The following is an 88,361-nucleotide window of genomic DNA, read 5'->3' as shown; positions in this document are numbered from 1 at the left end:
GAATGAAGCCCAAGCAACCGCTGAACCGAAGGAAGAGGTCAACATAGAGCCCGAATGAAGCCCGAGCACCAGCTGAACCGAAGGAAGAGGTCAACATAGAGCCCGAATGAAGCCCGAGCACCAGCTGAAGCGGAAGAAGAGGTCATCATAGAGGCTGAATGAAGCCCAAGCAACAGCTGAAACGTGATAGAAGGTCATTAAAAATACTCATACACCGAAACAACACCCCTATCTCCAAAAAAGAACCAGTCAACGGACTGACTCTTCTCCTATTACATGACAAACTAGAAATTTCTAAGAAAAAGCTCAAAAGGAACTCGAAAGATTATAGCATCGCTCTATAGTAATCAATAATCGACTCTGTCTTTTATAAACTGTCAACTGTCACATATAAATTGTTAACTCTTGTTGGGATTTGATGAACGAAACATAAAGGAAAAAAGCATAGAGCAACTAAATTGTTATATATTGAGTTGATATTTTAGGACTAACATAAAACAAAAAATTTAGGAGGCCATTATGAAAAAAATTTTTACTATGTTACTGTGTTTTGTACTAATGATGAGTGTTTTCCCAGCAGCTATGGGAGCAGCAACGGATACAAAAGATGGATATTATTCGGTTTTATTCAACCAAAAGAGTGTTCCCGCAAGCTTTGAGAACCAAGTTAAGAGTCTGGGAGGAGAAATTGTTTATTCCGTTCCACAAATTGGTTTTGTACAGGTAAAAGCGCCGACTACTTCTTTTAATAAATTGAGAGGACTTGCTGGTTTAAATGTCGCGAATCCTTCCTTGTCTTGGAGTGTCCCAGAGTCTTTACGAATTACAGAAGACACGGTTAACCCAGCAGATGCAGCACTTTGGGACTTACAATGGGATATTCAACGAATAACAGAAAACGGTGCGAGCTTTGAACTTGGGACAGGCTCACACGATGTAGTGGTTGGAGTTGTTGATACAGGTATAGATAGAACTCACCCTGATTTAGTGCCAAACTTATTGCCAGGATCTAAGAACTTTGTTCCTGCTGGTGGCTTCCGTGGAACAGAACCAGAGGAAGAAGGAGACCGTGAAGCTTTTGATGATACACATGGTCACGGGAGTCATGTCGCAGGCTCGATTGCTGGAAACGGTGCAATGCTAGGTGTTGCACCTGATACTGGTATAAAAGCATATCGGGTATTCGGGACGAGTTCTGCAGAGAGTGCATGGATTTATGACGCAATGATCACAGCTGCTGATGATGAAGTTGACGTTATTTCCATGAGTTTAGGCGGGTTTGATATTTTAGGACAAGTCTTTTATACAGATCCTAAAACAGGGAAGAGAACAAATTTAGGAAACGATGTTGCTGATTTTAAAGCTTATAAACGAGCGGTAGAATATGTTACGAAAAAAGGTGTTCTTGTTGTCGTTGCAGCGGGTAATGAGGAGCTAAATGCAACGAATAAGCGTGAAGTAACTAATTTCTTAAACGAATATTATGCGGGAGATGGGTATAGCTTTGTAGGTGCTGGATTTGAAGTGCCTGGGTCGATACCAGGAGTCGTTACGGTTTCGGCGACAGGTCAAAATGATGTGTTAGCGAATTACTCTAACTATGGTCCTGGCTTCATTGATATTGCAGCGGTTGGTGGTGATATCAAGTTATATGAAGAATACTTCTTAGCAGGAAAATTTAACGAATACATTGCCAACCGATTGTTTGAAACAGAATTTAACTTAAGTGCAAGTGAAGACGGAGGGTATTATTGGTCGGTTGGAACATCGATGGCGACCCCGAAAGTGTCTGCTGTAGCAGCATTGCTGATAGACAAGCATGGAAAAATGTCACCAGCAAAACTGCAAGACCTCTTATATAAAACAGCCGTTGATCCCGTGCGCGGAAAAGATCAGCGCTACTTCGGTAGCGGCCACTTGAATGCCTATAATGCGTTAAGGTGATCTCTTTTTGGGGTGTCACTGTGAGACCAGAAAAATCGTGATCCAAAGATTGTTCACGTAACTAAAAGGGTGACTCAATAGTCGTTGAATACGACTTTATGAGTCACCCTCTTTTTAATTGGTAAAATAATAGACAGCAAGTATTCTAGCGTAAGGTCGTACATGCATTAGATTATGACTGTAAACCTTAAATAATCTTGTTTCATGATTGTTCCAAGAAACAAAGCACCGAAGTCGAAATCCCCACTCTGTGGGGATTTTTTACGTTTAAATATTTTTATACGCAAACAGAGAACAATGTGGTATATATTAATAATCAAACAATTTTTTCAAAAAGTCTAAAAATGTTAGTTTAGTAGAAAATCGATAAATTACATAGAGTATATGAACAGGGTACATCTTTATAATTCTCTGCGCTCCCAGTTCGACTACAAGATACAGTTGCATGATTTTTTTGCAACTGTACTTTTTGGTTAACGTACCTACAGAGTTATCCTTTATATAAATAGAAATGACATGAAGATGATAGATTGGTCATTAATCAAGTAATTAATTACTTTGCAACTAAAACTATTTCAAACCTATTAGGGGGAAAGGTTATGAGCTGGAACAGGCAAAAACAAAAGTTTCGAGCAATTACAATTTTAGTAATTGTATTTTTATTAGGTTTTGAAAGTGTGATGTATAATGTCGCCTTCGCGAGTGTCGATGCAACTAACCCAATTTTCCATAGTGTCGAGGTCGATCGCGAAGAAGGAACGACAGGGGACCAGATACTCATTTCCGTTGCTACAGAATACAAAGACTCTGAGACGAGAAGAGTTAGCGTCCATTATCAGACACCGTTAACGGAAAGAGACTATAAAGTTCCATTAACCTTTAACACTGATAGTGGGAATTATGAAGGGAAAATTGTTATCGATGATCAGATGGAAGCGGGGGCTTGGAAAATTCGCGCTATCATAATTGATGATTATGAAGAAAATACGTTGATCATTTACAACCAAGAGCTTATTGAGCACAAGCAATCCCAAGACCTTAGCGCAGGAAACTTTCATATTTATGGGACAAATACTGATGTTACCAAGCCTGTGTTTCGAAGTGCTAAGATAGATCATAAAGAAGCAACGGTAGGCGATGAAGTAAAAGTTTCAGTAGATGCAGAAGACATGGAGTCTGGAATAAAAAGCGCAGAAGTATTCTACCAAACCCCACACAGCGAGAGAGATTACAAACTATCCTTAATGCTTAATCCTGAAAGTGGAAACTATGAAGGCACGGTCAATATTGTTAAATATATGGAACCAGGTACTTGGAAAATTAGGGCCATTCAAATAGATGATCACGCTAGTAATTCGTTAGTAGTGTACAATAAGGAATTTCATGATGAAGAAGAGAGTAATACTTTCGATTTGAGAAGTGCTGATTTTCTTGTCTTTGATACAAACTATGATTATACAGAACCTATTTTTCATGGCGTTGAAGTTGATTTGAAAAAAGGTACTGTAGGGGATCAAATTAAGGTTATAGTTGATGCCGAGGATGAGGATTCAGGGATCAGTAGATTGGAAGTTTTCTATCAGACGCCAGTTACAAAAGGTGAGCATAAATTAGTACTAGAACTTAACCCTGATAGTGAAAAGTATGAAGGCTTTATTCGAATTAAAGAAAATACCGAAGCAGGAATATGGAAAATTAAATCGATCATCATTGATGATTACGGCGATAACGCAATTTTTATTTACAGTGATGAATTTTACCCGAAAAGTTCTGGAACAGACTTAAGTAAAGGTGATTTTAACGTCTATGGAACAAAAGTAGCAGATGTCCCTGATGGTTATATCGGCATTTATACAGCCGATGATTTAAATGCGATCCGTGAGAATTTAGATGCCAAGTATATGATAATGAATGATATTGATCTAAGAACTGCCATGGCTGAAGGTGGCAACTATTACCGAAATGGTGCAGGTTGGGAACCAATTGGATCAGCTCAAGCGCCATTTAGGGGAATTTTAGATGGAAATGGTCATACAATTACAGGGTTAAACATAGCGATTTCTACGGATGAGGATGTTAGTATCGGTTTGTTTAGCCATACACACAACGCTGAAATTAAAAACATTGTCTTTGATCAAAGTAAAATTAGAGTGGAACGTTCAAATCAGAATGATCTAAATGAGCCGTTGTATGCTCAAATTGCTGTAGGGACAATAGCTGGCGTTATGCAGCATACGAAGGTTATCAATACGACTGTTAAAACGGAAATTGACATTACAACGAATAATCAATTTGTTTTTCACTCGATTTCTTCCCAGAGTTCAATCGGAGGTATGGCAGGAACGAGCTATGATTCTAGTTTTCTTCACAATACGGTGGAAGGTGAATTGAAAGCGGGCAGTACAAATGAAAGTGGGCAACGAACAGTCAGTGCTCGCGATTCTATTGGCGGAGTTGTTGGCGAAGGTCAACGAACGACGATCGAACATTCACTCAACCTAGCGAATGTTTCTGTAAAAGGGTTCAGCAAGGGAAAAGATGAGTCTTGGTACACGGGATATGCTGGCGGTTTTGAGGGCTATGGCTATCAATCGATTATGAAAAACAGTACCAATAAAGGCACAATTAGTGGTGAAGGAAGCAGTTCCCGAACGACAATCGCTGCTGGCGGAATGACGGCAATGGGAGATAACTCCACCTATGAGAATACGAAAAATGAAGGAACCATTTTAACAAAAGAAAACTTTCAACATGAATATAACAGTTATTCTCTGGGGTTATACTCTGGTGGAATTGCTGGATCTTTGCGACATAGTACTCTTACAACTAGTGAAAACAATGGGAAAATCATTGGGGGTACTTCAGGTGGGATTGCTGGTCAATTAAATGGCGGCAATACACTTTCGCATAGTAAAAATAGTGGCGAGGTTGAAGGTGATTATTTCGCGGGTGGTCTTGTTGGTGGCTTGTATGGTTCGACCTTAAAGAAAAGCAGCAACGAAGGGCAGATCCAAGGTGGTGATAGTGGAGGAGTTGTTGGAGATAGTTATGCTTCAACGATTTTGGAGTCACATAATAGTGGAAGTGTCCAGGCAGTTAACAATGCTGGTGGTTTAGTTGCATCTTTATCGGGTACAAGTCAGTTTAGTGCAAGCATAGCGACTAGCTTTAATACAGGGACTGTTAATGGAAATTTTGCTGGTGGCTTAGTAGGAAGGCTTCATCATGCGATGGTTACGGATGCGTTTAATATCGGTCCTGTCACTTTTTCACATATGGGCGGAGGTCTTGTCGGTACTGCTGAAAGGAGTACAATCATAAGACGAGCTTACCAGCTTGGAAGTATGAATGACGAGAATTTTTACCGATGGAACTATATGGGTGCTATTATCGGTGGAGGCATTGACGAATGGAGTGCGAATAATCGCCTCCTTGAAGATGTTTACTATGTAGATAGTGCTGTTCATTTTCCTATAAGCGATGATCAACAACCTGGAATTAAGAAGCTGACATTTGAGCAAATGCAAACTCAAGAACGCTTCGGGAAATTTGATTTTGAAAAGGTTTGGGTCATTGACCCGCAGTCGAACTATACGTTTCCGCAGCTTCGCAATCACTCGATCGAGCTAGCAGAAGAACAAACTATCAATTTATTTTTAAAAAATGTACCAAAGCAGACGGTCTATGCAAAAGGTAAACCGCTGAATTTAGAGGGAGCAGAGCTCTTCGGTAGAACATCAGCTGGAAATGAATATCAGCTGGAGCTATCGCAAGTAGAAGTTACAGGCTTTGATCCTGAAAAAGTAGGAAACCAACGACCAACGCTTCAATATGAAGGTTTATCGACTTCCTTTGCTGTTGAGGTAAAGGATACATTCACGGTTACCTTCAGAGATTGGGACGGTCAAGTTTTAAAAACAGAGAAGGTTATGGAGGGTGGGGCCGCGACAGCACCAAAGCCACCTGTAGAACAAGGATTTACATTTATTGGTTGGGATTATGATTTTACTAATGTCCGAAATGATTTGTGGATTTCTCCTATGTATGAAATTAATCAATATACTGTGACGTTTATTGATTTTAATGGAGATGTTTTAAAAACAGAGACTGTCAACTATGGTTCAAGAGTCCAACCTCCGATAGCGCCAGTACGTGAAGGTTATACATTTATTGGCTGGGATCAAGAGCTATACATGATTACAAGTGACTTAACGGTTCAAGCGCAGTATGAAAAGAATAAGTATCTTGTGACGTTTTACGATTATGATGGAAGTGGGCTTGCACAAGTAATCGTTGAAGAAGGACAAGCAGCAACCGCTCCAGAAGTACCAACGAGGGTTGGGTACACTTTTATTGGCTGGGACGTGCCATTTGAGAATGTCACTATTGATTTAGATGTTTACGCACAATATGAGCTAAATCAGTATGACGTAATTTTTAAGGACGGAAATAGTGTGTTAGCAGAGCAACGTTTCAGTCATAACGCCGTTTTAAATGTTCCAAATGATCCTGTGAAGGCGGGGCATACGTTTATCGGTTGGTACACTGATTCTAGTTTTCAATCCAAGTTTTCATTTGGTCTAGTCGTGACAGATGGGATTGTCTTGTATGTTTATTTTGAGGCGAACCCGAGTACACCTCAAAGTGTCACCGTAGCTTCTGAAGGGTATAACAAGTTAAAAGTGTCTTGGGGCCTAGTAACTGGAGCCGATGGCTATGAGGTTTATCAAGCGCCATCAAGAAACGGCACGTACAGTCGAGTACAAACCGTAACTAATGGAGCGACAACAAGTGTTACTAGGAGTAGTTTGAAAACAGGGACGACTTACTTCTATAAAATAAGGGCGTACCGCGTTGTTGATGGGATTAAAATTTATAGCAACTATTCTTCGATAGCAAGTGGGAAACCAGTCTTAGCTCGAGTGATCTCTGTCACAACAACTTCTGCTTCGTATAATCAAATTCGAATTAATTGGGGCAGGGTGACAGGCGCTAGCGGGTATGAGATCTATCGCGCTACATCAAAGGATGGCAAGTATACAAGGGTGAAAAGCATTACGAGCGGCAGTACATTAACGTTCACAAATGGGAGCCGCGCCACTGGGACAACGTACTATTACAAGGTTAGAGCGTACCGCGTCGTTGATGGAACCAGAGTTTACGGTACATTCTCTGCAGTCAGAAGTGGAAAAGCGGTGCTACCTGTACCGAAGAACGTAAAGGCCAGTAAAGCAAGCGCCACTTCAGCGACCATTTCCTGGTCGCGCGTGACTGGGGCAAGTGGTTATGAAGTCCATCGTGCCACTTCGAAAAACGGCAAGTACAGTCGAGTCGGCACGGTTACAAGCGGGGGCACCGTTAGATTTACGAACGCAGGCTTAAAACGCGGCACGAAGTATCACTACAAAGTCCGCGCTTATCGCGTCGTCAACGGCAAGCGCGTGTACAGCGGTTTTACTCCTGTCGAGTCACTGTGACACCTCGAAAAACCTTGTTCCACGCAGTGTTTCACGAAGTAAATATATATAGGGAGGGAGATTCAACAGTCGTAATTACGACTGTTGAATCTCCCTTTTTTTAACTAGTAAAATAAATAGGTTAACAAGCAAGAATGAAGCCCGAAGAGCCGCTGAAACGGAGGGGGAGGTCACTAAAGCTCGCGAATAAAGCCCGAAGAGCCGCTGAAACGGGAGAGGAGGTCACTAAAGCTCGCGAATAAAGCCCTAGGAGCCGCTGAAACGGAGGAGAAGGTCACTAAAGCCCGCGAATAAAGCCCGAAGAGCCGCTGAACCGGAGGAGGAGGTCACTAAAGCTCGCGAATGAAGCCCGAGGAGCCTCTGAAATGGGAGAGGAGGTCACTAAAGCCCGCGACTAAAGCCCGAAGAGCCGCTGAAATGGGAGAGGAGGTCACTAAAGCTGGCGAATAAAGCCCGAGGAGCCGCTGAACCGGAGGAGGAGGTCACTAAAGCTCGCGAATGAAGCCCTTGGAGCTGCTGAAACGGAGGAGAAGGTCACTAAAGCTCGCGAATAAAGCCCGAGGAGCCTCTAAAACGGAGGAAGAGGTCACTAAAGAGGGTGAATGAAGCCCGAAGAGCCTCTAAAACGGAGGAAGAGGTCACTAAAGCTGACGAATGAAGCCCGAACCCCCCAACACCCTAAAAAAGAACCAGTCATCCGACTGGCTCTCCTCACTCTACTTACAGGTATTCACTTGCTTATATTTCAGTTGGAGTAGTTTCTCTTGATGGTGGTAGGCTTTTTGGAATAATTCGCCTCTTTTTGTTGCGTCGCTTTCTGGACAGTTGGTGTATTTCGAGAAATAGTATCTAGTGCACATTTCTCGCCACCACATTTGTATCCATACCATATGGTTCACCTCATTTGGCCATACTTGTACGGACTTGGAACGTATTCGGCAGCTGGCTGGCATGACTTTCGTTTTAGCCCCTTTAGCTTTGCGTCACCATTTTTCAATGATTTTGCCCGTTCGTACGAAGAATGGTAGTTTGTATGTAATATCGTCGAATATTGTTGAAACAATAATAGTTAAAAATGTTCTATTTTATTCCATTTATATGGAATCACTAGCGAGAAAAGACCTAGTTTTTCATTCATCGAACGAATTAAAGTACTGATTTATCTTGTTTTTCCCGAGTTCTTTTAGAGCTTCGATTTCTTCGGCAGAAAAATGATGCTTTAATGTCGCTTTCATTTCTTCGAATTCTTCTTCAGTTAACCCGTTTTTTACTTTATCTACCATTGCGAGCAGCTCTGTCATCGAAAATTCAGATAGAACCCTTGTGATCGCCTCATCTTTTGATAAAGCGAGTTCCTCTCGCTGGTCGGTGGCAACTTCATCCGTCATTGGCCCCAGGTCATGGTGGCGCAGCTCAACCTCATCCTCATCATGAGCTAAACCAGTATCATGATGCGGCTCACCTTTATTTTGCCCCATGATAGCAAACTTTTCATTACTAATAAAGTTCTCCTTAAGAGCTTTACTTTCCTCTAAAAAGTTGTGTTCTGCCATTAAGCTTTTTCCAAAGTTCGTGCCTGTCAAAATAAAGAGGCCAATGAAGGCGAAAAGAATAAGTCTTAGCATGTTGTTCACCTCTGTTATGTGTGTCTATTAAAGTCAAAGAAACTCAGAATTCGAGCATTTATACATTGATCACAGTGTCGACATCAATTGGAGAAGACATACATATGAGGTGCAAAACTAACGAGCATATTCATTGAAAATGTACACTTGATAGTTCCCTCTCAACGTCCACTGTTGTCGAAAAATAATTATTTTCCCCAGCGGCCCAGCGCCACTTTTTTGGATTAAAATGAAAATATACTTTGAAGATTTAGGGGGATAGATCATGGGGCGTTTCCGTTTCTTAAATGTACTCATTGTTTTCTTATTGCTTTTTTCAAGTTTAAGTTCGATCTTCAGCGCGCAAGGAAAGGTTGTTGCAACAACTAATTTTGCGCCTATTCAACTTGATTTTACGCCCCACGATACGGCGGTTGATCCAGAAAAGCCAGTCATTTATATGACGAGGCAAAATAGTAAAACCATTGTAGCTGTCGACTATAAAAGTGGAACGATGCATACGCTAGATCTGCCATTCCCAGGGGAACAGCTTGAACTGTACGATGGGAAGCTTTATATTACCCAACAAAAGATGCAGCGAAGTGCCACCAATTTTGGTCCATACATTGGTGCGATTGCAGTGGTGGAAACAAGCAGCTTTGAGCTAGTAGAACTATTTGATATTAATGCCGAACCATATGATATCGCAATTGATAAAGACGGTTATTTGTATGTGACGCCAGGCTCTGGTCAATGGGCAGATATGAAGGTTTATTCATTGCATGATCAAAAGGAAATCCCTAATAAAAATGCTAATACAAGACACCGTTCTGCGATTTTATATAGTGAAACTACATCGAGGGTATATACGATTACATCCGATGTCAGCCCTAGAGATGTTACGGCTTTTGAAGTGGATAACGGCGTCATAAACGCGAAATATTCTTCCCCTTATCATGGGAAATATCCATTAAGACCTACTGCGAAAATTAGCCCTGATGGCCTGCAAATGTATAATCTTAGTGGAGTTGTTTTTGAATTATCAACGGTTCGAAATCAAGATATGACTTATGATTTTTCCTTTGGTGAGCGATACAGTGATTATGCGTTTAGTTTAGAGGAGGAGCTTACTTTTGCCGCAAGCCCGTCTGGTGGAATTGATGTGTATTTATACCCCACAGATGAGTTGATCTACACGATCCAACCGAATATTGTTTTTGAAAAACTTCATTTTCAAGATGGTTTAGTGACCATTTATAAAGAAGGCGGTAAAACGTTTCTGCAGTTTTTAGAGAATTATGGGCCAGGGCCACCTCAATATGAGGATAGTTTTTACTTTCAGATGGAAACCGATGATGATTTTGAACTGTATGATTTTTATGATGGGGTTCGAAATGTTCCAGTTGACACTTTAATTGGAATTATCTTTAACCAGACCATTTTCTTAGAAGATGAAACGAAAATAAATCTCAAAGGTCCAGAGGGTTCTGTCTATTTAGAGTGTGATGATGAGGATGGGATCTTGTGGGTTGAGCCTGATTTACTAAAGGAAAATAACAATTATACGTTAACGATACAAAAAGGAGCTGTCAGTGGCTTTTTTGATGAACTTTCTGACCAGGATTTAGTTTTTAACTTTAGAACGGTCATTCCTCCAGTCCAATCGGTATCAATCGAGTCCGATGATAGCAACGCCCCAGCACAATATCGTTTTAAAGCGGTGGCTAGTGGTGGGGTTGAGCCAATCTATCAGTTTTCTGTACGAGAGAATGGGCAATGGAAGGTCGTGCAGCGTTATAGCTCGAACCCTGAGTTCATTTGGTCTCCTAAACAGACGGGTACTGTTGAGTTTAGAGTTCATGTAAGTAGCAGTGGGCAGACGAAGGATGATATTGTTTATACGTTTTCCCAAACCGTTCATGATTCCGTGCTGCCTGAAATGACGATTACACCTAGTGAAGTCAGCCCGACCAATCAAGACATCTCCCTAACCGTTCGGGCAACGGATAATTTTGGGATTAAACGAATAAAGTTACCTAATGGAGAGTTTGTTAACGGTTCGGAAGTGATGTTTTCAGTTGATAAGAATGGTACATTTACGTTTGAAGTAGAGGACTTAGGAGGAAATATTGTAAGTCAAAGTATTGAAGTAACGAATATCGATAAAGTAGCACCTGGAATGACGTTAACGCCCAATACGAACGCAGCGACAAACAGCGATGTCATCATCGAAATCCAGGCGTCTGATAATCGCGAGGTAAAAAGGATCGGGTTACCAGATGGAACGTTTCGTACAGCGAATACGACCACCTATGCGGTCAGTAAAAATGGTACTTATCGCTTCACAGTGGAGGATATAGCGGGTAACATCATCGAGCAATCGATGACGATTTCTAATATAGATAAAGTGAGACCTACGTTGACGCTCATCCCAAGTACTACAAATCCGACGAAAGAATCGATCGTCATTGCGGTGAATGCTACAGATAATGTAAAAGTAAGGAGAATTAAATTGCCTAACGGGAAGTATATCTCAGGGGCAACGGCCGTTTATCCTATAGATCGAAATGGCACCTATACGTTCATGGTAGAGGACTCCGTAGGGAATAGTAGCACGAAGTCGATTAAAGTAGAAAATATTTTTAGAACACCGCCACCAAGACCGACGGTAAATCCAATTTGGGATAGCCATACGACGATTAAAGGAAAAACCGCACCAAATGTTACCGTATATGCTCAAAGAGGGTCAACGAGGATCGGTTCAGTGAAATCAAAGTCCAATGGAGAATTCACGATTACAATTGCGAAACAAAAGGCAGGCAGTAAGATCGCGGTGTATGCAAAAGATCCTGCTGGCAATGTCAGTACGACAAGGGAAGTAACGGTCATTGATAAAACACCGCCATCGATGCCAAAAGTAAATCCAATTACGACACGCTCCAAAGCGGTGACTGGAACAGCGGAAAAAGGAGCTACCGTGCATGTTTATCATGGCAGTACGTATTTAAATAAAGGTTTAGTAGATTCGAAAGGTAATTTTAACATTCCGATCAAACAGCAACGAGCAGGCAGAACAATCAGTGTGTACGCGGTCGATAAGGCAGGGAATAAAAGTAGGATTGCTTCTGTTAGGGTGAATTAATAAGGCAAGGCACTGGCATGCGTAATAAAAGAAGTTGAAAGTTATTGAGATTTATAAAAGAATGAGGAGATTTCTTAAATTGAGATATATTTTTTTGTTAACGGTTTGTTTATCTTTGCTCATAGGGTGTTCCAATTATGAGCAAGTGAAAGAAATTGCGTTCATTGGTCAAATGACGCCTGATGAAGAACAGCACTATCATTTATATTCTTTTTGGAGTGCTATTCCTCCTGAAGATTGGGAAGAGAATGAAACGGATGATCAGCTTCGGAGACAGTTTGACCTTTACTCTTCGTTTAATGTTCCTGTAGGGAAGCTACACTTAATTTCATATCCAAGTCCTGAATCTAATGAATTTGATGAATATGTTGAGGTTTTAGGGATACAGAATTTCCCGACTTTCGTTATTTTAGATCATGAAGGAATTGTATTAAAGACAACTGATGTAAATGAACTTCTAGAATTTATCGATGGTTTACCTTTTATTGATCACGAAGAGTAACAATATTTCCCCACTTTCTATAACGAACGAAAGAAAGCTTTACCTTGAGAAAAAGGTAAGGCTTTTTTTATTTACAGCCATAAAGAGGGAATTAATGTTAAGATTGGGTTCGAGCTGACATAACCGAATTGCTATCAAATTATAAAAATAGCAATGAATGTTGGAAGGATTAGTGTGGTCGAGCAGGTGATGGATCTACTAATCGGTGTTGGAATTGTTTTTTTACTATTAATTTCATTTGTTGTGTTTAATAGCTTTAAAAATAGAAAGTAAAACGTCTAGATGAATGAGTACATTCTTAAAAATAGGGGAGGAGTGAGTGGATGAAGGGCTTGGAGAAGCGGCTTGTGTATTTGTTTACGGGAGAATTTTTTGCGGCTGTTACCTTTACGTTTATTTACGTTTTCTATTCGGTTAACCCAAATGACAGTTTTTCCTTACTTTATGTTTTTGTTGTATTGAACTTTATTCTTCTGCAAGGTAGCTTCTATTGGTTTATTAAATGGCTAAGGTTAAAGCGGAAGGAAATGGTTTTCGCTAACTTTTACAAATTTCTTTACGTCCTAAAAAAACTGAACCTCATTCTTATTATGGTCGGCCCTGTTATATTTTTGGTTGATGTATTTTTATGGGAACGTGTCTCGTATTTTGGTTCGGTATTAACTCTATTCATCTATGTTTTTGCGATAATCGAGTATGTCAACTATTATCATATCCAGTTAACCAATTATAAGAAGGGAAGAGGGAAACCGTCTTCAATAGCGAAGGAGCTTTACAACATAAATTTCCACAGAAACGGAATTCATCATCTTAATAAATACAATGGGGGTAAAAGATGATTAGTAAATTTAAAATTGTGCTTGTTGTCCTATGCGTTAATCTTTTAATCGTAGGATGTAGTTTGAAAAAGACGAATGTGACAGTAATTGGAGAAGGGCAATATGGAAAGATTGAAGGTCAGTACACGATTACTAACAACTTTATTAATGATAACATTTTACTGGAGTATACTGGGGAAGACGAGCTGATTGCGATAACACTTCAAGCCGAAAATCCAATTTCATTAGAAATCCTGAACTTTCAATTTCATATTGGAACGATAAATAACCAAACAGGTACGATTGAAGGGAAAAAAGCAAATAGCGGGTACGAGCCTGAAGACATTATCCAAATAATCAATCAAACAGAAATGACAGTAGAGTGGGAAACAGCCACTGAGGTTTATGAGGAAGTAATTCAGCTTACTACTGAATAAAATGAACTAGACGGGGGTGTTTTCAGCCTAGCCGCCTTTCTATTGATGTGAAAAATTTCCATGTAGTACGCTAACTGCAGGCATCTTAAAAAGAATACTAAGAAAAGGCATATCCCATGGGTATGCTTTTTCTATTGATAATTATATGGGAATCTTTTGGTGGTGGGTTTTGATGGAGAAAGCCATAGTATACGACATAAGTATGATAAAGTCTTATATTTTTTATTAGATTTCATTAGATAATGAATGAAAAACCAGCAAAGAAGTGGTAAATTACTACCAAATAAAGGGTGAATTGTGTATAATATGTAGTTTTTTTGTGTGCACGCGCTTATAATTATTACGTGATAAAAAAGAAGACGGTCGAGGTAGAGGAATTAAAACAGTTAAATGCCAGGAGGATAGATTATGGTAGTGACTAATCGAATTAATGTCAGTTTGGCAAATTCACAAGCTGCGAAATTTAATACACTTTCATCTCAATTACAAGCTCTCAATAGTAGTTTAAAAAGTATTAATGGAAATATAACCCATGGGTGGCAAGCGAAAGAGATTGTTTATATAAACCAGGCTATTACTAATATTAGTAAGGAGATTAGTAGTCTTACGTCGGAACTTAATTCCTTAGGAAAAGACGTTATCTCGGTTGCTCTTGAAATATCAAGAGAAGAGCAAGCCAAGATCGATGCTGCTAAAAAGGCAGCTGAAGCTGAAGCAGCAGCCAAGGCTGCAAAAAGATAGGAGGGCTCGTTATTGTCGCGGATAAATGTGAAAACTGGATTTGTTAGTCAACAAGTTCCAGGACTAGTGAATAATTCTAAAAGAGCATCCGAAATAAAAAGTTCTCTTGCAGCCATGAATTGGGGTATTGATAATAGAATCAAAGCACGTCGGGGAATAAGTGCTAGGTTAAATCATGCACAAAAGTCATTAAATGTAATAGAACAAAGGATACATAATTTAACGAACGTCATAAATCAATCCATGAATAAGTATGATCATACGCAACGAATGCTAAATATAAAGGCAATGGGACTATATAAGCTGGATGGTGGAATAAAGCCATGGCATAGTTTATTTGCTTTATCTCTCTTTGCACGAGGCTTTATAGTTGGTGGTCCAGCAGCAGCTAAATACCCATATGGAATGCCAGGCGTATTCGGGAACTATTTTAATAGAGGAAACATCGGTGGACCTGCTAGCCTACTTCAGTATTATGGCATGAATCATATAGGTGGGAACGCTAATACTCCAACGACAGGTAATATGAGAGACTTGCTTATGGGAGCCATGTTTCCAATGGGAGCCATGGGTGGATTAATAAAAGGATTACAAGGATCTCAAACAGGTGGAAAAGCGAGCAACGCCTATAATTTAGGAAGTACTCTTGCCAAAGGCTTTACTGCAACAATACCTAAAACGTCGAATGATATTACAAAAGATTTAGGTGTATGTTATATTGACAATAGTAAAACTAGATGGACAAACGAGGGTCATCTAATAGGAGATAAAAAGGAAAACTCCCAGTATGGCATGACAGCTTCAGGGGGAGTAGGGTATTACGATTCTGACTGGGCAGGATTAAGTGGATTTAAAAACGGCCACGGTCAAATTGGTGGAAATGCTACGTTTTCAACGATCCACGGTAGCTTAGAATTAGATAATGCCTTTGTTAATGGAAATGCAACAATTGATATGTTAACAGCACAAGGTAAAGCTGTTATTGGTGGAGAAGGAATTCTGCCAGTCGCTATTTTAAGTGCAGATGCTAGATACTTAGGTTATGAAGGAAGAGCTCAACCTGGTAGCTTCACGGAGAAAATTCCTGGTGCAGACACAATAGGATTTAATCGATATGGGTTTCATGGAAATGCTGAAGTATTAACTGCAAAAGCACACGCTGGTGTAGATAACTTTACAGTCGGTATTGGAGCGAAAGCGGCTGCGGCCGAAGGGAAAATCGGAACGATTATTCCTATACCTTTTACCGATTATAATATTAAACCTCATATCGGAGGGTCTGCTGGAAGTATTGGTGGAGAAGCAAAACTTGGTTTAGAAAATAAATTAGGTATCCATATCGGTCTCGGACTAGAATTTGGTCTCACGTTTGAAAAAGACCCTAATAAATAGTTTAACCTCAATTCAAAGGGGCCAGTACATTTTTTTTATGCTCGAAAACAGGTGGATTATAGGAGGAATTGATGATGGCAAAAGAAATTAATTCATTAAAATTAGTAGTACCAACAGAGTTTTTACCTATTGGATCTGTCATAAAGGTAGACTTTATTGAACAAGCAATTATGATTTATGGTAGAAAACAACAACAAGCTGGCACAGATAAAGTCTGGGATTATGTTGCTTGTCCATTTCCACAAGGACATATTTCAGAAGAGACTAATGTGTTTATTGATCATGAATCAATCGAGGAAGTGGTTTTTAAAGGGTTAGAAACAGAGGGAGAGCTAGAATTAAGAGAGCGATTAAAGAAAGCTTTCGAATAGGAGTAAAAAATGAAGTTAAGACTTTTTATCGATATTATTAAAATGACAGCGGCTGAACTAAAAGACTGTTGGAAAGGTGTACAGGAAGCCGAAACGAAAGTAGAAAAGGCTAAATATATGTCTCTCGTTTACATGAATATTCTGTTTTTTCCTGTCTATTTAATTCCGTTGATTTCTTCATTATTCATAATTGGTTCCTCTTTTGTTTATGGTCCACTTCTATTATTTGGGCTTTTATTTACGGTACCTTTCATGTTGGTTGTCATAGTAGTGATGTTAAAGTTATATCCAAAAGTGAAAAGCAATTATTTAAATTCCAATGTAAACAACTAACGGTTGCTTCGTAGATTAAAGGTGGGTATTATGCAAAATAATAAAATTCCAAGCAAAAAAAGGTACATAGTAGCACTGATTGCTCCTATTATAGGAAGCTTAATATTTGTAGCCATGCTCTTTCTCGTGTTCTTAGATGACAGTGAAGATGTAAGAGTGATTGTACCTGGAATGGAAGAGTTAGTTTTAGAAAGTGGAAATTATACAATCTTTCATGAGTATAGAAGTATAGTTGATGGGAAAATTTATCATACCGATCATAACATACAAGGATTAGGCGTATTAATTTACGATCCGTCTACAGATATCCCAGTTCCATTACAACATTCAAGTGGTTCAACCTATTCGACTAATGGGATTGAAGGAACGTCAGTGTTTAAATTTTCGATTGATGAGCCTGGAAACTATCAATTAATGGCACAATATGAAGGTATCGATCAAGGTTCAGAGGTTGTGCTTAATATTAAAAAGTCGTTTGTAGGAAAGGTCATCGCCTTCGGTGGCGGAATATTTGTCATGGTTCTTTCTGTTTTGTTTTCCGTGTTCCTATTCCTGCATACTTTTTTCAAGAGATCGAAATTAGCAAAAGCCTCATAATGTATCGAGCGTTTCTCTTAGCTGTAACACAGCTTGGATGGAATGCTCTTTTTTTATTGGGAAATCTTTCGGGTGTTGTTAAACTCTATTCTAAATGGTACTTCAACCTTTCTATGCGACATAAGTATGATAACAATACATCGTTTTAATAGATTTCATTAAATAATGACAGAGAAACCGACTAGTCAGTGGGAAATTAATACCAAATAAAGGATAAACTGTGCATAATATGTAGTATTTTTACGTACTCGCGCTTATAATTATTACGTAATAAGGACGTTCGATATAGAAGAATAATAAGAGTTGAAAGCCAGGAGGATCGTTATGGTTGTTACAAATCGAATAAATGTTGGTGTGGCGAGTTCACAAGCAAATCGACTAAATACACTTGCATCACAATTAAAAGACTTAAACAAAAGTCTAGAAAGTATAAAGACTAATCTAAAACATGGATGGCAAGCAAAGGAAATTACATATATTAACAATGCAATTGCTAGTATTACAAAAGAGATTCATAGCCTTTCTTCTGAGCTGAATTCTATCGGAAGTGATGTCGTATCGGTCGCCCTAGAAATCTCGAGGGAAGAGCAAGCTAAAATCGATCAAGCGAAACGGGAAGCTGAAGCAAGAGCTAAGGCAAAAGCCGAAAAAGGATGATACTGAAAAGGAGGTTCTCTAATGTCTCGAATTCTTATAAGAACTGGTTTTGTAAACCAGCAGGTACCAGGAATTAAGCAAAATTCAACTAAAGTTTCTGAGATTAGAAGTAGAGTCTCCTCAGTCAGTGGGAGTCTCGATCGAAGAATTACCGTACGTAGAGGGATCGGTTCAAGGTTAAATCGAACAGAGAGTTCTTTAGGAAAACTAGAAATGCAGGTGAAAAATCTTCAAACCTTTGTGAACCAGTCGATGGCTCGCTATGCAAAGGCTGAAAGTTTTCTAGCTTCTAAAGGAACTTCTGTCGAGCGATTAGGGAAGGGTCATGTTTACGCGGGCCTGATGGGTCGAATATCTGGGTTCGGTGCTTATGCCAATAACATTAGAAAAACGATGGTGGAAGCTGGTTCAAACGCCCATGTCGTAGGAGCCACTTATCAAAGAGAAGAATCGGTTTTACATAAATTTTTTAGTGGTGTTGGAAAAGTTGGTGATGCACTTAATTTTTTTGACACCCCATTACTGGTTTCCAATGCACTTACCATTGCTACGGCTGCTGGTGTAACGAGTACGCTAAAGATCAATTACCGCGGAGGCAGGCCGTCATTGATGGATCGCATCAAGGGAAATTATCGTTTTACAGTTGCAGCGGCTGACTCTTGGACGAGTAAGGGACATCATAGCAATCCTATTGCTCGAAAAATTAAAGATTTCGCTAACTCAAAGCCTACAAATCCAATCTTGAAGGGTGTTCATAAAGCGGTCTCTTCCTATTCGAGCCCGTCCCATTTAATCAAACATGTAGCAGGGTTTGCGAAGGATACGAACTTTGCGATATCGATGACAGGAAAGGATATCCTTGATCATACCAAGAATAGAATGAAAGATGTTTCAACAAAAGGAGTACTAGAGAAAGCAGCCACAGCTAAAGGGTTTACTAATTTAGGTAAAGGGATCCCGCTAATTGGTAATGTTGTAACCATAGGGTCAAATGCAACGGAGTTTACTAATGCTGCTAATGCAAATAAGGGTGGAATGGAGAAAACAGGGAGATTTTTTGGAGGGGCTTTGACTGATTTTGGTGCTGTAGCTGCCGGTGCTTCAGCTGGAGCTAAGATTGGCGCTTTTGCTGGTCCTAAAGGTGTTATTATTGGAGGAGCAGTTGGTGGATTAGTTGGTGGTGTAGCAAATAACGCTTTCGTCAAAGATGTAGCGAAGGATGTTGGAGGAGCAATTGGTAGAGGCGCTGAAAATATAGGTAAAGCTATCGGCGAATCTTTCGGTGGAGCTGCTGAAGGTTTAGCGAATAAATTCAAATCCGTAACTAGCTGGTTGAATTAATTCTGGTTTATTTTAGGGTAATGTCCCTACCTTTTAGCGTAGCGTGGATCAGAGGTTCTAATTAGGTGGAGTTGAAACTCCCTCTGATTACTAATATTCTTTCCTGTTGGAGTGAGTTTACTATTAGGGGAAAAGTTGGATACAGATTGACTGCAAAGATATCTTATAATTAGTTCTTAACGTAGTCGAATATAAAGGAGAGTCAGCTGTTGCTTCAAGAAATGTTAATTAATATTGAGTATTTTTTCCTTATAATCTTTGGTTCGCAAATGGCCTTTGGTATAGCAACTGTCTTTTTAGGTAGTGTTATGATTAATTATTATGATTGGGGTATGTCCTATCCTCCAGAAAACATGTTTCAAAAACTCGTAAATTTATTTTTGATATCTTTTCTAGGATTGGGTCCGTCAATTTATAAACGAATGGAGCATCTCAACTGGTTCTACCGGAGGATTGTGCTATTTATTATAATGCTAGTGTTCGGGTTAATAGGTGTTATTATCTATGAGTTTATAAGCCAATTTTTACAGCACCTTTTATATTAATCCTGGTTTAGTTTTTGGTAATGCCCCCACTTCTTAACGTAGGTGTGAAGTTCTAAACAGGTGGAGACAGGATTTCTTCTAAATCGGTAGCCAGTTTACTAGAATATTGATGATTTTCTCTATTGCTGTTTTAGATAAGGGCTCTTTTCAATGTCCTTAGCGGCTTTTTACGTGGGTTGTTTTTCTAATAAAGTATTTTGTGTATCAATAAACAGTGACTAGAGGATCGGCCTATACATAATTTTACTGATGTATCGAGTGAGTAGATATTTTCTAAAGAGGAATGAGTGAAATGAACCATATTATGACGTGCACGACAGAGGAGCTCGCACTGTTAGTTTCTCTTTGTGGAGAGCCAGGGATTGCAAAAGGAATTGCCGAAGCTGCTATAGGTGAAAAAAGCCCTCAAGAGTGGGAAGCAATAATGGAAGTAACGGTACATCAATTAATTCTCAAGCAGTTGTGGGATACAGAAAAGGATCAAAGAGGAGAAAATCCCTTAAGTGAGCCAATGCAGGAGTTTATTCAATCCTATATCCAATCGGAATGGATGCTGCGATGTTCAAATGCATTTGGACAAAACACCCTTATGCTGCACCAAGTAGACGATAGTACTTGGCTTGCTCATATTGTCGACCGTGATATCATCCATGAGTTTTCTTATATGGATAAAACTGAAATTCCGAAATTAATTAAGGAATATTACTCTTTTGCACCTGTAGAAATGAATGAAGTGAAGGCCTTTCAATTAACTGACGAGGCCTTTGACTTATTAAGCGATCCGCACCAGATAGAGAAAGTGAAGAGTTTAAGTGACTTTACGGCTGAAGAAGAGTCATATTTTAATGAGTTTGTTCAAGATATTGAAGCGCATAATTGGACGCTGAATAATATTTCATTTTTCAACGTTCCGAATGTAGAGGAAGCACCGTTGCTTCATAATATCGTCTTTTTCCTCCCGTCGACTACTGGGATTTGGTCCGTTGAGTACACGGATGACCCAATCAAGCCAGTATTCGTTCAATTAATAGGATCTGCACAATGGGAAGAATTGTTGGATGGTGTCGGCACGGTAGCCACATCTGTGTAAAATGTGAAAAGATGATCTGAATTGAGAAAACGTATGGTCTTGAACTATACGTTTTTTTGTTTGTAGATATAATAAGAAAACTATTTAAGGAGAGTCAGCTGTTGCTTCATGAACTGTTACTTGGTTTTGAATACTTTCCAAAGCGAAGGAGGAGGACATCAAAGCGAGCGGAATGATACCCGAGCAGAGTGAGAAACGAAGGAAGAGGTAACTAAAGAGTGTGAATGGTTCCCGAGCAGAGCGCGAAACGAAGGAATCGGTAACTAAAGGGCGTGAATGGTTCCCGAGCGGGGAGAAAAACGAAGGAATCGGTAACTAAAGGGCGTGAATGGTTCCCGAGCAGAGCGCGAAACGAAGGAAGAGGTAACTAAAGGGCGTGAATGGTTCCCGAGCGGGGAGAAAAACGAAGGAATCGGTAACTAAAGAGCGTGAATGGTTCCCGAGCAGAGTGAAAAACGAAGGAATCGGTAACTAAAGGGCGTGAATGGTTCCCGAGCGGGGAGAAAAACGAAGGAAGAGGTAACTAAAGGGCGTGAATGGTTCCCGAGCAGAGTGAGAAACGAAGGAATCGGTAACTAAAGGGCGTGAATGGTTCCCGAGCAGAATGAAAAACGAAGGAATCGGTAACTAAAGAGCGTGAATGGTTCCCGAACAGGGTGAGAAACGAAGGAAGAGGTAACTAAAGAGCGTGAATGGTTCCCGAGCAGAGTGAGAAACGAAGGAAGAGGTAACTAAAACACCCGAATAACTCCCGCCCTTGTGTTTAAACAACCCACGCGGTCACTAATCATTCACCAATCCTTCCGAATCCGGCACTAGCACCTAATCAACCAACCAAGTCACCGCTCCTCCCCCGCACTAGCATCTGATCAACCTTCCCCCACCGCCCTCAACCACAACTCCTCCATAAAAACAGAAAAAGTGAGCTCTAGTTCTTTTGGAACAGACGCTCACTTTTTTACAGCTAATGCTATTTTAATATATAGACAGAATTGCCCATTTGTAACAGAAAGCTACAATTTTTACAAAATTAACGTAAAAACTTATTCTACATTCCCTATATTTCCATTATAATGAGTATCGTATCAATGAAGTATCCACAAATAAGACTAAAATGGGTATGAGCAAAACGATAGAATCATTTGTTAATATATAGAAAAATTATGGATATCTTACATTTCCGTATTCTTTCCCATGGAACACCCCACAAACCCCAGGTTCTTTCCAATGGGACAGTTCACTGACCCCAATAGAGGAGCGATTGTTGTGATATTAACTCTTTTTGATCGAGGTAAGGCGTTTACGTTAGCCCTGCCCGAAAACATTACTGGAAAATACATACTGACGTCAGTTGACCAAGATAACCACCCAATCGACATCATGGCGATTGAAGCAGAAGCTGGGCAGTGGTTTTTAAAATCGAACAAATATGCCTTCCTGAAAAATACAAATAATGAAATGGTCAGAAAAGTACCAGTAGAGCTCTTTAAGACGTACACGATTTACCGAGAGGGTGAGCCTACTGCTCTTTTGTATGTCGAGCCGCCTGCTGAAAGTAGAAATCAGTTTACTAGACATCACGTTACCGCCGACACGATTAAGATCGGAAGAGGCAAGACGAGTCAGATCTGCTTTTCTCACAAGTTAGTTTCGAGCTCGCATTGTACGATTGAATATAAGAAAAACGGACAGGCGGTGCTAAAAGATAACGAGAGCTCCAACGGTACATATGTGAATGGTGCGAAAGTGAAGGAGAAAGTTCTTTCAAATGGTGACGTCATTTACATCATGGGGTTAAAAATTATTTTTAACGGCAGGCTGCTTTCGTTAAATAACCCGCATCAACTCGTATTTTTAGACAAACACACTTTCAGCCCTTTTATTGCCGACAAACCGATCCAAGAGGATGAAGATGAACTCGATGATTTTAATGTAAAGGATACAGATAGTCATTTATTCTATCGTTCTCCGCGCTTCAAACGCGATATTGAACGCAAGGAGATTAAGATCGATCCACCGCCGCAGCCAACCGACATGGAAGAAACGCCACTCATGCTGATGCTTGGTCCATCAATTACGATGGGGATGGCTTCAATGTTTACTGCGCTGTTCATGGTACAAAATGTGATGCGAAATGATGGTGATATGCGGACCGCGGTTCCGATGCTCGTCATGGCATCAAGTATGCTCATCGGGATGGTTCTTTGGCCGATTTTAACGAAGAAGTATGAAAAGAAGAAGCGCCAGAAAAAGGAAGCGATCCGCCAGGAAAAATATAAAGCCTACTTACTTGAAATGAGACGAGTCATTGATGTCGAATGTGAGCACCAAAGTGAAATTCTTCGTGAAAACCATATTCCAGTTGAAAATTGTGTGGCTCGAATTGAAAACAGAGAGCGAACTCTCTGGGAGCGGGTGATTGGGCAAAATGACTTTCTTAAAGTACGGCTTGGAACAGGAAATCTACCGCTTGATGCCGACATTAAATTTCCAGAGCGAAAGTTTTCTGTTGATGATGATAACTTACAAGAAGAACTTTATGAGATAGCAGATACGCCGCAAATTTTAAAGGATGTTCCTGTTACTTTATCGTTAATGGATGAGCAAGTGAGCGGGATTATTGGCGAGCGAAGTAAAGTAAAGGATTTTGTGAAAGGGTTAACGATTCAATTAGCCTCTCTACATAGTTACGACGAATTAAAGCTAGTGTTTATTTATGATAAGAGTGAGCATGAGGATTGGAAGTTTGCCAAATGGCTTCCGCATGTTTGGGATGAAGAGAAAAACATTCGCTTTATCGCTTCAGATGCGAATGAGTTAAAGGAGCTTTCTGCGTATTTTGAAAAAGAAATTACGCGCCAATCCGAGCTGCAAGAAAGTGATCTCCAGGAATTAACGCAGCATATTATTGTGTTCTCGATGAGTAAAGATTTAGCTTCCAAAGCTGAAATGTTCAACATGCTTTTAAAAGAGAAGAACAAGATCGGCTTCAGCTTAGTCACGCTTTATGATGAGTTAGAAAAGCTGCCGAAGGAATGCTCCAAGGTGGTCGAGCTTGGTAATGACGGCTCGAAGATTTTTGACAAGGATGATATTTCAGGGCAGTACACAGCATTTAACGATGACATCTACTTACACAAAAAAGCTGAAGACTTAGCGATCCAATTAGCTAATATTCAACTAGCGACATCCCTTGAGCAATATACGCTTCCGAATATGCTGACTTTTCTTGAAATGTTTGGCGTTAGTAAAATCGAGCATTTAAATGCGCCGACGAGATGGAAGGAAAATAACCCGACGTTGACGATTGAAGCACCGATTGGGGTCGATACGATGGGGCAGCCGTTTATGATCGACCTTCATGAAAAATACCATGGCCCACACGGATTGATCGCGGGTATGACTGGTTCTGGTAAAAGTGAGTTTGTTATGACGTTTATTTTATCGCTAGCTGTCAATTACCACCCAGATGAAGTCGCATTTATTTTGATTGACTATAAGGGTGGTGGAATGGCGAATGCATTTCTGAACTTGCCGCATTTAGCAGGGACGATTACGAACCTCGACGGAGCAGCGGTGAAGCGTTCATTGATTTCCATTCAAAGTGAATTGAAGCGACGTCAAGCGATTTTCAGTGAAACGAGCCAGAAGATTAATGAAAGTAATATTGATATTTATAAATACCAAAAGCTGTATCGTGAAGGGGTCGTTACCGAGCCACTGCAGCACTTATTTATGATTTCTGATGAGTTTGCTGAGCTGAAAACCCAGCAGCCTGAATTCATGGAACAGCTGGTCAGTGCGGCAAGGATTGGACGAAGCTTAGGGGTGCATTTAATTTTAGCAACACAAAAGCCTTCGGGTGTAGTAGACGATCAAATTTGGAGTAACAGTAAATTTAGGATCAGTCTCAAGGTACAAGAAAAAGCCGATAGTATGGAAGTTATTAAACGGCCAGATGCGGCGGAGTTAAAGACGACAGGGCGTTTCTACTTACAGGTCGGATACAACGAGTTGTTTGAGCTTGGGCAATCGGCTTGGGCAGGGGCACCATATATTCCAACGGAAAAAGTCGAAAAACACCAGGATAACAGCATTCGTATTATTGATAACTTAGGGCGCGTCATTAAAAGTGCCAAAGTCGATAAGCAGCAAGGCGCAGTGAAAAATCCACCGAAGCAAATTGATGAAGTGACGAAGTATTTAGAAAATCTAGCAAAACAAGAAAATATTAAAGTGAAACCGCTTTGGTTAGAGCCGATCCCGCAGCTGATTTATATTGATCAGTTAAAAGCGAAGTACGAGGCGAAGACGGAGGAGCCGTTTGTGCTCAATCCAGTCGTTGGTGAATACGATGATCCAGCTAACCAACGTCAAATGGTGATGAGAATGCCGATTACCGAAGAAGGAAACACCGTCATTTATGGTGTGGCTGGCAGCGGGAAAACGACGTTCTTAGCGACGACGATTTATTCGTTGATGGAGGAGCATACACCTGATGAAGTCAACTTCTATATGCTCGACTTTAGCTCTGAAACACTAAGCTGGTTCCGTCAAGCACCTCATGTTGGTGACGTGCTGTTATCGCATGAAAGTGAAAAGATTAGTAATCTATTTAAAATGCTTAATAGTGAAATTGAGAACAGGCGCCGACTGTTTTCGAATTACGGTGGAGATTTCTCAACTTACAACCAAGTTGCAAGTGAGAGTTTACCATCGATTGTCGTTGTCATTCATAATTACTCTGCTTTTTCAGAAATGTATGAGCAGTATGAAGAAGCGATCTCCTTTTTGACTCGTGAAGGGCTTAGATATGGAATTTACTTCATCTTAACGGCTGCGAATGCGGGTGCGGTGCGCTATCGACTGCTGCAAAACTTTAAGCAATTATTCGTACTGCAGTTAAACGACAGCTCGGATTACTCGGGCATTTTAGGAAATGTTGATGGGGTATATCCTTCGAAATATAAAGGTAGAGGAATTTTTAAAGCGGAAGACGGTGTGTTTGAGTTCCAAGTCGCACAAATTGCACAAGATGTTCCAGACATGTATTCATTTATGACGGACTATTGCCGTAATCGAAACGAACAATGGAATGGCTCTGTTGCTAAGAGAATTCCTGTTTTACCTGAAAAAGTGAACATTGAATATTTGCGAAATGAAATTCACAATAAGCAAACCGATCAATTGCCAATCGGCGTCGATAAAAATTCTCTCGCCGTTACGTATTACGACTTTAGAGCATCCTTCGTCAATTTAGTGCTGGCGGCGAATGGGGATGACTGCTCGAGCTTTATGCATGCGCTAGTCGATGTCGCGACATTAAAGGGAGACAGTGAAGTGATTGTGCTTGACCCGAATGGAAGCTTAACGGGGGATGCTAGTCGTTATCAATATGTAAGTGAAACGAGTGCGTTAGAAGAAATGATCGTTCACTTGTTTAATACCCTCGTTCAGCGTAATAACGATACGAAGGACGCAGCGGAGGAAGGCAAAGTTCCTCCTGTGTTTGAACAAATCACTTGTTTTATTGACTCTTTCACGGATCTCAATATGCATTTATCAGCGGATGCTCAAGATAAATTAAAGGTGTTTTTAGAAAGAGGCGACTCGTTAAACGTGAACCTAATTATTTCCGATAGTGTCGACAAAATTAGTACAATCACTTTCGAAAGTTGGTTCCAAAAGCAGGTGGCGTTGAACCAGGCGATTTGGATCGGCAACGGAATTACGGATCAATACACGCTAAAAATCAGCAAAATTACAAGTGATATGTACGGTGAAATCCCGCCAGAGTTTGGTTACGTCGTAAACAAAGGTAAAGCGAATGTCGTTAAACTGCTAACCGCTACGGCAAAAGAGGAGGCATTAGCTTATGGATAAGGTGCTTGTCGAAGTGTATATTCCCGCTTCCGATGATACTTATGATGTATTCATTCCTTTAAAAAGCAAGTTATACGAAGTGTCCTTCTTGCTCGCTAATACAGTCGCCGAGCTCTCCCAAGGCTATTTTGTCGCAAGTGAAAACATGCCAATATGTGACCGTCAAACAGGTGAAGTGCTCGATATCAACAAAACCGTTGAAGAGCTGCAATTAAAAAATGGGAGTAAGTTAATGTTGCTTTAATCGGTAATTACAAAACAGCCCACATTACAGCGGCAGGGGAAAATTGAGCTAATTAAAACCTAGCAAACTCTTATATTCTATAAAGGAGGTGAGAAGACATGGCACGTACGATTAGAGTTGAACCAGCAGTATTAGAAACAACTGCAGCTCGCATTGAGCAACAAGCAGCTGATTATGAAAGAATTTACAGACAGCTTTATGCTGAAGTAGATGGAATGGGAGCGGCTTGGCAAGGAACTGATAACCAAGCGTTCGTAACACAAATCAAAGGATTTACTGATGATTTTCAAAAGATGGCGACTCTTATGAAGCAATATGCGGAGTACTTACGATTAAGTGCGAAGACGTATCGCGAAACACAAAACGAAGTTATTAACCATGCAAGAAGGTTAACGAACTAATACTTATAAATAGCTATTACAATGGAGGTGGATGAAATGGCTGATGGAATTAAAATTTCACTTGCCGAGGTAAGTAAAACCTCGTCACAAATTCGAGCGTTAAACGCCCAATTGGCGTCAAACCTGCAAGACATTAAAAAGGAAATGAACAATTTAGCACAAACGTGGGATAGTGATGCTTCGAATACCGTTCGAGCAAAATTTAACGCGTTAAGTCCTCGCTTCGATGAGTATAACCAAGTGGTCGAAAGCTATGCTAAGTTTTTAGATAACACGGTTACGAACTATAACGCTGCTGAAACAGCAATTAACAATAATGCGAATGCGTTTAAATAAGCTTGTGTAAAAGCATATCAATAGTCACGTTGATTTTAGGCTCAGTGCATGAGCCTAAGATCAACATTTTATTCAGCTGTTAACAATCTACGAGCCATAACCTCACAACAATAGCTCCGTTTACATCATTTGGTATACACTGGTTTTCGCTGGTAAATTGTTTAACATCATCGACCACGCATCACTGGACCTTTCCTACTAGAATCCTTCCATATCAGGGGGTCTTAAAGTCTTAACTTTAGCGAAGGTGAAATGTGAAGAAAACGAAAATCTAGGCAATAAGGTCTAACTCCTCGTTTTTCCACTATATTATATAGTCCGTTTATTTTACAATGAACTATGTGCAGTGGTTTGAGGTGCCTGATTGTATATTTTTCGATTGGAAAAATTTATCATTAGGTGCATTTCACAGGCTGAAATATTAGTTATGGAGTCGAATGCTATGATTAACCAACTTGAATTAAGTATAGAGAGTTATGGTATTTCTAAATTTCTATTTTATAAAGTTATTAATACGGACGACGTCCATTTAGAGACGATTGAACTACTACAAAATCAGCAAATCCCTGGTTTGGTCCCATGTGCTTCTACTCAAGAAAAAGAACAAACCTTTATTCGCTATGATTTAGTTTCGGACCTAACATTAAAGACCTATTTATCGGACATGGTCACTAAAGGACGTTTACTAAAATGCTTAAGTGAATTGATTGAAACATTAATGGAAGCACAAAGAAACAGCTTAAACCTTGATCATTTTGTACTGAATGAACAGTATATGTATATTGATAGCTTTTCAAATAGATTAGTACTTTTGTACATGCCATTGAAACATAACAACTTTGAGCAAATCACTCTTAAACAGTTTTTAAAGCATATGTTATTTATGGCTCCTTATAACGAAGAAGATGATATGGCCTTCTTTATAAAGTTACAAAACTACTTAGCAACAGTTGAGGACATTTCTTTTGCTGAGTTAAAGGAAATTTTAGCAGCATTTTCAGAGGATCAACAAAAAGCAGACGATAACTTCTACAGACCAGGAAGTGACGAAGAAATTAAGACGACGGTTGTAGATGGTGTGTCGACTACAGAATATCGAACAAGAAAAATTGATAAGAAAAAAAGTCCGAAGGTAGAAATCGAAGAAGAAGTTCAATACAAACGAATTACCCGCACAGAGCTAGATGAAAACACACCTTATGTGGACAATTCTAATTTAGGTGTGACTTCTATTAACATTACGCCGTTTGTTCAAGAAAATATCATTGATAGTGAAGATATTGAAGAAGAAGGAACGACGGTTTTAGGTGGCGAGCCTGATGCTGGCGACGATGAAGACGAAGCAACAACTACTCTAGGCTATCAAGAAATACCAGAGCCTTATTTCATTCTCCCTGCTACGAATGAAAAAGTAGTCATCACGAAACGAGAGTTTACGATTGGCCGTGATCCAAACAAAGTGGATTATGTATCGAAAAATCGAGTCGTTGGCCGTATTCATGCGATGGTACTAATTGGGGATGAAGAATACTTTATCCAAGATAATAAGTCAACAAACGGGACATATGTCAATGATAAAAAGCTTGAAGCATATGAGCGAGTGAAAATTAAACATGATGATCAAATCAAGCTCGGAAACGAAGAATATATTTTTAAATTATTCTAAAGTGCGTGTTCAAAAAGGGGGACAAAAAGATTAGAGAAGTTCGAGGCGGAGTACCTGCGAGTATGCTTTTAATACTTGAGCAACACAGAAGCAAACTCCCCAGACTTTTTGAACGTCCTCTAGATAGGTGGTGAAATAGGTGGCTTTTTTAACGACATACCATACGGACATAGGTCTACGTAAGCAGACGAACCAAGACGCCCTGTTAATCAAAACAGCAATAACTCCTCAAGGACCAGTTGGCCTTTTTATTATTTGTGATGGAATGGGAGGACTTTCCCACGGGGAATTAGCGAGCGCGACTGTTGTCCGCAGCCTGGCAGAGTGGTTCGATGGGGAGTTGCCTGAATTACTCAAAGCTGATCATAACGAAAGTCTTGAACTCATTTTAGAGGAAAAGGTAAGAGAATGTAATCAAAAAATTCTCATGTATGGTGAAGCGTCTAAAATAAGACTTGGGACAACGTTAACGGCATTTCTCGTCGTGCACGAAAAGTACTATTTAGTACAAATAGGCGATAGTCGAGCTTACACGATTAATGATCAGCTAACACAGCTAACGAAAGACCAAACATTAGTCGCGCGCGAGCTGGAGCGCGGCAATATTACCGAAGCACAAGCGAAGGTCGATAAACGGAGAAACGTTCTCTTACAATGTGTCGGTGCTACCGAAAACCTTGATGTCGTCATTTCGACTGGTGAGGTTGAAGCGGATACAACGTATATGCTATGTTCAGACGGTTTTTATCATAAAATATCAGAGCGTGAAATCTGGCAACACCTTGCCCCTGAAAATCTGATTGATGAAAATCAGATGAAAGAGAAAGTGGTTGAGTTAGTAGATTTAATTAAATCACGTAAGGAAAAAGATAATATCACGATCTTATTAACGAAACTAACATAGATATGGGGGTGAGCATATGATTAAGATCGGTAGTGTCATAGATGATCGCTATGAAATTTTAAAAGAAGTCGGCCGCGGCGGAATGAGTGTCGTTTATTTAGCAATGGACAACAGGCTCAATAAATCGTTAGTCGTAAAAGATATTCGTAAGCGTGGTAACAGTAACAATGAACTGTTAATTAATAGTTTAGTAGCTGAAGCGAATATGCTGAAAAAACTAGACCACGGGGCTTTGCCAAAGATTTATGACATCATTGAATCAACAGGTGATATCTATGTTGTAATGGATTACATAGAAGGTGAATCTCTTAAAGAACGAATGAAACGGGAGAAGAAGATCCCTGTAAACGATGTGATCGACTGGGGAAAGCAGCTATGTAGTGTTTTAGGCTATTTGCATACGAGAAAGCCAAACCCGATCATTTACCGAGATATGAAGCCCGATAATGTCATGATCACCCCAGAAGGAAAAATCAAGCTGATAGATTTTGGCATTGCGCGAGAGTTTAAGTCCGAGAATACATCTGATACGACTGTATTAGGGACGAAGCTCTATGCTGCTCCAGAACAAGCTTCAGGAAGACAAACAGACGCACGGTCTGATATTTATAGTTTAGGTGTGACTCTCTACTATTTAGTCACGGGTAAATCGAAAGCCGATTCGGAGTTGAAACCGATTAGGCATTGGGATCCGTCTTTACCTGAAGGACTTGAGCATATTATTGCCAAATGTACCGAAGCTGAACCGAATGATCGCTATCAGTCGTGTGAAGAGCTTTTATATGATTTGGAAAATATTAATAAGCTAACAGAAGGCTACCGTAAAAAGTTATTTAAGCAATTAAACCTTTTCTTGATCCCTCTCGTTTTATTCATCGGGTTTACAACGACGTCATCTATCGGCTATTCGGGAATTAAAAATGATCAATTCCAGGATTATATGAATCTCGTCAATCAGTCGAGCCGCTATTTAATAGATGGGAACGAAACAAAAGCAATAGAACTGCTTGAACATGCGATTGCAAATGTCGATCGAAGAAGACCAGAGGCTTATATCAATTTACTCGATCTTTATATTAATAGAGGGGAAGTAGAGGCTGGTCTCGCGAAGATCCAAAGCTATATGAATGACAACTACGGGCGCATTAACTCTAACGACAGCATCTTGTTTAAAGTCGGGATGACGTATTTTGACTACAAGCGAGATTACACAACGGCTCTACGTTTCTTCCAACAAGTGAATGAAAATGAAATACCAGACGTTCGCTACTATAAAACGTTAGCGACGATTATGGGCAATATGAATATTGATTATGAAGTGTTTACAGAGGAACTGTACGAATTTACGGTATACACAGATGGGTTGCCGAATGGAGTAAAGAAAATTGATAACTACCATTCGTTAGCCAACATATACGGTTCGTATAAAGGGCAGATCCCAGGTGCTAACACATTGATCATCGAACTGATCAATAATGCTTATGGTATTTTAGAACGAATTGGTGATGACCGCCTCATCTATACGTACGAATATGATTTTGAGCATAAATTAGCACAAGCTTACCATAGTCGAGCGATTAATTCTTCTGACGTTGAAAGTGCGCGAGAAGACTTTTTACAGGCAATTGAGCATTACCACAATATTATTGAGCTAGACGTACAAAACCTAGAGGAGGCAATCGTACGGATTGGTGTCATCTATCAACAAATGGGTGAAAACTCCCAAGCGATTGAACAGTATCGATTAGCAATCAGTCATTATCCAGACAGCATCGATGCGTATGTAAGGTTAGCCAATTTATTACTCGACATCGAGCAAAATAAATCAGAAGGTAAGCGTAACTTTAAAGAAGCAAAGCGTGTGTACGAGCAAGCTGGTTCCTTAGAAGAAGCAGATAGTAATGAAGGTTTTAATCGATTAACAAGAAGGCTAAACAATTTAAATGCACTAGGTAATTAAGGGGGTGCACAGCAGTTGACTTACCAACTCATGTTTTATGGTGGACTGGCTGGAGCCATTATAACACTAATCATAACTATTATTATTTTTATTAAGTTTCAAATAAAAGAAGTTTTAGAGGATTTATTTGGTTTTAAAAAGTATAAAAAAAATCGCAACAGGTTTAGTTTTGACAAAGAGGAAAAACAGACGACAAGTCAAATTAAGTTGCGAAAAAAAGCGGATACGAATCCACAGTTAGCTAGTACAACAGAAGTATTAAGTGATGAGGTAGAGTCAACCGAATTATTAGGTGGCCTCGAATCGACAGAATTGTTAAACGGAAATCACTTAGAAACGACAACTTTGCTACATGACCATCCAGAAACAACCGCTTTATTAGAAGATGATTTAGAAGAGACAACGATCTTAAGTAATGACATCGAAGAAACAGCGATCTTAGAAGAGGATTTGGCGGAAACTGAAGTATTAGAAGAAGCGGAGCCCGAGGAAGATTTTAAAAAGCTCGTCGATGTTATGGTCGTACACTCAGATTTAAAAATTAAATAAGGAGGAAAGGTCATGGTAGCAACTATAGTAGATGGTTATAAAAAGAATAAGTTTTTAGTAACCATTCCTGTCTTAGCATTATTAATAGTATCGTTCATTTTATTTAATAATAAAGCTTTTTCAGTAGATGGAATGTTTGTCGAATACGTCAACGGAAATCAAGGAACGGCGGATAGCTGGAACATGGAAAAGGAAGCTTTTCAAAAAGAGTGGTTTACAGATGAAACCCCTCCTAGCTTTATCCTCAATTTAAATACGAAAATCGACACTGACGTAGATCGGCCGTTCACGGTAGAAGCGAAGTTTGGAAAAACAGAATATGCCGATGCCGACTTAGCGATCAACAAAGTCGATCAAGCGGGGAACTATCGAGTAACGATACCAGCGCCTGCTGATGGCAGCAATGGTCAATACAATATCACCATTGCGATAGAAGAAAATGAGTTAGGACTTCCACCTGGAGCCCACCGGTTTACAATTACTCGTGATGCTACATCTCCAGAAGTGGAAATTAAGGGTGTAGAGGACGAGGCATATACAGAGGGTGACGTCGCGATCGGCATAACAGTTAAAGAGCAGCATGTGTACGAGAAGTATGTATCTGTAACTCGAAACGGTGTTGAGTACCGCGACCTCCCAAGCTTTCAAGCAAAAGGAAATGACACGTATCTACTAAACTACAAGTTTACGAAAAGTGGTCAATATGAAGTAAACGTAATCGTTAAAGACAAAGCTGGAAACGAAACAGTCCAAAATAAAGTCTTCACTATTAGTAAGGGCGAGCCAGAAGTCGCATCCCCTGATAACAAAGCAATTTTCGCACCAAAAGAAGTTGAAGTTACCGTCACGAGTGAAGTTCCACTCGCCAGTGCAACGATAGAAGCACTGAAGGATGGAAAAGCCTTCACATTAAAAGATAAGCAGGCTTTCACTCTATCCAACGACAAGCTGACGGCCACTTGGAAGCATGAGTTCACCGAAGATGGTGACTACGAGTTAACAGTAACGGCAACGGAGGCACATAAGAATGGAAACACGTATGAAGCGTTAGGTCCGATTGCTTTTACCGTGGATGGAACAGTACCAAAGCTTACAATCGCTGGCCTAGATCCGAACGATAACGGCGACACCATTTACAATTTCGCTCAACAAGTGGGATTAACAGTAATCGATAAAAATATTCGTGCAAACAAGATCGATGTAACGGTTACGAAAGATGGACAGCCGTATGAGTTAAACGGATTAAAATGGACGGCTACAGAAGATGGTCAAGGCCTGACAGCTGACTATGAATTTAAAGCAGAAGGTATTTATCAACTGACGTTCAATGCGACGGACGAGGCTGGAAACCGTGCAAACGAGGAAACAAAAGCCAACTTCACAATTGATAAAACGGCACCAAAGCTTACGATCGACAGTAACGGGACCGCTTTACGAAACACGTATAACGCAGAAGAAGCAAAAAATGGAGTCCCAGTAAAGATCAAGATTGAGGATGCCACTCTTGATTTAGCGAAGACACAAGTATCGATCACGAAAAATGGTAAAGACTATTTGAACGTTTCAAAGGACAGTTCGCCGTCGCTTCACTTAAATGAGATGAAGTCGGTTGCAACGTTTGAGTATACGTTTGAGGAAAATGGATCGTATGAAATTGCCGTAGAGGCTACGGATTATTTTGAGAAGGAATCGAAGAAATCTGCTGCTTTTACGCTAGATAGAGATCCGCCAACACTGTCTGTTACTTACGTTGATGGAGACGAAGAAAAAGACATTAACAACAAAGATCAATTTAAACAAGACAAGGTCGTTCGCTTTACAGTTAGTGACAATAATATCGATGAAGATACGATTGAATTAACGGTCTTAAAGCAAGATCTGCAGGATAGCGAAGCTTCTCTATATCTTACTTTAGATAGTGAACAGTTAACAAAGACTGTAACGGAAAATGCGATCGTTTATGAGTATCCTTTTGCAGATGACGGTGTGTATGAAGTTCAGTTTAGTGCTGCTGATAGCGTTGGAAATCATCAGGGTAAAGGTCGAGGCAATGGTAGAAACAAACAAGAAACCGTGGAACTAGAGCCGTTTATTTTTACGATTGATACCGAAAAACCAGCGATAAAAGTAAGTGGTTTAGATACGCTGGCTGGACATAAGTATTATGCGGAAGCAAAAAATGTCACAATTTCGATTGAAGATCTTACTCTCGATGAAGAACAAACGGCAATAAAAGTAACAAAAGATGGTGAAGCGTATATTTCGATCAACGTACCTGAAGAGGACGATACAGACGCTTTCACTCGAAAAAGAACGAACCACTTAAGCGGCGATAACATGATCGCAGAGCTTAAACAATCATTCAAAACTGACGGTACCTACGTCATTTATGCGGGTGCGACTGATCAGCTCGGGCACTCGAACCCAGAAGATGGGGCAGCCTTACAAGAGTTAGTCCAGTTTACGATTGACCAAACTGTTCCTGATATTAAGCTGATAGGGGTCGATCATAATGGTGACCGCATTGATGACAGTGATGAGTCAAAACCTAGTATGTACATTCAAAAAGGTGTTGTTACGGTATTAGTCGATGAGCTTCATCTGAAGGAAAAGTCAGTCACGATTAATGGCAAAAGCTTCACCGAGCACTTCCCGGATGTTGATTGGAATCAAGTATCAGAAACGAGCTACGAACTGACGCTTGATTTTAACCGAGAAGATTTTACAGACAGAAAGTACACCGTAGCTGTTAACGTAACAGACAAGGCAGAAAATCAAGTGAGTGAACGACTGACTTTCTATCTGGATAATACAAAGCCAGTTATTACGCTTACTACAGAAGGTCATATTGTTGATGATAAAAAACCGGTCATGTTTAACCAAAATGGTAAGCTGACTGTAAAAGTCGAAGAAGAGAATTATCGTACGAATCAGGTCGACATCACGGTTAAGAAAAAAGGTGACCGCAGCTTCGAAGATAACCGTTTTAATAACCAATGGAAAAATAGCTCGAAAGATTCAACGCTAACTCTCCCAGTGAATCGGGCAAGTGGGTACGAGGATGGAGAGTATACGATTACCGTTAAGGCGACAGATGCAGCAGAAAATGAAGCTGTGAGCCAATCGCTAACGTTTATTATTGATACGACACGACCAGAAATTAAGCTGACAGGAAAAGACCAGGACGGAGAAACATACAGGGGCGGAAGTGTTAATGAAACGAGACCGACAAATATGTTTATCCGAAATGGGGAGTTGACAGTCGAGGTCGACGAACAAAACTTTAGTACAAACAATGTGACGTTTAGAGTTACGAAAAAAGGCGACAGCAGCTTTAGAGATCCACGCTTTAGAGAGCAATGGGAAAATGACGGGAAAAAGTCATCGTTAACGCTGCCGATCGATAGCAGAAGTGGCTACGCAGATGGGGAGTATACGATTACTATTAATGCAACGGACCGAGCAGGCAATGAAGCCGTTGGCCAAACGTTAACGTTCATCGTCGATAACGTTGCTCCGAACATTACGATTACTGGTGAAGACCATGACGGGAAGAAATATACAGGTGTCGACCGAAACGGGCGTGACCATCAAAGTACACCAAGTATGTATATCCAAAACGGTAAGCTTACAGTTGCTGTTGAGGAAGAGAATTTCAGTATGAATGACGTCTCCATAACCGTCAGGAAAAGAGGGGACGACAGCTTCAGAGATTCCCGCTTTAACAACCAATGGGAAAATAGCGGCAAGAGATCAACGTTAACGCTGCCGATTACTACGGGAGAAACGGGACAGTATAGTGATGGTGTGTACACGATTCGCGTCGTTTCCGAGGATAAGACTGGAAACAAATCAAGCAAAATTTTAACATTCGTTGTCGATACAAAGGCGCCAAATCTGGTGATTGAAGGTCTAGAGGACGACAAGCATTATAATAACAACCGAGTAACAGCTACATTCAAAGCAAGAGATACGAACTTAAACGAAACGAATACGAGGTTGACGATTAGACATGTCAATGCAGGCACGACCGAGGTAGTGCGAATGGCGGATCTAACCAATGGCCGCTATACGTTTACGAAAGAGGAAACGTATGCAATCAAGTGGGAGTCAACCGATCGCGCAGGCAACTATGCAAAAGAAGAATTAACGTTTGTGATCGACCGCACCGCACCTGTTTTAAAAATAGCTGGTGTAGAAAACAACTCCTTCAACCCGACAGCGAAACGCGTAACCGTTTCTGTTGATGAATTTTACTTCGAAACAAATACGGTTGATTTACAGGTGATGAAAAATAATCAACCATATTCTATGGGTACTTGGAGAAACACAGGCAAAGTATCGAGCTTATCGCACAACTTCACAGAAGATGGGTTCTATACGATCGCGCTGACAGCAACCGATAAAGCAGGAAATGGCCCAATCACAGAACGTATCGAATTTACGATCGACACGGTAAACCCTGAGATTGAAATTTCTGGTGTAGACAACGGTGAGTATTACAATGTTGATAAGCCAGTCAATGTAACGATCAGAGATGTTAACCTTGACGTAAATACGATCCGAGTAACAAGAGACGGCAACAATTATCCTGTTGGAGGCTTTGCGATCACCGAAGCAGCAAAAGGCTCTGGAAATCAATCAGTCGCTAGATTTAATCACAATTTCTCACAAGAAGGTGTGTATGAAATTTTTGTAGAGGCGATTGATAAAGCGGGGAATATGTCAACGCAAACGGTTCAATTTACGATCGATAAAACAGCTCCTGTGATCACTCCGAAATTCAGAGGCGAAGGTCGGGTCATTGAAGATGGTGAGTACATCAACCGCGTCTTTACGCCAGAGTTTGCACTTGATGAGAGTGAAGATACAATTGTATCTGTTACATTGAACGACGGACCGAACATTGCAGGCAATATTCCTGTAGCGTCAAAGGACATGGTTTATCATTACAAAGTGCTTGCTACTGATAAGGCTGGAAATGAAACGACGCTAAGCATTAGCTTTACGTTAGATACAACGATGCCAGAATTAGACATTACAGGAATTGTTGACGGCTACTTTAATGAAAACATCACACCGATGGTCACGTATTCTGACTTAAACCTAGATGAAAGTAGAACGTCAGTAACACTTAACAACGAACCATATGCTAGTGGAACGAAGCTGGAATACGAGCAGGATTATGTGCTAAAGGCTGTCATTACCGACTTAGCTGATAATGTAACGAGTCGCACGATCGTCTTCACGATCGACAAAACGGCTCCGATCATCCGCTTTTTAGAGCCGATTAATAACAGGTACTTTAACTTTAGCTTAATTCCAGATTTTATCATCGAAAGCTTAAGTCCGTACGATATTATTGCGATTACACTTAATGGGAACCCGTATACGATAGGCGACCCAATTGAGGAAGAAGGTAAGCACGTTCTATTCTTTGAAGTGAAGGATCGCGCTGGTAATATCCAGACTTTAAGTATTGAGTTTATCATTGATTTAACAGCACCAAACGTCATCTACAATGGGGTTACTGATAATGGACGATACTACGAAACGGTAGCGCTAGATATTTTATTAGATAACCCGAATGATAAGTTTAGAGAGATTTCGATAAATGGTGAAGCGTTCAAAGGCGATGTCGTTGAAGAAAACGGCTATCAAATCATTCGTACGACACTCGATGAAAAGAAAACATATGAAGTCAGTGTCGAAGCGTATGACGAAGCTGGAAACGAAACACAATCGCAAATCACTTTTGAAATCGCAGAAAAGCATATTCTCATCAAATTCTATGAAAACAAACCTCTATTTGCCGCAGCTCTCATTAGCTTACTTGGTGGCGCTACGGGAGGTACGATTTTAATCAGAAGACGAAAGAAAAAAATAGTAGAAGAAGAACTCATCGAAGCAGGAGAAATACCAAGTAGAGAAGAGTAAATGCTTCACTAAAAGAAGAGAGAGGTTGCCAATGGCAATCTCTCTTTTTTTCTAGTTATCGTGATGGTTCGGCAGTATTCTCGTTTAATTAAACGATGTGGCTATTTGTTTTTTCCGCCGTGCCATTGTGTTGAGCCCTCATGCTCATGACAATTAATGCCCTAACGATCGCAAAAATGAGTACATAGGTGAAGACACCTAGACTATTAATCATGATATCAACAAATAACCCCTCTCTGTAAAAGAACGGCTGTGCCAGCTCTGTAGCTGCAGCTAGAAACAGGCCGATAAGTAAAGTAACCCTAATGCTTTTGCAAACCTCGATGAGAAGAAAAGCAAGAATGAAAAAGCAAACAAAGTGCCCCGCTTTTTGCATCATAAAAGGCACGCTCGGACTCATATAGATCGAGATATTGAAAAACTGCGTAAAATCAGGCTGGTTGTTCCACTGAAAGTAAAACGTTTCACCTCGTAATAATCCACTAAAATCTTTCGTACACGTCAAAATAATAATTAAATAGATCCACATCATTAACAATAAAAAATACATTATTCTCCAGCTTTCAGTTTTTATCCCTAGTTTAGACACGATCTGGAGATTTAAGACGTGGAGGGGGGAGTATTTATAAAGAGATTAATAGGGAGAGGGGAAAATTAGGAGAATACGGGAATGAAAGCGAGAGGATCGTGCCCGCGAGAGGAAAGAATTAGGAGAAAGCGGGAACGAAAGAGGGTGGATCGTGCCCGAGAGAGGAAAGAATTAGGAGAATAAGGGAACGAAAGCGAGAGGATCGTGCCCGTGGGAGGAAAGAATTAGGAGAAGGCGGGAACGAAAGGGGTGGATCGTTCCCGTGGGAGGGAAAAATTAGGAGAATGCGGGAATGAAAGGAAGAGATCGTGTCCGCGAAAGGCAAATTAGGAGAATGAAGGAACGAAAGAAGAGCGTTTCGCGCACGAATAGTAAGCAGTTTGGAAAATTCGACGGGAGAACAAGGGCAGCCTACCAACTCAGAAACAACCTAGTTGATACAGCAATTAAAAGAGAAAAGCCATAGGAAGATGATCCTGTGTATATATAATGGATTTCGATAACAAAGAGACAAATAACATGAAATTTTGATAAAAAGTCCCAAAGTTTATATACGTTTGGTAAGAAAATAGTTATAATAGACTTGGATTATTTATGTAAGGAGTTTTTTATGAAAAATGTTATGTTTGTATTGATGATTATACTTTGTATTGGCTTATTAGCTTACGGAAAAGTACAGTATGATCAAAAGTTAAGTGGAATTGCTGAAGAGGCGAATTCGACTATGACTCTAGCAACAAGTCCCAAGGTTAACAATAACATTCAGAATGAACGAGGTGTATTTAACCTAGAAGCAATCGAGGGGATTAACGAGGAATTCAAAGAAAAATTACAGATTGCTATAGAACATAATGAGAGTTTACGTATCGCCATTTTCGGTTCGGAGGCTATGTCGGGTAGCGATCAAATTGAGACTTCGTCGGTCGACATCGTCGTAAAGGAAATCGAAAATACATATCCCAATGAGATGGTAGATATTCAAGTTTTTGAGGTAGGTAATCGAACGACATCCGAGGTCGTTAATGAGGGATTACATGAAGACGTTGTTCATTTTCAACCAGATGTTCTAATTATGGAACCTTTTATTTTGAATGATAACAGCGAACTTATAAGAATGAATGTCTCCTTACCGAATATTACAACTATCCTGGCAGATATAATAGCTGAATCTCCTGAAGCCTTGATCATTTTACAACCGCCAAACCCAGTTTTTCAGCCGAGATATTACTTACAGCAAGTTAAGGAATTAAAAGATTTTGCTCTAAAAAATGAATATATGTATGTAGACCATTGGGAGGCATGGCCTGATATTACCGATGAGGAAATCAATAACTATGTAGAAAATTTACGAGCTAATCAAAAAGGACATGAAATCTGGGCAAGTGTTTGGAAAGAGTTTTTTGTAGGGGAAAAATAGACTAGGAGACTTAACAAATGTCACAACCCAATCCGTTACTTCCAATTTTGTTAGAAGCGTATGAAAAAGGCGAAAAAGATGGCATTGAATTAAAGGACCTAATGAAAGATATTGAACAGCACTTACGTACATTAGTTGACAGTAAAGGGAATAAAAAAGAAGCTACAAGATCGCCAATGGGCGGTTTTGTAGCTTTTTTTGTTTTGATAAATATGAGAATGTAAAACGATCCTGATCGTATGATGTTGTGGATGTAAGAATATATTGGAATTGGATAATCATTTAGTGAATAGTATGGTGATGAAAGGAGTTGGTGTACACCATGACGGATGGAAGACATGAATATTATTCCACAGACCAGACACCGTCGATGCATGAGCAGTGCACGCAGCACATGTATTACCACGTTACCTTTTCAACGACAGATGGACAACACTATGATGGAATTATTGAAGACGTTGGCGCGGACAGCATAACGGCACTAGTTGGCGAGGATGTTCTGGACCGAGAAGGTGAAGAAGGAACATTTGACCGGCAATATGGATATGGTTATGGTTATCCAGGAAGGTATAGACGCTTTAGACGACGCCAATTTCCTCTGGCTGCATTAACTGCACTAGCGCTATTACCGTACGTCGTCCCACCACCGTATCCTTATCCACCATACCCATATCCTTATCCATACCCGTATTTCTATCCATATTATTGATGAAAAAGATCAACAACAACAACAATTTGGTGCCAGGCACCATTGAGGTGGTGCCTGGCACCAATTATTAATAAATTAATTTTAATCTTTATAATCCCACAATAATCTCCATTCCCGCTCTTCTCTAGCAACGAACACCTCTTGTTTGAAGTAAAACTTCCCGTATTTTCCGTGATACGATTTCGTCACGGTTATGTTATAAACCGTATCAATTGGCTCTGCATCATTGGTGATTTTCCAGTTTCGTTTCTTACTTGGACTGCTTAAAGAATACTTAAAGGTATCTGCCCCAAAATGACTCATAAAAACGTGAGCCCTGTCTTGAATATAGCTCGCCTTAGGAAACCGTCCTTGGATTTCAGGGTGGAGTAATTCCCAGGAAGAAGAAAAGCGACCTTGCTGCTCTAATTTATAAAACTCATTGACAATTTTTTGCGCTTGATTGGCTTGAGATGGCCACAATAATAAGATGATCACTGCTACTAAAGCAATAGGGATAATGATGAATAGTTGTGGTGGGAGTTCTCTTCTTCTGAGCATACCAAAACCCCTTGTCTAGATGTTTTATTCCATCATATTCACGTTCTTTGTAATTTAGTATGGACAAATTGGCTGAGGTTGGAAAAATTTAAAGGGAAGATAACGTCTGTGGGGAAGTCGATATATTAATAAATTTTTATGTTAAAAGAAAAGACAATCCACAGTGGATTGTCCAATAGAAATTAGAAGAATAATTTCAATCTTTTTAATTCGTTTCTGCGATTTTTCATAAATAATTGTCCTTCGTCAGACTTAAACACCTTAATTCCGATCAAAGATAGTGGTGTCCAGATTGATTTCAATTGGTACAATGGCATCTCTATCACCTCAAATCTAGTAATTTAGATTTTCCATTTTTCTCGTTCGTTATATAGCATTATTCTACCATACAAATAGTAGAAACTAAACAATTTTTTTACTAAATTTTGAAATTTTTATAGATTGGTGGTACATATAGGATAAAATATACAAATATTCAAATAATTATTGGTGGTCATAGTGTGGGGTAACAGTACTATTGAACCGTGTTGTAGAGAAATTAGATGGTTTTCTGGAGAATGGGGCGTGTATAACTTAGCTAGAAAGGTGCAGTCATTTAAATGAAATGGTGCCAATGGAGGAAAGACATTATACGCAATATGTAAATTATTATGTGATAAAAGCTAAGTCTAAAGAGGGGTCAAGTAATGCTAGAATTTATTCCCCAAAAAAGTTTTCAAAACGAATACAAGGAAGACTTATGTGCTTTGCTTCGATGAGCATAAGCCTTCCTCACTAAAAAGAAAGGAGCACTATCTAGCGTCCATTGTTGCTAAAAGTACCAATTAGTTATGTTTGTTCGATTTACGCATTTTTTCTTTTTTTGATGTGCTCGGTTTTCCTCCAGCACGAGAAGTAGGGTTTTCTGCATTAGCGTGCTCTACGGCTTGTTCTAGTTCTTTTTTCATGATGGAAACCTCCTCAATGTAAATACTGCTTTCATGAAATAGGTTTCCCTAAAGAATTGTAAATATAACGGTGCCAGGCACCTTTAACATAATAAAGCGTTAAAGGTGCCTGGCACCAATTATTTTTATTTATGGAATTCGATTAGTGCGTTTAGGAGTGCTTCTGATGCGTCTTCGTAGAAGCGGTCTTGCTTCATCATCGCTGCGTCACTTGGATTTGTGATAAAGCCTAGTTCAACGAGGATACTTGGAATTTTCGTGTAACGTACGACCCCGAAGTTTCCTTCTTTGACGCCACGGTCACGCGTTTTTAACTGTTGGACCAGATGCTTTTGAGCGACTTGTGCGAGCTTTTGGCTTTCAGCATGCTGGTTTGATCGGTTCCAGAATGTTTCTGTACCGTGTGCTTGTGAATTAGATAAAGAATTTGTATGAATACTAACAAAGGAATGTCCATTTGCTCGGTTAGCGATATCAAATCGAGAGTTAACAGACACGAATGTATCGGTTGTTCGCGTCATCACGACATTTGCTCCTGCTGCTTCAAGTTTCTTTTGAAGAGCTAATGAGACACGAAGTACCACGTCCTTTTCTCTTAACCCGTTAGCAACTGCACCTGGGTCATTCCCACCATGGCCTGCGTCAATGACAATCGTTTTTCCAGCTAACGCATTAGAAGGGACACGATTATTAGTGGATCCACTACTCGTTTGACTATTGTTATTAACGGTCACTGTTACATGATCGCCATGGATGTATGCCCACTGATTATTATGTTTAATTTTTAACCAGTTGCCGTTTACGTTTGTCTCGTAAATCGATACAGATGCACCACGAGCTAATGCACCGACTCGAGTTCCTGATGTTGATGGCGTTTGTCTAACATTGAGAGTTGTAACATTAACTGCACCCGTTGTCACAATGCTATTCGAATTACTGCTATTATTTGAAGAATTACCACTATTACTATTACTTGAGCTAATCGTTACATAGTCACCATGAACGTAAGCCCATTGGTTATTTAGTTTAATTTTCAGCCAACCACCATTGACGTTTTGCTCATAAATAGAAACGGTCGCCCCGCGATTAAGAGATCCGACTCGAGTTCCAGAAGCCGAGGCTGTTTGACGGACATTAAGTAAGTTGACATTTACTGTACCTGTCGCTATGACCGTATTGCTGTTATTGTTATTACTATTGTTTGAGGAACCACTATTATTATTTTGATTATTGTTGCTCACAGTCACTGTTATATAGTCACCATGAACGTAAGCCCATTGATTGTTCATTTTAATCTTGAGCCAGTTGCCATTCACGTTTCGCTCATAAATAGAAACCGTTGCTCCGCGGGCAAGGCTACCTACACGAGTTCCTGAAGTTGCAGCCGTTTGTCTGACGTTAAGTGAGTTCACATTAACTGTCCCAGTTGCAATAATGGTGTTCGAAGCATTTGAGCTTGAATTATTTGAAGAAGAGCCGCTGTTACTTTGATTGTTTGAGCTAATGGTCACATAATCACCGTGGACAAAGGCCCATTGATTGTTCATTTTAATTTTCAGCCAGCCACCATTGACGTTGCGCTCGTAGATTTGAATGGTCGTCCCTCGAGAAAGACTCCCGACACGAGTGCCTGTAGCCGATGCCGTTCGGCGGACGTTCAACGAATTTACATTAACGGCACCTGTTGCAATGATTGAACTAGAACTACTATTGTTATTATTACTATTATTATTTGAGCTGCTATTATTGTTTCCCGTAATTGTTATGAAATCCCCATGGACGTAGGCCCATTGATTATTTACTCTAATTTTCAGCCAGTTTCCGCTAATTCCCATTTCGTAGATCGACACAGAAGCTCCGCGTGAAAGACTTCCTACACGAGCGCTAGTGGTTGAAGGAGATTGACGAACATTTAATGAGTTCACATTGACCGTACCTGTTGCAATGATAGAACCCGAATTACTGTTTGAGTTATTTGACGAGTTGCTAACAGGAGTGACCCGAACATAATCCCCATGGACATAAGCCCATTGATTGTTCATTTTAATTTTCAGCCAGTTGCCATTAACACCCGTTTCATAGATAGAAATGGTTGCCCCTTGAGTTAGGCTGGCGACGCGAGTTCCAGAAGTAGTCGGAGTTTGTCTTACATTCAGTGAACTAGCTTGAACGGTTCCAGTAGCAATGATTTGACTTTGATTTGCACTTGTATGTTTATCGTAACCAATGTAAAAACTAGAGAGTAGAATAATACATAAACATACGATCGCCCATTTACTTCTAACCATAGATGTTTCTCTCCTATTAAAATTTTTTAGAGACTCTTAAAAATTTTTAAAAGATTGATAGTTTTGTTCAATATATTGAACAATGTGGGGTGTCTTTTTTTATTTTTTTAGTTTAGATGTTATCTCTGCTAACCCGCTTGCTAACCAGTGCCATAGTTATGTTATAGCTGGAGCGCTATCTGTACGAGGTTGTTTAGCCTTAGTTAGTGCAAGTGAAGTGAAGGTTAGGAGCTATGTGTTGGCAAGCCAATTGTTTATGTCACCGTAGATGCATCATCAGTGTTAAAATAGCGACCTCTGGGTCCTATTACAGACTGCTGATCGAACAGCGCATCCTTCCGCTTTCAAATATGTATCTATCATTATCCAAAACTAAGAAAATACTTCCAAATCGTGTCGAGAAAAATACCTAATCCACCGAGAAAAATTCCCAGGCAAGCAATACTGACAGGGGATCCCCATTTCACATCTTTCATTCCATAGACCTCCTTTCAAAACTGGAGTTATGTGCAATTCACAGGCAGGGAGAAATGCCTTCATGGTATAAGAAAAGAAGTGCTTGCCTGCGCTGTGAACTTTTGTGTAATCAGACAACTCGTCTATATGCAAGACTAAAGTCTGATGAAGGTATGGTTAAAAGTGGTTAATAGTAGTTATGAAGGAATAATTTAGTATTAAAGTTATCTTATCGCATGAGACAAATTCCGTAAAGTTATTGTCGAACAATAACGACTTTAGTCACGGTCTTGTTCAAGGTATTCTACGTCTCCTGTTGAAATAGAGGCTTGGCCGCTCGTTAAGTTGGTCATCCAATCAATAAATGAGTCGGTCTGTTGTTTTTCAACATAGGCTTGCACTTCAACTTGTTCAAGGTAATTAATCTCTTTTAAAATGTAGGGGGATTGACGAAGTTCATTTTCGACTTTTCCGAGCCAATGATAATCGATGGTCGTATGAATGACTTGCATTAATTTACGTTCCACAATGCCAACAGCGTTTAGACCTTCGCTCGTGGCACTTCCGTAGGCCCGAATTAAGCCTCCTGCGCCGAGTTTAATCCCACCAAAGTAGCGAGTAATAACGACTACAGTATCCTTTGAACCGCGTTTTTTAAGCACTTCAAGCATAGGAACACCAGCAGTCCCACTTGGTTCGCCATCATCGTTTGCTTTTTGAATTTCATCGTTTTCGCCAATGAGATAAGCCGAGCAGTTATGGGTTGCGTCCCAATGTTTTTTCTTTATTTTATCTATAAATTGAAGAGCTTCCTCTTCTGTTGTTGCTCGATCAATGTAAGTAATAAATCGGGAACGTTGAATATTGATCTCGTGTTCCCCATAACCTTTGACAGTCAAATAGGATAGTAACAATGGAACCCCACCTTTATATTCATTATGTTTAAGTTGGCTATTGATTTTTCCGCAAAGTATTATGTATTTTCACACCTGCAGCCTAATGTATGGTATATATTGTCTAAAAATCATACCACAGTTTTACACATCGTCGAAACAGTACTGTAATATTAGAATGGTAAGCTAATTTTGTCCCTAACCTTTAGGTGAGTTATGGTAAAATGATCATATATAATGAAGAACTAATCCGTGTCATAATATATGAAAGACTAATTACTCTCAAATTACTGTTGTTAGATAATTTAAGGTTGGTGGGCGCATTGGCACAAACAGAATTAGAGGTCATAATTAAGAAAACGATTGAGACGGTCGACGAGAGTCGTGAACAAGTCTTTCGAATTGGTGAACAATCTCGAAAAGAGTTTTCAATCTTAAATGAAGAATTAAGAGAAATCCGTATAAAAGTTGCCCAAGTCATTGAACAGAATGACCGAACGCAGCTACATGCACGTTTTTCGAGAAATCGTCTTGCTGAAGTGAGTAAGAATTTTAATAAATATAGTAAAGAAGAAGTAAAAGCAGCCTATGAAACGGCCAATGAATTTCAAGTGAAGTTAGCCGTTTTACAACAAGAGGAAATGCGTTTACGAGAAAGGCGAGACTCGATCGAGCGCCGCTTGGTTTCCCTAAGAGAGACCGTAGAGCGAGCTGAACGATTAGTAGGCCAAATGTCAGTCGTTTATAACTTTTTATCCAGTGACATTCAACAATTAGGCGAACAATTAGAAGAAGCAAAAGAGAAGCAAGAGTTTGGATTGAAGATCATTGAAGCTCAAGAGGAAGAGCGTCGCAGACTTTCTCGAGAAATTCATGATGGACCAGCCCAAATGCTAGCCAATGTCATGCTTCGCTCCGAATTAATTGAACGCACATACCAAGATAAAGGAATCGACGCTGCTTTAGTTGAGATACGAGATTTACGGCAAATGGTGAAATCCTCCCTATCAGAGGTCCGGAGAATTATTTATGATTTGAGACCTATGGCACTCGACGATTTAGGATTAATACCTACTCTTTCTAAATACCTAAAAACGTTTGAAGAACGTACAGGAATAGCCATTAGGTTTAGTAATATTGGAAAAGAACGTCGTTTACAGCCGAGGCTTGAAGTTGCCTTATTTCGCTTAGTTCAAGAAGCAGTTCAAAATGCCTATAAGCATGCAGAACCAAAAGAGGTCCAAGTAAAAATTGAAATTAAGCTAAACAAGGTTATAATAATAGTTAAGGACGATGGAAAAGGCTTTGACCAATCTGTAAAAAAAGAAGGGTCCTTTGGCTTGCTTGGAATGAAAGAGCGGGTCAATATGCTAAAAGGCGCAATGACCATTCAGTCAAAAATTAATGTAGGTACAGCTATTCTAATCGAAGTACCTATTTAAAGCTTTTTTAATTTTTCCGGTGAATGTAATGACAAAGTCGTAATAGAAGCAGTTAACGTTTATGAGAGGTGAAACCTATGTATATGAATAAAGATCGTAATATTAAAATCGTGATCATCGATGATCACCAGCTTTTCCGTGAAGGTGTAAAACGTATTTTAGCAATGGAGGACAACTTTGATGTTGTCGCAGAAGGTGAAGACGGGGAACAGGCATTAGCTCTAGTAGAGGAGCACCAGCCAGATGTTATCTTAATGGATATTAACATGCCTAAGGTTAATGGTATGGAGGCAACTCGTGAATTAATTCAAAAGTACCCAGACGTAAAAGTATTAATCCTATCTATTCATGATGATGAGTCCTATGTTACTCATGTCTTGAAAACGGGTGCTGCAGGCTATCTATTAAAAGAAATGGATGCCGATGCACTAATTCAAGCTGTACGAGTTGTTGGTGAAGGTGGGGCATACATTCACCCGAAAGTAACACATAACTTAATTAAAGACTATCGCCGTCTAGCAAATGAAGATGAAGCGGAATCTTCTGAAATTGGCTACCGTGAAGTTGAGTACCGCAAGCCGCTTCACATTCTAACGCGTCGTGAGTGCGAAGTCCTTCAACTAATGACAGATGGGTACAGTAACCGAATGATCGGTGAAGCACTTTATATTAGTGAAAAAACGGTTAAAAACCACGTAAGTAACATCTTACAAAAAATGAATGTAAATGATAGAACACAAGCCGTTGTTGAATCCATTAAAAACGGTTGGGTTATGGTGCGCTAATAATTAGGATCATAAAGGGTAGCTTTGCTGTGCGCAAAGATGCCTTTTTTTATGTTTTGAACGAGATAAGCTTGTTGTTAGGTGAGAAGCGTCAGTTCTTTTATAATTCGATGTTAAGGTATAGAGTCAGTAATTTAATACTCGAAAGGTATATTAAGTTGGCCAGAAGAGGATGTTATTTTCTAAGTAATGATAGTTGGTGACTATACCTATCCCTCCTATTTTATAGCAGGGATATTGATCAAGTTTGTCGAAACAGAAGAGACATCATCGTTTGTTGAAAATTCAGATGACGTAATATATACATACCATACATAAAAGTGAGGTCATTTCGTTGAGTAAAATTGCTATTGTCACAGACAGTACAGCGTATTTATCAGAAAGCTTACGTCAAGAAAAGAATATTAAAATGGTGCCCTTAAACGTTGTTTTTGGGGATGAAGCAATCCAAGAAGAAATAGATATTACGGCGAGCGAATTTTATAACCGAATGAAAACAACAGAAAAGCTGCCGACGACTTCACAGCCAGCGATTGGCCTGTTTGTTGAGTTATTTGAACAGCTTAAGCGTGATGGCTATGAGGCGGCGATTTGTATTACGTTATCGAGTGATATTAGTGGAACGTTCCAGTCGGCGATGAGTGCTGCGGAAATGGTAGAAGATTTTACAGTGAAAGGCTTCGATTCGAAAATCAGTTGTTCACCGCAAGGCTATTTTGTCCTTGAAGCGGTTAAGCTCGCAAACGCTGGGGAAAATCTAGAAGAAATCATTGCTCACCTTGAAATCATGAGAGATAAAGTGCATGCGTATTTCATGGTCGACGATTTAAATCATCTTCACCGCGGTGGTCGCTTAAATGCCGCACAGTTATTTGTTGGAAGTCTGTTAAAGATCAAGCCAGTTCTTCATTTTATCGATGGAAAAATTCAGCCATTTGAAAAAGTTCGCACTGAGAAAAAAGCGCTCTCGCGGATTTACAGTCTGTTGGATGCGGGAGTGGCTGGAGAAAGCGCAGCGCAAATTACGGTCATACACTCAAACCGTCAAAGTGATGCCGAGAACATCGTTGAAGAGTTAAAAGCAAAATACCCAAATGCAGAAGTAGGGATTAGCTACTTTGGTCCTGTAATTGGGTCACATTTAGGCGAAGGTAGTCTTGGGATTAGCTGGTATGTAGGATAAAATACACATGAAATGTTCATAAATTTAAATAAAATTGGGCTGTTTTTAAATTTGTCACTACAAGTCCTAAACCTTTTGTCGTATACTGTCGATATATAGAATGTATCATACGAAAAGGGCAAAATCATTGAAAGATGATGACGCAAAACTAGAGGGGCTTCATTGAAGGAGTTCTTTTCAATATGCCAGCCAGTTACCGAACTGATCGTCCTCCGTATGATGTAATTGCGATAAAAGGAGGTATGGGACGTGTACACAACGCCTGAAGAAATTCAACGAAAAAGAAAACGAAATCAACTAATGGTGAATTTCGTTGTCATTCCAGTAGTTGCCGTGTTAGTCGGAGCTCTAGTAGCACTACTAGGAGGCGCCTTATAATGAACGATAAAACTTCCGCATGATGATTGTGCGGGAGTTTTTTTATTTTGCTCTCGGGGAGAAGGGTGGGAAGGAGGCCGATGGTTCCCGAGTGGAGGGAGAGATGAAGGAAGAGGGAACTAAAGAGCGTGAATGGTTCCCGAGTGGAGGGTGGGATGAAGGAAGAGGGAACTAAAGAGTGTGAATGGTTCCCGAGTAGAGTGAAAAAGGAAGGAAGAGGTAACTAAAGAGAGTGAATGGATCCCGAGTGGAGGGAGAGATGAAGGAGGAGGGAACTAAAGGAGCTGAATGGTTCCCGAGCAGAGCGTGGAACGAAGGAAGAGGGGACTAAAGAGTGTGAATGGTTCCCGAGCAGAGTGAAAAACGAGGGAAGAGGGAACTAAAGAGCGTGAATGGTTCCCGAGCAGAGTGAAAACCGAAGGAAGAGGGAACTAAAGAGCGTGAATGGTTCCTGAGCAGAGTGAAAACCGAAGGAAGAGGTAACTAAAGAGCGTGAATGGTTCCCGAGCAGAGTGTGAAACGAAGGAAGAGGGAACTAAAGGAGCTGAATGGTTCCCGATTGGAGGGAGAGATGAAGGAGGAGGGAACTAAAGAGCGTGTATGGTTCCCGAGTGGAGGGTGAAATGAAGGAGTAGGGAACTAAAGAGCGTGAATGGTTCCCGAGTGGGGCGAGAGATGAAGGAGGAGGGAACTAAAGAGCGTGAATGGTTCCCGAGCAGAGTGAAAAACGAGGGAAGAGGTAACTAAAGAGCGTGAATGGTTCCCGAGCAGAGTGAAAACCGAAGGAAGAGGGAACTAAAGAGCGTGTATGGTTCCCGATCAGAGCGAAAAACGAAGGAAGAGGTAACTAAAGAGGTCGAATGGTTCCTGTGCAGAGTGAAAAACAAAGGACTCGGTAACCAAAGGAAAGAAATTTATAAAAAAACAACAAACTTAATAAAGGAAATCAGCACATCACGTGGTAAGTAAATAAGTGTCTCAATTTCATTAAGGTGGTGAGCTCTTTGCGTTTTGCTTTTGTAGTAGCGGTTGATGGAGGCGAGCGTCTTGTCCCTGAACCGTTAATAAAAAATACCGCTCGATCCTCTATCATTCACCCTCCGACCTCAATCGGTAATCTGCCGTCCTTGCCCTCTGTCCCCCTCAATCGGCAGTTTTCTTTTTCATTCTCCATCCAAGCGTTTTTATCTGGCCGTGAGCTTCTCCTCGACGAACTTCCTTTTCCAATCCAAGAGATTGACGAGCATTATCAAAATGGCTACATTGAGTATGGTCATGGAATTGACTTTAGCTCAGGTCGTCCGTACTGCAGGCGCTGTGGAAACTATGCTTCCGATCGCTTCGCTTCCTTCATGTGCTCCCGTTGCTTGCAACGATGCTGCTATTGTCGAAAATGCATCATGTTAGGGCGAGTCTCCCAATGTACACCGCTACTTCGCTGGACAGGGCCTGTACCTGAAAATCAAGCAACCGAACATCAGCTAGCTTGGAACGGCGATTTATCCCCTGAACAAGCAGCAGCTTCACAAAAATTACAGGAGTCAATTCAAGAAAAGACCTCATTCCTCATTTGGGCAGTATGTGGCTCTGGAAAAACAGAGATGCTGTTCGAAAGCATTTCCGAAGCCCTCTCCCAGCAAAACCGCGTCTTAATTGCGGCACCACGCACAGATGTAGTCGTCGAATTAACCCCACGATTAAAAGCGGCATTCCCCAACACTTCGATCGTCTCCCTTTACGGAGGAAGTGAGGACCGTGGCAAGAACGGCCAGCTCTTTATTTCAACGACTCATCAACTGCTTCGCTATCAGAATTACTTTGACGTCATCCTTGTCGATGAAGTCGATGCCTTTCCTTATTCTTTTGATAAAAGCCTTCAATTTGCTGTTCACAAAGCGCAAACAAAAGACGGAGTCACTGTATTTTTAACCGCAACCCCCTCACTAGAGCTAAAAACATACCCACATATCAAAGTCCCAAAACGCTATCACGGCTACCCATTACCTGTCCCTAAATTCCAGTGGTGCGGTAACTGGAAGAAAACCATCACCAAACACCGCCTCCCACAAAATGTAGCCGATTGGTTAACAGAACGAGCCGAGCAGAAAAAACAAGCCTTTTTATTTGTCCCAACGATTGAAGTCGCAGAACAGCTCGTGCCGATTGTAAGCAAATTAAATCTTTCATGTGAAAGTGTCCATGCCGAAGACGACCACCGGCATGAAAAAGTCGCCAAGTTTCGAAGCGGGGAAACGCAAATACTCATTACAACGACAATTTTAGAACGAGGGGTAACTGTTCCGAACATTGATGTCGCCGTCCTCGGTGCGGAGGAAGCAATTTTTACAGAAAGTGCGCTCGTGCAAATTTCGGGGCGCGTCGGACGCCATAAAGATTACCCAAATGGTGATATAGTGTTTTTTCATTACGGAAAAACGACAGTGATGGTAGCAGCCAAACGCCATATCGTGCAAATGAATGAGGAAGGTGGTTTTTAGCAGGTGAAAAGATGTCTTTATTGTGATGCTGTAAGGCAAGACAAGGTCAGCTGGGCCGCCTTTTTTGGTCTAGAAAAAGAAGTGATGCTTTGTGAACGATGCCAGGCAAAACTGGAGGAACTTGCTGCGCCACTTTGTGAACAGTGCGGGCGCTCCTTAAAAGAACTTGATGAAAACTTCCATGATGGCAGCATGTGCAGTGACTGCATGCGCTGGGAGCAGGACGCGCAGTGGCGCGGTGTATTAACGAAAAACCGCTCACTCTACCAATACAATTCTTATTTAAAAGAGATAATGGCCCAGTTTAAATACCGCGGCGACTATGCGCTTGGAGAAGTGTTCTGCGAGTCGTTATTAGCCATCTATCGCCGTGAGTTGCGTGGAACTTTTCTCGTTCCTATTCCATTAAGCAAGGAAAGGCATTATGAGCGCGGCTTTAACCAGGCAGAGGTTCTAGCGGCGATGATCGGAGAACCTGTAGGCGCATTGGAACGCCAGCTTCATGAAGAAAAACAAAGTAAGAAAACCCGTGAGGAGCGTCTCCATCGCAAAGAAAATCCGTTTATAGTAGCCAAGCGCTTTAAAGAGAAAGTTGCAGGAGTCGATATTACAATCGTCGATGACATTTATACGACAGGCGCTACGGTACGTTATGCAGCCAAGGCTCTCCTCGACAGTGGGGCAAAGTCTGTCTCATCGATCACGATTGCAAGGGGATGAATAGGACTTGATGCTCCCAAGAGATGAACAACAGTAGTTCTTTTTTGCTAAACCTCAATATCCTTCATCCCTCCAAATACTCATTATGAAAAGAATCTCTAAAACCCTTTAAAATCACATGAAACAAGCCGATATAAACAATATACAAATAAAAAAAGCAAGGTATTCATTAATCGCGTCAGCTTCAGTCGGCAATTGAACGGCCGAAAGATGAATGCTAGGGGATAAGTTTATAAATGAACGAGGTTTTTGGTTAATAGGCATTAGAGGAAGAGGGGATAATAAATGCCAAGTTTGGAAAATTGTCCGCGTTGCGGAGGTCTTTTTGTTAAAGCCTTACGAACGATTTGTGATAAGTGTCACCGTGAAATCGATGCGATGTTTCAAACTGTCTATACGTTTATTCGCAAAAGAGACAACCGTAAAGCGACTTTGCAGGAAGTAGTTGCAGCGACTGGGGTCAAAGAAGAGTACATTTTTCAATTTATTCGTGAAGGGCGATTGCAGCTAGCGCATTATCCGAACTTAGCATACCCATGTGACATGTGTGGCGCCATGATCCGTGAGGGGAAAATTTGCCCGAGCTGTAGAACGAGTATGAATAAAGATATAGAGAATTACAAAGCTCAAGAAGGAGTAGCCGAACGTAATCGCTTAAGAGAAAAGGCTACCACGCAAACGACCTATCATTTATTTGATGATGAGGTAAAACGAAAATAGTGTTTAAGATGGTTTGCATTTATGCCGATATCAAACATAATGGAAGTGTCATCGGAAAAATGAAACGAAAGGAGTGACATCAATGAAAATTAACCCTTATCAATCCATTCAAAACAACACGTATCGCAAGCAAGTAGAAAAACAAATGGCGAGTAGTGATGTAAAAATGAAACGAGACGACATACAAATTTCAAAAGCAGCCTTAGAACTTCAGCAGAGTACGAAAATTGATGCCGCTCGTCAAGAAAAAGTAAGTCAATTAAAAGAGCAAATTAAGTCCGGCAACTACAAAGTGGATGCGCAAGCAGTGGCGAATAAGCTTTACGACTATTGGATGAAGTCATAACGGAACATACGAGGAGGATGAGCATGTCAGCAAAAGCAGTCATTGCGGTTTTAGCCGATCTAATTAAAGTGCATAAAGAATTAAATCAGATTGCGGTCGAAAAGACAGAGGTTGTCAAAAAAGGAGAAATGGCTGCCCTTGATATGCTCATCAAAAAAGAAAGTCCTTTTATCCATCACTTGGGAAAGTTAGAAGAAAAACGAGTGTTAGCAGTGGAACAATTTATAAACGAAAAGGGACTGGTAACAGAGGACGTAACGATGAAGCAGTTGATTGAGCGTGCACCCCAAGAGGAGCAAACCCTCCTTTTAAAGCTTTATCGAGCGCTTTTATCTGAAATCGATATCTTAAAAAAGAACAATCAACTCAACCAACAGCTGATTGAGGATTCGTTACGGTTTGTGAACCTTTCCCTTGATTTATTGACGCCCGAGCCAGAAGAAGTCACATACCAGCGACCGACAAAAAATCAATATGAGACAGGATCAAGTCGTTCTATATTTGACTCGAAAGCCTAGTCATTTTTTAGAGAGAAGAAACGGGGGAACAACTGAATGATTTCATCATTTCACGGACTAGAAACAGCACGTCGTAGCTTAATGGCTCACCAAAGTGCTCTCCATACAACGGGACATAATATTGCAAATGCGAATACACCAGGCTATTCAAGGCAACGGGTCAATCTAACGCCAGGGGAGTCTTTTCCAAATACATCGTTTAATCAACCAGGTATTCCAGGGCAGATTGGAACTGGGGTTAAAGTGGACTCCATTCAAAGATATCGTGAACATTTTCTTGACCTACAATTTCGTAATGAAAATGCCAAGCATGGATTCTGGGATGCGAGATTTAATGCGCTTCATAAAATGGAGGATATTTTAAACGAGCCGTCTGAAGACGGGATCGCAAAAACGATGGACAGGTTCTGGAATTCTCTGCAAGATTTATCGGTGCACCCTGAAGACTCTGGATCTCGTTCGGTTGTTCGTCAACAAGGATATGCGTTAGCAGAGACGTTTAATTATATAGCGGACTCATTAAGCACCGTGCAACGAGACTTGCAAAAAGAGGTTGAAGGTAATGTTCATCAAATGAACACTTTAATCCGCCAGATTAATAATATTAATCTACAAATCTCAAAAGTTGAACCACATGGCTTTGTGCCGAATGATCTGTACGATCGTCGGGATCAATTAGTAGATGAGCTTTCAAAGCTTGCGAACATAAAAGTAGAGATGGTTCAAAGCGGCGGAAACCCATCGAGTGTTGCTGAAGGACTGTACAATATTAAGCTAGCAGACGAAAATGGCCGTGACATCGGTGTCACATTAGTAGATGCTAGAAACTTTCAAACGAATGAAGTGAAAGTAAAATATGAGGACAAGCCGAATGGCGAAAAAGGATTAATTGAAAAAATCTATTTCGGTCCGAAAAACTCGCTCAATTCATCAGGTAACTTAGACGCAGTCGGCGGCCTTATGTCATTCCGTGTTGATGAATTTGCAGCGCATGGTAAGCTTGTAGCCAACATGGAATCTTACGGTTTTATAGGCGAGGGCGCTAAAGAACGTGGACTTTTTCCAGACATGCTCGAACAGCTAGATATTATGGTGTTTACATTCGCCCAAGAATTCAATGCCATTCATCAAGCGGGTTGGAACCTAGACGATGTGAAGAATGGTGTCAAAGGACCTGGAGTTGACTTTTTTACCTTTAAAGGAAACCCTGCCAACTGGCCAACAAGCGATAATCCAAAGGGTGCGGCTTCTATGCTAAAAGTTTCGGATGAGATTAGAAGCTCTTTAGATAAAATTGCTGCTTCTACAAGTGGTTACTCTGGGGACGGTTCCAACGCATTAGCTCTAGCCAATGTGAAGGACCGTACATTGAACTACGGCGGTTCATCGACGAATGTACAAAGCTTTTACCAAGGAATTATTGGTGATATGGCGGTTCATACGAGCGAAGCAGATCGCATGCGTCGTAATGCCGACACTTTGCGTACGGCTGTAGAAGAACGAAGAATGTCTGCAAGCAATGTATCACTAGATGAAGAAATGACAAATATCATTAAATACCAGCATGCCTATAATGCGGCAGCTCGTAACGTAACGATGATCGATGATATGCTCGACCGAATTATTAACCGTATGGGACGAGCTGGTCTATAAGCGGTTGACAGATGATAAGTGAGGTAGATGAATAAAATGCGAGTTACTCAAACGATGCTTTCAATGAATACATTACGTCATATTAATCAAGGCTATGAGCGGTTAGGGAAGCTTCAGGACCAGCTCGCAAGTCAAAAGAAGATCACTCGAGCGCATCAAGACCCAGTTGTCGCGATGAACGGAATGCGCTACCGAACGCAAGTAACAGAGGTCGATCAATTCAAACGAAATCTAGCAGAAGTATACAATTGGATGGATAGCGCCGACTCGGCGTTAGATATTACAACACAAGCTTTGCACCGTATTCGAGAGCTAACCGTTCAAGCTTCTAATGATACGTTTGAACCGACCCAACGAGCAAACATCGCCAAAGAAATTGAACAGCTGCGAGCTCATATTGAGTCGATGGCGAATACAAAAGCAAACAATAAATATATCTTTAACGGTGCCAATACAATGAATGCCCCTGTGGATACAAGTAAAATGAACATCAGTGTGGGTGACCTTCCAAACTATGAAAATGGGCAACTTGAAGTGTCTTTTAACGGTAAAGTCTTTCAGTTTGATCATGCAGCTGGAGATACCCATACCTTTGTGAACGGACTTGAAACGATTACGATTGATGTGGCAACGAACACTGTAACCCATACATCACCTGATCCAAAAAGCAATACAACCCCACCAGCGATGGTGTCTAATTCATTAAAGGATTGGAATGTGACCGTGTCACAAGTAGGTGCAGTTTCAACGAATCGCCAAGCAGTTGAAATTGAAATATTAAAAGGTGTAACGCTGCCTGTCAACGTAACACCACAAAACATCTTCTCGAATGCCCTGTTCGGTGACATCATTCGTTTAGAAAATGCCTTAAAAGACCCATCAACAAAAGGTGAAGACCTAACGAAACTAATTAGTAACTTTGATAAACACATCGATCAATTTGTCGCCGAACGTGCCGAACTCGGTGCCCGTATTAACCGCGTAGAAATGGTCGACAGCCGACTCATGGAGCAAGAGGTCATCGCAAGACGCATCATGTCCAATAACGAAGATGTCGACATCGAACGAACCATTGTCGACCTCATGACCCAAGAAAGCGTCCACCGCGCAGCCCTATCCGCCGGCGCCCGCATCATGCAGCCGACGCTGCTGGACTTTTTGAGATAGGGCGCTGTCCGTAAAAGAATGGTGCCAGGCACCTTTATAGGTGCCTGGCACCATTTATTATAAGGGGGAATTTTCATGAAACTCGCCCAATTACAAATCTCTTCGGCACGTGCTGAAATTGGAATGAAGACACAAAAGCCTCCGATGCGCATTCAACAAGGCCATGCCGACTTAAGAATTGATCAGCAGCACAACGACATCCTGCAAATAAGTAAAAGAGCGGCTAAGTTACACATCGATCAATCGCAGGCCTTTGCTGATGCCAATTTAAAAGGTATCTCCCGTTATTTAGGTGACATCGTTCAACGCGGTGAGCAAAAGGCGAATCAGTACATAGCGAGAATTGCCCAGCAAGGTGACCAACTCATGAAGATTGAAAATGGCCAGGGGGCAATTCAACAAATTGCGAAAACGAACAGCCAGCTGCAAACGTACGACTTTAATCTCGGTACAATGCCAAAGCCATTTTCAGTAAAGGTCCATTACGATTCTGGTGAAACGAACATAAAAGTGAACCGAAGAGACGTCAACGTTCAAGTAAACCAAAGTCCAACTCACGTCGATATCCCTAAATGGCAAACAGACGTGTACCTCAAACAGAAAAACAGCATTTCGTTCCAAGCAGTGGGGGCGTTCGTAAATAAGGGATTATAGTTCCTAATAGAGAGGTCACCTTTGTGTTGAGGTGTTTTTTCATGTGGTCGATCATTGTTACTGTTACTGCTGTCGAGCCCTGAATTGAATTCGTGCATGAACTTTCTATAAAATGGTAACATAAACATATCAGTTTGAAAGTTGTGGTGATAGAGATGAAGATTGAAACAAAATTTATTGGAGAAGTAACAATTACTAAAGAGGATGTCATTACATTTGAAAAAGGTTTACCTGCCTTTGAAGACGAAACAGAATTCGCAATCGTTCCATTCGCTGAAGGTGCGCCTTTTTACATTTTACAATCGACCAAAACAGTACAAACAGCATTTATCATCGTGAATCCTTTTCATTTTTTCAGCGATTACTCGGTCAAGCTTTCAGATAGTACGATCGAAAAATTACATATAGAAAAAGAAGCAGACGTCGCTATCTATACGATCGTGACGGTCAAAGAGCCTTTTGCTAATTCAACGGTTAACCTGCAAGGCCCAATCGTTATAAATACAGCTAAAAATTTAGGGAAACAGTTTGTCATGGTGGAAAGTGACTATGAAACGAAACAAAAGCTCATCCAAACAGCAGCCGCAAAGGTAGGGGAGGGAAAGTAAATGCTCGTACTCACGAGAAAGAAGAACCAGTCCATTACAATCGGTGACGACATTGAAATCACCATCCTAGCCGTCGACGGTGACCAAGTAAAGATTGGAATTGAAGCACCAAAGAATTTAGACATTCATCGGAAAGAAATCTACCTTGCCATCCAGGAAGAGAATAACCAAGCTGCGGCAAGTGTATCGGTTGCCGGGTTGGAGGCGTTTTTGAAAGGGAGATAAATAGTGCGGAAGGGAAGCAGAACTTGTTCTTTTAGGGCGGGTTCTGTTTTTTATTTGGTTGAGTACGTGAGTTTGGAAAGAAAAGTAGCAAGATTTAATCTCAAAAATTTGAAATGAAAAGTCGAATTCCTAAAATAATTGCGGGTTTGTTTTAGGTACTTAGACATTGAAATTACCCATTTTGTTACAAAAAAATGAACAACAAAAAATCTCTAAAAAACTATTAAACTTTTGCCGAACCAAGTCGATATAAGTAATGTAGCAGCAATAAGATAGTTGTATCCGGCCGGTGCATCGATCTTATTGCCTGCAAAACTATCAATCCAACCACAAGGATGTGGGCGGAGTTAACTCAAGGAGGAAATTAACATGATTATTAACAACAATATTTCTGCGTTGAACAACCACCGTCAGATGGGTATTAACCAAGCTGGAGCACAAAATTCAATGCAAAAGCTTTCTTCAGGTCTTCGCATTAACAAAGCTGGAGACGATGCGGCTGGTCTTGCAATCTCTGAAAAAATGCGTGGACAAATTCGTGGTTTAGATCAAGCATCTCGTAACGCACAAGATGGTATTTCTTTAATTCAAACAGCTGAAGGTGCATTAAACGAAACACATTCAATCCTTCAACGTATGCGTGAATTAGCGGTTCAAGCAGCTAATGATACAAATACAGATACTGATCGTGCAGAACTTCAAAAAGAAGTTGATCAGTTAGTTCAAGAGATTGATCGTATTGCTGACACTACCGAGTTTAACACTAAGAAACTTTTAAATGGTGATTTAGCTGGTGCAAGAGTTTCAGAAGAAAGTTTCAAAATTGAAAATAATGACAGTAAAGGTGCATTAACTATTGAAGCTACTGATTTAGGTGAAGGTGATTTGACTGACGGTACATTTACTGTTAAGATCACTGGCTTCGAAACAGATGATGAAGGAGCTGTTACAAGTTACACTTTAAGTGTTGCTGATTCAAAAGGAAATCTTACAGAAGACATTAGTGTAGATGTGGGCGATGAAAATGATACTGCAATTGCAGGGGTAACAATCACTGTTTCTGATATAGATGATCCTGCTGAGGCTGCAAAGTTAGTAGGTAAAGAAGCTACTATTACAACTCGTGCGGCAGTTGAAGAAGGCGATAGTAAATCTCTTTCTTTCCAAATAGGTGCTAACTCTTCTCAAACTATTTCAGTAGGAATTAACGATATGAGCGCATCAGCGTTAAAAGTTGATGAAATTGACTTAACATCTGCTAGCAAAGCAGGAGCAGCTATCTCAGCTATTAACCAAGCTATTGAAAATGTATCAGCTGAACGTTCTAATCTAGGTGCATTCCAAAATCGTTTAGAACATACAATTGCTAACTTAGGTACATCTTCAGAGAATTTACAAGCTGCAGAATCGCGTATCCGTGACGTAGATATGGCTCGTGAAGTAATGGAAATGACAAAGAACAACATTCTTTCTCAAGCTTCTCAAGCAATGCTTGCACAAGCTAACCAAGCTCCACAAGCTGTATTACAGTTATTAGGATAATCTTAATTTTAACAATTACAAAGGAGGCTCTAGCATTGCTAGGGTCTCTTTTTAATAATATGAAAATGACATGCAGGTGTTTATGGTGAATTTTAAGAGAGATTTATTAAGAGAATATATTGAAATGGATGATAGAATAAGAGAATTGTATAGTACTATCACTCAACACCCTAATCATAAGAGAGATATCAAAGTATATGAAAGCTACGGGAAGAAAAAGGGTGAGATACAATACCTTAGTAAAGAGGTCATCATTGAGCTTGATATTAACTTAGGTGACGAGTCGATTCTAATAATGGCACATGAATTGATGCATTACTTGTTGGTTTTAGATGGAGCTTTACTACCAGTACTAAAGAAAGAGAATGTAACGGGTCTAGCAGAAGGTGTAAAACATATACTAATGAGTGGATTAACACATCATTTTCTATTAAAAACAGAACTTGATAATAGAGGATTTAGAGAACTACAGTCTAAATATTCTCTAAGTAATAAAGTGCATTCAATACCTCTATATTACTATTTCGATGAAAAGGTATGTTTATTGGGATTATTTGATCGTTCTACGTTTGCAAAATGTTATGATTTTGATGCATTATACAATCAATTTGGTGAAGAAGGTTTAAGCCATGAATATGAAATGCTTAAAAATACTTCCAAAAATAGTATCGATGATATAAACGAAATTTCATTTAACCTTATTAGATTACTTAATTGTGAAGATGAATTACAATTAAAAAGCTTAGATGATTATACAATAATTAAACGTTGATTTGTGGAACAGGGGAAACAAGTGGACAGCCCCCTTGTTCCATTAGATCCTTCCAATTGATTGAATCCCCATGAAGCCCACTTTGCAAACAATACACTTGCATACAAACTATCTTCCTAACCCGCACCCAACACAAGCTTCAAGTTTATATTATAATTATGAACGTACGTTTGTTCTGTGAGCACTAGATGTTCAAGAAACAAGCGAGCTTAGCCCCTACTTCCATCATGGGAGTAGGGGCTATTTCTATTTTAGGAGGAATGTGAAATGAGAATGTACGAGAACACAAAGCAGTTACAGCTACGATTGATTGAAGAGGTTAAAGAATGGAATACCAAGCCAGCCAAGCGAGTGAATATTGTTAGTCTAAAGATGGTTAGGAAGTCTAGCATGTTGTACAAAGAAAGGAAGATTACATCACCAGTTGATGCTTATAATCTACTAAAGCCCTAATGATTAATGCAAAAAGGGCGTAGTCATTGTCGTTTGTTTAGAAACAAAAAATAACCAACAGAGATTAATGCTTGCCGTGTAGGAAGCTTAAATTCATTAATAGTACATTCAAGGAAGCATAGGGATGGTTCTATAGACTTCAACATAATCGTCACTCTTGAAGTTATTAGAGATAATAAATTGAAATTATTAGGATGCTACTTAACTTTTATCGAATCGTGCCGATATAAGACATATATTACCGATCGGCTAGAGGGGAGAGAAAGTTAATGAGAATATCAGGTCTCGCTTCAGGGATGGATATTAATCAAATCGTCGATGACATGATGCGTGTTCGACGAATGCCTGTTGATAAATTAATTCAAGATAAGCAAATTAAAGAATGGCAACGAGATGCGTATCGAGAAGTAAATATAAAACTACAAGATTTCAGGAAATATGTAAATGATACATTTTCAAGATCAGCCAATTTAAATGCAAAACTAGTAAACAGTAGTAACAGTAATAAAGTAACCGCGACTGCTCGTTCGGATGCTGGGGATACAAGCTTTACTATCTCACGGGTTACCCAGCTTGCGACGGCTGCTTCTAAGTCTAGTACGGCTCAAATCACTTCAACAACTGGAAACAGGGTTGATCCGAGGAAATCATTAAATTCAGAGTTTGCTACTCAAGCAAACCTTCAATACACGGGAAATGAAGAGAACCTTCAACTTTCACACACTACAATTCACAATGTTTCAAGTGTAATTGTAGGAAATGACCAATTTACCTTTGTTGCAAATTCTGGTAGTGATGGACAATGGACATTTAAACATGGAGAAGGAGAAAATCTTAGACAAATTACAATAAGTGAACATGGTGAAATTATAGTAGAGGGCTTTGCCGCAGATGAAACGGTCGATATTCAAGTAGGCTATCGCTACGAAGCGCAAGCACTTGAACTAACAGTATATGATCAAAATGGTAATCCAGTCACAAAGAAGTTTGAGGTCGATGATAAGAAGACACTTAATCAATTAATTTCCGATATTAACAGTGCCAAGATGGGCATTAACGCCTTTTATGACGAACATTCAGGAAGAATTTCATTAACCCGCACAGTAACAGGAAAATTTAATGAGGGTGGCAATGAAATCGAAATCGGTGGTTCACTTGCTTCACTTTTAAAATTAGATGGAGCAACTGAGCAAGGCGGCACCAATGCCAAGTTTGTAATAAATGGCCTTGAAACGGAACGAACGTCGAACACTTTTACGATCAATAACACAACGTTTACGTTGAGGGATACAATTTTAGAAAGTGACCCACCAGTAACAATCAATGTCGAAACCGATGTTGAGAAGATTTTTAACCATGTCACAGAATTTATTACTAAATATAATGAGATGATCGACTTTATTAATGAAAAGTTAAAAGAAGAGCGGCATCGTGATTTTCGTCCATTAACAGAGGAACAGCGTCGAGCAATGTCAGAACGGGAAATTGAACTTTGGGAAGAAAAAGCGAGGAGCGGTATGCTTCGAAATGATACCGTGCTGTCGAGTGCTTTGACGCAAATGCGAATGGCCCTTTCAGAGACGGTCAATGGGATTGCTCAAGGTGGTCTTGATCAGCTATCTAAGATTGGTATTGTGACGACGCGGAACTTTATGGACGGAGGAAAACTCGAGCTTAATCAAAACCGAACGGGTCCTGATCGTTTAACGGGAGAAGAACTGCTTCGTAAAGCGATTAAAGAGAATCCAGAAGGACTGTATCAATTGTTTATGGCGGGATCATCGACAGGACCGCGAGAAGAGCAGGGGTTATCGCGGCGTCTCATCAATGTATTAGATAATACTGTTCGTAGGTCGATTGAAAATCGAGCGGGTAATGAGTTTAGGCAAAACCAACAGTTTACATTAGGGCGTGAGATTGATGCGATTGACCGCCGCGTAACAGACTATGAAAGACGACTACAACAATATGAGGATCGTTTATGGCGCCAGTTTACGGCAATGGAGAAGGCTATGCAGCAAGCCAACTCGCAGGCTGAAATGCTGTACATGCAACTAATGCCACAATAATTTTTACAAGAAGAAGGGTGGATTCCTTACTATGGCTATTAATTATCAAAATGCATATAAACAAAACACTGCAAACACTGCTTCACCAGGGGAGTTAACATTAATGCTATACAACGGTTGTCTTAAATTCATCAACCGCGCCAAAAAAGCGATGGAAGAAAATAATGTCGAACAGCGAAATGAGAATATTGCCCGAGCTGAAGCAATTGTTCGTGAGCTAATGGTAACGTTGAAAACGGAAAACGAAGTCGGAAAAAATATGTTAAGGATGTACGATTTTATCATTAATCGTTTAATTGAAGCGAACATTAAAAATGATCTTGATGCTCTAAATCAAGCAGAAGATTTTGTTATCCAGTTCCGCGACACATGGAAGCAAGTGCTGCAAATCGATCGTCAAAAGCGTTACGGGGCAACGGTTGGAGGAAAAGCGTAGTGCAGCTTTTTCACGAATTGTATAGTGTAACGAAGAAGCTTCATGACTATGTTGTTATGCCATTTGACAAAGAGAGTGAAGAAGAAAGCGAAGCCTATATTACTTCTGTTGAAGAGCTGCTCGCACAGCGGCAACGATTAATCGAGCAGTTCCAGCAAGAAAAACCTGTAGTGACGGAGAACAATCAGCAGCTTGCAGAAGAAATTGTTGAAATGAATACCGTTATATCGAAGCGACTGCAGGCTAATAAGGTTTTGCTAGGAAATGAACTTAAGAAGGTAAAGCTGAAGAAAACGCAAGGAAAAAAGTACGATAATCCTTATGGGGGGACCACCGTTGAAGGTGTGTTTTTTGATAAACGAGGATTGTAAGTTGAACTTGTTTCAAAATTTACTTTATGTATCGAACAGAGTAGCCAAAAGGTTACTCTTTTTTACTACAACCAGAATTCTCTATTTATTTGGGTCTAATGTCTTATTTGTTTTGAAACGGTGTCATGTGTATTAAGATCAATATTAAATGAACCGATAAAAAGAAAAAAGGGTACAATTCGGCAGGAGGAAACCTCATGGAAATTTCCCAAAACAATATAAACTTGCATAACCAAACCAATAAAAGCGGCTCAATCTCAAGCGAAAAATCTGTAGATACAAACCCGCATGCACAACGAAAAGCAGTCGCTGAAAACGTTAAACAAGTCGTTGAAGACATAAAAAGTCACGATATGACTAAAGATGAAATAGAACAGCATGTTGACAGCATTAATAAGTTTTTAGAATTAAACTCAACATCTCTAAAGTTTGAAATGCATGATAAATTAGATCGTGTGTCAATCCAACTCATTAATAAAGAAACAGACGAAGTCATTCGAGAAGTCCCACCGAAAGAATTATTAGACATGGTCGCAACGATGCTTGAACAAGTCGGGCTCATTATTGATGAAAAGATCTAAATGATGTTATGAAGTGGCACCATTTTGAAGGAGATCCCTATGAACAACTACGGCTTTTGTGTGGAATGCGGGAAGGTGAAAGAAAACAAGCTGATTTCCCATTGTGATGAATGTAATTCCCGTTACAGAGAGATATTTTACGAGATAAGGCTTTATCTCATGCAGCACCCGACAGCAACTGCAATGGATATTGCTAATAACACAAACATTAAGGTAGAACAGGTCATGCAGTTTATTAAAGACGGTATGATCCATATAAAGGCATAAATAAATGGTGCCAGGCACCTTTAATGCACTAAAGTGTTTTTACTCAACGAGGACTCTAGTTGTACTAGGGTCTTTTTTGCATGCGTAGGCTTTAATCCGCCCCGTGAATACAACGTCTATGCCAAATCTTTACTAACTTTAAACAAAAACTTCCAAAAAATCATTTTCCTTCTTCTTTAGTCGTAGTATTATATAGGTATAAAGTATCGTGACTATAGTTTTGGGAGGGGAGCTCATTTGGGTATTGAAGTAGTCCCTTTGTATGATAAAAGTTGTACGTGTTCATTATGTGATTATTCTTTTACGACGAAAAAGTTGCGTTCGCGTTTTGGAACAGCGCGGCAGATAGAGTCGGATTTTTATACACAATATCTCTATGAAGAAAAAGATGGAGGCCTTAATCCGCTTTTGTATTATGTCAATGTCTGTCCTTCGTGTGGCTATGGTTTTTCTGACGAAGCCAGTTGTTACTTCCCGCCAGGCTCCAAAGATCGTATTTTACAAGCGATCACCAGCAAGTGGAAGGGGCATACATACTTTGGTGACGAGCGGACGTTGAAAATAGCGATTGATGCTTACAAGCTTGCCATATATAGCGGTAGTTTAAAAAAAGAGCGGGCAATCGTTTTAGCAGGGTTAGCAGTGCGCCTGTCTTGGTTGCATCGTACGGGTGGAAATGAACTGGAGGAGCAACGATTTAAGGGAATAGCTCTTCAAAACTTTGAGAAGGCATACTACGAAGCCGATTATAAAAATTCTGGCATGTCCGTCGTTCGATTAGTGTATTTAATCGGCGAATTACATCGGTCCTTTCAAAATTACGCTAAAGCCTCGCAATATTTTTCAAAGATTATTTACATTAAAGAGCCGTCAAAGGACAAGCCATTTATTGAGATGGCGCGTGATCGCTGGTATGATATGGCTCAAGAAAACCGATCTAGACAAAAGGAATTAAAGAGTTTGAACCTCTAAAAGCAGTCAGACCAGAATAAAAAGGAAGATAAGGCTAATTCAAAGTGAGAATATTACATAAAATGTAAACAAAAAGAAGCACTTCGCCGTTGAAGTGCTTCCTGTCCTAGTTCTCTGCCTATTCTTCTTCCTCTAACTCTTCCTCGAGATCTTCAAAATCGAAGTCTTCGAAGTCGAAGTCTTCCATGTCCTCAAGGCCTTCGAGGTAGTCGAAGTTAAATTCGTCAGCTGTGTCAATCACCTCTTGCGGAATTGTGATTTCACCCACACCGTTGAAGTTCGTCATAACACCTGTCATGCGTTGAATGGAAGTCATTGTCTCATCTTCAATTGTCATAGACATATGCATTTCCATGTCCATTTTTGTTTGGTAGAATGTACCTTTATCAATGTAAATGATGTAGTTGAATGTTTCGACGTTCATCATTCCTAAAAGCTCATCCATCATGACACCAGCTTCTTCAATAAAGCCCATTGCTTCTTGTGCCATTGTTTTAAAATTGTCGTCTGTTCCTTTGACCGATAAGATGTAATGAGTCTCATCTTCTGTAAGCTCTGTTTCTTCAGCAAACTGTTTGAACAATTTCAGTTGCTCCTCGGCATTCATTTGCTGTTGAGAAGCTTGGAGGATCTCCTGAGAAAATTCTTCAGGGAATTTTACCCAACCGCCTACCATCGTGTCTTGGACAAACATTCCTTCTTCTGTAAAATAACTTTCAGTTTCAAGGACCTCAACATTTTCTTCAAGTCCTTGCATTGTCATTTTTTGATATAGACGCAATGGCTCCATTGTAATGTCTGCAACCATTGTCATTGTCATTGAAAATGGATCTTCACCTGGAACTTGGAGTTCTTGATCGTTATTCATTTCCATCGTGTAGCTTTCAAGTTTATTCATCGCTTCAATTGATTTTTGTATGACTTCATCGACTGATAAATCGGTAGTTCCTTGATCATCCTCTGTTGCTTGATTGTCTGTTGTTGGACTTTCTGTTGATGATGGTTCATTACCACCACATGCTGCTAAAACTAAAATTAGTGCTAAGCTAGCCATTAGTGCTTTGATATAATTCATAAGTACCCCCTTGTAATTGCCGTTTCAAATCAAAATTTTACCATAGTTTTACTTTTTTTTATAGGGTAATCATTAGGGGAATATAGACAATATTCGCAAGTTTTTAGTGAGGATATATGGTTTATTTCTTATTTATAAAAAGTTTGCGGTGTAGATAGAAGGAACCTTTGGGTATGTAGAGGCTAGATGCAGTTACTTTCTAGTACACCGCATGTAGGAGCTGTTTACCTGACCAGGGCATAAAGGTGAGGGGACAAAGTTAGTATGCTTATGCACCGAACCCCTGTAAGAGGCGGTAAAAGCATCGCAGCTCTTTCTTGAGGAGAGTGGCTGCGTACGGTCTTTGAAGGTATAGAAAGGATTTTTTTCGTCAAAATATGACGTACCTTTATATTACCAGATAAGGTATTGTTTTAACAATCAGACTATTTTGAAATTATTGTAAAAGTATTGTGACTTTTATTACAGAGGTTTTCTAGGTGTTACGAAAAATATAGTTCTTAATAACGAATGTTATGAAAGTGTCAGTGTCTAAACCTGCATAAAGAACTAGTGTAAAAGTCGTAAATAGGTTCAGGTCAACAGTATAGAAAGCAATTGGGTTGTTAGTGATCTGTACTGGGGGATGATATCCTTTGCCTATTTCACGATTGTCTTTTATTAAGAAGTGCTATGTATTAGTGCATCTTTAATTAGGTTTACTGTGAGAATTTAAAGTTTTCAACACTTCGTTCAACATTTTCAAAGCCACACTGAAAAAAGGATTTCCCTTCATTAACCACCAAAATCTCCCGCTACAAGAAAAAACTTTTTACTATATTACGTATAATTGTTTCGATTTCAGAGATAATAATTATCGAAAATCCACAGTTCACTATATTTAACAATTTAATAACATAATTTAGTGAAAATACCTCGATTTATGGCGAGAATTTATAGGCGAAATTTTCGTCAGTATTTGTCGCAAACTTTAGAACGATACAGGTTTGACGCCTATATAGAAGTTCTGATATAGTGAAACTGTGGAATATTTTCACAACGATTTAATTTACGAAGGGAATGTGAAAGCATGCAAGGAAAAGTAAAATGGTTTAATGCAGAAAAAGGTTTTGGTTTTATCGAGCGTGAAGACGGTGACGACGTATTCGTACACTTCTCAGCTATCAATACTGATGGTTTTAAAACTCTTGACGAAGGTCAAGCTGTTGAATTTGAAATCGTTGAAGGTGCTCGCGGACCTCAAGCTGCTAACGTAACAAAGCTGTAATTCACATCCCAGGTTGGAATGAATTCTTAGCTTTATGCATCATATACAACGAAATGTACAAACCTGTTCCTTATTATAGGGAACAGGTTTTTTTATGTAGATTTCTTGTGGGATAGGGGTTGCTCATTCCGTCTGTTTTTCGGAAAGGTCGACTTCATAATATAAAACATCAGCAATTTCATTACAGTGCAAATACTAAACGCGAGCACTTACTGGCAGCTCTATCGTTGCTGAGGAGACATCCTTTTATATATACATTTTTTATAACAATTTTTGACACGATTTTGCCATAAAATTTAATCGGTTTATAAAGGATTAAGAAAGGGGTATATAGAATATTATATGTATAGGAAAGGAGGAGTTTCACTAATGAACTTTAACATTCGTGGCGAAAACCTTGAGGTAACTCCAGCTTTAAGAAGTTATGTAGAAAAAAAGGTAAGTAAAATTGAGAAGTACTTTGATTCAACACCACTTTCTGAGGTGCATGTGAAACTGCAAGTATTAAACAACGAAAATATTATTGAGGTTACGATCCCAATGCCGCAATTATTATTGCGTGCTGAAGAGAAGCATGCTGATATGTATGCAGGGATAGATCTTGTAGTCGAAAAGCTTGAACGTCAAATCCGTAAGCACAAGACTAAAGTAAATCGTAAATTCCGCCAAGATGGCACCCTTAAATATATGTTCAAAAATGATATTGAGCCATTAACTGAAGAAGATATTGATAGCGAAGACATCGATATCGTTCGTACAAAGCGTTTCACTTTTAAACCGATGGACGCAGAAGAGGCGGTTCTTCAAATGGACATGCTTGGTCACAGCTTCTTCGTTTTCAACAATGCTGAAAACGGTGAAACAAATGTAGTGTACCGTCGTAAAGACGGACGTTACGGCTTAATCGAGCCAGAGTGATCCTGAAATAAAGAAGAAAGAGTACAGCTACTTACTAGCTGTACTCTTTTTTGCGTTGTGGACGTGGTGCCAGGCACCTGTAACACCAACCTCTTCTTCTGCAAAAAAATAAAGGGTTTCGTTTTGTGCACATCGAAGTAGTTTAAACTGTGCAAAAAGCGGGTTGTCTTGTAAGTCAAGGTGCAAACTGATAAAATTGAGTTTAAGTGTGTAGAGTTGGTCGATAGGATACAACCATCCTTTACCATTCGTTGAAATGAGAGGAAGAGAGGACGAGAATTACTATGATGGGATTATTGAAAAAAGTAATTGGTGATCCGAGTCAACGACAGCTGAAGAAATATGAAAAAATCGTTGATGCGATTGAAGCGTTAGCTGATGATACAAAGAAACTATCGGATGATGGGTTGCGTGCGAAAACAGAAGAATTTAAAAATCGTTACAATAACGGGGAATCTTTAGATAAATTATTACCTGAAGCGTATGCGGTTGTACGTGAAGCTTCTGAACGTGTATTAAAAATGCGTCCGTTCCGAGTACAGCTTTTAGGTGCAATTGTTTTACATAATGGGAATATCGCGGAGATGAAAACAGGGGAAGGTAAAACACTCGTTGGAACCCTACCTGTTTATTTAAACGCGTTAACTGGAAAAGGTGTTCATGTTGTTACAGTCAACGAATACCTAGCTCGTCGTGACTGCGAAATCATGAGAGAGCTGTATGAATTTTTAGGTCTAACAGTAGGTTTAAACGTTAGTGGCCTTTCAAAAGAAGAAAAGCAAGAAGCGTATGCAGCTGACATTACGTACGGTACGAACAATGAGTACGGTTTCGACTATCTCCGTGATAACATGGTGCTTTATAAAAACCAAATGGTTCAACGCCCGCTTCATTTTGCTGTAATCGATGAGGTTGACTCCATTTTAGTTGATGAAGCGAGAACACCGCTTATCATTTCAGGTTCAGTGGAACGCTCAACAAACCTTTATATCCAAGCGAATGCATTTGTTCGGTCTCTTCGTAATGAAGATGACTATACAGTCGATGAAAAAACAAAGACCGTTCTTTTAACGGAAGAAGGGGTTAATAAGGCGGAAAAAGGCTTTAATATTGATAACCTTTTTGACCAAAAATATGTTTCACTTAATCACCACATCAATCAGGCGTTAAAAGCACACGTTGTGATGCACCGTGACGGCGATTATGTTGTGGATGATGGTGAAATCGTTATCGTTGACCAATTTACTGGACGTCTTATGAAAGGTCGTCGTTATAGTGACGGGCTTCACCAAGCGATTGAGGCGAAGGAAGGTCTAGAGATCCAACGCGAAAGTATGACGCTTGCTTCGATCACGTTCCAGAACTATTTCCGTCGTTATTCAAAGTTAGCGGGGATGACAGGTACGGCGAAAACGGAAGAAGAAGAGTTCCAGCAAGTATACGGCATGGACGTTATGAGTATACCGACGAATAAGCCGATTGCTCGTGATGATCGTCCAGATTTAATTTATAAAACGATGCAAGCGAAGTTCAATGCGGTTGTTAGCCAAATTGAAGAACTTCATAAAAAAGGTCAGCCTGTGCTTGTTGGTACAGTAAGTGTTGAAACGTCAGAGCTTGTCTCGAATCTTTTAAAGAAAAAGCGAGTTCCACACCACGTTTTAAATGCAAAAAACCACTTCAGTGAGGCAGAAATCATTGAAAGAGCAGGTCAAAAAGGTGCCGTTACGATTGCGACGAACATGGCAGGTCGTGGTACAGACATCAAGCTTGGCGATGCAGTAAAAGAACTAGGCGGATTATTTGTTCTTGGTACAGAGCGTCACGAATCACGCCGTATCGATAATCAGTTACGTGGTCGTTCAGGTCGTCAAGGAGACCCAGGTACATCACAGTTCTATTTATCAATGGAAGACGAGCTCATGCGTCGTTTCGGTTCCGATAATATGAAAACGATGATGGACCGACTTGGCTTAGAAGAAGACCAACCAATTGAAAGTAAACTAGTTAGCCGTGCGGTAGAGCAGGCTCAGAAGCGAGTAGAAGGAAACAACTTCGATGCGCGTAAACAGATTTTACAATATGATGATGTAATGCGAGAGCAACGTGAAATCATTTATAAGCAACGTATGGAAGTACTTGAGTCAGATAACCTCCGTGCGATTGTTGAAAAAATGATTGAATCTGTTGTAAAACGCAATGTGGCTCTTCATACGCCAGAATCTGAAGTTCCAGAGGATTGGGACATCGTAGCCATTGAAAATTTTATAAAAATGATGCTTTTACCAGAAGGTGAAATCACGGAAAAAGACTTGAAAGGTCTTGATCCTGAAGAGATGGAAGAGCTTATTTTAGAAAAAGTAAAAGCGGCTTACGACCAAAAAGAAGAGCAATTCACGAGCGAGCATATGCGTGAATTTGAAAAAGTTATCATGCTGCGTTCGGTTGACCGCAAGTGGATGAATCATATTGACCAAATGGATCAACTGCGTCAAGGTATTCATTTACGTGCTTATGGTCAAAATGATCCACTTCGTGAGTACAAGTTTGAAGGCTTTGAAATGTTCGAGCAAATGGTTGCTTCGATTGAAGATGAAGTCGCGATGTACATCATGAAAGCACAAGTTGAACAAAACCTTGAGCGTAAAGAAGTGGCTGAAGGAAAAGCTGTGCATATGAGTGCAGCAGCTGGTGAAGGCAGCAAAGAGAAGAAGATGCCAGTTCGAAATAATAATACAGTTGGACGTAATGACGCTTGCCCGTGCGGTAGCGGTAAGAAATATAAGCAGTGCTGCGGTAGATTGTAAGTGATACGGAGCAGATGCGAATTGCATCTGCTTCTTTGCACTCAATTTTCAGTCGTGTTGCATATAGTAATAAGGTTCGTGAAAATTTTTTAGTTCGTAATTACTTAATGAGGTGAAGGATAGGATGGATTTAACAGAAGTAAAGCAAGAATTGTCAACAATGGCTAAGCGATTAGCGGACTTTAGGGGGTCTCTTTGACTTAGAAGTGAAAGAGACTCGAATGGAAGAGCTTGATGAGCGCATGGCTGAGCCTAATTTTTGGAATGATCAAGATACGGCGCAGCAAATCATTAATGAATCCAATGCTCTGAAAGATATGGTCAATACGTATAAAGAGCTGCAAGAAAAGTACGATGACCTTGAAGTCACATATGAACTTGTAAAAGAAGAAGGCGACGAGTCGTTTATGGAAGAGCTGGATGAGGGCGTTACGAGTTTAGCGAAAGCATTAAATGAGTATGAGCTCCAGCTACTATTAAGTGAACCATATGATAAAAATAATGCAATTTTAGAATTGCACCCAGGTGCAGGTGGAACCGAGTCTCAAGACTGGGCTTCGATGTTGCTACGCATGTACACGCGCTGGGCCGAGAAAAAAGGCTTTAAAGTCGAAACTCTCGACTACTTACCTGGTGAGGAAGCGGGCGTAAAGAGTGTAACGCTATTAATTAAAGGTCACAATGCGTATGGCTATTTAAAAGCGGAAAAAGGTGTACACCGTCTCGTACGTATTTCACCGTTTGACTCTTCAGGCAGAAGACATACTTCATTCGTTTCGTGTGAAGTCATGCCAGAGCTTGATGATAACGTCGAAATCGACGTATCACCTGAAGAATTGAAAATCGACACGTACCGTGCGAGTGGTGCGGGTGGACAGCACATTAATACAACGGATTCAGCAGTACGTATTACACACGTACCAACGAATACGGTCGTTACGTGCCAAACCGAACGTTCGCAAATTAAGAACCGTGAGCGCGCGATGAAAATGCTCATGGCGAAGCTCTATCAATTAAAAATCGAAGAGCAGCAAGCAGAGCTAGCGGAAATTCGTGGAGAGCAAAAGGACATCGGCTGGGGGAGTCAAATCCGTTCGTACGTCTTCCACCCGTATAGCTTAGTAAAAGACCACCGTACAAACTTCGAAATCGGAAACACAAATGCCGTTATGGACGGCGAACTCGATGGCTTCATCGACGCTTACCTGCGCTCGATGATGTAAGAGATTATTATATGGTGTCAGGCACCTTTAGTCCGCTAAAGGTGCCTGACACCATTTTTATTTGTAAAAGTTTGTCGAATTAACATGGATTTAATAGTAAAATAGAATTGTGTCTATTAGCATATGAAGGTAATGAAGCTAATTTTTGGGGTTTCAAGATAGGACTTATGAATGTATAAGTAAAAAGAATGAATTCGTTAGATACATAGATTTTTCTTGATAGCAACTATTCGTAGCATCAGTGGGGGGGACAGAAATGCGCTTAATTACAGTAGAAAGATGTCAGCCTGGAATGAAGTTAGGTAAAACGATTCGGGATGAAAACGGTAAGGTCTTGTTGTGTAAAGGGACAGAGCTTACTAGTAGTTTACTAGCAGGGCTTAAAAGATATCGGATTTTTACAATTTACATAGATGATGACGAGTCTGAAGGAATTGAAATCATTGAATCGATCCCAGCAGAGTTACGTGCTGAAGCTGTAAGTGTAATAACGGAGGGGTTAAATTCACTTGTTGATAGGAAAGGAAATGAGTCCATTCCGCAAAGGATGATGCAAACGGGTCGGGCGGTACGGAGTTTTCAAAAGGTTTTCAAAGATATCCTGGACTGCTTATCAAAAAACCGAGTCGCCTTAAACTTATTAGCGACGGCTAAAGTTCATGACAATTATTTATATTCGCATTGTGCCAATGTCGCGATATATTCGTGTCAATTAGCTATAGCTAACGGCTTACCAATTAAGAAAATTGAAGAAATTGGTCTTGGAGCTTTACTTCATGATTTAGGCAAGATGTACATTCCTCCTGAAGTCATTAATAAACCTGACAAATTAACAAATGAAGAATATGATCAAATTAAAACTCATTGTGAGTTAGGGTTTGATATTTTAAGAAAGTTTCATGAAATTCCATTGCCTGTCTCCCATTGTGCACTTCAACACCATGAAAGGCTAGATGGGCGAGGGTACCCTAGAGGGCTAAAGGGAGATGAAATCCATCAATACGCAAAAATTTTAAGTGTAGCAGATGTATTTGATGCCCTTACAAGTCATCGAGTGTACCGCCCAGCGATGCTACCTCATCGTGCATTAGAAATTCTATATGCTGGAAGCGGAACACAATTTGAAATAAAGCAGGTCCAGTTGTTTAAGGATTCGATTGCTGTTTATCCTCAAGGTGTGACAGTTACATTAAATGACGGTAGAAAAGGAATTGTTTCAGATTATAATTTTAAATCGGCTGGAAGGCCGATCATACGAGTAACTCGAGATGAGGAGCAGCAAGTGGTAACCCCATATGAAATCGACCTATCCTCCAAAGATCACTTATGCATGGAAATTGTTGAGGCTGAAGCATTGTTGTAAATACAAGGGTAAAATGGATAGCTCAGTAAAGAGGAGTGCCAGGCACCATAGAAGGTGCCTGGCACTCCTCTTTCACCTCTTTTTTTTCTAAGTCAGTAAAATTACCAAATTTGTTAGAAAAGGCTCAATACTAAAGTCCTTTTTGTGGTATGATTTTGTGGAAAATAAAGTAAACGTGGAGGGGATAAAATGAGTAAGTCGGTTTTAGCTATTTTAGTAGTATTGATGTTGGTATTAACAGCATGTGGGGAGGAAACAAGTACACCAGTTGATAGAGAAGGCAGTGAAGAGGATTTAATTACAAATGAAGAAGAAAAAACTGAAAGTGAAGACCTTCTTAGTGAACAGGAGTTTGTTCAAATGTTAAGTAGTCCAGCTCAGTTTAAAGGATCGAAAGTTGAGTATATAGGTAGAGTTTTTGTAGTTGAGAAGGATTCTGATGCGACCTACTTACAAATTTGGGCTGATCCAGAAAAAAATGACCATAACACAATCGTTCACATTCCAGACCCTAATTTAGTTGTCACTGATGAAGATTACATAAAAATCCTAGGGGAAGTTATTGATGAATTTAAAGGTGAAAATGCATTTGGGGCTCAACTTACGGCTCCATTAATTAAGGCAAACAATTATGAAGTGGTAGACTACATTACGGCTGTTTCTCCAACTCTTCATGAAGTAATTGTAAATCAAGAACAAAGCCAATCAGGTTATAGTATAGAAGTGGAAAAGGTAGAGTTTGGAGAAAAGGATACTCGTATCTATGTATCAATAAAAAATGAATCTAATGACTCTATTAGTTTCTGGTCTCATAGTGCAAAAGTGGTTCAAGGTGGAAAGCAGTACGATACTGAATATAATTGGGAGGCAAATTATTCTGAATTACAATCAGATATACGCCCTGGTGTTGTTTCAGAAGGAATTCTATCGTTTGCACGCCTAGATTTTGAGAGTAACAAAGAATTAACGCTATACTTAGATGGTGCATCAGATAACTGGGATATTTCAATTGAAGAATTTCAATTTCATATTGAATGGTAAATTAATAATTATGGTGCCAGGCACCTTTAGTCCGCTAAAGGTGCCTGGCACCATTTTTCATTTTATTTTTTTACTTTTTTTTCTTTTTTGCAACCTTTTCGTCTTGAGCTGGCACTAATGTATAGATACGCTAGAGATAGTAGTTGGAACGATGTTGGGAAAATGGGAGAGGTCACATGGACGAAATAGTACGGCGTTTAAAAAATAAGGAAGAAGAGGGGCTGCGGGAGCTCATGCAGTTGTATGGGGATTACTTTTTTAGAGTGGCTCTTCTTTTACTAAAAGATCGTTATGAAGCAGAAGAGGTTGTGCAGGACATGTTTGTCACGGCCTATGAAAAAATCGATACGCTGCAAGATGATAGTAAACTAAAAAGCTGGATGACCTCAATTACGATCAACCTCTGCCGCAGGCGACTCAGAAGATGGAACTTTCGCCATATTTTCTTAAGAAAGCGGGATGAGGAAGACATTGACGCCATCGACCTTACAACCACAGAAGATATTGTCATTCAGCTTGAGGGAGATGAAGAGCTAGCCCAGCACCTGCAAGCGCTTGACTATCAATACCGCGAAGTGCTTACGTTATTTTACTTTTCAAATTATCACATTTCAGAAATTAGCGAACTGCTAGGGATGAAAGAAAACACCGTGAAAAGCAATCTGTATCGCGGAAGAAAGCTATTAAAAGAACGGCTGGAGCGTGAACGTTATGAACGATAATCGTGAAAAATTACATCAGAAATTAGAGCAAGAGCTAAATGCTCATACTTTCCAAAACACAGAGGCTGTCATCAAGCGAACTCACCCCAAAACCTGGAGTGAACGGGTCTCTCGCTGGCTCAATAAAGACATAGAAGTATCACTGCTGCCTGTATCTGCGACCGTTTGTGGTGCTCTTTTACTAGTGACATTACCGTTCGTATCCATCAACGACTCTGCAGACCAAAAAGGAGAGTTGGTGAATTTAAAAGGCAGTATTTACTGGAGTGAAATGATTGAGGAGAGGCTGGGGGACAAATGAAAAAAGTTCGTATGAAAAGAAAGCACCTCATATTCGGAAGCGCTGGATTTATCAGCTTGTTTTTATTTTTAAATTTTATCATCCTACCTGTCGTCAAAGAATACCAAATTGATCGAATGCTTCAAGTAAGTAAACCACAAGTTGGTCAGGAGATCATTGAGCTAATTGAAAACTCAAAAACGACAGCAAAAAAGCTAGATCTCATAAGTAGATATATCGTGTCTTCTTGGCCAAGGGGAACGGGACATCCGATTTATATTAGCCCAGGCATATCAATGGGAGAAGGAGCGGAGGAATATTGGAGCGGCTTTACATTAGAGGAAGCTGCACCGTATCTCTCTTTTTATATTGAAAATGGTTCAAAAACAAATTGGTCTTATGGAGGTGCAGTAAATGAATATGCCCACTATATCCGTAAAACCGAAGGACTAGAGGCAGCTATTTCATTCTTATATGAAAAAGAAAGTGAGTGGAAGCAGCAGCATTCCTATTATTTTAATGAAGAGTTTATGCTCACTCGTGCCCAGTTCCTCCTAGAAGACGGGCAACCGAAAGAAGTGATCGATCTCCTTTTGAAAATAAAAAAAGATGAAATGGAACGTCTTGCAGACCATGACCTAACCTATCGACTTTCAGACCAATGGACAAAGCTATATGTAGAAGCTTTGCTTCGTGAAAAAAAATTAGAAGAAGCTTACCAGGTGATAGAAGAGTGGGAAGAAGCCTTTGCCTTGGAGCGGGCGGAATTCGAGGATAGTTACGAGTACTACGATGAAAATGACTACCCACTAATTGGGATCAAAAAGAGAATTGAACAAATGGTTGCTGATGGCGAATTAGAAAAGGGCTTTGGAACAATAGATGGACGTATCACAAGAAAAGACGGAACACCGCTTGAAAACGTCTATGTGTATTTGCGGGATCCATCGAATGTCAATCGAAGTGCACATGGGGATATGGAATACTATGTGACGCAAACGGATGACAATGGGTATTATCAGTTTCATGATGTGGTACCGAACAGCTACCAAGTTGGTTTAGGCCTGCAATATTTTCATGTGGACGGGTATTCATGGCCTGTTGATATGTATGATTGGCTAAATATTGAGTATGGTACAGAGCTCACGTATGACATTACGTTTTTACCATTAATGGATGTTGTCCAGCCCGTGAACAACGTAGCGATTGTAGAAGACGAGGTCACTTTTGAGTGGGTTCCTGTCGATGAAGCGCAAACGTATGAACTTTTGTTTTTCGTACCAATGGAAAGTGGCGGCATCACGTACACTGCGTATTCAGGAATAGAAACGCATTCATTAACCGTTCCAGTTCATGAACTTTGGTATTTTGAAACATCACGAACCTTCACTTTAGATGAAGAGGGGAATGTTCTTTTGGAGCCAAAAAAACTATTAGGACTAACTAATCCTGCGGGTTCGTTTTCATGGTCGGTCCGGGCCCTCGATGAAAATGGCGTCGAAGTCGGAAGAAGTGCAGGGCATCGACTAAATGATGAAACGGTGGGAGACATTCCATTTTTTCAATTAAAAGTCCGGGAATTAACAGCTGCAGATCGATTACTATTAAAAGAACGATTAGATGATGCGTTGGAAGCATATAAAAAAGATCTAGAAGCAAACCCTAAAGATATTCATTCATTAAAAATGATTACATCTATTCTTAGTTATCAAGAAATTGGACCTAATCATTATCGCGTAGAAAATCCAGCCTATTTTGATTACATGGAGCGGCTTGCTGAATTGACTGGGCATCCAGAACATTATTTTACTTTATTAGAAGGAGCGTATGAGAAAAAAGATTGGCAGGAATATGATCGCTGGTTTAAAAAGTACGAACAAGCTTTGGAAACCCCAAATGGGCATAATCAATACTCGCACTGGCATTACTATACTCACGTCAAAGCTTTGATAGAGCGAGGTAGATGGGAAGAAGCGAGAGACTGGCAGTATAAAGCGTTACAGAATGATCGCTCGAATGAGGCTGTAGTTGATTTATTTGCCTTAGAATTGTATCTGGGAACAGATATCGAGCAGATCAAACATTTGGCGAAAGCTCACCCAGTTAAGTTCCGCACCTATGTTGACTGGACCCCATATGTAGAGAATGTCAATGTTAATGACGAGCTGAAAGCTGCTTTACAAGTTTATTTGGAAAAGGGAGCTGAAGCTTTAAAACAACGTTTATCCACAATTGAGGATAAAGAAAATCGGAAATTCCTCGAAAAACTGGCACATCATAACTAAAATATAGGGTTATCAACAGAACTCCTGTTGATAACCTATGTGAAATGTGGACTATATGTGGATATGTGTAGTTAAATGTGGATAACACTGTGTGTAACTGTGGAAACCACATTAAAATGTGTAATTTCTAGTGCCAGGCACCTTGTTGTAAGGTGCCTGGCACTACTTATTCACTTATTCATTCCATCCCCCCATCCATCATGCTATTTTGTCATCATTCATAATTTTTACGAGCTGTGAAAAACTATAGACAAAGTAAGGTATTTTACTTTTGTAAAGCGTTAATTGGCTCTCATTTACACATTATTCAACCAGTGCTATACTATCCAACGGAATAAATAACGGCAAGGGTTGTTGACGAGGGTGCCTGGCACTCCCATCCACCCTTCGTAGAAGTGAGTGTAGACAGAAATGATGATGATGACAAAACGTAGAAGAGATCATGAGATGAATCCAAAGGTTAGTATGGTACTAGAGTACGGACAGATCCTGCTAGGTTCTGCGATTGTAGCCATTGCCTTTAACCTTTTCCTACTGCCTAACCGAATTGCGTCAGGTGGTGTAAGTGGTATAAGTACAATTGTATATGATGTATTCGGGATTGAGCCTGCCTTTACACAATGGGCCTTTAATATTCCATTGTTTATCTTAGGCATCCTCCTTCTCGGTGGGATGAAATATGGTGTAAAAACATTAATTGGGACGTTATTCTTACCTTACGTCGTATATTTGACACGACATCTGGAACCAGCAACTACAGATCCACTTTTAGCTGCGCTTTTTGGCGGGATTGGTGTTGGTTTAGGATTAGGGATTGTCTTCCGGTCAGCGGCAAGTACAGGTGGAACAGATTTAGCGGCACAAATCATTAATAAATATACTGGCCTTTCACTCGGGGCTTGTGTTTTTATTTTAGACGGATTAATCGTGGCAACATCAGCGATTGTATTCAATATTGAACTAGCTCTTTATGCTTTAATTGCCCTATTTATAACGGGTAAAACGATTGATTTAGTTCAAATGGGAGTAGGTTATGCAAAAGTTGCATTAATTATTTCGAATAAACAAGAAGAAGTGAGGCAAAGTATACTAAGAGATGTAGATCGTGGTGTCACTAAATTATCTGGTTATGGCGGTTACACAAATGAAAAGCGCCCTGTTCTAATGTGTGTCGTTCATCAAACAGAAGTCACAAAATTGAAACAAATAGTGAAAAGTGCCGACCCATCTGCATTTGTTGTTGTCACCAACGCTACTGAGGTACTTGGTGAGGGTTTCAAAAACCAATGATTTAGTTATAATTACAATGCAGGGTATATTTTCCTGCAAATATGCTACGTAAGGAGGTCTTTGCTTAACATGAAAAAGTTCTTAATGGCATTAACAGGGGCGTCTATTTTAGTGTTAGGAGCCTGTGGCGGTGGCGGTGATGAAGCACCAGCTGATGACCCAGTAGAAGAAGCACCAGCAGAAGAAGCTGGAGAAGAAACTGCTGAAGAAACAACAGGTGCTACATACGATGCGCAAGCTGCTGAAGCTACATACAAAGCAAAATGTATGAGCTGCCACGGTGGTAATCTTGAAGGTGGAGTTGGACCAGCACTAACTGATGGAGCTTACACATACGATGAAATCATTCACGTGTTAGCTGAAGGCGTTGGGCCGATGCAACCAGGTTTAGTTGAAGGTGAAGAAGCTGAAAACCTTGCAGCTTGGTTAGTAGAGCAATAAAAACCATTAATAAAGCGAAAAGACTTCTCTCTATATATGAGAGAAGTCTTTTTCAATGAGTATCCTGTTAGAGCATTATATCTTACAAAAAAATAAGAAACATGTGCAAAGCAGAAACAAAGCCCAGCCTATCACCATAAAAAGGTAAAAATGTGTCCCGAAAGCAAAATTAGAGCAAGGATATTCCAATAAAAGGAAACATAAACCCCTAAACCCAAACTAAGCCTACATATCCTCCAAAAAAAGGAAGAACCACGCACAAAGCAGAAACAAAAACGAAAATTCACCCCGCCTATAGCGGAAAAAAACATGCTTCAATATTAAATTTCACACATAATAGGAGGCCCTGCCATAGCCCATTTTTTTATAATGCTTGGATAGTATCCTCTGTATGTTTCTCTGTGGAATCACTTTGTTCCACCATAGGTAAATTATTTTTGTGGTTATTTTCTTATTAGGAAATAGCAGTTTGAATTCATCAATGGTTCTTAAAATAGCGGTAGTGGTAATTTCTCTAAGGGTGCATGAACGACAAAAAATGGTGTGTTCTGTGGGGGCTGAAACCGTATTTAGAGATTGGCAAGATACACAAACGATCCCTTTTCCAATAGTTTCAAAGGCATAGTTAGGTATTCTCGTGTAGGGGGAACTATTTAAATGTAATGATATTAATTTTTCGGCTAATCTGGAATGTCTATCATCTACTTTTACTGTATTGGAATGGAGTTGTTTGAAAAACCGCCGGAGATGAGTAGGGAAAATTATAGGGAGGTTCAAAGGGGCTTCATATAAAAAGAAGTTTGGATTTACAAAGGTCAAGTAGGGTTTAAGCGGGATATTAAATCCTAAATTATCAAGGAGTTGTCTTAACAAATCTTCACTGCGCTTCAATTGAAGTAAAGGGTCTTTGATTTCACTATTAGCCGACGTATACCAACGATCATCGGTAATACAAAAGTCACTATCATAGTTTTTTATCTCAAAGAGAAGAATTTTTTCATGACTGATTAACAACGTATTGATTTGATAAATAGTGTTATTTGTTTCAAGGAATAAGTCATTAAGTATTAGATATAGGTCGTTAGGTAAATTCTCAAGCAACTCATCAAATACCTTTTCCCCCTCATAGCCTTTCTCAAGGTTTCTAAACTTATTCATCTCTTTATCGGATAAATTTGTTCGTGTATGTAAATATTTTAGAAGTTTCAATTCTATAGGCTCACTTCGAGGCTTAATTACCATATATCAATCCCCCATCGTATTTGATAAACATAATTTTAGGAAAGAACTCCAAGATGTACAAGTTAAAAAGTATTAAAAATTTATTGCTCCCCAATCTATCACCTCAAAAAAGCAGAAAACCTGCAACATTCTTTTGTCACCAACACACACATCTATACGACATTTCTCATCAATAATTTCCATTAAAATTATTAATCTCCTAAAACCTTACATACTCTACTTCATTATTGAAATAAAATTGTAATAAAAAGCAACCCCCATGTAAAATTAAAGGTGTTATAATATATTAGATTAGAAAAAACGACATAAATTGAGGTTGTCGATGATGGTTCAACAGCAATCCTCAAAGAATAACAGCGAGTGGAGTCCTTCATAAAACATGATTGACTTTTATTTGGATGGAATTGAAGTGAATCTCAACTAGATGTAGGAAGTGATTGTGTTGATAGATATGAAAGATGTATGGAAAACGTATCCGAATGGCGTTAGTGCCATTAATGGGATAGATATTTCAATCGGAAAAGGCGAGTTTGTATATGTGGTAGGTCCTAGTGGCGCTGGGAAATCTACTTTTATAAAAATGATGTACCGCGAAGAAAAACCGACAAAAGGTGACATTTCTATCAATGGTACTAACCTAGCAAAAGTAAAAGATCGACAAGTACCAATTGTTCGCCGAAGCATTGGGGTTGTCTTTCAGGATTTCAAACTATTGCCAAGGCTATCAGTCTTCGAAAATGTTGCGTTTGCTTTAGAAGTAATCGAAGAAAAGCCTGAAGCTATCAAACAGAAAGTTATGCGTGTACTGGAAATTGTAAAATTAAAAAATAAAGCACGTTTCCTTCCTAGTGAGTTATCTGGTGGGGAACAGCAGCGGGTGGCAATCGCTCGAGCGATCGTCAATAATCCGAGTGTTTTAATTGCGGACGAGCCTACGGGTAATCTTGATCCAGATACAGCTTGGGAAATTATGGACACATTAGAAGAAATCAATAATCGAGGGACTACGATCGTCATGGCCACGCATAATAAAGAAATTGTTAATACGATTAAAAAGCGTGTTATTGCTATTGAAGGTGGACGTGTTGTCCGCGATGAAATGAGGGGGAACTACGGATATGAAATTTAGAACCCTTAATCGTCACGGTAAAGAAGGTTTTAAAAATCTTGGTAGAAATGGCTGGATGACGTTTGCTTCAATCAGTGCAGTTGCCATTATGCTTTTCTTAGTGGGGATTTTCTTATTGTTAATTCTCAACATGAACCATATTGCAGATTCTGTTGAAGATGACGTTGAAATTCGAGTTTATATTGAATTAACTGCAGATGAAGAGCAGCAAAATGAGTTAAGGGAAAATATCGAGAGTATTCAACATGTTGAAAGCATCGAGTATGTAGACCGGGATGAAGGTTTAGACCAATTTATTGAAAGTATGGATGAGATGTCGCCTGTGTTTGAAGGGCTGCGTTCGGAAAATCCATTTAATGATAAATTTGTAGTAAGAGCAGATACACCGCAATTAACTGAAACCGTTGCTGGCCAAATTGAGGAACTAGCACATGTTGAAACAGTAAATTACGGTAAAGATGTTGTTGAAAGGTTGTTTGTTGTTACTGATTTTATGCGGACATTTGGTCTAATTCTAGTGGCTGGGATGATGTTTACAGCGATGTTCTTAATCTCTAATACGATTAAAATGACAATCGTTGCTAGAAAACCAGAAATCCAAATTATGAGGTTAGTAGGGGCAACAAACGGGTTTATCCGTTGGCCGTTCTTTGTAGAAGGCTTGTTAATAGGTATTATTGGGGCATTAATTCCAATTATTTTCCTTGTAACTGGCTATTCTTATTTCTTTGACATCATGCGTTCTAGACTTGAAGTCATGTTTTTTGAATTAGTCCCAGTGTTCCCAGCGGTCTATCAAGTGGGAGGTCTTCTTCTATTAATCGGCGCGTTTATTGGTGTTTGGGGAAGTATGATGAGTGTTCGTAAGTTTTTAAAAGCCTAGAATAATTTAAGAGTGAGGAAGAACGAGGAGGATAATTGGATGAGGCGAAGGAGTACGTTAGTCTTGATGTCATTTGTTTTGGCAGCAAGCACGGTGTTTGCAGGTTTTGGACCTAACTTTACATTGGCAAATACAGAAATAAAAAATAAACTATCTGATATAAAAGAAGAAAAACAAGAAAAGCAACAAGAAGCTGAAAAGCAAGAAGCAGAGCTTAAAAAGATTGAGGCTGAACAAAAGAAGCTTGAAGACGAAATCCGAAAAATAGACATGGAAGTTTCAGAAACGGACAAAAAAATTAATCAAAAGCAAGCGGAAATTGAAGATGTTCGTGAAGAAATTGAATTATTAAAAGAAGAACTGGTGATCATTGAAAATAGAATCGAAGAGCGTGACGAATTGTTAAAGGATCGCGCTCGATCGATGTACCAAAACGGCGGCAGTGTAAGTTACCTTGAGGTCATTTTAGGTGCAAAAAGCTTCGGTGACTTTCTTGATCGTCTAAGTGCACTAACGATGATTGCACAGCAAGACCGCAATATTTTAGAAGCGCACTTAGAGGATCATAGATTACTAGAAGAGAAGAAGGAAAAAGTAGAGGAAAATCTAGTAAAATTAGAAAATCACTTAATTGAACTTGAAAGGTTAATGGCACAGCTAGAAAGCCAGAAAAAAGAAAAAGATCGTATTATGGAAAAGCTTCTCGCCAAAGGTGAGGAAATTTCTGTATATATTGTTAGCTTAGAAGATGAAGCGGCGATCCTTGCAGATCAAGAAAGAGCTGTACAGGCAGAGCTTGCAGCATGGGAAGAAGAACAACGTCAAATAGCGCTTCAAAAACAACGAGAAGAACAAGAGAGACAACGCGAGCTAGAAAGACAGAGACAACAGCAGCAAGCAGAACAACAGCAAACACAGCAACAGCCAAGTAGAAGTAACTCTTCGCCAACTGTTGAATCCGCGCCATCGACTGGTAGTGGAACATTGATGCGCCCTGCAAGTGGAAGGTTTTCATCTCCTTATGGTTGGAGAACTCATCCAATTACGGGTAGTAGAACAAAACATCACGGCTTAGATATTGCTAATAGTACAGGGACACCCATTTATGCAGCTGAAGCTGGAACAGTTATCGCAGCTCGCTATATGAATGGATACGGAAATACCGTGATGATTTCACATAATGTGAATGGAGAAGTGTTAACAACTCTTTACGCACATATGAATTCTATTTCAGTTTCAAATGGTCAGCGTGTTAGTCGTGGACAAGAGATCGGCAAAATGGGTTCGACTGGAGCATCGACAGGACCTCACTTACACTTTGAAGTTCATAGAGGATCTTGGAATGGAGCTAAATCAAATTCTGTTAACCCAATGAACTATATTAACTAAAAGACTACGTAGACTCCAATTATAGAAAATCTGTGATTGGAGTCTATCGAGTTTTAAATCATATTGACTTGAGAACTTGTGATTTAAACACGGTGGAGCTGGAAATCTGCATCTAGAGGCAGGTTCACTTTATTCTTGTCTCAGCTTGTAGTATAGTATTAAGTAGGAAAGAACATAAATTGTACAGGCTAACATATACTAACAATATGAATGGTAAGGCATTGCATCTACTGGATGTAGTGCCTTTTCTGCAAGAGAGGTGGAAAGTCATGAACAATATTAGAGGAAAAACACTAGCGTTTGCTATCGTTCTCTCACTATTAATTGGTGCAAGTGGCATGTTCGTGTTTATGAATGGTCTTAATTCTGAAGTTGGTGACGACTCGCATCCTGTGTTAGCTGAAACCGTTGATAAGAAAGAAGATCTAGACACGGTCACAAAATTTCTAAGTGCGATGGAATTAATTAGTGAACGTTATATCCATGAAATCGATGAGAAAGATTTATTAGAAGGCGCGATTTCAGGAATGGTTAAAGCACTCGATGATCCATATTCAGTCTATATGGATGAAGAGACGGCTTCACAATTTATGGAATCACTCGACTCTCATTTTTCAGGAATTGGTGCTGAAGTAAATATGACGAATGGTCAAGTGACTATCGTTTCACCGATGCGAGAGTCTCCAGCAGAGAAAGCTGGTTTATTGCCGAAGGATCGCATTATTAAAATTGATGGGGAGAGCATTGAAGGTCTAACATTATATGATGCTGTCCTAAAAATTCGTGGTGAAAAAGGAACAGAAGTGGTGTTGACTATTGATCGACCAACGAGTTCCGAACTTATTGAAATTTCAGTTGAACGCGATGAGATCCCGATCGAATCCGTTCGAGCAAAAACGATCGAGCATAAAGGGAAGACAGTCGGTGTATTAGAAATTACATCCTTTGCAAAAGATACAGCTGAACGTTTTGAGCGAGAGCTAGCAACACTTGAAGACAAAGGGATGGATGGATTAATCATTGATGTTCGCGGAAATCCAGGTGGACTGTTAAATGTAGCTGAAGAAATCGGAAAGCTGGTTATTCCCCATGGAAAACCAATCGTGCAAATTGAAAACCGTGATGGTGAAAAAGTCCGTTATATTTCTTCACTGAAAGAAACAAAGGATTATCCGATTATCGGTTTAATTGATCAAGGAAGTGCATCAGCTTCAGAAATTATTGCAGGTGCATTAAAAGAAGCAGGAAACTATGACTTAGTTGGTGAAACGACATTTGGTAAAGGGACAGTACAGCAAGCACTTCAACTAGGAGACGGCAGTGAAATTAAATTATCACTGTTTAAGTGGTTAACGTCTGATGGTAACTTTATCAATGGGGTTGGTGTTGAGCCGACTGTTGAAGTATCACAGCCAGAATTTTTCTATTTACCACCTCTTACTGTAAAAGAGGACTTAAGCTATGATATGTTAAATGAGCAGGTAAGAAGTGCTCAGCATATGTTAAAAGGTTTAGGTTTTGAACCAGGGCGTACCGACGGCTATTATAGTAAACAAACTGAGCAAGCTGTCAGTGCTTTCCAAAACACAAATAATTTAGATGCTACAGGGGTTATTGACGAAGAAACTGCCTCTGCTATACATGAAGCTATTGTTGAGGCAGTTCGTGATGAGAAAAATGACCGTCAGCTCCAAACTGCAATCGAGTTAATTATTAAACAAAGCGATTCGTAAAAAGCAGGAATATTATAGGCTGTTGTCGAAGTACATGTGTAGCGAAAAGGCTACACATGTACTTTTTTATTTAAGCAAAACTGCAGCGCCGCAAAACGGACGCTTCCGCTTTTCTTTGTCTAGCTGCAAGTGTCATCGGCTCGAGGTCGCTTCGGTCCATCCAACGTGTCCAAAGAACAGGACACTAATGGCTGGTCCTCCAG

74 protein-coding genes and 2 riboswitches are annotated in these 88,361 nt (G+C 39.9%); of the genes, 66 read left to right on the top strand and 8 right to left on the bottom strand.

What is annotated here, in order from left to right:
* The first annotated feature begins 519 nt into the window (after nucleotides 1–519).
* Together GKP30_RS15705 and GKP30_RS15700 are read left to right on the top strand one after the other, a co-directional pair.
* The gene (locus GKP30_RS15705) at nucleotides 520–1,944 is read left to right on the top strand and encodes a S8 family peptidase (RefSeq protein ID WP_216830407.1); all 1,425 of its coding nucleotides are present in this window, start codon (nucleotides 520–522) and stop codon (nucleotides 1,942–1,944) included.
* 599 nt (nucleotides 1,945–2,543) lie between these two features.
* A complete protein-coding gene (locus tag GKP30_RS15700) occupies nucleotides 2,544–7,421 on the top strand; it encodes an InlB B-repeat-containing protein (RefSeq protein ID WP_216830406.1) in 4,878 nt (1,625 codons plus the stop codon).
* 934 nt (nucleotides 7,422–8,355) lie between these two features.
* Nucleotides 8,356–8,438, bottom strand: a riboswitch (cyclic di-GMP riboswitch).
* A 113-nt stretch (nucleotides 8,439–8,551) separates the two neighbouring features.
* Here the strand turns inward: GKP30_RS15700 and GKP30_RS15695 are convergent.
* Nucleotides 8,552–9,046: a hypothetical protein gene (locus GKP30_RS15695; protein WP_216830405.1), complete on the bottom strand. Its 495-nt coding sequence runs from the start codon at nucleotides 9,044–9,046 to the stop codon at nucleotides 8,552–8,554.
* A 265-nt stretch (nucleotides 9,047–9,311) separates the two neighbouring features.
* On the opposite strand from GKP30_RS15695, the gene GKP30_RS15690 reads away from it, so the two are divergent.
* From GKP30_RS15690 to GKP30_RS15590, 21 genes are all read left to right on the top strand, one after another.
* Nucleotides 9,312–12,167 carry an Ig-like domain-containing protein gene (locus tag GKP30_RS15690; protein ID WP_216830404.1) on the top strand — a complete coding sequence of 952 codons (2,856 nt, stop codon included), beginning with the start codon at nucleotides 9,312–9,314 and terminating at the stop codon, nucleotides 12,165–12,167.
* A gap of 79 nt (nucleotides 12,168–12,246) precedes the next feature.
* Nucleotides 12,247–12,669: a hypothetical protein gene (locus tag GKP30_RS15685; protein WP_216830403.1), complete on the top strand. Its 423-nt coding sequence runs from the start codon at nucleotides 12,247–12,249 to the stop codon at nucleotides 12,667–12,669.
* A 323-nt stretch (nucleotides 12,670–12,992) separates the two neighbouring features.
* A complete protein-coding gene (locus GKP30_RS15680; RefSeq protein ID WP_216830402.1) occupies nucleotides 12,993–13,508 on the top strand; it encodes a general stress protein in 516 nt (171 codons plus the stop codon).
* Entirely contained in the window at nucleotides 13,505–13,924 is a 420-nt protein-coding gene (locus GKP30_RS15675) for a hypothetical protein (protein WP_216830401.1), read from the top strand. Before GKP30_RS15680 ends, GKP30_RS15675 begins: the two co-directional genes overlap by 4 nt.
* 408 nt (nucleotides 13,925–14,332) lie before the next feature.
* The gene (locus tag GKP30_RS15670; RefSeq protein ID WP_216830400.1) at nucleotides 14,333–14,665 is read left to right on the top strand and encodes a hypothetical protein; all 333 of its coding nucleotides are present in this window, start codon (nucleotides 14,333–14,335) and stop codon (nucleotides 14,663–14,665) included.
* A gap of 12 nt (nucleotides 14,666–14,677) precedes the next feature.
* Entirely contained in the window at nucleotides 14,678–16,057 is a 1,380-nt protein-coding gene (locus tag GKP30_RS15665; protein WP_216830399.1) for a hypothetical protein, read from the top strand.
* A gap of 74 nt (nucleotides 16,058–16,131) precedes the next feature.
* On the top strand, nucleotides 16,132–16,428 hold the full coding sequence (locus GKP30_RS15660) for a DUF4176 domain-containing protein (RefSeq protein ID WP_216830398.1): 297 nt from the start codon (nucleotides 16,132–16,134) through the stop codon (nucleotides 16,426–16,428).
* 9 nt (nucleotides 16,429–16,437) lie between these two features.
* Nucleotides 16,438–16,761: a hypothetical protein gene (locus tag GKP30_RS15655; protein WP_216830397.1), complete on the top strand. Its 324-nt coding sequence runs from the start codon at nucleotides 16,438–16,440 to the stop codon at nucleotides 16,759–16,761.
* Between the two features lie 30 nt (nucleotides 16,762–16,791).
* Nucleotides 16,792–17,358 (top strand): hypothetical protein, encoded by a 567-nt coding sequence (locus GKP30_RS15650; protein ID WP_216830396.1) that lies wholly within the window; start codon nucleotides 16,792–16,794, stop codon nucleotides 17,356–17,358.
* Nucleotides 17,359–17,682: 324 nt separating this feature from the next.
* Nucleotides 17,683–18,015 (top strand): hypothetical protein, encoded by a 333-nt coding sequence (locus GKP30_RS15645; RefSeq protein ID WP_216830395.1) that lies wholly within the window; start codon nucleotides 17,683–17,685, stop codon nucleotides 18,013–18,015.
* Between the two features lie 21 nt (nucleotides 18,016–18,036).
* Nucleotides 18,037–19,356, top strand: coding sequence for a hypothetical protein (locus GKP30_RS15640; protein ID WP_216830394.1), 1,320 nt, complete (start codon nucleotides 18,037–18,039; stop codon nucleotides 19,354–19,356).
* An 837-nt stretch (nucleotides 19,357–20,193) separates the two neighbouring features.
* A complete protein-coding gene (locus tag GKP30_RS15635; RefSeq protein WP_216830393.1) occupies nucleotides 20,194–20,991 on the top strand; it encodes a hypothetical protein in 798 nt (265 codons plus the stop codon).
* 1,266 nt (nucleotides 20,992–22,257) lie between these two features.
* On the top strand, nucleotides 22,258–26,874 hold the full coding sequence (gene essC, locus GKP30_RS15630; protein WP_216830392.1) for a type VII secretion protein EssC: 4,617 nt from the start codon (nucleotides 22,258–22,260) through the stop codon (nucleotides 26,872–26,874).
* A complete protein-coding gene (locus tag GKP30_RS15625; protein WP_216830391.1) occupies nucleotides 26,867–27,118 on the top strand; it encodes a ubiquitin family protein in 252 nt (83 codons plus the stop codon). The genes essC and GKP30_RS15625 overlap by 8 nt, the downstream gene beginning before the upstream one ends.
* Nucleotides 27,119–27,216: 98 nt before the next feature.
* Entirely contained in the window at nucleotides 27,217–27,519 is a 303-nt protein-coding gene (locus GKP30_RS15620; protein ID WP_216830390.1) for a WXG100 family type VII secretion target, read from the top strand.
* Between the two features lie 36 nt (nucleotides 27,520–27,555).
* A complete protein-coding gene (locus GKP30_RS15615; protein WP_216830389.1) occupies nucleotides 27,556–27,855 on the top strand; it encodes a pore-forming ESAT-6 family protein in 300 nt (99 codons plus the stop codon).
* 442 nt (nucleotides 27,856–28,297) lie between these two features.
* A complete protein-coding gene (locus GKP30_RS15610; protein ID WP_216830388.1) occupies nucleotides 28,298–29,521 on the top strand; it encodes an FHA domain-containing protein in 1,224 nt (407 codons plus the stop codon).
* A gap of 139 nt (nucleotides 29,522–29,660) precedes the next feature.
* Entirely contained in the window at nucleotides 29,661–30,425 is a 765-nt protein-coding gene (locus GKP30_RS15605; RefSeq protein WP_216830387.1) for a PP2C family protein-serine/threonine phosphatase, read from the top strand.
* A gap of 16 nt (nucleotides 30,426–30,441) precedes the next feature.
* Nucleotides 30,442–32,385 carry a serine/threonine-protein kinase gene (locus tag GKP30_RS15600; protein WP_216830386.1) on the top strand — a complete coding sequence of 648 codons (1,944 nt, stop codon included), beginning with the start codon at nucleotides 30,442–30,444 and terminating at the stop codon, nucleotides 32,383–32,385.
* A 15-nt stretch (nucleotides 32,386–32,400) separates the two neighbouring features.
* The gene (locus GKP30_RS15595) at nucleotides 32,401–32,934 is read left to right on the top strand and encodes a hypothetical protein (RefSeq protein ID WP_216830385.1); all 534 of its coding nucleotides are present in this window, start codon (nucleotides 32,401–32,403) and stop codon (nucleotides 32,932–32,934) included.
* A gap of 12 nt (nucleotides 32,935–32,946) precedes the next feature.
* A complete protein-coding gene (locus GKP30_RS15590) occupies nucleotides 32,947–38,871 on the top strand; it encodes an Ig-like domain-containing protein (RefSeq protein ID WP_216830384.1) in 5,925 nt (1,974 codons plus the stop codon).
* 88 nt (nucleotides 38,872–38,959) lie between these two features.
* On the opposite strand, the gene GKP30_RS15585 is transcribed toward GKP30_RS15590, so the two are convergent.
* Complete coding sequence (locus GKP30_RS15585; protein ID WP_216830383.1) at nucleotides 38,960–39,421, bottom strand: VanZ family protein; 462 nt, start codon at nucleotides 39,419–39,421, stop codon at nucleotides 38,960–38,962.
* A 331-nt stretch (nucleotides 39,422–39,752) separates the two neighbouring features.
* Here GKP30_RS15585 and GKP30_RS15580 point away from each other — a divergent pair, with 331 nt between their 5' ends.
* The 4 genes from GKP30_RS15580 (at nucleotide 39,753) to GKP30_RS15565 (ending at nucleotide 41,586) form a co-directional block, all read left to right on the top strand.
* The gene (locus GKP30_RS15580) at nucleotides 39,753–39,926 is read left to right on the top strand and encodes a hypothetical protein (RefSeq protein WP_216830382.1); all 174 of its coding nucleotides are present in this window, start codon (nucleotides 39,753–39,755) and stop codon (nucleotides 39,924–39,926) included.
* 144 nt (nucleotides 39,927–40,070) lie between these two features.
* Nucleotides 40,071–40,877 (top strand): SGNH/GDSL hydrolase family protein, encoded by an 807-nt coding sequence (locus tag GKP30_RS15575; protein ID WP_216830381.1) that lies wholly within the window; start codon nucleotides 40,071–40,073, stop codon nucleotides 40,875–40,877.
* Nucleotides 40,878–40,894: 17 nt separating this feature from the next.
* Nucleotides 40,895–41,101 (top strand): hypothetical protein, encoded by a 207-nt coding sequence (locus tag GKP30_RS15570; RefSeq protein WP_216830380.1) that lies wholly within the window; start codon nucleotides 40,895–40,897, stop codon nucleotides 41,099–41,101.
* Nucleotides 41,102–41,199: 98 nt separating this feature from the next.
* Complete coding sequence (locus GKP30_RS15565) at nucleotides 41,200–41,586, top strand: hypothetical protein (protein WP_216830379.1); 387 nt, start codon at nucleotides 41,200–41,202, stop codon at nucleotides 41,584–41,586.
* Nucleotides 41,587–41,667: 81 nt separating this feature from the next.
* On the opposite strand, the gene GKP30_RS15560 is transcribed toward GKP30_RS15565, so the two are convergent.
* The 4 genes from GKP30_RS15560 to GKP30_RS15550 all read right to left on the bottom strand — a co-directional run bounded on the left by GKP30_RS15560 (nucleotide 41,668) and on the right by GKP30_RS15550 (nucleotide 46,731).
* On the bottom strand, nucleotides 41,668–42,126 hold the full coding sequence (locus GKP30_RS15560) for a hypothetical protein (RefSeq protein ID WP_216830378.1): 459 nt from the start codon (nucleotides 42,124–42,126) through the stop codon (nucleotides 41,668–41,670).
* An 824-nt stretch (nucleotides 42,127–42,950) separates the two neighbouring features.
* On the bottom strand, nucleotides 42,951–43,073 hold the full coding sequence (locus tag GKP30_RS23795) for a hypothetical protein (protein WP_268884693.1): 123 nt from the start codon (nucleotides 43,071–43,073) through the stop codon (nucleotides 42,951–42,953).
* 125 nt (nucleotides 43,074–43,198) lie between these two features.
* Nucleotides 43,199–45,361 carry an N-acetylmuramoyl-L-alanine amidase gene (locus GKP30_RS15555; protein WP_216830377.1) on the bottom strand — a complete coding sequence of 721 codons (2,163 nt, stop codon included), beginning with the start codon at nucleotides 45,359–45,361 and terminating at the stop codon, nucleotides 43,199–43,201.
* A 734-nt stretch (nucleotides 45,362–46,095) separates the two neighbouring features.
* Nucleotides 46,096–46,731 carry a YigZ family protein gene (locus GKP30_RS15550; protein ID WP_216830376.1) on the bottom strand — a complete coding sequence of 212 codons (636 nt, stop codon included), beginning with the start codon at nucleotides 46,729–46,731 and terminating at the stop codon, nucleotides 46,096–46,098.
* 302 nt (nucleotides 46,732–47,033) lie between these two features.
* Here GKP30_RS15550 and GKP30_RS15545 point away from each other — a divergent pair, with 302 nt between their 5' ends.
* The 23 genes from GKP30_RS15545 (at nucleotide 47,034) to GKP30_RS15440 (ending at nucleotide 67,070) form a co-directional block, all read left to right on the top strand.
* Nucleotides 47,034–48,152, top strand: coding sequence for a sensor histidine kinase (locus tag GKP30_RS15545; protein ID WP_236035130.1), 1,119 nt, complete (start codon nucleotides 47,034–47,036; stop codon nucleotides 48,150–48,152).
* Nucleotides 48,153–48,229: 77 nt separating this feature from the next.
* Entirely contained in the window at nucleotides 48,230–48,937 is a 708-nt protein-coding gene (locus GKP30_RS15540; protein ID WP_407928625.1) for a response regulator, read from the top strand.
* A gap of 334 nt (nucleotides 48,938–49,271) precedes the next feature.
* On the top strand, nucleotides 49,272–50,120 hold the full coding sequence (locus GKP30_RS15535; protein ID WP_216830374.1) for a DegV family protein: 849 nt from the start codon (nucleotides 49,272–49,274) through the stop codon (nucleotides 50,118–50,120).
* A gap of 107 nt (nucleotides 50,121–50,227) precedes the next feature.
* A riboswitch (cyclic di-GMP riboswitch) is annotated at nucleotides 50,228–50,321 on the top strand.
* A 48-nt stretch (nucleotides 50,322–50,369) separates the two neighbouring features.
* Nucleotides 50,370–50,498 carry a hypothetical protein gene (locus GKP30_RS23790; RefSeq protein ID WP_268884692.1) on the top strand — a complete coding sequence of 43 codons (129 nt, stop codon included), beginning with the start codon at nucleotides 50,370–50,372 and terminating at the stop codon, nucleotides 50,496–50,498.
* A gap of 1,367 nt (nucleotides 50,499–51,865) precedes the next feature.
* Nucleotides 51,866–52,996: a DEAD/DEAH box helicase gene (locus GKP30_RS15530; RefSeq protein WP_328703170.1), complete on the top strand. Its 1,131-nt coding sequence runs from the start codon at nucleotides 51,866–51,868 to the stop codon at nucleotides 52,994–52,996.
* Nucleotides 52,997–52,999: 3 nt separating this feature from the next.
* Complete coding sequence (locus tag GKP30_RS23905; protein WP_216830372.1) at nucleotides 53,000–53,716, top strand: ComF family protein; 717 nt, start codon at nucleotides 53,000–53,002, stop codon at nucleotides 53,714–53,716.
* A gap of 285 nt (nucleotides 53,717–54,001) precedes the next feature.
* On the top strand, nucleotides 54,002–54,436 hold the full coding sequence (locus GKP30_RS15520; RefSeq protein WP_216830371.1) for a TIGR03826 family flagellar region protein: 435 nt from the start codon (nucleotides 54,002–54,004) through the stop codon (nucleotides 54,434–54,436).
* Nucleotides 54,437–54,518: 82 nt separating this feature from the next.
* Nucleotides 54,519–54,782, top strand: a complete 264-nt coding sequence (flgM, locus tag GKP30_RS15515; protein WP_216830370.1) for a flagellar biosynthesis anti-sigma factor FlgM — start codon at nucleotides 54,519–54,521, stop codon at nucleotides 54,780–54,782.
* 23 nt (nucleotides 54,783–54,805) lie between these two features.
* Nucleotides 54,806–55,300 (top strand): flagellar protein FlgN, encoded by a 495-nt coding sequence (locus tag GKP30_RS15510; RefSeq protein ID WP_216830369.1) that lies wholly within the window; start codon nucleotides 54,806–54,808, stop codon nucleotides 55,298–55,300.
* A 36-nt stretch (nucleotides 55,301–55,336) separates the two neighbouring features.
* The gene (gene flgK / locus GKP30_RS15505; protein WP_216830368.1) at nucleotides 55,337–56,953 is read left to right on the top strand and encodes a flagellar hook-associated protein FlgK; all 1,617 of its coding nucleotides are present in this window, start codon (nucleotides 55,337–55,339) and stop codon (nucleotides 56,951–56,953) included.
* 27 nt (nucleotides 56,954–56,980) lie between these two features.
* A complete protein-coding gene (gene flgL / locus GKP30_RS15500; RefSeq protein ID WP_328703169.1) occupies nucleotides 56,981–58,120 on the top strand; it encodes a flagellar hook-associated protein FlgL in 1,140 nt (379 codons plus the stop codon).
* 75 nt (nucleotides 58,121–58,195) lie between these two features.
* Entirely contained in the window at nucleotides 58,196–58,774 is a 579-nt protein-coding gene (locus GKP30_RS15495) for a DUF6470 family protein (protein ID WP_216830367.1), read from the top strand.
* A 155-nt stretch (nucleotides 58,775–58,929) separates the two neighbouring features.
* Entirely contained in the window at nucleotides 58,930–59,382 is a 453-nt protein-coding gene (gene fliW / locus GKP30_RS15490) for a flagellar assembly protein FliW (RefSeq protein ID WP_216830366.1), read from the top strand.
* Nucleotides 59,383–59,607, top strand: coding sequence for a carbon storage regulator CsrA (gene csrA, locus GKP30_RS15485; RefSeq protein ID WP_216830365.1), 225 nt, complete (start codon nucleotides 59,383–59,385; stop codon nucleotides 59,605–59,607).
* A 369-nt stretch (nucleotides 59,608–59,976) separates the two neighbouring features.
* The gene (locus tag GKP30_RS15480) at nucleotides 59,977–61,149 is read left to right on the top strand and encodes a flagellin N-terminal helical domain-containing protein (protein WP_216830364.1); all 1,173 of its coding nucleotides are present in this window, start codon (nucleotides 59,977–59,979) and stop codon (nucleotides 61,147–61,149) included.
* Nucleotides 61,150–61,234: 85 nt separating this feature from the next.
* Nucleotides 61,235–61,921 (top strand): hypothetical protein, encoded by a 687-nt coding sequence (locus GKP30_RS15475; protein WP_216830363.1) that lies wholly within the window; start codon nucleotides 61,235–61,237, stop codon nucleotides 61,919–61,921.
* Nucleotides 61,922–62,188: 267 nt separating this feature from the next.
* The gene (locus GKP30_RS15470; protein WP_216830362.1) at nucleotides 62,189–62,374 is read left to right on the top strand and encodes a hypothetical protein; all 186 of its coding nucleotides are present in this window, start codon (nucleotides 62,189–62,191) and stop codon (nucleotides 62,372–62,374) included.
* A gap of 269 nt (nucleotides 62,375–62,643) precedes the next feature.
* The gene (gene fliD / locus GKP30_RS15465) at nucleotides 62,644–64,443 is read left to right on the top strand and encodes a flagellar filament capping protein FliD (protein WP_216830361.1); all 1,800 of its coding nucleotides are present in this window, start codon (nucleotides 62,644–62,646) and stop codon (nucleotides 64,441–64,443) included.
* 31 nt (nucleotides 64,444–64,474) lie between these two features.
* Nucleotides 64,475–64,879: a flagellar export chaperone FliS gene (fliS, locus tag GKP30_RS15460; protein WP_216830360.1), complete on the top strand. Its 405-nt coding sequence runs from the start codon at nucleotides 64,475–64,477 to the stop codon at nucleotides 64,877–64,879.
* A complete protein-coding gene (locus tag GKP30_RS15455; protein ID WP_216830359.1) occupies nucleotides 64,879–65,250 on the top strand; it encodes a hypothetical protein in 372 nt (123 codons plus the stop codon). Before fliS ends, GKP30_RS15455 begins: the two co-directional genes overlap by 1 nt.
* A gap of 197 nt (nucleotides 65,251–65,447) precedes the next feature.
* Nucleotides 65,448–65,831, top strand: a complete 384-nt coding sequence (locus GKP30_RS15450; RefSeq protein WP_216830358.1) for a flagellar protein FlaG — start codon at nucleotides 65,448–65,450, stop codon at nucleotides 65,829–65,831.
* Between the two features lie 39 nt (nucleotides 65,832–65,870).
* Nucleotides 65,871–66,098, top strand: coding sequence for a hypothetical protein (locus tag GKP30_RS15445; protein WP_216830357.1), 228 nt, complete (start codon nucleotides 65,871–65,873; stop codon nucleotides 66,096–66,098).
* A 237-nt stretch (nucleotides 66,099–66,335) separates the two neighbouring features.
* Nucleotides 66,336–67,070 (top strand): DUF2225 domain-containing protein, encoded by a 735-nt coding sequence (locus tag GKP30_RS15440; RefSeq protein ID WP_216830356.1) that lies wholly within the window; start codon nucleotides 66,336–66,338, stop codon nucleotides 67,068–67,070.
* Between the two features lie 118 nt (nucleotides 67,071–67,188).
* Here GKP30_RS15440 and GKP30_RS15435 read toward each other — a convergent pair whose 3' ends face one another.
* On the bottom strand, nucleotides 67,189–68,145 hold the full coding sequence (locus GKP30_RS15435) for a DUF6612 family protein (RefSeq protein WP_216830355.1): 957 nt from the start codon (nucleotides 68,143–68,145) through the stop codon (nucleotides 67,189–67,191).
* Nucleotides 68,146–69,214: 1,069 nt separating this feature from the next.
* Here GKP30_RS15435 and GKP30_RS15430 point away from each other — a divergent pair.
* The 11 genes from GKP30_RS15430 to GKP30_RS15380 all read left to right on the top strand — a co-directional run bounded on the left by GKP30_RS15430 (nucleotide 69,215) and on the right by GKP30_RS15380 (nucleotide 81,782).
* Nucleotides 69,215–69,412 carry a cold shock domain-containing protein gene (locus tag GKP30_RS15430; RefSeq protein WP_216830354.1) on the top strand — a complete coding sequence of 66 codons (198 nt, stop codon included), beginning with the start codon at nucleotides 69,215–69,217 and terminating at the stop codon, nucleotides 69,410–69,412.
* A gap of 369 nt (nucleotides 69,413–69,781) precedes the next feature.
* The gene (gene hpf, locus GKP30_RS15425) at nucleotides 69,782–70,330 is read left to right on the top strand and encodes a ribosome hibernation-promoting factor, HPF/YfiA family (protein ID WP_216830353.1); all 549 of its coding nucleotides are present in this window, start codon (nucleotides 69,782–69,784) and stop codon (nucleotides 70,328–70,330) included.
* A gap of 284 nt (nucleotides 70,331–70,614) precedes the next feature.
* Nucleotides 70,615–73,137, top strand: coding sequence for a preprotein translocase subunit SecA (secA, locus tag GKP30_RS15420; RefSeq protein WP_216830352.1), 2,523 nt, complete (start codon nucleotides 70,615–70,617; stop codon nucleotides 73,135–73,137).
* A 124-nt stretch (nucleotides 73,138–73,261) separates the two neighbouring features.
* A protein-coding gene (gene prfB, locus GKP30_RS15415) for a peptide chain release factor 2 (RefSeq protein WP_407928624.1) occupies nucleotides 73,262–74,360 on the top strand; the annotation gives its coding sequence in 2 pieces (ribosomal slippage) (nucleotides 73,262–73,333 and nucleotides 73,335–74,360; 1,098 coding nt in all).
* A 256-nt stretch (nucleotides 74,361–74,616) separates the two neighbouring features.
* Complete coding sequence (locus tag GKP30_RS15410; RefSeq protein WP_216830350.1) at nucleotides 74,617–75,723, top strand: HD-GYP domain-containing protein; 1,107 nt, start codon at nucleotides 74,617–74,619, stop codon at nucleotides 75,721–75,723.
* Between the two features lie 189 nt (nucleotides 75,724–75,912).
* Nucleotides 75,913–76,764, top strand: a complete 852-nt coding sequence (locus tag GKP30_RS15405; RefSeq protein WP_216830349.1) for a DUF4352 domain-containing protein — start codon at nucleotides 75,913–75,915, stop codon at nucleotides 76,762–76,764.
* Between the two features lie 176 nt (nucleotides 76,765–76,940).
* The gene (locus GKP30_RS15400) at nucleotides 76,941–77,486 is read left to right on the top strand and encodes an RNA polymerase sigma factor (protein ID WP_216830348.1); all 546 of its coding nucleotides are present in this window, start codon (nucleotides 76,941–76,943) and stop codon (nucleotides 77,484–77,486) included.
* Complete coding sequence (locus GKP30_RS15395; protein WP_216830347.1) at nucleotides 77,476–77,787, top strand: hypothetical protein; 312 nt, start codon at nucleotides 77,476–77,478, stop codon at nucleotides 77,785–77,787. The genes GKP30_RS15400 and GKP30_RS15395 overlap by 11 nt, the downstream gene beginning before the upstream one ends.
* Nucleotides 77,784–80,051, top strand: coding sequence for a hypothetical protein (locus GKP30_RS15390; protein WP_216830346.1), 2,268 nt, complete (start codon nucleotides 77,784–77,786; stop codon nucleotides 80,049–80,051). Before GKP30_RS15395 ends, GKP30_RS15390 begins: the two co-directional genes overlap by 4 nt.
* Nucleotides 80,052–80,468: 417 nt before the next feature.
* Nucleotides 80,469–81,341 (top strand): YitT family protein, encoded by an 873-nt coding sequence (locus GKP30_RS15385; protein WP_236035131.1) that lies wholly within the window; start codon nucleotides 80,469–80,471, stop codon nucleotides 81,339–81,341.
* Nucleotides 81,342–81,410: 69 nt separating this feature from the next.
* A complete protein-coding gene (locus GKP30_RS15380; protein ID WP_216830345.1) occupies nucleotides 81,411–81,782 on the top strand; it encodes a c-type cytochrome in 372 nt (123 codons plus the stop codon).
* A gap of 327 nt (nucleotides 81,783–82,109) precedes the next feature.
* On the opposite strand, the gene GKP30_RS15375 is transcribed toward GKP30_RS15380, so the two are convergent.
* Entirely contained in the window at nucleotides 82,110–83,024 is a 915-nt protein-coding gene (locus GKP30_RS15375) for a nuclease-related domain-containing protein (protein ID WP_216830344.1), read from the bottom strand.
* A gap of 442 nt (nucleotides 83,025–83,466) precedes the next feature.
* Between GKP30_RS15375 and ftsE the strand changes: the two genes are divergently transcribed.
* The 5 genes from ftsE to GKP30_RS15350 form a co-directional block, all read left to right on the top strand.
* Nucleotides 83,467–84,153 (top strand): cell division ATP-binding protein FtsE, encoded by a 687-nt coding sequence (gene ftsE / locus GKP30_RS15370; protein ID WP_216830343.1) that lies wholly within the window; start codon nucleotides 83,467–83,469, stop codon nucleotides 84,151–84,153.
* Nucleotides 84,143–85,036 carry a permease-like cell division protein FtsX gene (ftsX, locus tag GKP30_RS15365; protein ID WP_216830342.1) on the top strand — a complete coding sequence of 298 codons (894 nt, stop codon included), beginning with the start codon at nucleotides 84,143–84,145 and terminating at the stop codon, nucleotides 85,034–85,036. Before ftsE ends, ftsX begins: the two co-directional genes overlap by 11 nt.
* A 39-nt stretch (nucleotides 85,037–85,075) precedes the next feature.
* On the top strand, nucleotides 85,076–86,425 hold the full coding sequence (locus GKP30_RS15360; RefSeq protein ID WP_216830341.1) for a murein hydrolase activator EnvC family protein: 1,350 nt from the start codon (nucleotides 85,076–85,078) through the stop codon (nucleotides 86,423–86,425).
* Nucleotides 86,426–86,694: 269 nt separating this feature from the next.
* Entirely contained in the window at nucleotides 86,695–88,158 is a 1,464-nt protein-coding gene (locus tag GKP30_RS15355; protein WP_216830340.1) for a S41 family peptidase, read from the top strand.
* Nucleotides 88,159–88,180: 22 nt separating this feature from the next.
* On the top strand, nucleotides 88,181–88,361 hold a 181-nt coding region (locus tag GKP30_RS15350; protein WP_216830339.1), incomplete at its 3' end, for a hypothetical protein.

This window comes from Alkalihalobacterium elongatum (assembly GCF_019024285.1).
GTDB classification, from domain to species: domain Bacteria; phylum Bacillota; class Bacilli; order Bacillales; family Bacillaceae_F; genus Alkalihalobacterium; species Alkalihalobacterium elongatum.
This window is presented reverse-complemented; position numbering and strand designations above follow the sequence as displayed.

Bases quoted from the DNA above. Each gene is read 5' to 3' on its own strand.
- GKP30_RS15705 (WP_216830407.1), top strand. From the start codon at position 520: ATGAAAAAAATTTTTACTATGTTACTGTGTTTTGTACTAATGATGAGT.
- GKP30_RS15700 (WP_216830406.1), top strand. From the start codon at position 2,544: ATGAGCTGGAACAGGCAAAAACAAAAGTTTCGAGCAATTACAATTTTA.
- GKP30_RS15695 (WP_216830405.1), bottom strand. From the start codon at position 9,046: ATGCTAAGACTTATTCTTTTCGCCTTCATTGGCCTCTTTATTTTGACA.
- GKP30_RS15690 (WP_216830404.1), top strand. From the start codon at position 9,312: ATGGGGCGTTTCCGTTTCTTAAATGTACTCATTGTTTTCTTATTGCTT.
- GKP30_RS15680 (WP_216830402.1), top strand. From the start codon at position 12,993: ATGAAGGGCTTGGAGAAGCGGCTTGTGTATTTGTTTACGGGAGAATTT.
- GKP30_RS15675 (WP_216830401.1), top strand. From the start codon at position 13,505: ATGATTAGTAAATTTAAAATTGTGCTTGTTGTCCTATGCGTTAATCTT.
- GKP30_RS15670 (WP_216830400.1), top strand. From the start codon at position 14,333: ATGGTAGTGACTAATCGAATTAATGTCAGTTTGGCAAATTCACAAGCT.
- GKP30_RS15660 (WP_216830398.1), top strand. From the start codon at position 16,132: ATGGCAAAAGAAATTAATTCATTAAAATTAGTAGTACCAACAGAGTTT.
- GKP30_RS15655 (WP_216830397.1), top strand. From the start codon at position 16,438: ATGAAGTTAAGACTTTTTATCGATATTATTAAAATGACAGCGGCTGAA.
- GKP30_RS15650 (WP_216830396.1), top strand. From the start codon at position 16,792: ATGCAAAATAATAAAATTCCAAGCAAAAAAAGGTACATAGTAGCACTG.
- GKP30_RS15645 (WP_216830395.1), top strand. From the start codon at position 17,683: ATGGTTGTTACAAATCGAATAAATGTTGGTGTGGCGAGTTCACAAGCA.
- GKP30_RS15640 (WP_216830394.1), top strand. From the start codon at position 18,037: ATGTCTCGAATTCTTATAAGAACTGGTTTTGTAAACCAGCAGGTACCA.
- GKP30_RS15635 (WP_216830393.1), top strand. From the start codon at position 20,194: ATGAACCATATTATGACGTGCACGACAGAGGAGCTCGCACTGTTAGTT.
- GKP30_RS15625 (WP_216830391.1), top strand. From the start codon at position 26,867: ATGGATAAGGTGCTTGTCGAAGTGTATATTCCCGCTTCCGATGATACT.
- GKP30_RS15620 (WP_216830390.1), top strand. From the start codon at position 27,217: ATGGCACGTACGATTAGAGTTGAACCAGCAGTATTAGAAACAACTGCA.
- GKP30_RS15615 (WP_216830389.1), top strand. From the start codon at position 27,556: ATGGCTGATGGAATTAAAATTTCACTTGCCGAGGTAAGTAAAACCTCG.
- GKP30_RS15610 (WP_216830388.1), top strand. From the start codon at position 28,298: ATGATTAACCAACTTGAATTAAGTATAGAGAGTTATGGTATTTCTAAA.
- GKP30_RS15600 (WP_216830386.1), top strand. From the start codon at position 30,442: ATGATTAAGATCGGTAGTGTCATAGATGATCGCTATGAAATTTTAAAA.
- GKP30_RS15590 (WP_216830384.1), top strand. From the start codon at position 32,947: ATGGTAGCAACTATAGTAGATGGTTATAAAAAGAATAAGTTTTTAGTA.
- GKP30_RS15585 (WP_216830383.1), bottom strand. From the start codon at position 39,421: ATGTATTTTTTATTGTTAATGATGTGGATCTATTTAATTATTATTTTG.
- GKP30_RS15580 (WP_216830382.1), top strand. From the start codon at position 39,753: ATGAAAGGAAGAGATCGTGTCCGCGAAAGGCAAATTAGGAGAATGAAG.
- GKP30_RS15575 (WP_216830381.1), top strand. From the start codon at position 40,071: ATGAAAAATGTTATGTTTGTATTGATGATTATACTTTGTATTGGCTTA.
- GKP30_RS15570 (WP_216830380.1), top strand. From the start codon at position 40,895: ATGTCACAACCCAATCCGTTACTTCCAATTTTGTTAGAAGCGTATGAA.
- GKP30_RS15565 (WP_216830379.1), top strand. From the start codon at position 41,200: ATGACGGATGGAAGACATGAATATTATTCCACAGACCAGACACCGTCG.
- GKP30_RS15560 (WP_216830378.1), bottom strand. From the start codon at position 42,126: ATGCTCAGAAGAAGAGAACTCCCACCACAACTATTCATCATTATCCCT.
- GKP30_RS23795 (WP_268884693.1), bottom strand. From the start codon at position 43,073: ATGAAAAAAGAACTAGAACAAGCCGTAGAGCACGCTAATGCAGAAAAC.
- GKP30_RS15555 (WP_216830377.1), bottom strand. From the start codon at position 45,361: ATGGTTAGAAGTAAATGGGCGATCGTATGTTTATGTATTATTCTACTC.
- GKP30_RS15540 (WP_407928625.1), top strand. From the start codon at position 48,230: ATGTATATGAATAAAGATCGTAATATTAAAATCGTGATCATCGATGAT.
- GKP30_RS15520 (WP_216830371.1), top strand. From the start codon at position 54,002: ATGCCAAGTTTGGAAAATTGTCCGCGTTGCGGAGGTCTTTTTGTTAAA.
- flgM (WP_216830370.1), top strand. From the start codon at position 54,519: ATGAAAATTAACCCTTATCAATCCATTCAAAACAACACGTATCGCAAG.
- GKP30_RS15510 (WP_216830369.1), top strand. From the start codon at position 54,806: ATGTCAGCAAAAGCAGTCATTGCGGTTTTAGCCGATCTAATTAAAGTG.
- flgK (WP_216830368.1), top strand. From the start codon at position 55,337: ATGATTTCATCATTTCACGGACTAGAAACAGCACGTCGTAGCTTAATG.
- flgL (WP_328703169.1), top strand. From the start codon at position 56,981: ATGAATAAAATGCGAGTTACTCAAACGATGCTTTCAATGAATACATTA.
- GKP30_RS15495 (WP_216830367.1), top strand. From the start codon at position 58,196: ATGAAACTCGCCCAATTACAAATCTCTTCGGCACGTGCTGAAATTGGA.
- fliW (WP_216830366.1), top strand. From the start codon at position 58,930: ATGAAGATTGAAACAAAATTTATTGGAGAAGTAACAATTACTAAAGAG.
- csrA (WP_216830365.1), top strand. From the start codon at position 59,383: ATGCTCGTACTCACGAGAAAGAAGAACCAGTCCATTACAATCGGTGAC.
- GKP30_RS15480 (WP_216830364.1), top strand. From the start codon at position 59,977: ATGATTATTAACAACAATATTTCTGCGTTGAACAACCACCGTCAGATG.
- GKP30_RS15470 (WP_216830362.1), top strand. From the start codon at position 62,189: ATGAGAATGTACGAGAACACAAAGCAGTTACAGCTACGATTGATTGAA.
- fliD (WP_216830361.1), top strand. From the start codon at position 62,644: ATGAGAATATCAGGTCTCGCTTCAGGGATGGATATTAATCAAATCGTC.
- fliS (WP_216830360.1), top strand. From the start codon at position 64,475: ATGGCTATTAATTATCAAAATGCATATAAACAAAACACTGCAAACACT.
- GKP30_RS15450 (WP_216830358.1), top strand. From the start codon at position 65,448: ATGGAAATTTCCCAAAACAATATAAACTTGCATAACCAAACCAATAAA.
- GKP30_RS15445 (WP_216830357.1), top strand. From the start codon at position 65,871: ATGAACAACTACGGCTTTTGTGTGGAATGCGGGAAGGTGAAAGAAAAC.
- GKP30_RS15435 (WP_216830355.1), bottom strand. From the start codon at position 68,145: ATGAATTATATCAAAGCACTAATGGCTAGCTTAGCACTAATTTTAGTT.
- GKP30_RS15430 (WP_216830354.1), top strand. From the start codon at position 69,215: ATGCAAGGAAAAGTAAAATGGTTTAATGCAGAAAAAGGTTTTGGTTTT.
- hpf (WP_216830353.1), top strand. From the start codon at position 69,782: ATGAACTTTAACATTCGTGGCGAAAACCTTGAGGTAACTCCAGCTTTA.
- secA (WP_216830352.1), top strand. From the start codon at position 70,615: ATGATGGGATTATTGAAAAAAGTAATTGGTGATCCGAGTCAACGACAG.
- GKP30_RS15410 (WP_216830350.1), top strand. From the start codon at position 74,617: ATGCGCTTAATTACAGTAGAAAGATGTCAGCCTGGAATGAAGTTAGGT.
- GKP30_RS15405 (WP_216830349.1), top strand. From the start codon at position 75,913: ATGAGTAAGTCGGTTTTAGCTATTTTAGTAGTATTGATGTTGGTATTA.
- GKP30_RS15400 (WP_216830348.1), top strand. From the start codon at position 76,941: ATGGACGAAATAGTACGGCGTTTAAAAAATAAGGAAGAAGAGGGGCTG.
- GKP30_RS15395 (WP_216830347.1), top strand. From the start codon at position 77,476: ATGAACGATAATCGTGAAAAATTACATCAGAAATTAGAGCAAGAGCTA.
- GKP30_RS15390 (WP_216830346.1), top strand. From the start codon at position 77,784: ATGAAAAAAGTTCGTATGAAAAGAAAGCACCTCATATTCGGAAGCGCT.
- GKP30_RS15385 (WP_236035131.1), top strand. From the start codon at position 80,469: ATGATGACAAAACGTAGAAGAGATCATGAGATGAATCCAAAGGTTAGT.
- GKP30_RS15380 (WP_216830345.1), top strand. From the start codon at position 81,411: ATGAAAAAGTTCTTAATGGCATTAACAGGGGCGTCTATTTTAGTGTTA.
- GKP30_RS15375 (WP_216830344.1), bottom strand. From the start codon at position 83,024: ATGGTAATTAAGCCTCGAAGTGAGCCTATAGAATTGAAACTTCTAAAA.
- ftsX (WP_216830342.1), top strand. From the start codon at position 84,143: ATGAAATTTAGAACCCTTAATCGTCACGGTAAAGAAGGTTTTAAAAAT.
- GKP30_RS15360 (WP_216830341.1), top strand. From the start codon at position 85,076: ATGAGGCGAAGGAGTACGTTAGTCTTGATGTCATTTGTTTTGGCAGCA.
- GKP30_RS15355 (WP_216830340.1), top strand. From the start codon at position 86,695: ATGAACAATATTAGAGGAAAAACACTAGCGTTTGCTATCGTTCTCTCA.